We start from the raw sequence: 114,806 nt of genomic DNA, 5'->3' as shown, positions 1-114,806 counted from the left end.
CTCGCCGTCGTCGGTGTTGCCGGTGACCTCGTGCCACGCGGCCGAGGGCGGCGGGCTCGTGCGGCCCAGCCGCGAGCGCACCATCCGACCCTGCTCACCCGCCAGCGCGGCGGCCTCCACGTACCCGACGGCTTCGGGGAAGCGGCGGCGCAGCACCGCCATCGCCGGACCCGCGTCACCGCCCGTGCCGCCGTACATCGCCGAGAGCATGGCGAGCTTCGCCTTGCCGCGGTCCCCGTCGAACGCCTCCGCGGCCAGACTCGTGTACAGGTCGTCGTCCGAGGACACCTCGGTGAACCTGTGGTCGTTCGACAACGCCGCCAGCACCCGCGGCTCCAGCTGCGCCGCGTCCGCCGCCACCAGCTTCCACCCCGGATCGGCACGCACCGCCGTGCGCAGCGTGCGCGGGATCTGCAACGCCGCCCCGCCCCGCGTGGCCCACCGCCCGGACACCACGCCGCCGACCACGTAGTCGGGCCGGAACCGCCCGTCGGCCACCCAGGCGTCCAGCCACGACCAGCCGTGCGCCACCCACAGCCGGGCCAGTTCCTTGTACTCCAGCAGCGGCTCCACGGCCGGGTGGTCGATCCCCTTGAGCACCCACGCGCGGGCCGACGGGACGTCGATGCCCTCCCGGGCGAACGCGCGCACGATGCCCGGCGGGTGGTCCGGGTTGACCTGCCTGCCGCCGAACGCCGCCGTGATCCGGTCGGCCAACTCGGCCAACCTGGCGGGGCGCACGCCGTTGGTCGGACGCGGGCCGAGCGTGTCCACCAGGAGCCGCTCGTGCACGTCGGCCCGCCAGGGCAGGCCGAAGTGCGTCATCTCGGCGGCGGCCAACGCGCTGGCCGACTCGGCCGCGAACAGCAGCCGCAGCCGGTCGGCGTGCGGGAGCGTGGCGACCAGCCGCTGCTGCTCGACGTGCACCGCGATCACCGCGTCGAGCGGGTCGGCGTCGCCGGGCAGCCGTTGCTGCTCGGGCTCGAACAGGGTCGGCTGGGTGTCGCGCTTGCGCGGACCGTGGTCCTCCGGCACGGGCAGCCCGCGCAGCCGGGCGATCGCCGCACCGAGCCCGCGCGGCTCCGCGTGCCGACCCTGGTAGGCCAGCAGCAGGTACTCGACGTGCGCCAAGTCCTGGCACCGCTCGACCCGCACCCCGCGCGCCAGCAGGTCCGGGTAGACCTCCGTCGTCTCCGCCCACAGCCACCGGGGTCTGTGCCGATCCTCCAAATCGGACACCGCCGCGGCCAGGTCCGAGGTCTCCACCAGCGGTCCTTCAGGCACCCCGATGTCGGAGAGCACGCGGAACTTCCCCGCGTTCTCGCCATCCGACACCAGGGCAATGAGCACCTGTCGATTGTGCAGGCGGGGTCCGACAATTCCCGACCTCGGACCGAAGGGCGTTGGTCACCCGATCGTGGCTGAGCGGTGGGAGCAGGATGTGCTGGTGGATCACACCCCCTCGCCCGCCGAGCTGCTGGACCCACGGCGCGCGGTGGTGCCGTTCCACGGGCGCGCGGCCGAGCTGGCCGCCCTGACCCGGTGGCGGGACGGTGACGGGGTGCTCTCGCTGCTGCTCCTGCACGGTCCGGCCGGGGTCGGGAAGACGCGGTTGGCGGTGCACTTCGCGGCCGGCTCGACGGTCCGGGTCGTCGACGACGCCGACCTGATCCCGTGGCGCGACCTCCACTACCTGATCTCCGCGGCCACCGACCGGACCCGGATCCTGCTGGTCGCCCGCACCACGGGCTGGTGGTGGTCGGCGATCCGTCAACGCGCCGCCGACCTCGGCTGCACCACCGCCGACCTCGCCGTCACCGCCTGCCCGGACGAGCACGGGACGTCCTTCGCCACCGCCTGCGCGTGCTTCGCCGACGCACTCGGCCGCCCGCGCCCCACCGCCGCGCCACCCGACGTGCCCACGCTGCACGACCTGCACCTGGCCGCCATCGCCGCCGTGCACGGCTCGCCCGCCGACGACCCGGTCGACCTGGTGCGCCGGCTGATCGACGTCGACCCGAACCCGCCCGACCGCGGCCGGCTCGCGGAGGACGTCCTGGCCGTGGCGCTGCTGGACGACCGGATCACCCCCGAACGCACGCCGGACGCCCTGGAGACCCTGCTCCGCGCCGCCGAGCGCTGGCCGCACGCCCGCCGCCGCGCCGAGGAGCTGTTCACCGCCCACCCGGACCTGGCCCGCACCGCCACCGGCGCCACCCTGAGGGCGCTGGCGGAGTCACCCGGACCGGCCAGGGCCGTCGCGCGGCACGTCTTCGACGACGCCCGCTTCCACGGCGACCCGCTGCCCGCCCTGCTCACCCGGACCCTCCTGCGCGGCGTCACCGGGAAGCTGGAGGCGGCCGAGCTGCACGGCGTGCTGTCCGCCCGCGCCGCCCTGGCCGCGCTGCACGAGGAGGCCCTGGCGGCCGCGCGCCGGGAGGTCGCCCTCTACCGCGAACTGGCCGAAGAGGACTCCGCCGAACACCGCCCGGCGCTCGCGGACGCCTTGGCGGACCTGGGATTGCGCTACCTCGCGGTCGGCCGGCCGGAGGACGCCCTGGCCGTGTCCGAGGAGGCCGTGGCGGTGTGCCGGGTCGCCGCCGCCGAGGACGACGACTGCACGCCGCAACTGGCCGGCGCGCTGAACCAGCTGAGCCGCCGCTACGCCGCGCTGGGCCGCCCGGACGAGGCGATGACCGCGGTCGGCGAGGCGTCCGGCCTCTACCGCGACCTCGCCGCCGCGCACCCGGCGTGGTTCCGGGTCGAGCAGGCCAAGGTGACCCACCACCACTCGGTGCGGCTGTTCGACGCCGGCCGCGCCGACGAGGCGGCCTACGTGGCCGGGCTCGCGGTCGCGCAGTGGCGCGAGGTGGCGGCGGCGGACCCGCGCTACGAGGCCGAGTTCGCCCGCACGCTCGCCTCGATCGCGTCCGTGCTGTCCGGGCACGGTCGGCGTGACGAGGCGGCGGCCGTGGTGGTGGAGTCGATCGACGTGCTGCGCAGGCTGGCCCGCGCCAACCCGCGCGACTTCGAGCCGGAGCTGGCTGCCGCGCTCGGCGCGCTGAGCGAGCTGCTGCGCGTGCTGGAACGCGACGCCGACGCGTTGCGCGTGTCCGAGGAGGCGGTGCTGGTGCGCCGCCGGATCGCCCGTGACGGCGACCCGCACGCCGTCGGACGCCTGGCCCTCGCGCTCGTCGACCAGGTCGACGTGCTGCCCGGCCCCGAACGCCTCGCCGCCGCCGAGGAGGCGGTGGAGCTGTTGCGCCCCTTGGCGATCGGCTTCCCGCTCGACCACCAGGTCTCGTGCACCGTCGCCCAGTCCCGGCTCGCCCGGCTGCTGCTCGCCGCCGGTCGCGAGGACGAGGCACGCCGGGTCGTGGACGAGGTGCTGGCCGCGGCACGGCGGCTGCCGCACCTGTCGCCGGCCGCGCACGGCGGCCGGCTCGCGGCGGCGTTGCGCGACCTGGCCGACGGCCTGGCCGAGCACGGCCACGGGCACCTGGCGCTGCGGCCCGCCGAGCAGGTCGCCGAGATCTGGCGCGACCTGCTGGGCCGCAGCCGGGCCGCGCCGATCGGGTACGCCGTGGCCGTGCACCGGGTCGCCGTGCTGCTGGACGCCCGGTCGGACCCGGAGGCGTCGAGCCGCGCCCGGCACGCCGTCCTGGTGTGGCACCTGACCAGCACACCCGACGAACTGGCCACCGAGCCGCGCTACGCCGACGCGTTGGCGCTCTACGCGCGGCTGTGCGCCGAGTCGGGCAGGCACCTGGAGCGCGCGCTGTTGTCGGCACACCGCGCGATGGTGGTGCTGCGCGACTCGGGAGCCGCGCCGGACCTGTGCACGCGTGCCGCGCAAGCCGTGGACGCGGTGGTCCGGGCGCACGCCGACCCGGAGGTGGCGCGCGCCCGGATGCGCGCGATGTCGGAGCCGGCTAGCCCGTGGTGACCAGCGAGCGGAGGAAGAAGGCCACGTTCGCCGGACGTTCGGCCAGCCGCCGCATGAAGTAGCCGTACCACTCGTCGCCGTAGGGCACGTACACCCGCATGCGGTTGCCCGCGGCGGCGATGCGGCGCTGCTCGTCGGGGCGGATGCCGTACAGCATCTGGTACTCGTAGGTGTCCGGCGACCGGTCCCCGGCCAGCTCGCCCGCGATCGCGATCAGCCGCGGGTCGTGCGAGGCGACCATCGGGTAGCCCTCGCCCGCCATCAGCACCTTCAGGCACCGCACGTACGACAGGTCGACCTCGGTCTTGTCCTGGAACGCCACCGAGGCGGGCTCCTGGTACGCGCCCTTGCACAGCCGGACCCGCGACCCGGCGTGGGCCAGGTCCCGGCAGTCCTGCTCGGTGCGCTTCAGGTAGGCCTGCACCACCGCGCCCACCCACGGGAAGTCCACGCGCAGCTCGCGCAGGATGCCCAGGGTGGAGTCGGTCGTGGTGTGGTCCTCCATGTCGAGGGTCACCGTGGTGCCGACCGCGCCCGCCGCCGAGCAGATGCGCCGGGCGTTCTCCAACGCGATCTTCTCGCCGTCCACCGGCAGGAACTGCCCCACCGCGGACAGCTTCACCGACACCTCGGCCCGCCCGGTGTGCCCGGCGAGTTCGAGCCGGCGCAGCAGGTCCAGGTAGGCCTCGACGGTGGCGGTGGCCTGCGCCGCGTCCCGGGTGTCCTCGCCGAGGTGGTCCAGCGTGACGTACCGGCCGTCGGCCAGCACCTCGCCGGTGGTGGCGACGGCCGCGTCCACGTCGTCGCCGGAGATGAAGCGCTCGACGACCGGCCGGGTCAGCGGCGTGCGTTCGACCAGCTCGCGGATGGCCCCGGAGCGGGAGGCGGCGAGCAGCGTGGAGCGGAGCATGATCACCCCTGGTGCGGGTAGCGGTAGGAGGTGGGAGCCGCGAACGTCTCCTTGATCGAACGCGGGCTCACCCAGCGCAGCAGGTTGTGCACCGAGCCCGCCTTGTCGTTGGTCCCCGACGCCCGGCCGCCGCCGAACGGCTGCTGCCCGACGACGGCTCCGGTCGGCTTGTCGTTGACGTAGAAGTTGCCCGCGGCGAACCGCAGCTCCTGCTGGGCGTGCACGATCGCGGCCCGGTCCCGCGCGATGATCGCGCCGGTCAACGCGTACGGCGCGGCGCTCTCCATCTGCCGCAGCACGGTGTCGTAGTCGGCGTCGTCGAACACGTGCACCGCCAGCACCGGCCCGAAGTACTCGGTGGTGAACACCTCGTGCGCCGGGTCGGTGCCCAGCAGCACGGTGGGGCGCACGAAGAAGCCCTCGGAGTCGTCCGCCGTGCCGCCCGCGACGACTTCCAGCCGGTCGTCGGCGCGCGCGGCCGTCAAGACCCCGTTCAGCTTGTCGAACGAACGCCGGTCGATGACCGCGCCCATGAAGTTCGACAGGTCCGTGACGTCACCCATGGTCAGCGACTCGACGTCGGCCAGGAAGTCGTCCTTGACCCGGTTCCACACCGAGCGCGGGACGTACGCGCGGGACGCGGCCGAGCACTTCTGCCCCTGGTACTCGAACGCGCCGCGGACCAGCGCGGTGCGCAGCACGTCCACGTCGGCCGACGGGTGGGCGAGCACGAAGTCCTTGCCGCCGGTCTCGCCGACGACCCGCGGGTACGAGCGGTAGTTCGCGATGTTCGCGCCCACCTGGCCCCACAGGTGCTGGAACGTCCGGGTGGACCCGGTGAAGTGGATGCCCGCCAGGTCCGGGTCGGCCAGCGCCACCTCGGACACGGCCAGGCCGTCACCGGGCAGCAGGTTGATCACGCCCGGCGGCAGGCCCGCCTCTTCGAGCAGCCGCATGGTCAGGTGCGCGGCGAAGCTCTGCGTCGGCGACGGCTTCCACAGCACCACGTTGCCCATCAGGGCGGGCGCGGTGGGCAGGTTGCCGGCGATCGCGGTGAAGTTGAACGGCGTGATCGCGTAGACGAAGCCCTCCAGCGGGCGGTGGTCCGTGCGGTTCCACACGCCGGGAGACGACTGCGGCTGCTCCTCCAGCAGTCGACGCCCGAACGAGACGTTGAAGCGCCAGAAGTCGATCAGCTCGCAGGCGGCGTCGATCTCGGCCTGGATCGCGGTCTTGGACTGGCCGAGCATGGTGGCCGCGTTGAGCGTGGCCCGCCACTTGGTCGCGAGCAGGTCGGCGGCGCGCAGCAGGATCGCGGCGCGGTCGTCGTAGGACATCGCGCGCCACGCGGGCGCGGCCTCCTTCGCGGCGGCGATGGCGTCACGCGTGTCCTGCTGGGTGGCGCCGTGCAGCGTGCCGAGCACCGCGCGGTGGTTGTGCGGCTGCACGACGTCGAAGCGCTCGCCGCCGCCCACCCGCTGCTCCCCGCCGATGGTGAGGGTCAGCTCGGTGGGCTCCTTGGCCAGCTCGGCCAGCTTCGCCTGCAGCTGCGCGCGTTCCGGGGTGCCGGGCGCGTAGCCGAGGACGGGCTCGTTCACCGGTGCGGGGACCGTGGTCACGGCATCCACGAGCAGCTCCTTCGCCACAGGGTTGGGGTTGTCCCAACGGTAGGACTTCCAACCATGCGTCCCGTTGTCCGGACGTCTAGGCTTGGCCACCCGTCGTTGTGGAACTGGACAAAAGATGAGCCTGCGGCAGGTCCTGATCGCGCTCGGCGATCCGCTGGTCGAGGTGCAGGTCGCGCCGCACGGGCTGGAGACCGACGTCCTCGACGTGGTCATCCTCGACCCGGACGACCCGCCCGACGTGCGGCCCGGCGACCTCGCGTTGATCATCGGCGCGCGCGGGCGTGCCGCGGCACCGCTGGTCAGGGCGGCGGGAGCCGGGGGAGCGGTGGCCGTGGCGGTCAAGGTCGACGCGCCGTCGCCGGTGCTGCGGCAGGCGGCGGCGGACGCGGGCGTGGCGCTGCTGGCCGTGCGGCCCGAGGTCCGCTGGGAACACCTCGAAGCGCTCGCCCGCGGCGTCGTGCACGACGCCCGCGTGGCGGCCGACGCGGGTGCGGGCGAGGTCCTCGGCGACCTGTTCGGCCTCGCCCAGACCATCGCCACGCTGACCGGCGGCATCGTCAGCATCGAGGACACCGCGAGCCGCGTGCTGGCCTACTCCCGCTCCACCGACGAGGTGGACGAGCTGCGCAGGCTGTCCATCCTCGGCCGCCAAGGGCCCGAGCCGTACCTCAAGATGCTCCACGAGTGGGGCGTCTACCAGCGCCTGCGCTCCGGCGAGGAGGTCGTCCGCATCGACGAACGCCCCGAGCTGGGCATCCGCCGCCGCATCGCGGTCGGCATCCACGCGGGCGCGCAACCGCTCGGCACGATCTGGGTGCAGGAGGGCGGCACGCCGCTGACCGAGCAGGCCGAACGCGCCCTGCTCGGCGCGGCCCGCGTCACCGCTCTGCACCTGGTGCAGCAGCGCGAGCCCGCCGCCGCGTTCCGGGAGAACCTGCTCGCGTCCCTGCTCGACGGCCGGATGGACGCCGAGGCGATCGCCGAGCAGATCGGCGCCGACCCGGACAAGCCCGCCGCCGTCGTGGTGTTCGCCCTGCGCGGCCAGGAGCACGCCGACCGCACCGAGCACGAGCTGCGCCGGACCGAGATGACCAGCCTGATCTCCGTGCACGCCGCCGCGTACCGGCGCAGCGCCCTGGTCAGCCGGCAGAGCGGGCGCACGTACGCGCTGCTCACCGACCTGCCGCCGAAGGCGCCGCTGCTGACGTTGACCAAGGAGATCGTGGCCGCCGCGAGCAGGCACATGGGGCTGCGGGTGCAGGGCGCGATCGGCTCGACGGTGCCCACCGTGGACGAGGTGATGGTCTCCCGCGCGGAGGCCGACCGCGTGCTCGACGCGATGTCCCGCGACCTCGACGCCGACGTGGCCACCCTCGAAGACGTCCGGTCCCGCGTGTTGATCAGTGAAACGCTCGCCCTGCTGGCCGACCACCCGCGCATCCGGGATCCGCGCCTCGCCGCGCTCGATGGGGAACTGGCGCGTTCCCTTTTGGCCTACTGGGATGAATTCGGCGACGTGAAAAGCGCAGCCGCCAAGCTGCACGTGCACCCGAACACGCTCCGATACCGCATCCGACGTGCGGCGGAGGTCGGCGGATTCGATCTGGACGACCCGCTGCTCCGGTTGTTCGCCCAGTTGCAACTAAGGCTGGGCTGAACCGGCGACGGTTCGCGCCGTACCCTCCGGGAGTGAGCACCCAAGCCCGTGGCAGCGACTTCGCTGAATTGTCCAGGTTGGTCAAGCAGCAAGGTCTGCTGGACCGGCGCATCGGTTTCTACATCACGTTCCTGGTCGGTGTGATCGCCGCGTTCGGCCTCACCGGGGTGTCGATGGTGCTGATCGGCGACTCGTGGTGGCAGCTCGTGCCGGCCGCGGTCCTCGGCATCGTCTTCACCCAGCTCGCGTTCCTCGGGCACGACGCCGGCCACCGGCAGGTGTTCGCCGAGCACCGGTACAACCAGACCATGGGCCTGCTGCTGGGCAACCTGCTCGTCGGCGTCGGCTACGGCTGGTGGATGAGCAAGCACACCCGCCACCACGCCAACCCCAACCACGAGGACGAGGACCCGGACGTCGACATCGCCGTCCTCGCGTTCAGCGCCGAGCAGGCGGCGCGCAAGCGCGGCTTCTTCCGGTGGGTCGTCAAGCGCCAGGCGTGGCTGTTCTTCCCGCTGCTGCTGCTCGAAGGCTTCAGCCTGCACGTCATCAGCACCGCCGCCGCGGCCCGCCGCGAGGTCAAGGGCTGGCGGCTGGAGCTGGTGCTGCTGGCCGTGCACTTCGCGGTCTACCTGACCAGCGTGTTCCTGCTGATGTCCCCGGTGAAGGCGCTGGTGTTCATCGCGGTCCACCAGGGCGTGTTCGGCGTCTACATGGGCATCTCGTTCGCGCCCAACCACAAGGGCATGCCGGTGCTGCAGGCGGGCCACCAGCTCGACTTCCTGCGCAAGCAGGTGCTGACCTCGCGCAACGTCACCGGTGGCTGGTTCACCGACTTCCTGCTCGGCGGGCTGAACTACCAGATCGAGCACCACCTGTTCCCGAGCATGCCGCGACCGCACCTGCGCCGGGCGCAGGTGCTGGTCCGCGACTTCTGCCACCGGCAGTCGGTGTCCTACGCCGAGTGCGGCCTGTTCACGTCGTACGGGTACGTGCTGAAGTACCTGCACGAGGCGGGAGCTGAACTGCGCGGTACAGGAAAGCTCGCTCCAGCAGGGTCCAGGTAGTCGTCGTCACGAGGTAGATCCCGGCCGCCAGCGGCAGCACGGCGGCGATCAGCACGGTGCCGAACGGCAGGAGCCGCAGCAGTGCCGCGAACGGCGGCTGCGGCCCGCCGGTGCGCCGGGCCACCGCCGCCTGCCGGCGCGACGTCGCGAAGGCGACCCCGGTGAGCACGGCGAACAGGCCCAGGAACACGGGCGTGTGCGCCCACACGCCGAACCAGTGCGCGCCCATCGGCACGCCGAGCAGCGTGCCGTCCAGCAGCGGGTTCGGCGTGGTGACCAGGCGGTACATCACCATGAAGAACGGCACCTGCACCAACGCGGGCAGGCACCCGGCCAGCATGGACGTGCCGTTGGACCGGTACAGCTCCAGGGTCTTCTCCTGGAGCTTCACCCGGTCCTTGCCGTACTTCTCGGTCAGCTTGCGCAGGTCGGGCGCCACCGCGGCGCGGGCCTTCTCACCGCGCACGGCGGCGCGGCTGAGCGGGTGCATGAGCAGTCGGACGACGACGGTGAAGGCGACGATGGCCAGGGCGGGCGTGGCGAACGCGGCCAGGGCTGAGCCCAGGGCGTGGAACAAGGGGGAACTCCGTCCTCAGAGCAAGGGGAACCGCGGACCTCAGGAGCTGAGGCCGAGTCCCGGTGCCCGGGGACGGGGACGGCCCGCCGCGTCGGGGTCGCGCAGCCGCAGGAAGGCGGCGCGCAGTGACTTCTCGCGGATCGACAGCGACCGCACCCACGCGGGCGCGGTCCGCACCACCGGTGCGGTGGTGAGCAGCAGCACGACCAGGGCCACGGCCGTCACGGCGGCCAGCACCTCGGCGGGGGTGCTGAGCAGGGTGAGGGTGTACAGGGCGGGCAAGCACAGCGCCAACAGCAGCCGCAGCCTGGACATGCCCCCCACCTCCCCCTGAGCTCAGTTCACTGTACCCACGAGCGCGGGCCGGGCGGGGTGGTCGTAGCGCACCGTCACATCGGCCCGCGGCTCGTAGGAGGCGTACGCGGGCACCGTCCACCGCCACTCGTCGGGCAGCTGCCGTTCGAGCGCGCCCGGCGAGAGCCACAGGTGCGCGGTCAGCTCCGCGGGCAGCCACTTGTCCAGCAGCACGGTGCCGTCCAGCAGCAGCACGCCACCCGCGCCGAGCGTCACGTAGTCGGCCCGGTGCGCCCGGTCCGTCGCCGCGTTCCACAACGCCGGCAGCACCCGTCCCGACCCGCCGGGGTCGAGCGGCTCCAGCACCTCGCGGATCAGGCCGCCGACGTCCAGCCACGAGTCGCGGAACGAGTCCGGGTCCTCGTGGCCGTGCTCCAGCCGCACCGACGCCGGGCGCAGGAAGTCCCAAGCCGACACCCGCAGCACCGGGCGTCCCAGCGCGCGCAGCGGCTCCACGAGGGCGTCCGCCAGCTCACCCGGCTTGGTGGGCAGCGCGCCGTCGACCAGCACCCGTGCCCACGTGGTGCGCGGCAACGCGTCGATCCGCCCGACCAACTCGTCCACGAGGGTCTGCGGAGAGAGCGGGACGACCTTCACGGCAGCGGGTAGTCCGCCCAGCCGGCGGGCAGCACGGGCACCGGCCAGCCCGGGTCCGGCTCCCACGAACCCCACGCCGGGTCCCACCACGTGGTGCCCGCGGTGAGCATCGCCTCGATCTCCTTGCCGGTGGCGCGGATCGACTCGGCCTGCTCGGCGGTGTACTTGCCCTGCTCGACCTGCTCCTCGAACTCCTCGCGGTCCTTCTCGACCCAGTCGCCCTCGGCGGGCACCCAGTAGTCCAGTTCGTGGTCGAGCGTGTCGAAGCCCAGCGACGTGCGGCGGAACGGATCCTGGAGGTTGAGGTACCAGCCCTGGAACCGGCGGTCCTCGCCCGCCCAGTACAGGTCGACGGAGTACGCGTCACCCGGCCGGTGCATCTGGAGCTTGCCGTGGCCGCGCCAGTGCGTGTTGCCCGCGACCTGCCAGCCGTGTGGCCAGTGGTGCGGCGGGAAGCCGAACCGCACGCCCGGCACGGTGAACACGACGAGCAGGTCCGGTCCGTCCCGCACCACCCTGGTCGGGGTCACCGCCCACGGTCTGCCGTGCAACACCTCGCGGCGCAACGCCACGTCCCCCGGCTGGAAGTACCCCATGCCGATCAGGTTAAGGCCCGCCGCAGCCGGCTCACCGCCACCTCGTGGCGCGGGTCGGTCCGCGGCAGGACGCGGACCAGGCGTTCCAGCACCGTGACGTCCTGCGCGACCAGGCCGAACGCCCAGAGCGCCTCGACGTCGCCCCGTTCCAGCACGCCCCGGCGCAGCGCCGCCGCCAGGTCCTCCCGCTCCTCGCGCACCACCGGCGCCTCGGACCGGGGTAGCAGCTCGCCCCGGTACGCCGCCGCGGCCGTACCGACATCACCGGCGCGCAAGGCGTCACGCACCGCCAGGAAGTCGCCGCGCACGTCCGCCGACAGCCGGTACGGCCTGGTCAGCAGCACCGAGCCGAGCTGGGCGCGCAGCCGGTGCAGCTCGGCGCGCACGGTCGTCGGGTTGCCGCGCTCGCCGTACAGGTGCAGCGCCAGCCGTTCGGCCGTCAGCCCGCGCGGGTGCAGCGCCAACGCCGTCAGCAGCTCCGCGTGCCGCAGCGACAGCGGCAACGGCCGACCGGCCAGCGACCCGGTCGGGTCGCCCAGGAACCGCAGCGACAGCACGGGTCTTCGGGTACCCGGTCGGGGCACCCGCAGCAGGTACCCCTCGTCCAACTGCTCCAGGACCGCCGCCCGCCCGTCGGCCAGCCGCACGTCCTCGCCGGTCACGTCCACGCGGCGGTCCAGCAGACCGGGCTCGGCGGCCAGCACCCGGCCGCTCGGGCTCAGCAACGCGCCCGGCTCGCCGCGCAGGCCGATCAGGTGCCGCATGTTCGCCGACCGCAGCCGCTCGTCGCGGGCCGCCAGCCGCACCTGCAACTGGCCCTCGGCCAACCGCGCGGCGGCCGCCACCAGCGCCACCAGCGCCGGGTGCGTGCTGCTCAACGGCCCGCTCACGTCGACCACGCCGATCGTGCGGCCGGTGTCCGGGTCGCGCACGGGGCTCGCCGCGCACGTCCACCCGTGGTAGGTCCGCACCAGGTGCTCGGCGGAGTGCACGGTCACCGGCCCGCCGACCACCAGCGCCGTGCCCATCGCGTTCGTGCCGATCGCCGCCTCGCTCCAGCAGGTGCCCTCGGTCAACCGCACCCGTTCGGCCAGGCCGCGCACGGACGTCGAGCCCTCGCACCACAGGATGTTGCCGTCCGCGTCGGTGATGATCATGACGTGCCGCGCCTCGTCGGCGATGTCGACCAGCGTCTCGCGCAACACCGGCAGCGCCGCCGCGATCGGGTGCGCCCCGCGCCGGTCGGCCACCTCGGCCGGGTCGAGCACGACGGGCGCCTCGTGCCGGTCCGGGTCGATCCGCGCGGCCAGCGACCGCCGCCACGAAGCCACGATCAGCTCACGCGCGCCGTGCGCCCGTTCTCCGCTCAGCACCAGGTCACGCGCGTGCGCGAGCCGTCGCGGGTCCGGTTGCATGGCGCCTCCCCGACCAGGATGACCCGCCGCGGCCGAGCGCGGCAAGCGGATCGCTGATCCATTCGGGTGCAACGGGATTGCAACGTCGTGCGTCCCACGCTGGTGCCGACGACCAACGCTGGGAGGCGGGACATGGCGAGGTACGCGGCGCCGGGCGCGCGGGGCAGCGTGGTGTCGTACCGGGACCGGTACGACCACTTCATCGGCGGGGAGTACGCGCCGCCCGCCGCGGGCGGCTACTTCGCCGACCGCACCCCGGTCACCGGCGAGGTGTTCACCGAGGTGGCCCGGGGCACGGCGGAGGACCTGGACCGGGCGTTGGACGCCGCCCACGGCGCAGCCCGCGGCTGGGGCCGCACGTCGGTCGCCGAACGGGCGACCGTGCTCAACGAGATCGCCGACCGGATCGAGGACGACCTCGAAGCCCTCGCCGTGGCCGAGACGTGGGAGAGCGGCCGGCCGATCCGCGAGGCGCTGGCCGCCGACCTGCCGCGGGCGGTGGACCACTTCCGCCACTTCGCGGGCGTGATCCGGGCGCAGGAGGGCGGCCTCACGCGGATCGGCGAGGACCTGGTGGCCCACCGCTTCCCGGAGCCGATCGGTGTCGTCGGCCAGGTCGTCCCGTGGCACCGGCCGCTGCTCGTGGCGGCGGCGGGACTCGCGCCGGCGCTGGCCGCCGGCAACACCGTGGTGCTCAAGCCCGCCGAGCGGACCCCGGCGTCGATCCACGTGCTGGTGGGCCTGATCGCCGACCTGCTGCCGCCCGGCGTGGTCAACGTCGTGAACGGGCTCACCCACGGGTCGTCGGAGACCGGCAGGCACCCGCACGTCTTCTTCGCCGACGTGGCCGCGCACCGCGACGCGTTCTACGACAAGGCGCTGCGGGGATTCACCACCTTCGCCGTCGGCCAGGCGCTGGTGCAGAGCCCGGTCCACGACCGCTTGCTCGCCGACGTCACCGAGCGCGCCGCGGCGATCCGTCCCGGCCACCCGCTGGACACCGCGACCGCGGTCGGAGCGCTGACCAGCCGCGAGCAGGTGGACGCGGTCATGGCGCAGGTCGAGACCGCCCGGCGGCAAGGCGCCCGGCTCATGTGCGGTGGCGAGCGCGCGGACCTCGGCGGTGAGCTCTCCGGCGGGTACTACGTCACGCCGACGGTCATCGAGGGCCGGAGGTGCCCCGACCAGGCGGACGCCGCCGGCCCGGTCACGTGGGTGACCCGGTTCGACGACGTCGACGACGCGGTGAAGGCGGCGAACGAGACCACGCACGGCGTCGGCGCGTGCGTCTGGTCCCGGGACACCGGCGTGGCCGACCGCGTCGCCCGGCGGATCAACGCGCGCCACGTCTGGCTGAACGCGTTCCGGTCCGACGTCGGTGACCGCGCCGCGATCGACCACTTCCAGCAGACCAAGACCCTCCTGGTGGAGAGCCACTGGTGAGGGAGGCGGCGCCGGGCCGCCTCCCCCGACCGGGCACTACCTCCAGGGCACCTGCGGCGAGGCGTAGTAGTTCACGCCCATCACGTCCCACCGGTCGGCCTGCGCCGCCAGCCGGACCTTGAAGCGGTCCCAGTCGTGCGTCGACCACGGCGACCAGCCCAGCTCCGCGATCGCGGGCAGGCGCGGGAACGCCAGGAACTCCAGGTCGGTCGAGTCGGTGATGGTCTCGCTCCACAGCGGCGCCTCGACACCGCGCACCGCCTCGGCCGGCAGCCCCTCGATGTACGCGCCGGGGTTCCAGTCGTACGCGTCCTGCACGTCGGTGTACCCGGCCCAGCTCAACCCGAGCTTGGTGTCGGCGTCGTACTTCATGTCCAGGTACGCCTTGGTCGCGGGCGACAGCACGATCTCGCTGCCCCGCGCGGCCGCCTCGACCATGTCCGGCGCGACGGTCTTGGTGCCCCAGAACTGCGGCACCGCCGACGCGGGCGGACCGGCCTTGACGAACTCGTGCCACCCGGTCGCGGTCTTGCCGTGCTTGGCGACCAGCGGCAGCACCTTGTCCATGAACAGGTCGAAGTCCGGGTCGGTGGTGGCGTGCGCCTCGTCGCCGCCGATGTGCAGGTACTCGCCCGGCGTCAACGCGGCCAGCTCGCGCAGCACGTCGTCCACGAACCGGTAGGTGATGTCCTTGTCGATGCACAGGGAGCTGAAGCCGACCTCGATGCCGGTGTAGAGCGGCGGCGCGACGCCGTCGCAGTTCAGCTCCGGGTACGACGACAGCGCGGCGTTGGTGTGGCCCGGCATGTCGATCTCCGGGATCACCGTGATGTGCCGTGCGGCGGCGTAGGCCACCAGGTCCTTGTACTGCTCCTGCGTGTAGTACCCGCCGCGACCGCCGCCGACCTCCGTGCTGCCGCCGTGCGCGGTCAGGTTGGGCCAGCTCTTGATCTCCAGCCGCCAGCCCTGGTCGTCGGTCAGGTGCAGGTGCAGCCGGTTCACCTTGTACAGCGCGATCTGGTCGACGTACCGCTTGACCTCGTCGACGGAGAAGAAGTGCCGCGCCACGTCGAGCATCGCGCCCCGGTGGGCGTAGCGCGGGTAGTCCAGCACCCGGCCGCCCGGCGCCGTCCACGGCCCGGGCTGCCTGGTCTTGGCCTCCACCTTCGCGGGCAGGATCTGCCGGAACGTCTGCACGCCCGCGAACAGGCCCGCCGCCGTCCGCGCCCGGATCAGCACGCCGCGCCGCGTCACGTCGAGCTGGTAGCCCTCCGCGCCGACCCGGGCGTCCGCGCCGACGAGCAGCAGCGAGATGTGCCGCCCGGACGCGCCGGGCACGACCGGCAGCCGGTAGCCCGTGGACGGGCGCAGCACGCCCGCCAGGAACTCGCCGACCCGCTTCGCCTCGGCCGAGCCGGGGTGGGTGTGGATCCTGGTGTCCGCGCTGAGCGTGAACGTCACGCCAGGCCGCGGGGTGACTGCGACGGGAGCGGGCACGATGTGCTGCAACGGTGTCTCCGGAGCTGCGTGGGCGGGAACCGCCGCGCCCGCCGTGCCGACGAACAGCAGCGCGACGAGCACTCGACCGAACCCGCGCCGTCCGGCGCCTTCTGTGGGAAGCACTGACGTCCTCCTGGTCAGCGTGGATCACCGAGCGGCGGCCCAGCCACCGTTTCAGCCGCACCAGCAGGTGTCAAGGTCCAGACCAATTACGGCAGCTTCGGTTTCCCGAGACCACGCCAGACGGCGGGGAAGCGGTCCTCCACGCGCTGTGCCGCCGCCGTCTCCAGGCCGTGCAGCAGGCCGAACGTGAAGCCGTTCTCCCCGTCCAGCTGCGCCTTCGCGCCGAGCTCGCGCAGCACCGGACGCGCGACCACGCCGTCCTGGTGCTCGCCGAGCAGCTCCTGCACCGCCTTGACCTTCTTGCGGTACTTCGCGGCCCGCTTGCCGAACCGCGGTTCGGACACCTCCACCGCGTACCGCAGCCGCTTGGCCGCCTTGCGCGCCTCGTGCAGCTCGATGTCGTCCTGCGCGGTCGCGGCCCGTTCGGCCCGCTTGGCCAGTCGCCGGTAGGTCTTGGCGATCAGGTCGGGGAGCACCTTCGCGGCCTTCTCCCGGGCGGCCGGCGTGAACGGCGGCGCGGCGACCAGCGAGTCGATCGCGTCGAGCAGGGCGAAGTACCGGTCGCTGTCCAACGCCGTCACGGCCGCCTCGTGCGCGGCGGCCTCCAGCGGCGCGAAGTGCCGGGTCAACAGGGCCGGCACCGGGCCGAGCACCAGCTCCCGGGGCAGCTCGGCGACGTGGTCCTCGAACCGGGACCGCAGCACCTCCAGGTCACGGGCCTCGCCGAGCACGCCCGCGAGCCACTTCAGCTCGTCGGTCAGCTCACGCGTGCTGTCACGCTCCACGATCGTGCCGAACGCCTGCAACGCGCTGCGCATCCGCCGCGTCGCCACGCGCATCTGGTGCACCGCGTCGTCCTCGCCCCGGCGGACCCGCGGGTCGTGCAGCTTCAGCGCGTCGGCCTGCGCGCGCAGGTAGGCCAGCACCACGTCACCGGCGGACTTGCCGTCGGTGGTCGGAGGGGTGGTGGTGGCCACCCGGTCGGCCAGCAGGCGGGTCAGCTTCGCCGACGACGTGGACCGGCTGATGCCCGCGTCGGCCAGCCGTGCCTCGACCCGGTCCAGCAGCGCGACGTCACCGCGTTCGCCGAGCTCCACCTCGATCTCGCGCCAGGAGTCGACCGGCGAGCCCTCCGCCAGGGACTGCCCCGACACCAGGTCCTCGACCACCTCGGCGAGCAGGCGGCCCTTGTCGTCCACCAGCTGCAGGCGGTGGCGCGTGGTCTGGATGCGCGCGACCGGCGCCAGCTCGTGGCCGCGGGCGTGCACCTGGACCAGCGAGCCGAGCTGCTTGGGCGGGTGCTTGGCCGCGCGGCCCGGTGGCAACCGCACCTCTTCACGCGTGTCGACGCCCGCCGGCAGCTTCAGGTGCCACCCCGCGTCGTCACCGCCCGTGCGGCGGCGCAGCGTGAACCCGGCCCGGGCGAGCCTCAGGTCGGCGGTGTCGTAGTAGACCGCCTCCAGCCGCAGCTCCTCCGGGCCCGCCACCGCCGCGACGCCCGGCAGACCGGCCAGGTCCGGCAGCGCGGCGCCGCCGTTCGACTCGTACTTGCGTTCCGTCTCGTGCACCGACGTCGACATGTACAAGACATACACCGTTTGGGTGCAGTTCAGGCATGTCACGGTGTGTGATCGCCCGTTAACCATGCCGGGGGTTTGTGTCGGCCCGTACGCGTGGTTTATCGGTTTCGTCCCTGGACCGGGCCGTGCGGTGCGGTTGGCTGGTCGCGTGCCCACTGAGAAGGAGCGGCTCGACGACGTCGAGCCGACCGTTGCTGATCTCGTCGCCACGACGCAGGCGCTGACGGCCGAACTCGGTCGGGTGAGCGCCCGCCTGCTGGTGTTGGAACGCCGGCTGTCCGGCGCCGGGTCGGGTCCGGACGAGGACCTCGACTCGGTCGAGGGCATCGTCGAGACCGTCCGGGCGCTGCGCGCCGCGTGGGACGCGGAGCAGGAGCTGCTGGCCGACTCGGTCCGCGCGGAGTTGCAGGCCGACGTGGCCGAGTACGAGTCGCTCAAGCAGCAGCGGGACGCGGGGCTGGCCAAGCTCTCGACGGGCCGGATGCCGCGCTTCGAGCGGGACGCGTTGCAGCACGAGGTGCAGAACCTGGACTGGCGGGTCAACGCCCAGGAGGCGGGCGCGATGGCCGCCGCGCAGCGGCTGGGCGCCGACCAGCTGGCCGCCGAGGAGCCGTGGCGCGCGGAGGCCGTGGTGGCGGGGGACAAGGCGCGCCAGGAGGTCCTGGACATCGCCCGCCGCAGGCTCGACCGCGCCCTGGCTGCCGACACCCGCCTGCCGCTGTGGTTCCGCGTCGGCCTGGGCGAGATCACCAGCCCCGACCCGTCCCGCTGGGTCGAGGCGGCCGTGGCCCTGGTCGCCTACCGCCTGGAGTACGGCGTCACGGACCCGATCTCACCGCTGGGCGAGATCCCGTCGGCCTCCTCCGGCTTCGCCGCCTGGGTCCGCCGGGCCGAGGCCTTCACCGACATCGTCGACCAGCTGGAAAACCTGCGCCCCTAGTGTTCTGCGTCTGACGTTCGTTGATGGGTCGCCGGGTGGCTCGTAGGGGTCGGCCGGTGGCCGTGGTGGTGTTGACCGGCGAGGAACGCCAGACGCGGGCGAAGTCGTCGCAGGGGTCGACGCGGTCAAACCGTCCGACGACCCGCAGTGCGTGGACAAGGTCGCCGAACCGCGCGTTGCCCGCGACGAGTTCGGGGAACTCCTGGTCGGCGATGTGGACGGCGTTGTACTCACCGCCCGACTCCAGCACGCCGAGGATGAAGACGGCTTGTCGAATAGCGCGGCGCTCCGGCGATACGTAGAGGGGGGATGTGCAGAAGGGAATCACTGGATGTCTCGATTACGAAGATCCACCGGCGCGCTACTGCTTGCGATCGTCGTCTGCGCGGGGGCCTCGACCGGACCCGCGTTCGCCGACACCGGAGCGCCGCCCACCTCCACCACCGACCCGGCCGCCACCGACCCGACTGACCCCACCGTCACCGAGCCCGTGGCAACCGAGCCCGTGGCAACCGAACCGGCCGTCGCCGAACCGCCCGTCGCCGAACCGGTAGCGGGTACGGTCGACCTGGCGATCTCCGTCACCTTCGACAAGACCGAGTTCTTCGTCGACGAACTCGTCACCGCGCTTGCCCGCGTGACCAACACCGGATCCGTCGCCGCCACCGAGGTGCACCTCGACTCGACGACGAACCTCGACCACGCCGACTGGGACGGCTTCCCCTCCTACCAAGGCGTGCGGATCGAACCCGGGCAGACGGTGGAAGGCACCCTCCGCTCGCGGACCAGGACGATGGACACCCCGGTCATCCTCGGCGTGACGGCCCGGTCCGACCAGCCGGACGCGAATCCGGCCGACAACACGGCCACGGTCACCGTGCCGATCAAGGTCCAGCGCGGCGACTACACCGGAGTCGTCTACGGCGACCGCAACGGCAACGCGGTGATGGACCCGGGCGAGGCCTTGGTCGACCTCCACCTCAGCGCGACCGGAGGCGTGCCGCACACCTCGTACTCCGCGGCGACCGACTCGGCCGGCCGCTTCACCTTCCACGACCTGCCGCGCGGCGAGTACCGGACGACGTTCCACGACCTCGGCTGGTCGTTCCATGCGCCACCGGTCCAGGTGGACGGCGTGGACGACCCGGACGTGGTGGTACGCGGCGCGCACCTGGTGGACCGGGTGCTCACCGCCGCAGCGCGGTTCGACCAGCCGGGCTACCGGGTGGGTGACACCGCCCGCATGTCACTGGTCCTGACCAACAGCGGATCGGCACCGATCCCCGGGCTCACTGCAGCGTGCGACTCGTCCGGCGGGCCGATGCCCGACTTCGGTGACCTGGTGGGCGTCGGCGTCACCGTGCCCGCGAACTCCACGTGGGCCACCAGCGCGCCGGTCACGATCGACGCGGCGGCCGTGGTGAGGGGCGCGCTGGTCGTCAACTGCACCTTCGGCGCTCCGCCTCACTCCAACGGGTACGTCTTCGCTCGCGCGATCGCGAGGGTGCCCGGCGCCCGGGCGGACAGGGTCGTCGGCCAAGTGGGATTCTCCGCCCGCCCGCCGACCTTCAGCCCCCGGCCCGGCGCGCCGGTGCCGAACGTGAAGGTGTACCTGAAGGACCAGGTCACCGGCGCGGTCGTCGCACGCGCGATCACCGATGCCCAGGGCCACTTCGAGTTCCGCGACGTGCCGGCGGGCGTGCACGACTTCGGCCTCGTCGGACCGTACCTGTCGCTCGGCGGCCGGCAGTTCCAGGATATGCACGTCGTGGCCGTTGCGCTCCAAGAGGTCGGCTTCGTCTACGTCACCACGGGACCGGACCAGCCCGACCCCGATCCCGCGCCACGGCCCGGGGATCCGCCCTCGCCCGCACCGCCGGGCGCCGGGCCGGGTCAACAGCCCCCGCTCGCGGCGACGGGGGTGGACGTGGCGTGGCTCGCGCTGGGCGGCCTGCTCACGCTGCTCGCGGGCTTCGGCCTGATCACGAGCACCCGGAGGAGGCGCGCCTGACCAGGTGACCGCGCGAGGCGGGCCGCGCAGCCCACCTCGCGTGGTGGTGCCCACATCGGTGATCAGGAACGATGATCATCTTTGCCGGACACCAGCTCTCCCCTTCAGCACGTCTTGAGCATCGCACCCAGCGCGTCGCGTTCCGGCTCGTCCACGGTCAGCGAGTACAGCGTCTTCACCGAGATCACGGCCCGCGCGTACGTGCACCAGTACGTCTGCACCGGCGGCTTCCACTTGGCCGCGTCCTGGTCGCCCTTGGACCGGTTGCTGTTCGCCGTCACCGCGATCAGCTGCAACCCGCCGAGGTCGTTGGCGAACTTCTCCCGCTGCTCGTCGGTCCACTTGTCCGCACCCGACCGCCACGCCTCCGCCAGCGCCACGGTGTGGTCGATGTCGAGGTCACGCGCCTCGGTCACGACCACGCCGTCGTACGCGCTCGTCCACGTGCCCGCAGTCACCTTGCAGCCGTCACCGGTCTGCACGTCCGCGCCCTGCCGCTGCAACACCACCTCACGCGTGTCGCACCCGTCGCCCTGGCTGCTCCAGTGCGGGAACCGGTCGCGGCTGTAGCCCGCCATCTTCCCCTCGGGCGCCACGGTCAACGCGGCCAGCTGCGCCGCCGGGTCGTCACCGGGCGAGGCCGGGCCGGTCGGCACCACGGCGGTGGACGGAGTGTCCGGCGTGAGCACGTCCGCCGCGCACCCGGCGATGATCATCAAGATCACCGCGACACCGCTGACAACCGTGGCCGACCGCTTGCCGCTCATGCCCCCATGATCAGCGATGATCGCCCCGATCGGAACACCGGGGCCGAAATCCTCCGGAATAATCCTCCGACGTGCGCCGCATTCGACAGTCGTTCGACGTGTTCGTGCCGGCCGCGATCGGTGTGCTCGTCGCGTTCGCGGTCCTGGCGACCTCCACCTTCCCGCCCGCCGTCGCGGTGCCCGCCGCCCTGGCGGCGTTGGTGTCGGGCGTCGCGCTGTGGTGGCGACGCCGCGATCCCGTGCGCGTCATGGGAATCGCGCTGGCCGGCTGCCTGGTGGTGCAGCTCGTCGCGCCGATGACGGTGTTCCCCCTCGCCGCGCTCGTCGCCCTCGGCTCCCTGGCCGCCGCACGACCGCCGTGGTTCTCCTTGCCCGCCTTGGGTTTGCTGCTCGGCCTGATCTCGTTGAACTTCCGCACCACGACCGCCGACGACACGCAGTTCGTGATGGCGGTCGCGGTGGTGGTGTGGGCGTTGGGCGAGGCGGTGCGCAACCGGCGGGTCGCGGTGGCCCAAGCGGCGCAACGCGCGGTGGGCGAGGAGCAGGCCCGCATCGCCCGGGAACTCCACGACGTCATCGCGCACGGCGTCTCGGTGATCGTGGTGCAGGCCGCGGCGGCGGACGACGTGTTCGACCGACGGCCCGACCGGGCCAAGGAGGCGTTGCGCTCGATCGAGGCGACCGGCCGGGCGACGCTGGAGGAGTTGCGCAAACTCCTCGGCGCCGTGCGACCGGAGCAACGCCCGGGACTGGACCGGCTGGCGGAGCTGGTGGAACCCCTGCGGGCCGCGGGTTTGCGCGTCGACGTGCGCCACGAGCCCGTGGCGCTGCCCGCGGGCGTGGACCTGTCGGCGTACCGGATCGTGCAGGAGGCGTTGACGAACACGCTCCGGCACGCGCGCGCCGGCCGCGCGGAAGTGTTGGTGCGCAACGATTCCGGTGTGCTGGACCTGGAGGTCCGCGACGACGGTCGCGGTGGCGTGGCGGGATTCGGCCGGGGCATCACGGGGATGCGCGAACGGGCCGCGCTGCTCGGCGGCACGGTCGACGCGGGCCCGCTGCCCGAGGGCGGTTTCCGCGTGCACGCCCGCCTGCCGCTGGCGGTGACCACGTGATCCGCGTGCTCATCGCCGACGACCAGGCGTTGGTGCGCGGCGGTTTCCGGATGATCCTGGAGTCGCGCGACGACCTGGACGTGGTCGGCGAGGCGGCGGACGGCGCGCAGGCCGTGGCGTTGACCGCGGCGCTCGACCCGGACGTCGTGCTGATGGACGTGCGGATGCCGGGCGTGGACGGCCTGGAGGCGACCCGCCGCATCGTCACGTCGGGCAGCCCGGCCCGCGTCCTGGTGCTGACCACCTACGACGTGGACGACTCGGTGTACGCGGCGCTGCGCGCGGGCGCGAGCGGGTTCCTGCTCAAGGACGTGCGGCCGGTCGAGCTGGTGGAGGCGGTGCGGGTCGTCGCGCGGGGTGACGCGCTGCTCGCGCCGTCGGTGACCCGCCGCCTGCTTGACCGGTTCGTGGACGCGCTGCCCGCGCCGTCACCCCGCGCGTTGGACGCCTTGACCGGCCGCGAGGTGGAGGTGCTGCGGCTGGTGTCGTCGGCGCTGTCCAACGCCGAGATCGCCCGGCACCTCGTGCTCACCGAGGCGACGGTCAAGACGCACGTGTCCGCGGTGCTGCGCAAACTGGGCCTGCGCGACCGCGTCCAGGCCGTGGTGCTGGCGTACGAGGTGGGGCTGGTCCGGCCGCGCTCCACCTGAAGGAGGAGACCGGACACCGTTCTCACGCCTGATGTGACGACGAGCGCGCGCTCCTAGCGTTCCGGGGCATGTCCCGTGATCTGCGCGCCGCGCTGATGCTGTTCCTGTTGGCGCCGTTGGTGGGCGAATTCGTGCTCGGCAACGTCCCGCTGTCCGAGATCGGCGCGCTGGTGGTGCTGGCGCCCATGTACGGCGGGGGAGCGCTGCTGATCCGCGAGCTCGCCCGGCGCACCGGTCGGGGCTGGCCGACGATGCTGGTGCTCGGGCTGGCCTACGGCGTGCTGGAGGCCGGGTTGCTGGACCAGTCGCTGTTCAACCCGTCGTTCGAGGAGTGGCAGTTCCAGGCCGTGACGCCGGTGCCGGCCCTGGGGATCAGCGCGTTGAACGGCTACTCGTTCGTCGTCGGGCACGCGGTGTGGAGCATCGGCGTGCCGATCGCGCTGGTCGAGTCGTTCGCGTTCCGACGGCGCACCACGCCGTGGCTCGGCCGCACCGGGTTGACCGTGCTCGCGCTGGTGTTCGCGGCCGGTTCGGCGGCGGTGTTCTGGATCCTGCTCGAGCAGGAGGGGTTCATGGCCACGCCCGGTCAACGCATCGGCGCCGCCCTCGTGGTGCTGGTGCTGGTCGTGATCGCGTTCCTGATCCGGCCGCGCGCCGCCGTGGCACGGCGGGTGCCGCGGCCGGGCTACCTGGGCTTCGGCGCCTTCGTGGTGTCGTCGGTGTTCGTCGCGGTGCCGGAGGACTGGACCGGGTTCGGCTTGAAGGTCGCGTTGACGGTCGTGGCCGCCGCGGTCCTGTCGTGGTGGGGCCGGGGTGAGGCGTGGGGCGCCGCCCACCGGTACGCGGTGGCGGCCGGCGCCCTGGTCACCTACACGTGGTTGGGGTGGATCCTGGTGGAGAAGTCCGCCGGGCCGCTCATCGCCCACGCCGTGCTCGTCGTGCTGACGTGGGCATACCTGTTCGTGGTACGCCAGGCTTCGCTCAGGGACGGCTCGTGAGGTAGCCGCCCATGTGCGTGAAGTACTCCGTCGCACCCCACTCGCGGCCGTCCTCCGTGCGCACCCGCTTGACCAGCAAGGCGTGGTTGCGGCCGCGGCGCGCCAGGGCGCCCGCGACGATCGCGACACCGTCGCCCTCGCGGTAGAAGATCCGGCCGGGCGTGCCGCCGTAGCACTCCCGGGACACCTCGGCCTCGACGATCTCCAGCCGCTTGCCCCGGTGGAAGGCGAACGCGCTCGGGTACGGCGGGCACTGGGCGCGGACCAGCCGGTCCAGCTCGTCGGCCTCCCACGTCCAGTCGATGCGCAGGTCCTCCTCCGCGCGCTTGTGGAAGAAGCTGGCCTTCGAGCGGTCCTGCTTGGTGAAGTCCGTGCGGCCCTTGGCGATCTCGGCCAGGCCGTCCACGGTGATCGGCCCGAACAGGGCGAGGGTCTTGTGGAACAGGTCGGCCGTGGTGTCGCGCGGGCCGACCGGGACGGCGCGCTGGAGCACGATGTCGCCGGCGTCCAGCGTGTCGTCCATCATGTGCGCGGTGACGCCGACCTCCTTCTCGTCGTTGATCAGGGCCCAGATCAGCGGCGAGAAGCCCGCGTAGGCGGGGAGCAGCGAGTCGTGCACGTTCAGCGTGCCGTGCTTGGGGAGGTTGAACACGTGCGGCGGGATCCACGTGCGCCAGTTGGTGGCGACGATGACGTCCGGCTCGACCTCCTTGAGGCGCTGGAACAACTCGTCGTCGTCCGGGCGGTTGCGGATGATCGTCTCGACGCCGTGCTCGGCGGCCAGGTCCGCGACCGAGTCGCTCCAGATGCGCTCGTAGGCGTGGTCGCTCTTGGGGTGCGTGACGACCAGCACCACCTCGTGCTCGGAGTCCAGCAGCGCCTGGAGCGTGCGGTGACCCCAGGTCTGGTAGCCGAACATGACGACCCGCATGGGGGCTCCTCCTGGATAGGCTGGCCTAAGTTATCCAACCCTAACCTAAGTATCGTGGGCTAGCCTTTGCGGGTGATCCTCGATCTCAAGGTGGTGGGCGGCCGGGTCGTGACCATGGACCCGGACCGGCCGGTGGCGTCGGTGATCGGTGTCTGGGCCGGTCGGGTCGTGGGTCTGGACGACGATGTGGCCGACCTGCCCGCGCGCCGCGTGGTCGACCTGGACGGTGCGGTGGTGCTGCCGGGGTTCGTCGACGCGCACAACCACCTGGCGTGGGCCGGACGTGCGGCGCGGACGACGGACATCTCGTCGTGCCGCACGGTCGACCAGGTCCTGGACGTGCTGCGCGGCGCCCGTCGTTCGTCCGGGTGGGTCGAGGTGGCCGGTTACGACCACCGCGCGCTCGACCGGCCGTTGACCTCGCGCGACCTGGACCTGATCGGGTCGCGGATCTACGTGCAGGACCTGTCGGGGCACGCGTGCGTCGTGAGCGGCGACGTGCTCGCGGTGCTGCCCGCCGCGGTGTTGCGCGACGCCCAGCGTGACGCGACCGGCACGCCGACCGGGTTCCTCGCCGAGGGCGCGCAGACGGCGGTACGGGCGCTGCGGCTGCCGTACTCGTTGGACGACATCGCGGCGGACGTCGAGGCCGGCGCCCGGCAGTGCCTGCGGGAGGGCGTGGTGCTGGCGGCCGAGGCCGGGGTCGGCGGCGGTCTGCTCGGCAGCAGCCCGGTGGAGGTCGAGGCCTACCAGCGCGCCTCGCTGCCGATCCGGGTGCAGCTGATGGTGTCCGCGGACCGCCTCGAACCCGTGACCGCCCACGCCGCCGACGGCATCCGCCGTGCCGTGCCGCTGGGGCTGCGCACCGGCCTGGGCGACGACCGGTTGTCCATCGGGCCGCTCAAGCTGTGGACCGACGGCGGGATGATGGCCCGCACGGCCGCGTTGACCTGGCCGTACGAGGGGATGGAGACCGCCGGCCAGCTGCAGGACGACCCGGAGCTGATGCGCGCGGCGATCGTGGACGGGCACGCCGCCGGGTGGCAGCTCGCCGTGCACGCGATCGGCGACCGCGCGGTCGACTTCGCGCTGGACGCGTTGGCCGACGCCCAGGACGCCGTGCCGCGGCCGGGCGCCCGGCACCGGATCGAGCACTGCGGGTTGGTGCGGCCCGAGCAGCTGGACCGGATCGCCGAGCTGAACGTAATCCCGGTGATCCAGCCGACCTTCCTGTGGGCCTACGGCGACGACTACGCGGAGATCATGGGGCCCGAGCGCGCGCCGTGGATGTACCGCGGCAAGGCCTTCCTCGATCGGGGGATCGTGGTGGCGGGCAGCTCGGACCGCCCGGTGGCCGACGGCAGACCGTTGCGCGCCATCCAGTTCATGGTCGAGCGGCGGTCGCGGGCCGGGCGGTCCGTCGGTCCGGACGAGGCGGTCACGGTGCGGGAGGCGATCGCCGCCTACACCACCGGCGCGGCCTACGCGTGCCGGCGCGAGGACGTGCTGGGCACCATCGCGCCGGGCAAGCTGGCCGATTTCGCCGTCCTCGACACCGATCCGCTGACCTGCGACGTGTCCCGGATCGGCGACATCGGGGTGGCGGCCACCGTGGTGGGAGGCGACTTCGCCCACGACCCGGCCGGGTTCACCGCCGACTGAACCCGCCCGGCCGACCCGGGCTCAGGCGCTCATCCGCCAGTGCACGACGTACCCGGCGGCCTCGGCCGCGATCAACGCGTCCAGCTTGGCCAGGTTCGTCCGCCGCGACAGCCGGAACGCCCGCCCCCGCCGTGCGTCCAGGACCAGCGGAATCGCACCCGGCAGGGTCTGTGGAACGGTCTGTTGCAGGATGCGCAGCCCGATGTTCGCCGCCTCCTGCGTCATCGGCGTCTCCTTCACGTACACCAGCACCGCCGCCCGCGACCCGTCCGGCAGCCGCAACCCCAGCTGCGGCCGGACCCGCAGCGCCAGGTCACCGGCCTGCCACCGGGCCGCCGCCGTCGGCACGCCGGTTGCCCTGGTCGCCCGCAACCACGGCAGGAACCCCTCGCGCAGCTCCTCGAACGCGCGCGGCTGCCCGGCCCGCGGCTGCCGGTGCGCCGCCTCCACCGCCTTGTCCAGCTCCGCGGCCGGGTCGGGCGAGTTCGCCGCCCGCCGCATCGCGTCCCGCATCGGGTTGTAGAACCCCGCCACCCAGTGCTCCGACGACAGGTAGATGCGCCGCTGCTCGGACACGATGCTGATCCGGCCACGCTGGCCGCTCATGACGTACTCGGTGAAGGACAGGGCGGTGACGCTGATCGGCTCCACGACAAGCTCCCCTCGCGCGCGATCGAACTCGTGTTCGATTCTACCGGCGGGGTCCGACAATTCGCGGGCTGCGAACGGCGTATTCGCAGGTCGTAACGCGATCGGCCCAGTCTCGCGGTCGGCGCCGCACCGGTCGTGCGGGCCGCGCGCGGGCAGCGCCTAAGCTGCGAGCCCCCGCGGAAGGAGCCAGCGTGGACGAAAGACCGGACATCGACCTGACCCGGCCGAGCGTCGCCCGGGTGTACGACTACTACCTCGGTGGCGCGCACAACTTCGCCGTCGACCGGGAGATGGCCGAGCAGGCGATCTCGATGTGGCCGGACCTGCCGTTGATCATGCAGGCCAACCGCGCGTTCCTGCGCCGGGCCGTGCAGTTCTGCGTGCGGCAGGGCGTGACCCAGTTCCTCGACCTCGGCTCCGGCATCCCCACCGTCGGCAACGTGCACGAGGTGGCCCGCGAGGCCGACCCCCGGTCGCGCGTGGTCTACGTCGACAACGACCCGATCGCGGTGACGTACAGCCGCACGATCCTCGGCGACGACCAGCAGACCGCCGTCGTCCAGGAGGACCTCCGGCGCCCGGCGGACGTGCTCCGCTCCCCCGAGGTCACCGGCCTGCTCGACTTCGACCGGCCGATCGCGGTGATGATGGTCGCGGTGCTGCACTTCGTCCGGGACGACCCCGCGGAGATCATCGCCGCCTACCGCGACGCCGTGCCGTCCGGCAGCTACCTGGTCGTCTCCCACGCCACCCGCGAGGGTCAGGAAGACCTGGCCGACGAGCACACCGACCTGTACCGGCGGCGCACCACGACCCCCATGACGATGCGGTCCAAGGCCGAGGTCGAGGCGTTGTTCGAGGGCTACGAGCTGGTGGAGCCGGGTGTGGCGCACCTGTCGCTGTGGCGGCCCGCGTCGTCGGAGGACGTGGACGCGCACCCGGAGCGGTTCTCGGGCCTCGCCGCCGTCGGCCGCAAACCCTGATCCGCGCGGTTCGCACCTTCGAGTGATCGAGCCCCGTCGGCCAACGGCGATGTTGTAGTTTCGTGACCTGGCAGGTGCGGCTGCCACCGAGGCTCCTCCTGACCCGGATGGAGTGGGTGCCTCCAGAGCGCGCGTTGCGACGACGTGCCCCGCATGTCCGCCGTTTTCCCGGGGTTCGGCGTGTGGCGAACCCGGTGGCGTCGACCGGGTGGCGTCCACGGAGGTTCCTCGTGTCGACAGGGTCCCAGCACCTGGTGAAGCGCTACTGGTGCACCGGTGAGACACCGAACATGGTGCGCAGGCACTGCGGTGGGTCGGATCCCGACTCGCTCGTGCCCGGTGCCCGCACGCCGGGGCAACGCCGGTTCGAGGCGGCGGTCCTCCAGGCGGCGAACCGCACGATGGCGGGCATGCGCAGGCGTGGTCACGTGCTGCGGCCGACGTCGCTGGTGAGCCGGGTGCGGCCGGACGAGGAGGTGCTGGGCCTGCGGATCCACGACACGGCGCTGGACCACCTGCTGGCCGAGGTGCTGCCGGTGGTCGTGGGTGATCGGGTCCGCGGCGTGCCGGGTCTGCGCGTGCGGCCCCGGCGTGACCACCTCGACCTGCGTTCGGCGGACGGGGAGGTGCGCCTGCTCGGCGTGACGCGGGAGCGCTGGCGGCGGGCCGTCGCCACCGGTCTGCCGGTCGACCTGGCGCTGAGCGACGACCTCGACCCGCGCGAGTCCGCGCCGCGGCCGGTGCTGCCGGCCGCCCTGATGAGCGGCGTGCTGCGGCGGTTGCCGTTGTGGCGCGGCGCCGCGTGGCTGGACGGGATCGTCGTCGGCGACGTGCTGGAGCTGTACTGGCGCGGTGGTCCGCCCAGCGGGTCGGTCGCCGCGATCCTGGCCGGTTCCCGGTGCGGCATCCCCGCGTCGGCGGCCGTCCCGCACCGGTTCGGCAACGCCGTGCGGGGCCTGGCGCTGTCCGCCGCGGCGCCGGGTGCCGCGGCCAGGCCGGTGGAACCGGAGCGGGCGTGGGTCGAGTGGGTCGCCGCGACCGCGCCCGGACCGGCCGTGGCCGAGCACGCGGTCCGGTCCGCGCCGGTGCGGCCCGACCTGCCGGACGTGTGGGAGCAGCCCGAGATGCGTGCCGCGTTGGCGTTGCGCGACATCACCGCCGTCTACCGGCTCTTGACGCACCACGGCGTGCCGCGTGACCGGATCGCCTCGTTGACCGGCCAACCGGACCACGACGTCGACCGGGTGCTGTCCGGCGCCAAGGTCGAGTCCTACGACACCCTCACCGACATCGCGACCGGCCTCGGCGTTCCGCTGGGCTACATGGGGTTGGCGCACGACGAGCCGGTCGAGCCCGACGTGCCGTGCGACTGCGCGGGCTTGGACGAACGCGCGAAGCGCGACCGGTTCCTGGCCCACGCCGCCCTGGTGACCGTGGGCTCGACCGGTGCCACCTGGGGCTGTCCGGCCGAGAGCTGCCGCTCGGCCCGTCCGGTGTAGTCCCTTGCCACCCTTGGCGGCGGCTGCGATCATCGTCGGCATGATCGAACGAAAGGGCGTGCACGCCCTGACGCGATGAGCGTCCGCCGGCGGCGACTCCGCCGCCCTCCCGCCACCGCTCCGGATCCGGACGTCCGGTGGCAAGCCGTCGAACTCCGTGCCGAGTGGTCGTCGCACGCGCTGCGCGCCGAACCCGCCGACCGCCCCGCCGCCGAGCACGCGATCACCGCCCTCTACGCCCTGCTCGACGAGCCGCCGCCGACGTTCGTCTGGGTGGACTCCCCGGCCGCCGCCGTGCGCGTGCTGCCGCCGTCGGCGCGCAGGCCCGCGTTCGAGGCCCCTTGGCCACTGGAAAGCCGGTTGGCGACCATGGTCATGGAGCTGCGGCAACGACTGGACCGCCGCTGCCGATCGGAGGTCCTGCACACCGCCGTGCGTGAGGTGCTCCGCCGTGTGGTGCGGGAGGGCGTCGCGGGCGCCGTGCGGTCGCAGCTGGCCGCACCGCTGGGCGTCATGTGGTACGGCCAGCACGACGCGGATTGGGTGGCCCACCACGACGTCCACCACCGCCTCGGCCTCGCGCGCTACCACGCCCGTGATGCCGAACAACTCGCCCTGTGGGCGACGATCGCCCGTTCCTGCGGTTGGTGGTGGCCGCGCCAGGACGTGTGCGTGATCACCGAACGGCCCACCGCCGTCGTCACCGAACCGGTGCCCGGCTCCGAACGCGGAGAACTGCGCCTGCACAACGAAACCGGCCCCGCCGTCACGTTCCCGGACGGTTGGGCGGTGCACTCGTGGCACGGCACCCGCGTGCCGCGGTGGGTGATCGACGGACCGACCGCGGAGCTGATCGTGGCGGAGCGCAACGTCGAGGTGCGTCGGTGCGCCGTCGAACGCATCGGCTGGGAGGCGTTCATCGACCAGGCGGGCCTGACCCTGCTCGCGCGGGCGCCCGACCCCGGCAACCCCGGCGGCGAACTGCGGCTGTACGACCTGCCGTTCCGCCACCCCGACCCGCGGGCCCGCCTGCTGCTCGCGGTCAACGGCTCGGTCGAGCGCGACGGCACACGTCGCCGTTACGGCCTGCGCGTGCCGCCGTGGTTCGACGACCCGGTCGACGCCGCCGGTTGGTCGTACGGGCTCACCGGTGTCCAGTACGCCCGACTCCAGCGCCGCACCTGACACTTCCGAAGCTTCACCGACGCACACAGGTGATCACATGAACTTGGCGGAACTGCTGACCCGAACCGACCTGGACGTCCTGGACCACCTGGAACGCCAGACCACCATCCCCGTGGTCGACGGCCTGCAAGCCCAAGGCGACCTGCTGGTCATCCCGCTGGACATGCTCAACACCGTCCACCCCCACCACTGGGCCGACTGGCGCCCGGTGCCCGCGGGCGGCGTGGAACTCGTCCGCGGCGTCGCGGGCAACAACCCCCACACCCTCGTGGCGGACCTGGGCACCTGCCACTGGACCCCGGACGTCCGCGACCCCTTCAACCTGGGCATCGCACTCGTCACCAACACCGCGACGGCCTACCTGGTGCACCCGGAACACGGCGCCAACGCCCTGGCCCCGGGCCGCTGGCTGGTCCGCCGGCAACAGGAACGCGGCACCGGCACCCGGCGCAACCTCCTGGTCGCCGACTGACCCCGGGCCACACGACACACATGTCCGACGTCCTCGCCCACCGCGCGGAGCAAGACGCCCAGACCTCTTGGCCGAACCGCCCGGGCTCCACCTGAGGGCTCCACAAGCGTGCGAATCGTCGTCACCGCTTGCCACCCCTGACCTGTCGCGCAGGTCAGGGGCATGTCCATCCAGCGCCCCCGGCAGGATTCGAACCTGCGACCTCGGGATTAGGGCGAGATGGTTGTCATCGTGCGTCGTGATCGATGGATACCGGTCCTCACCTGGGCGGATGCCCCACGCCGGTCCAGCGTTGCTGACCGTCCCCAACGGTCATCTGCCGTCGTTTCGCAGGGGTAAGGCATGGAGACGATCTTGGCCCTGCTCATAACCTGACGGATTGTTGGTCGCCTCTCCTGTCGTTTATCGACACCTGCCAGCACCCGCCGCGAACAGTGCGCTTCGCGTCCGCGAATGACCATGGTGGATCGTGCTTCGTGGTCGCCTGCCGTCGTTTTGCGAGGCAAAAGCGTGGCGTGGATCGTTTACGTTTCGACGAACATCCTAGCTATAGGATCGCGCCGACAACAGCGCCGACTAGAGACAACGCCAACAAGAACAGGCCGATTCTCAACAAAAATAGGGAATTCGAACGTCGGCGCCCTATCGGCCTAACGCGACCTTGAGGATCGGTATAGAAACCACCCGACTTCTTTCGCCTCTTTCCTGTTGGAAGGTTTTTCGACCCAGGCACCCATTCGCTGCGTTTAGGGATGTATAAACGAGGTTTTTCTAGGTCGCCATCCTTCTTTTTTCGAGGACTCCGCTCGCCTCGGATTCGACTTTTCCACTGAAGAGCGAGAGCTATGAGCGTGCACGGCAGCCCAATCGCCCCGAAGAATGCCGAGGCTATAGAGGCAAGTTTGTCTGCGACCTCAAGCGACACCTGACCAGCTTGTCACACGCTTGACCAGTTAACCAGAGACCCTGGCAACCGATCATGCCGTACCTCAGACCGAGCATCACTTGGCTGGGGCATCCGCACGTAAGGGCTTTGCGCCATCCCGTCGACCTGGCGTAGCCCTATCACGCCCGTCGAGGGCCTGCGGCATGCCACGTAGCTGAGTCGGATGGTGCCAAGCTCGCAGGCCCTCGACGGGCGTGATAGCCCTCGTGGAGGTCGACGGGATGGCGCAAAACCCGACCCACGCTGGAACGCAACGTTCTACAGCTCCCGACCATCCAGGAGACCTGCCCGTCCGGCGAGGACATGCTTCGCTCTTGCTGCGTCTGCCGGGGCCGGTCGCGTCTTCGGCCGCTGGCGGGCCAGGGTGGCGGAGCCGGGCCCCTGGCCCTTGCCGAGCGGCCTAAGCGGAGCGGCGCGAGCGGCCCCGGCAGGGGCCGCCTTGAAGAAGAAAAGAAACTCTGAACACGAGCACCGCGATGCGGTCCACGGGCAGATCGAGCGACCGGACTAGGGTGCCGCTAGGGCTGGCGGCTCGCCATGTTCGAGGTAAGCGGTCTGGCCGGACCTGTGGGCCTCGAAGGCGTGACGGATGCGCCGGGCAAGCCGCGGAATCGTGCGATCCGCAACGGCCTCGATCGGCACCCATGCCCAGTCATCAAGCTCGGCCGGATCAAGACGGATGCGTTGAGAGTCCTCACCCAACGGGCCACAGTCGAAGATCCACAGGACTTTGTCACCCTCGGAGTCGCGCGGTGCCCAGTCGATCACCAACGGCCTGACCACCTGACAGTCAAGACCGAGCTCCTCGGCGATCTCACGCTTGCACGCTGCGGCAGGCGACTCACCGCTGTCGACGTACCCGCCAGGGAGATCCCAACGCTCGCCGTAGGTCTTGCGCACCAAGAGGATGCGATCGCCGTCGACAAAAAGAGCGCCAGCGGCCATGCGAGGCGTAGCGAACTTGTCTGCTGGGTTGCCCACGTAGCAGACCCTACGCGATCAGCCCAACTTCATCCGGTTGACGAGCCCCGTAAGCAACGAGTTCGGTGCTGTGCGCTGAGTCCGCATCCACATGAGGACGAGCTGGCGGCTGACGAAGTGGTGCCGTACCTGCTCGGGCGCGATCTGCTCCGCGTTCAGGACCACGGCAAGGGCGTCGTCCACCCGGTTCCGCTGGTTGTACGCGCGTGCGAGATCGAGCGCGTGACGAACTTGTCGCTCCGCTGGGAGTCCGGACGTGTCGAGGGCTGGCCCAAGGTCCAGCGCGACCTGGACGTCGCCGAACTCCATAGCGGTGTTGACGCGGTGGATGGCGACATTCGTGGGGCCGAACGCGGTCCAGAGGTGGTTTGCATCGGCGCCCTGGCGGTCGGCGGCTTGCTGAGCCTCGCCGAGGAAGGCGCTCGTTGTTGCGCGGTCTCCGTTGCGGGAGGCTGCCATCGCACCGGCCAAGAACAGCGAGCCGTAGACCGAGAGGAGCGGGCCACCCGCAGATTGAAGCTCTGGGCGGAGTACATCGGAAGCGCGCTCCACCAGGCTCACTGCTGGCGCAAACTGGCCAGTCGCCAGCAGGCCATGTGCGACGGACCGAAGCAACGATCCGAGAACAAGCAGGTCGTCTGCTGCCTCGGCTTCACGGAGCCCTCGTTCTGCGGCTACCCACGCAAGGTCTGCCTCGCCAAGCTTGGTGAGCACAGACGCGGCGGCTTGATAGCAAAGGGCGAGTTGCCCACGCACTCGCTGAAGGTCAGCCCCATCATGGGTACGGCTCGCTGCAATGGCGTTCCGGAGTAGTTGGGGAAGACGAGCCGTGACGTACCCGAATCGGGACGCTTGGTACGCAGTGAAGATCTCGCCGACTTGGCGCTGTAGGTCGTCTGCGCTGAGGACAACTTCGCGAGGCTGCCTAGGGGCGAGCAGCGGCGAGAGTTGGCTGTAGTCCATCAACGCGGCTCGCAGCGCTGGCATGGTTTGAGTGCCGGACTCGCTCGTCCAGTCCAGCAACGTTGGCTCACCGAGAAGATCGCTGAGCGGAACATCCAGGGCCTTGGCAAGGGCCTTGATGACGGACAGGCGGTCTAGTTCCAGACGGTTGTTCTCCGCCTTCTGCAGCCAGTCGGCGGTGCGGCCGACCAGTCCGGCCAGTACCTCTTGCGACATGCCGCGCCTACGTCGGTACCACGCCACACGTTCGCCGATGGTTAGGGACTCCGTCATGCCTCGCATGGGGCAAGCCTCCCGGACCCTCCCGCGGCTACCCCGGAAGGTTTTTCCGGGTTCCTCCGGCTCCACAGGATGACAGTTGATGACATGGACGCCACACCGAACGAACTGGCTGCGGTCCTCCTGAGGCTGCAGCGCTTGGAGGAGGAGGTCGACGGCATCGACCGCAGGCTCTCGACCGTCGAGCGCATCGCGGGCATTACGGACGCTCCGAGGCTTCCTCCAGGGAACGAAGGCGGTCGGATACCTCGTCCACCTTTGCCTGGAGCTGGTCAAGCTGACGCATGATCGCGGCCAGGTCTACTGACGGCTCATCTTCGCGCGGCACGGTCTTGACGAAGACACCGACGGTGGGCCGGGACACGAGCACGCCTTCGTCCTGCAAGACCTTCAGGGCCTTCTGGAGGGTGCCGAGTGCGACGCCGTGTTGATCAGCGAGAGCGCGGTGGCCGGGCAACTGGCGGCCGACCGGAAGCTCACCGGCCCTTATCTCCGCCTTGATCTTTTCGACCACCCGTTGGTACGCGGCCAAGCCCACGGTCTCGCTCATCCTTCAAGTGTAGGAGGCTGAGCCACCCTGACATAGATCACCCGATCGGACCATCAGACGATGACACAGCTTGAGCTATATTAGAATGAGTCATCGACGTTGGAGGTAGTCATGCGAGACATTCCGGTGGTGCTGAGCGGTTGGCGGCTGATGGTGACGGAGGAGCCCGCGCTCAAGACGCGCGAGGTGGACGGCACGTCGGAGATCGTGACGGACCGGGACGGTGTGTCGCAGTACGTCGTGTCGGTGTTCGCGAAGTCCAAGGGGCAGAAGGGTGAGGAGATCCGCGTGACCTTGTCGACGGAACCTGGCGAGGGCTTCGAGGAGGGTGCGCTGGTGGAGCTGGTGGGCGCGACGGTGTCGCCGTACAGCTTCAAGAACGGCAAGGGTGAGACCGTGTCCGGTCTGGCTTGGCGCGCAGTGGGCTTGAAGCCGCTCGGCTGATTCGCATCACCCGCTTGTTTCACCCGTTTCGAGAATCGGGCTCCTGTGGCCACGTGAACCGCTCCGCTTTGTCGGGGTAGGCCGTATTGCCGTCAAGCGGGGGTATCCGTTTGTTCCTTGAGAATTCCACAGTGGATAGATCCATGCCAAAATCCGGCACTTCCTGGCGATTATTCGCCGGGATGTTCGGCGGTGCCAGGGCTTGCAATGGGCTCCTAGCACTCGCCGTGCGTCCCGTACGGGTTAGCCGGTGGGATATCGGCCTGACCCGATGGTGAGTCGATGACCAGGCGCACGATGGTGCCGTATTCACGGGCCAAGGTAAACAGAGCGTTGATCCTGTCGATCGGCGGATCGCCGAGGTTGAACCACAGGGTCCATTGCCTGTGCGGCTCGTCGTAGGCTGCCCCGGTCGCTTTCACCGCTTCTTTCTGCTCGCGCCAGCGCGGTCCTTCGATGTCGGCGTTGACGATGACGAACTTCGCATTGGGCAGAGGTGGCTCCATGTCCAAGATCTTCCCGGTCGCAGGAGGTGTACGGCATCCGCCGTACGGGTGCGCGTTTGCGGACGATGACGACCATCGACAAGCAAGGAGAGATCTGCAGTGGGAGATGAGGTCACGACTACTCCGTACTACTACGCGGGTAGCGACTGCTCGATCGTTTCGTTCTTCCCGTTAGACGAGGGGGTGCGGTTGACGATCAACATGCACATCACCGCCGAGTCGCTGTCGGTGGTGTTGACGTGGGAAGAGTTCGAGGAGTTGGCGAAGGAGGCCACGCAGATTTCCTCGGAAAACCCTTCCGCCACGTAGAACCGATTCGATGATTTTTCGCATGCCTTACGGAAATGAGGTGGTGTGGTGGATGTCGTGAACAAGGCGGCGCAGGAGAACTACGCGTCGTTCCGGGCCGCGATCGTGTTGTTGCAGGAGACGGTGGACGAGCACGTGCGGGGGTTCATCGAGAAGGCCGAGGAAGCGGAGATCCCGGCGGACGCGTGGGCGGTGCCGTCGGCGGACGAGCTGAAGTCGTTGTGCGACAAGGCGGTTCGGGAGATCGAGGAGTTCACCAAGGACGCGAAGAAGTACGAGGCCGACCTGGTCGCGCGGAACTGGAGGGTCTGACGATGGCTGCTCGTTACGGCGCGAACCAGGCGGTCGACGCGGTCGATCAGGCCATGAACCAGCTCCGGGAGGCGGTGGAGGGGATGCCGTTCGCGCGGTTCCGGTTCGCCGGTCGGCACAAGGCGGTCACGCGGGCCGTCGCCGATCTGGCGGTCGCGATGGCGGATGTGAAGCCGTACCTGAAGGACGACTAGTTCGCCGATTCGGCGGCACTTTTCTTGCCAGGGGCCCGATCACGCCGTCACGGCTGGTCGGGTTCCTGGCTTCCACGATCAATCATCGGAAATGGGGTGACTGTCATGCCGAAACCGACGCGTAGTGCGGGGTTGGAGTTCCGCGCGATGACGTGGGGTGTCCGGCATCCCGGCATGGTGACGGTTCCGGCCGGTCTGGCCACGGCGGTGACCAGGAGTGCTGTGGAGTGGGGGTTGCCGACCACGGGCGGGATCGTCGGTGGCGCGTTGGTCGGGGTGGCGGGTTGGTGTCGGGGTCATCCGGCGTCGTTCGACCGTGTGGCCGCGCCGTGGTCGCGGGCGTTGCGTCGTCGCTGGCTGACCTACGTGGGTCGCCGGTGGGCGGATGTCCTGTTGGACTGCGACCTGGTCACGGTCAACCGGCGTACTGACGCGATGGTGGTGCCGCGCATCCTGCGGGTGCGGTCGGTGTCGCCGTCGATTGACACGATCCACGTGCGGCTCAACCGCGGGCAGACCCCGTCGATGTTCGAGGAGCGCGCCGACGCCCTGGCGCACGCTCTGGTGGCGCAGCGGGTGGCGGTGGTGAAGATCAAGCCTCAGGTCATCGGTCTGGTGATCGAGCGGGAGAACCCGTTCGGCTCGGACCCGATTCCGGCTATCGACCTGCCGCACTCCGCCGACGAGGTCGATCTCGGCGCGATCGAGCTGGGCGACACCGAGTATGGCACGGCCTGGACGCAGTCGTTCCTTGGCCAGCACATGTTCGTCGCGGGGGCGACTGGGTCGGGTAAGGGCTCGCTGTTGTGGTCGCCGTTGCGCGGGATGGCTCCGTTGCTGCGGGACGGCGTGGTGTTGCCGGACGTGATCGACCTGAAGGAGGGGATGGAGACCGAGATCGGTGCTCCGTTGTTCCACCGTCGGGCGATCGAGTGGGACGACGCGGTGGGAGTGGTCGAGTCGTTCCGTGACGAGTTGAAGGCACGGCAGGCGGTGCTGCGGGAGCAGGGCATGCGGAAGTTCACCCCGTCGGTGGAGACGCCGTTGCGGCTGTTGCAGATCGACGAGCTGGGGATGATGACCAGCTATGGCCCGGCCTCGGAGGTGCGGGGTGTGCTCAAGCTGCTGTCGGAGATCATGACGCAGGGTCGGGCGGCGGGGTTCGGCGTGTGCGGCTACGTGCAGGAACCGACCAAGGACACCGTTCCGGTCCGGGAGCTGTTCACCGCGCGGGTGTGCTTGTCGGTGACGTCGCAGAGCCAGGTGGACATGGTGCTGGGCGACGGCATGCGGCTGCGCGGTGCGTTGGCCGACGAGATCCCGCTGGACTCGGCGCACGCTGGTATCGGGTTCGTGGTGGAGCAGGGCTCCCGCAACCCGCTGCGTGTGCGGGCCTCCTACCAGTCCGACCAGGACATCCGTGACTTGGTCGCGTTCGTCACCTCGGGCCGTCCGCGCCTGCACGCGGTCGCCTGACCCTTTCGCACGTTCTGCGGCCGTTGTCGTTGCCGCGCAAGCACATCGTTCAATCCGAAGTGGAGGAACAACCATGTGGAACCTGGGTATCCGGCTGTGGGCGGCGTGGCGGTTCGCGCTGTTCCTCGCCGTCGCGGCCGGGGTGCTGTTCGTGGTCTACCAGGTCGACGGGACGGGCGCGTTCTTCGTGTGGACCCTCGTGCTGGCCCTGGCCGGTGTGGTGGCGGTGTTCTACATCCTGCGCGACTTCGTCCGGCGCGAGATCGACCACCGGCGCGGGCGGCTGTGATGGGCCGCCGGAGCTTGTCGACGGACGAGAGCGCGCAAGTCGACCGCCTGTTCGTGCAGGTGGAGGCGGTCGATCTCATGCGGCTGTTCCGTGAGGTGCGGGTGGGGTTCTGGTGTTGGTCCGCCTCGCGTTCGATCGGGTTCCGGGTGGAGCCCAGCGGCTTCGGCGTCCGGGTGGACCTGGAGGACGATGAGGTGATGCGACACCTGCTGACCTGCGGGGTTGTCGAGCTGGGCCGGACGATGTTCACCCGCACCGACGAGGACGACGACAAGGTCGTGCACCTGTCGGAACTGGTTCCGTCGCCGGAGCTGGGCACGTTGCTGTTCGAGGCGTTGTCGGCGCGGGGGTTGTGATGACACGCCGAGTCGACCATGGCCAGATCGACCTGTTCGCCGGCATCGCCGACCCTCCCACACCCGTCACGCAGGTCGAGCGAGGTAGTCCGTCCGGCTACGGCGGCACCCCGGATCTGCTGGTCACGATCCTGGACCGGATTCACGACGGCCTGATCGGACAGATCGATCCGTCCGGGCGGATGGTCACGCTGGACGGTGACGGGCACTGTCGCCACGCCGCCGACGACATCGCCGAAGTGGTCGAGTCGCTGATCGGTCAACGATTCGCCGCACAGGGCGAGTTCACCACTCAACTACACGGCGCGATTCGACGGAACGTCTACCTGGTCAAGCTCACCAACGCCGGGCACAAGATCCGCATTCGGTGGTCACGCTTGGCGGGTACCCGGTGAGCCGCGCCGACCGGTTCACCTTCGACCTCAAGCGACCCGCCCGTACCGCGGCCGCGCTGTTGGCGGAGTCGCCGGGTCTGCGGCTGGTCGTCGGGTGGGCGGCCGAGTACGACGACCTGGTGCGCCGCCACGCCGACGACAACGGCGTGCTGTCCGACGCCAAGGCGGTGGAGGCGGCCGAACTCGCCCACAAGATCCACGTGGAGTTGGCCTGGGAAGCGGACCACTACCGCCGACTGTCCCACGAGCACCGCGAAGGGCGGAGCCGGTGAAGCGGGCGTTCTCCACGGTCGAGGGCATGAATGCGCACTTCGACGCGCAAGACCGCATCCCCGGTATGCACGACGACTACGTCGAGGCGCTCCACGCGCTGAACAACCACCGGGCGGACGGGCTTGCCACGCGTGCGGACTACGAACGGGTGGCTGAGCTGACTGGTGAGTTGGCGCGGCTGCACTCCGCCGAAGCCGACTACTACACCCGATTGACCGCCACCTATGCCGAGTTGGCGGCCGAGACCAGCGAAGACGAGGGGTGAATTCGTGACCGATCTCAACCCGCCGTGGCCCTCCGAAGAGGAGGCGCACACGGTCTTCCTGCTGCTGGACGCCGCACGACTGGACCACCTGTTCGTCTCCGGCTCACGTGACACGGGGTGGTTCTACGACCCTGACGAGGATGAGAACGCGGTTGCGTTGACCTCGCGCGAGGCTGAGGTGTTGTCGGTCCTGGTTGGCCGCGAGTACTTGATGCCGGTGGGTGGCCAGCAACTCCCGACCGAGGGCGGTGAATCGGTGCTCGGCTTCGGGCTAGGGCTGTCCTGGCCCGCACACGACCTGTTCGACCGACTGATCTGGGAGAACCGCCAGGCTCCGTCTGCTGACTGGTGGTGGTGACGGCGAACAGTGACCGGACAACCAACGTTAGGAGGTGAAACCGTTGCAGGCCAACGGTCCCGATGAGATCGATGTTCAGGCGGGGGTCACCAGGCGGGTCGTGGGCCTCCGGCGCAAGGTCGCCGAGTCGGCGCGACTGCGTGGCCTGGTGGACAACCCGGACATGGTGGCGGTGCGGATTGAGTCGCAACGCCGGTTGATCACGCGCGGTATGTGGTTCTTCCTCGCCCTGGGCCTCGGCTTCACCACCGCCGGGGTTCAGGACTTCCTTGCCGGTCACCGGCCGGTCTCCGACCCGTTGTGGTGGGCGGCGTGGCTGGCCGAACCGATGTTGGCGGGCATCCTGATCATGCTGTTGGTGTTCGAGTCTGAGGTGCTGCACCGGGGTGTGCCGGTGGACAGCAAGTGGGTGGACTGGCTCAAGCGGATCCTGCTGGGCTCGACGCTGTTCATGAACGTCTACCCCACGATCGCGGTGCGCCCGGGTGAGCGGTTCGAGGTCGGCAACCTGGCCATCCACGTGATGGTGCCGGTGGTGGTGTTCGGCGTCGCCGAGGTCATGCCGGTGATCCAGCAACGCATGAACCAGGCCATCACCGACGCCTACCGCGCCGCCGCCACCACCCCACCGGCTCCGGCACCCGCTGCGGCCCGGCCGGTACAGGCGGCCCTGGCCACCGGTACCCGGCTCAAGCTGCCCGACCCGATCCGCGACGCGGTCAGGGCCAAGGTCGACCAGGTCACCGCCGAGGGCCGTCCGTTGACCGCCGACGACGTCCGCCAGGCGGTGCGCGTCCCGGCCGATCTCGCCGACCGCATCGTCGCCGAGGTTCACGCCCGCAACGGGCACGCCTTCACCTAATCCACGGCAGGAACCCCTCCCTGCCCTCACGAGCGGGGCACGGCCACTTCCCCCGGCCGTGCCCCGCTCCTCGTGCTGCTCGAAAGGAGGTGCCGCGTGGTCTCCACGCTGGAGGACCGCATCGCCCACCGGTTACGGCGGGCCGACTACCGGGATTGGCGCGACAGGGTCACCGGCATCGGCGGCTGTGCCCAACCGATCCGGATGACGGGTGGCTGGCAGGTCCAGGACCAGGCCTCCGGGGCGCTGCTGGACTGGCACGGCGGAGATGTGTTCATCCCCTGCGGCAACCGCCGCGAGTCGGTCTGCCCGTCCTGCTCCGACCGGTACGCCGCCGACGCCTATCACCTGATGCACGCGGGCCTGGCGGGCGGCTCCAAGGGCGTCCCGACCTCGGTCACCGAGAAGCCCCGGGTGTTCGCCACGCTGACCGCCCCGTCGTTCGGGCCGGTGCACAACCGGCGCACCACAAGCCGCGGTAAGGCCCTGCCGTGCGCGTGCGGCACCTGGCACCACCCCGACGATCCCGCCATCGGCACCCCGCTCGACCCGGCCACGTACGACTACGTCGGGTCGGTGCTGTGGCAGGCCAACGCCGGAGAGCTGTGGCACCGCTTCGCCCAGACCCTGCGCCGCGAGCTGATGAAAGCCGCGGGGCTGCCGGTGCGGGAGTTCAAGGACCACGCGCGGCTGTCGTACGCCAAGGTCGCCGAGTACCAGCGGCGCGGCCTGGTCCACTTCCACGCGGTCGTGCGCCTGGACGGTCCGGACGGACCCGCCGACCCCACCCCGCCGTGGGTCACGGCGGAGCTGCTGGAAGCGGCCATCACCGGCGCCGCCCGCGCCGTCGCCCTGGACCAGGCGCTGCCAGACGGCACCACGACCACGCTTCGGTGGGGCTCCCAGGTCGACGTCCGCCGCATCCGCCCGACCAGCGCCCACGAGGTCGAAGAGAACGGCGAGATAAGCGAGACCCGCCTGGCCGGCTACGTCGCCAAGTACGCCACCAAGGGCACCGGCAAGAGCGAAGCGGCCGACCGCCCCATCCGCTCCCAACTCGACATCGACCACCTGCGGGTGCACACCCACCACCGCCGGATCATCCAGACCGCTTGGGATCTCGGCGACCTGGAGCAGTACTCGAAGCTCAACCTGCGGCGCTGGGCACACATGCTCGCCTTCCGGGGCCACTTCCTGAGCAAGTCCCGCGCCTACTCGACCACCTTCAAGGCCATCCGCGCCGAACGCCGCGCGTTCCGCACCGCCGAAATGCTCGACCAGCTCGGCCACGACCCCGGCACGGTCCTGCTGGTCAACGACTGGACCTACACCGGCACCGGCTACACCGACGACGCCGAACGCGAACTCGCCCTGGCCATCGCCGAACGCACCCGTGAGCAGCGCAAACAACGGTACGAACAGGAGGTAGCAGCATGATCAGCAGACAAGCACTCGCCGCGCTGGTGGACGACTACACCCAAGCGCTCGGCCACATCAACGACGCCGCGACCGCACTGGAGACCGCCTCCGTGATGGTCGGCGCGGTCAACCGGGACGGCCTCACCACCGAGTCAGCCCGCCTGATCGAGACGACGAACAACCTCTACCAGGCCGTGTCAACCATGCGCGATCGGCTCCACGACATCACACCCGACGACTGAGGAAGGAGGACGCCATGAGCAAGCTCTGGGGGATGAAGGAGGTGGCCGACTTCCTGGGAGTCCCGGTCAACACCCTCTACCAGTGGCGCACTCGCAACTACGGACCTCCCGGCAAGCGCATCGGCAAGTACGTGCGCTTCGTCCCCGACCAGGTCAAAGCCTGGGTCGACTCACTCCCGGATGGGATCGCCTGATGGCCCGTCCTCGACTACCGGTCGGCACGCATGGCGAGATCAGGTGCTATTCGCTGGCCAACGGGAAGTTTCGCGCGATCACGAACTACCGCGACTACGACGGTGTGCTTCGGCCGGTCGAGCGTGTCGGCACGAGCGAGACCAACGCCAAGAACAACCTGCGGGCCGCGTTGCGTGATCGGGCTCGTGCGGTGGTGGGGGAGGAGGTCACCGACCGAACGAGGATTACCGCGGTCGCGGACATGTGGCTGCGGGAGCTGGACGAGTCGGGAAAGGCGCTGCGGACCAAGCGGACCTACCGCGAGAGTTGGGACCGCGACGTCATCGAGGCGGTCCGTGAGCTGACGGTGCGAGAGATGACCGTGGCGACGGCTGAGCGGGTGTTGAGGGCGATTCGGGACCAAGCAGGCCTCGGTAGTGCCCGACACGCCAAAGTCGTGCTCACGGGCATCATGGGCCTGGCCGTGCGGTACGGCGCACTCGACGCCAACCCTCTACGTGAGATCGGCGCACTCGGCACCAGCAAGAAGCCACGGACAGCGCACAAGAAGCTCACCGAGATCACCTGGGACGAATACCGGCGGTTGCGCGCGTTCCTCGTGGGATCGTCGGCGGCGGAACGGGCGGATCTCGTGGACCTGGTCGACGTGCTGGCCGCAACCGGCGCGCGGATCGGCGAACTGCTGGCGCTCGACTCGACGCGGGTCGACGTGGACGCGCGGACGGTCAAGCTCGAAGGAACCGTGATCCGGGAACCCGGCGCCGGGCTGTTCGTCCAGGCGCACACCAAGTCGTCGGCGGGAATGCGAACGATCAAGGTTCCGAGGTGGGCCGCCGAGGTGTTCGCCAAGCGGCAAGCGGACGCGTGCGCCGAGTGGGTCTTCGCCTCGGCCAGTGGCTCGCTGCGTGATCCGGACAACACCCGCAAGAGCCTGCGCCGGGTGCTGGCCGAAACAGACTGGGAGGGACTTCACCCGCACGCCTTCCGGCACCTGGTGGCGACCAGGCTCGATGAGGCGGGTCTGTCGGCTCGGGAGATCGCCGACTACCTCGGTCATGCCCAGGTGAGGATGACCCAGGACGTCTACATGAACCGCCGGACGGTCGGCGGGGCAGCGGCGGACGCGCTGGAAGGTCTGGGACCGGAGAAGTGAATCATGTGGGTTTGGTGTGGGCCGATCTTGACCGTAGATCGGCCACACCACGTCTAGCAGCGCTTGCGCGCCCCCGGCAGGATTCGAACCTGCGACCTCGGGATTAGAAGTCCCTCGCTCTCTCCACTGAGCTACGGAGGCTGGAGGGGCTGTGGCCACGCGCTGTAGCAGCGTAGCCGCCCCACCGGACACATCGTCCGGAAGACTCGTCGCGTTTCCGTCCGGCGCGAGAAGGGCGGTCGAGAGGGCTAAAAAGTGATATGGATCACTTTGGTGGGGCCGTCGAGTCGCGCGAGACGAGGGAAACCGCCAGTCTTGTCGGCTCGCCTGGTCTGCCGCCGTCGAGGAGGCGGAGGGCCAGCTCGCCGGCTTGGCGACCCTTCTCGACCAGGGGCTGACGCACCGTAGTCAACGGTGGGTCTGCGTGTTCGGCCGCCGGCACGTCGTCGAACCCGACCACCGACACGTCGACCGGCACGCGCAGGCCCAGGTCCCGCACGGCCTGGAGCGCGCCGAACGCCAACTCGTCCGAAGCGCACAGCAACGCCGTCGGCCGCGGGGACGCGGACAGCAGGGCGCGGGCCCCCGCACGGCCCAGTTCACGGCTGCTGCGCGCGCACTCCCACACCGGTGTGTCCGCCCCCGTCACGTCCAAGTACCCGTGCAGCCGGTCGCGGGTCACCCGGAACGACGTCGACGCCAGCCGTGCGGGCGTCACCGGGCCGTTGTGCCCGTCCGGGTGCAGCGCGAACGTCACCACGCCGAACCGCCGGTGCCCCGAGTCCCACAGCGACGCCGCCGCCAGCCGCGCCCCGCCGAAGTCGTCCACCTCGACCCGGGCCGTGTCCGGCAGCACGGGCTGGTCGATCACCACCATTGGCAGCCCCCGCGCCCGCACGGCCGCCAGCGCGGGCGCGTCGTCCGGCAGCGAATAGGCCACCACGACGTCCGCCTGCGCCCTGGTCACGGTCTCCGGCCGCGGCCCGCCCTTGTCCCGCCCGGGCATCAGCACCAGGCAGTGGTCGTGCCCGTCCACGGTCGACGCCAGCCCGTCCAGCACGATCGACAGCGCCGCGTCGGCGAACGACGCCGACAGCCCCTGCCCGAGCATGAACCCGACGGCCGCGCTGTGCCTGGTCGCCAGGCTGCGCGCCACCGGGTCGGGCCCCGCGTAACCCAGGGACGCCGCCGTCTCCATGATCCGCTCGCGCAACGCGGCGGACAGCTGGTCCGGCCGGTTGTACGCGTTGGACACCGTGGCACGCGACACACCGACCGCACCGGCCACCGTGTCGAGCGTCGGCTTGCGAGGGCGGTCCACGTGATGAGCGTAACCAGGTAATCGGTTGGACGTTCTGAAGCGCTCTAGTTCACACTCGAAAGCATGCCCACGCCACGCATCGCCGTCTTCGCGGTGTTCCTGTTCAACGGGGCGCTCTTCCTGTCCTGGGCCGCGCGCATGCCCGCGTTGGCCGCCCAGGTGGGCGCGACCGAGGCCACGCTCGGCCTGGCGCTGTTCGGCGCGAGCGTGGGCCTCGCGGTGACGGCGCCGTTCGCGGCCAGGATCTGTGCTAGAGCGGGTGCGCGGAAGCTGATCGTGGTGGGCGCGGCGGTCACCGTCCTGGCCGTGCCCGCGCTGACGCTGGCCGACACGCCCTTCCAACTGGGGCTGGTCCTGTTCGTGCTGGGCGCGTGCGGCGCGTCGGTGGACGTGGGCATGAACGTGGCCGCGGTGGCCGTCACCCGCAGCCTGGACCGGCCACTGATGCCGCAGTTCCACGCGGGCTTCAGCGTCGGCGGTCTGGTGGGTTCGCTGGGCGCGGCGGCCGCGGCGAGCGTGGGCTGGGACCTCACCCGCCACCTGATCACGGTCGCGGTGATCGGCGCGGTCCTGATGGCGTGGGTGATCAGGGCCGTGCCGGGCGCGACCGGCGAGACCGCCGACACGCCCAAGGACGACCGCCCGGTCCTCAAGCGGCCGTTGCTGTGGCTGCTCGCGACCATCACGCTGTGCTCCGCGATCGCCGAGGGCGCGGCCTCGGACTGGTCGGCGCTGTTCTTCGTCAACGAACGGGGGGTCAGCGAGGCGGCGGCCGCGGCCGCCTACGCGGGGTTCTCGATCGCGATGGCCACCGCCCGCCTGCTCGGCGAACCCGCGCAACGCCGCCTCGGCCCGTACCGGCTGCTCGCGATGGGTGCGGTGGTGGCGGCCGCGGGTCTGGCCCTGGCCGTGCTCGTGCCGCTGCCCGCCCTCGGCTACGTCGGGTTCGCCCTCGCGGGCCTCGGCCTGGCGTTCGCGTTCCCGGTGATCATGGACCTGGCCGGTGACGCGGGCAAGCGCGCCGACGGCACGGGCGGTGAGCGCGAGATCGGCCTGGTGACGACGGTCGCCTACACCGGCTTCCTGCTGGGCCCGCCGGTCGTCGGCGGTATCGCGCACGTCAGCAACCTGTCGGTCTCGTTGGGTTTCGTGGCGGTCGTGATCGCGCTGATGGTGCCCGCGGTGCTGCTGGCGCGCCGGTCGCGCGCCCGTGAGGTCACGCGATCGGAAGCCGGTCCAGGGCAGCCTTGAGCAGCGGCTGCATCGCGGCGAGCATCTGCTCGGGGACGCCGCCGGGCTGGGCCATCGCCACCAGGACGCTGCGGTTGGCGCTCACCGCCAGGGTCGCGGTGCAGGCCATCTCGCTGCCGCTCAGCTCGCACAGCACCCACGTCGAGTGCCCCTCCACGACCACCTCGCGGCCCTTGGCCTGCCGCGTCCGCACCTGCTCGTACTTCTGGTAGAGCGCGGCCACCACGGTGCGGCCGGCCTTCGAGCCGTCGTCGAGCACGTACTGGCACGACTCCTGGATCACGTCGTCCTTGCGCGCCGGCTCCTTCTTGTACGGACCGATCGACTTGAGGTCGGCGGCGTTGAGCAGCGAGCACGGTTCGACGCCGACGACCGTGCGCGGCTTGGCGACCTTCGGTGCGCCCGCGGACCCGGTGGGCGCGGACGAGGTGGTCGACGGTGTGACGCCCGCCTGGGGCAACGCGTCCCCGTTGACGGAGTAGCTGCACCCGGCCGAGAGGAGCAGGGCCAATGCCATCACGAGCACCGTGCGAGAACTGGTCACGTCCAGCAACGGTAGTGGGTGTGATCTGCGCACGTCCGGCGGTTGGTGGCGGTCCGGTCGCGCCGCCTACGCTCGTGCCGTGCCCACTGAAGCGCCTTCCCGCACCCGGCGGACCGGTCTCATCCCCCTGCTGATCGTCGGCACGACGATAGCCGCGCTGGTCGCGGCCGGGCTGCTCGTCCTCACCGGTGGTGACGCGTCCGGGCTGATCGTCGTGCGCGTGCTGACCGAGGCCGCCGCCGTGGTGACCATCGGCTCGCTGCTGCTGGCGGCGTTCCTGGTGCCCCCGCAGGAGAACGGCACGCTGGCCGCGGACGGTTACGCGGCCGTGCGCACGGCGGGTTGGGCGGCGCTGGTGTGGACGGTGGGCGCGGTGCTGTCCGTGCCGTTCACGGTGGCCGACGCGCTGGGGCAGCCGGTGACGGCGCTGCTGGAGCCGTCGGTGCTGTTCCAGGTGGCCGGGTTGGTGGAGCAGTCGAAGGCGTGGATGCTCACGGCGGTGATCGTGGCGCTGCTGGCACTGGGCTGCCGGCTGGTGCTGTCGTGGGGCTGGACCGTGCCGCTCTTCTTCCTGTCGGTGTTCGCGCTGGTGCCGGTGGCCGTGACGGGGCACTCGTCGGGCGGCGGCTCGCACGACGTGGCCACGAACAGCCTGCTGTACCACCTGATCGCGGCGGCGTTGTGGGTCGGCGGCCTGATCGCGCTGCTGGCGCACGGCAGGCGGGGCGGCGACCACCTGGGGTTGGCGACGACGCGGTTCTCCAGGCTCGCGCTGGTCTGCTGGGTCGTGATGGCGGCTTCCGGCGTGATCAACGCGTGGGTGCGGTTGCCGGTGAGCCAGTTGTTCGGCAGTGAGTACGGCCTGCTGGTGCTCGGCAAGACGGTCGCGCTGGTCGTCCTCGGTGTCGTGGGCTACTTCCAGCGCGAGAAGAGCGTGAAGCAGGTGGTGGCCACCGGCTCCGGGCGCTCGCTGGTGAGGCTCGCGGGCGTCGAGGTGCTGCTGATGTTCCTCACGCTCGGCCTGGCCGCCGCGCTGAGCCGCACGCCTCCGCCGGTCGAGGGCCGGGTGCTGCCCAGCACGGTGGAGCTGCGCATCGGCTACGACCTGTTCGGGGAGCCGACCCTGTGGCGGCTGCTGTTCGACTGGCGGTTCGACCTGGTCTTCGGCTCGATCTTCATCGCCCTCGCGGTGTTGTACCTGCTGGGCGTGCGACGGCTGCGCAAGCGCGGCGACGCGTGGCCGGTCGGCCGCACGGTCGCGTGGGTGGCGGGCTGCCTGACCGTGGTGTTCGCCACGTCGTCCGGCGTGGGCCGGTACGCGCCCGCGATGTTCAGCATCCACATGGAAGCGCACATGCTGCTGTCCATGCTGGCGCCGATCCTGCTGGTGCTGGGCGGCCCGGTGACGTTGGCGATGCGCGCGCTGCCCACGGCGGGCAAGGGCAACCCGCCCGGGGCGCGCGAGTGGCTGCTGGCGTTCGTCCACTCGCCGGTGGCGAAGGTGCTGACCAACCCGTTCGTGGCGTTGGCGCTGTTCGTGGGCTCGTTCTACGGCCTGTACTTCTCCGGCCTGTTCGACGGCGCGCTGGACTACCACTGGGCGCACCTGGCGATGAACGCCCACTTCATCCTGGTCGGCTACGTCTTCTACTGGCCGGTGATCGGCATCGACCCGGCGCCTAACCGGCTGCCGCCGTTGGGACGGCTGGGCCTGCTGTTCGCCTCGATCCCGTTCCACGCGTTCTTCGGCATCGTGCTGATGAGCTCGCAGACCGTGATCGGCGACAACTTCTACCGGTCGTTGGGCCTGCCCTGGGTGACGTCGCAGCTGGAGGACCAGCGGCTCGGCGGCGGCATCGCGTGGGCGGCCGGCGAGCTGCCGCTGATCGTGGTGATGGTGGCGTTGCTGGTGCAGTGGGCCAGGTCGGACGGCCGTGACGCCCGCCGGGCGGACCGGCGGGCGGACGCGGACGGTGACGCGGACCTGGCGGCGTACAACGCGATGCTGCGGAAGATGTCCGGGAAGGACTAGAGCGGGCGCTTGAAGCCCCGTACGGCGACGAGCCACCCGGCGACGCCCAGCACGGCGCTCGTGACCAGCGCGCCGACCACCCCCGTCACGGGCTGGGCGAGCGCCAACGAACGCGCCGCGTCCACCGCGAACGTCAACGGGTTCACGTTCGCGACCGCCTGGAGCCAGCCCGGCAGCCCGCTGATCGGCACGTACGCGCTCGACGCGAACATCAGCGGGAACATCGCCAGGAAGCCCACGGTCTGCATGAGCTCGGCGTTGCGCAGCCACGCCGCGACGGCCAGGAAGATCCAGCCCAGACCCCAGCCGACGGCCAGCGCCAGCGCGAGCGCCGCCGCGGTGCCCGCCACGCCGCCGGCGGGCGAGTAGCCGAAGACCACGACCGCGAACACCAGCATCAGCACCAGCTGGATCGCGGTGCGGACCAGGTCGGACAGGCTGCGTGCGACCAGCACCGAACCCGGCCGGATGGGCAGCGAGCGGAACCTCGCCAGCACGCCGTTCTTCATGTCCGTGACCAGGCCGACCCCGGCCTGCAACGCCGACTGCATGGCGGTGTTGACCAGGATCGCGGGCATCAGGAAGTCGATGTACGCCACGCCCTGCGGGAAGCCCGGTGTGGTGGCGATGCCGGCGAAGATCTGGCTGAACAGGGTGAGCATGATCAGCGGCTGGAGGATGCTGAACACGATCATGCGCGGGTCGTTGACCAGCGCGCGCAGCGACCGTTGGGTCAGCACCAGCACCTGGGTGCCGAAGTCGGTGCCGCGCCAACGCGGCGCGGCGGTGAGGGTCGTCATCAGGGTGGCTCCTGTTCAGGCCGCGTGCTGCGCGAGGGTGAGGTAGACGTCGTCCAGGGTCGGCTCGCCCAGGGCCAGCTCGGTGGCCTCCAGGCCGACCTCGTCCAGCGCGCGGACCACCTTGGCGATCTCGCGGGACGACGTGACGGGCGCGGTGAGCGTGTTCTGCGCCGGCACGGGCTGCATACCGGCCCGTGCGAGGGCCTCGGTGGCCTTGGGGACGTCCGAGACGTCCGCGAGGGTCACGGTGACCGTGCGCTTGCCCACCTGGGCCTTGAGCTCGGCGCTGGTGCCCGCGGCGACGACCTTGCCCTGCGCGAGCACCGTGATGGAGTCGGCCAGGCGGTCGGCCTCGTCCAGGTACTGCGTGGTGAGCAGGACCGTGGTGCCGTCGGTGACCAGGCCTTCCACGATCTCCCACAGGCCGAGCCTGCTCGCCGGGTCCAGGCCCGTGGTCGGCTCGTCCAGGAAGATCACCTCGGGGTGCCCGACCAGGCTCGCGGCCAGGTCGAGGCGCCGCCGCATGCCACCGGAGTAGGTGCGGGACGGTCGCTTGGCCGCGTCCGCCAGCCCGAAGAGCTCCAGCAGCTCGTTACCCCTGGTCCGGGCCTCACGCGGGCTCGCGCCGAGCAGCCGTGCGATCAGGATGAGGTTGTCCAGGCCGGACAGCTGCTCGTCCACGGCGGCGAACTGGCCGGTCAGGCCGATCCGGCTGCGCACCTGGTGGGCCTGCGCGACCACGTCGAACCCGGCCACCTCGGCGTGGCCCGAGTCCGGCGGGAACATCGTGGTCAGGACGTTGACCAGCGTCGTCTTGCCCGCTCCGTTGTGGCCGAGCAGGCCGAGCACGGTGCCCTTGGGCACGGCGATGCTCACCCCGTCGAGCGCCTGCTGCGCGCCGAACGCCTTGCCGACGTCGGTCGCCTCGATCATCATGTCCGCCACTGCTTCCCCCTCAGTCGTTCTTCAGCACGCCGTGCAGGAACAGCTCCACGAGCTGGTCGGCGTCGGCGGTGGACTCGCTGAAGCCGTTGCCCTGCATGCGGTTGGTGAACACGAGCCCGAGCAGCAGGCGTGCGGCCAGGGACGGCTCGACGCGCAGGTCGTCGTCCGGGCCGAACAGCGACGCGACCTGCTCGGTGAGGCGTTGCATCTCGACCGGCGGTCCCTTGTGCTCGCGCTTCTTGCCGTGCTCGTCGTGGTCCTCGTGCGGGTCGTAGCCCGAGTCGCGGAGCACGCTCATCAAGTTCCACATCCGGTCCAGGTAGCCGGAGACGGCGCTGATGGCCCAGGAGAGGCGGTCGGCCAGCGCGTTCGCCTGCCGCGCCTGCTCGATCAACTCCAGTTCGGCGTCGACCGCCAGCACGCTGCGCACGGACGTGCGGATGAGCTCCTGCTTGTCCTTGAACGCCCGGAAGACGGTGCCCTCCGCGATGCCGGCCGCCTTGGCGATCTGGCTGGTCGTGACGTTGGCGCCGTGGGCGAACAGCAGCGGGACCGTGGCGGCGACGATCGCCTCGCGGCGGTCCTCGGTGCTCATCGCGGGTGCGCGTCGACGGCGTTGGCCGGTCTCCTCGGGCATGGTGCCAGCTTATGAGTGAGTCCTCACTCATGTCAACGAGTGAGTGCTCACTCATTGTGATTATGCTTGCTTCAACCAGTTGTCCACAGATCCGCGACCGCCGCTGCCACGCCGGCCCACCTCCCGGCAACCTGGACCCAACCGATCACCACGAGGGAGCGGACATGGCTTTCAACGAGTCCAGGGTCACCATTTGCGGCAACGTCGCCAGCCCGGTCAGCCACAGCACGGTCGGCACCGGGTTCAGTCGGGCGAAGTTCCGGTTGTTCACCGCGGAGCGCGTCTGGGACCGGGAGCAGCGCACCTGGGAGGACGGCGCGCGGATGTTCCTGTCGGTGTCGTGCTGGCGGATGCTCGCGGACAACGCGCGCGCGTCGTTGAACAAGGGCGACCCGGTGGTCGTCACCGGCCGCTTGACGATCAAGGAGAAGGAGTACGAGGGGACGGTGCGGCCGTTCGTCGAGATCGAGGCGACCGCGATCGGGCCCAACCTCGCCCTGTGCACGGCCACACCGACGAGGACCAGGCTGACACCGGACGCCGTCGAGGCACGGGCCGCGCCGGAGATCGCCGCCTCCCGCCGGGAGGACGAACTGCCGCTGGCCCTGCCAGGTGAGGCGGAACACCCGAAGGAGGTGGCCGAAGTCCCGTTCTGACCTGATCACGTGCCGCCATGCCCGGTGTGGACGGGCCCCCGACGGGCGCCGCCATGCCGTAGGCGCTGCCGCCGCAGGTGCTCCAGGATCCCGCCGCGTCGCGCGCAGCTCAGGAGCTTCCGCTGGTCCTGAAGGATGACGCCGCTCTTGGCCGGTGTGGCTGAGCATCTGAGGGAGGTGGCCGACGTGCCGTTCCGACCCGGTCACGGGCCGTCATGCCGGTGGGGAGGGCTCACGACGGGTGCTGCCATGGGTTGTGCCGGAGTTCGCCGGGTCGCGCGCAGGGGAGGTGTTTCTGCTGGTCCTGAAGGGTGACGCCGCTCTTGGCCGGTGTGGCGGAGACTCCGGCGGCGGTGGCCGACGTGCCGTTCCAACCCGGTCACGGGCCGCCGTGTCGGTGTGGTTCGTGACGGGTGCTGCCGGGCTGTGGGTGGTGCAGGCGCTCGCTGCGTCGCACGCAGTGGAGGAGTTCTCGCTGGTCCTAAAGGGCGTCGCCGGTCTTGGCCGGTGAGAACGGGCTCGCGACGGGCGCTGCCGAACCGTGGGCGCTGCCGGGCCAGGGGTGGTGCCGGAGTTCGCCGTGTCCTGCGTGGCGGAAGGGCTTCGGCTGGTGCTGATGGGTGACGTTGGCCTTGGCAGGTGACGCTGAGCGTCCGAAGGAGGTGACCGAAGTGCCGTTCTGAGCCAATCGGGCTACATGGGCTTCCGTTGGCCCGATCGCAGCGGAGAATGCGCTGGCAGTCGTCGCCGTTGTGAGCGTGGAGGGGGGAGGTCGTCGGGCCGGCGCCAGGGCCGGGTCCGCACGCAGGCATCGGGGGTTGACAGCGCACCGAGTTCGCGCATCCGGTCGGAGTCGCTGGTCGCAGGGTCGCGCCAGGCGTGCCCGACGGTCGTGTTACGACTGTGGGTGACCCACGTTCGCGTTAACTCTGCGTTGTGCCCCGTCCGTTGCCGGCGTCCGAGGTTCGGGCCCGATCGGCACCGCTCTACGATCGCGGGCATGGCCGAGTACGTCTACACCATGAAGAAGGTGCGCAAGGCGCACGGGGACAAAGTCATCCTGGATGACGTCACCATCATGTTCCTCCCCGGTGCGAAGATCGGCGTCGTCGGTCCCAACGGCGCCGGTAAGTCGAGCGTGCTGAAGATCATGGCCGGCCTGGACACGCCGGGCAACGGCGAGGCCTTCCTCGCGCCGGGCTACACGGTCGGCATCCTCCAGCAGGAACCGCCTCTCAACGAGGAGAAGACCGTCCTGGGCAACGTCCAGGAAGGCCTCGGCGAGATCAAGGTGAAGCTCGACCGCTACAACGAGATCGCCGAGAAGATGGCCGTCGACTACTCCGACGAGCTGATGGAGGAGATGGGCCAGCTCCAGGAGGACCTGGACCACGCGAACGCGTGGGACCTCGACTCCCAGCTGGAGCAGGCGATGGACGCCCTCCGCTGCCCGCCGCCGGACGCCGACGTCACGACGCTCTCCGGTGGCGAGCGCCGCCGGGTGGCCCTCTGCAAGCTGCTGCTGAGCAAGCCGGACCTGCTGCTGCTCGACGAGCCCACCAACCACCTGGACGCCGAGAGCGTGCTGTGGCTGGAGCAGCACCTGGCGCAGTACGCGGGCGCCGTGCTGGCCGTCACACACGACCGGTACTTCCTGGACAACCTCGCCGAGTGGATCCTCGAACTCGACCGCGGTCGGGCCCACCCGTACGAGGGCAACTACTCCACCTACCTGGAGAAGAAGGCCGAGCGGCTGGCGGTCAGCGGCAAGAAGGACCAGAAGCTGCAGAAGCGGCTGAAGGACGAGCTGGAGTGGGTCCGGTCGGGCGCCAAGGCCCGGCAGGCCAAGTCCAAGGCCCGCCTCGGCCGCTACGAGGAGATGGCCGCGGAGGCGGAGAAGACGCGCAAGCTCGACTTCGAGGAGATCCAGATCCCGCCGGGCCCGCGTCTGGGCAGCGTCGTGGTCGAGGTCGACAAGCTGAAGAAGGGCTTCGGCGACCGGGTGCTGATCGACGGCCTGTCGTTCAGCCTCCCGCGCAACGGCATCGTCGGCGTCATCGGTCCGAACGGCGTCGGCAAGACGACGCTGTTCAAGACCATCGTGGGGCTGGAGGAGCCGGACTCGGGCACCGTCCGGATCGGCGAGACGGTCAAGCTGTCCTACGTCGACCAGAACCGCGGCGGCATCGACCCGAAGAAGAACGTGTGGGAGGTCGTCTCCGACGGCCTGGACTACATCCACGTCGGCAACGTCGAGATGCCGTCGCGGGCGTACGTCAGCGCGTTCGGGTTCAAGGGCCCGGACCAGCAGAAGCCGGCGGGCGTGCTCTCCGGCGGTGAGCGCAACCGGCTCAACCTGGCGCTGACCCTCAAGGAGGGCGGCAACCTGATCCTGCTGGACGAGCCGACGAACGACCTGGACGTCGAGACCCTGGGCTCGCTGGAGAACGCGCTTGAGCAGTTCCCCGGCTGCGCCGTGGTCATCTCGCACGACCGGTGGTTCCTCGACCGCGTCGCCACCCACATCCTGGCGTGGGAGGGCACGGACGAGAACCCGTCGCAGTGGTACTGGTTCGAGGGCAACTTCGAGGGCTACGAGAAGAACAAGGTCGAGCGCCTCGGCGCGGAGGCGGCGCGACCGCACCGCGTGACCTACCGCAAGCTCACTCGGGACTGAGAGCCGGGTACCGACATCGTGGCGGCGAGGGGCGAGGCGCAGGCGGACGTCGAGGTGAGCACGCTGGTCGTGCCCGCCTGGCGGCTGCGTTGGCGGGCACCGGAGCTTGCTCTGGTGCTGGGTGAGCGCGCGGTCGCGCTCGCCTCCACCCGCCGTGACGAGGTCGACAGGTTGCGCGCGGAGGCCCTGGTGGTCTTCGCGAGCAACCGCATGGGCCGGGGCGTCCGGATCGCGGACCGGGCACTGGACGCCCTCAAGGCGGCCGAGGCCGCGTCCGAGCAGGAGACGGCCTGGCGGCTGCGGGTCGAACTGGCGGACAGCGCCCGGTCGGTCGGCGCGCCCCTCACCGGGTTCGCCGCAGTCCGCCCGGTGCTGGAAGCCGACGACGTCCCGCCGGGCCTGCGGGCCACCGCGCTGGTCCAGGCCAGCGAGTGCCTGGTGTCGGTGGGCCGCGGCGCGGCGCTCGCCCAGGCCCTGGACGAAGCGGACCGCCTCTACCAGGCGGATCCGCTGCTGGACCACGACACGACCCTCCTGCACCGCGGCCTGCTCCGCGCGTCCGCCGCGGGCCAGCACCGCCGTTGGGGCGACCTGCGGGCGGCGGTCGCCGCGGCCCGTGACGGCCTGGGCCTGCTGGATCGCCTGAAGGAGGCCGAGGCCGACAACGGGCAGGTCCGGGGCAGGCTCACGGTCGAGCTGGTCTGCGCGCTGCTGGACCTGAACAAGCCGGGCGAGGCGTCGGAGGTCGGCACGCCGCTCCTGGAACGCCCCGTGCGGGCGCCGTCGGCGTCCACCACCGGGTGGCTCCGGCTCGCGCTGGCCACGAGGGTCCACCTGCCCGCAGGCCGTGTCGACCAGGCGCGTGACCTGCTGCGTGACGCCGCCGACAGCGCCGAGCGCCACCAGTTGGACACGTTGCTCGCGGAGAGCCTGCTCGCGCTGGCGCACGTCCACGAGGTGGCGGGCGACCTGGTCGAGGCGCTGGCCAACCTCCGCTCGGCGCACGCCGCCGAACGCCGCAGGGCCAGGGCGGTCTACGCCGTGCGGGCCAGGCTCGCCGCCGAGTTCGCGGGCGTGCACCGCAGGCCGGTGGGCGGCCTGCACGACGAGCTGGCCGCCCTGCTCCGCACCGCGACCCCGCCCGTCGCGCCCCCCACGGATCCGGGACTGGCGCCCGAGGTCAAGCAGCAGCTCCGCCAGTGGCGGCCGGTCCAGATGCACCGCAGCGAGGGCATCCGGGTCAAGCGCTCCCGGCGTGCGGCGGAGGACATGACGGTGGAAGGCCTCTCGGCCGCGAGGGCACACGCCGCCGACCGCTGGCGCCTGGTGCAACCGTTCGGCGAGACCGAGAACGCACCGGCACCGGGAGGCCGCCGCCGAGCCCCGGAACCCGAGACCACCCCACCGCCCTTCACCCAGGGACGCCCGGAACACGCGAGGAGCGGCCAAGCCAGGCCGCCGGACCCGACTCCGGCCGCGGCGACCCCGGAACCCGACAACGACACTCACGCCGCCGCAGCAGCCTCAATCGCCGAGGGCTTCCCGCCCCCGCCCGCCGCCACACCGACGGGCACCGCGGGGACGGCCGGAACGACGCCCGGCGGCGCACCCCACGGCTCACCCGCCACTGCCGCCGACAGCACTCCCGCAGGTCCGGCCGCCGGTGACGCGGTGCCGGCCGACGCTCGCCCCGGTCCGGTGGATGCTCACGCCGGCGGGTCGGGGGTGGCCGGGTCCGGTGGCGGGCCGCAGCAGGGTGCCGCGGTGTCGGCCGTCGAACCGGTGGGTGGTGTGGTGGCTGACGGGTCGGGTCGGGCTGCGGGCAGTCCCGCCGGTGGCGTCGGGACGGGCGGGGTTGTAGTCGGTGGGGCGCAGCCGGTTTCGGGCGCGCCCGACCGTGGTCGGGTTGGCGGACAGCCGGGCATCGGTACGACCGGTGCCGGGCTTGGTGTGGGTGGGTTCGGCATCGTGCAGCGAGACATCGGCGCGGCCGGGGTCGGTGAACCGGGTGTCCCCGAGGCCGGCGACCGGACCGTGCCCGAGGTCCCCGAGCGGAGCGTGCCCGCGGCCGGGTTGATCGCTGCGGCCGGTGCGGTGCGCAGTGGCCGGCGGAGGGCTGCTCGTGAGGCAGCCGAGGGTGAGGGTGAGCGTTCCTCCGGTGACCAGGGCGCCGACGCGAGCGTGCTGGACACGTTGAAAGCCGCCGGTCTTCTCGACCCGCAGCGCGCGGGCGGTCGGCGGCGCGCTCCCGACGCCGACGAGGACACGACTCCCGAGCCAGTGCAACACGACCCCGTGGAACACAGCCCCGCGCAACACGACCCCGCGCAACACGACCCCGCGCAACACGACCCCGTGCAGCAGATCCTCGCCCAGCAAAACTCCGCGCAGCAGAACCCTGTGCAGGAAAACACCAGGCAGGAAAACCCTGTGCAGGAAGACCCCGTGCAGGATCACCCCTTGCAGGAAGACCCCGTGCAGGACGACACCGTGCAGCGGAACGAACACGAGCCCGTGCAGTGGCGGGTCGAACCGCCGCCGCGGTTGCGGTCCGAGGAACCACCGCCGGTCGACATGTTCGACTCGCCGACGATGGTCCAGCCCGTCGTTCGTGACGACGTGCCACCGGTCGGGCTCGGCGCGGCCTTCGTGAAGGGGCCCGTCATCCCCACCGCCCGGGTGCCCGAGCCGCCCGACTACCCGTTGCCGTCGGTGCCGGAGCAACCCGCTGAGGTGCGGGAGCGGCCGGTCTTCCCGCCGGCCGACGTGGACGCACCCGAGGACGAGACGACGCCCGAACCGGACCAGGTGCCGGGTGTCCCCGAGCCGGACCAGGTGCCGCCGGTCCCGATCCCCGACCCGGTGCCCTCCGGCCCGTCACCGGAAACGGCGCCCGCACCGCCGCCGCAGTCCTCGCGCTTCGGCCCCACCGGATTCCTCAGCGCCGCGGACGTGGAGCACGACGACGCCCCGCCGACGGATCAAGCGCCGACCCCGACGGCCGCGGGCGAGGAACCGAAGGAGCCCTTCGTCACGGCCGTCGTCGTCGGCGGCAAGACGATCGACCTGCCGCCCCTCGTCGTCGAACCGACACCACCCGCCCTCGACTCACCCAGCGCCACCCGCGCCTCACGCCGCCACAAGAGCGACCTCAGCCTGGCCGAGCTCCTCGCCGAGGCCCTGGTCGCCTACGAGGACGCCCGACGCGAGGACGAGGCCGCCGGCCGGGTGGACGAGGACACCGTCCCCATCTCACCTGTCGGGAGCACCCCGCCCGAGTCCGACAACGAGACCACGGCCCCGATCCAGCGCGTCGACCCCGCCGCCCGGTTCGACACGTGGACACTTCCCGAAGCGTGAAATGATTTGAGGTTCTAATAAGGTTCCCCGCCGGTAACAAAGCCGGAAAATGGCCTGTGTCGTAGCGAATTGCCACTTTCCGGCAAGTTGTTCGATTCAGTGCGAGGGTTGTACGAACGGGGTTCGCGCGCGTCTGGTTAAGTTGTGCGCGGACCCGGTACACAGAGGTACCGGATAGCGTGGAGTCGCCTGAACATGACCTCGACTGGAGTCCCGTCCCGATCCGAGCTCGCCGCCCGCGACGACGGCGCGGCCCGCCCGGCCAGTCCCGAACAGGTTCGTGACGAATTGATCGAACGGGCCGCAGCCAACGCCCCCGAGCTCGCCGACCTCATCCGCCTCTACTACCGCCACGTGCCCGCCGAGGAAGTCAACGACGACGACCCGGTCGACCTGGTGGGTGCGGTGCGCTCGAACTACCAGCTCGCCGAGACCCGGGTGCCCGGTCGTCCGGTGGTGCGGATCCTCAACCCGACCCGCGCGCACGACGGCTGGACGTGCCCGGCCACGGTGGTGCAGGTGGTCACCGACGACATGCCGTACCTGGTCGACTCGGTGGCCTCCGAGCTGACCCGCGGCGGCGTGCAGGTGCAGCGGGTGGTGCACCCGATCGTCGTGGTGCGCCGGGACCTGGTGACGGGCGCCCTGCAGGAGGTCATGCCGACCGCCGACCCGGCCGACCCGCCGGGCGACGCGCTGGCCGAGTCGTGGATGTACATCGAGGTCGACCTCCTCACCGACCCCGACCGGGCGCGTGAGCTGGAGACCAAGCTGCACACCGTCCTCAACGACGTCCGCGAGGTCGTCGAGGACACCGACAAGATGACCGGCACGGCCCTGCACCTGGCCGAGGAGCTGGAGTCCGACCCGCCGCCGCTGCCCGGCCACGACGTGCGGGACGGCGCGAACCTGCTGCGCTGGCTGGCCCACGACCACTTCACCTTCCTCGGCTACCGCCGCTACGAACTGGTCCGCGACGACCCGGCGACCGACGGCGAACCCGCGCTGCGGGCGGTCCTCGCGAGTGGTCTCGGTGTGCTCAGACAGGACAGCCTCGCGGCGCGCAGCCTGACCGCGGGCCCGGACGCGGGCGCGCAGGCACTGTCATCGGAACTGCTCGTCCTGACGCAGGCCAGCGCGCAGTCGAGCGTGCACCGGTCGGTCTACCCGTACTACGTGGGCGTGAAGACCTTCGACGCCGAGGGCAACGTGACCGGTGAGCACCGGTTCCTGGGCGTCTTCTCCACCACCGCCCTGCACGAGGACGTGCTGGACATCCCGGCCATCGAACGCCGGGTCCGCGACGTCATCCACCGCGCCGGTTTCCCGCTGCACTCGTACTCGGGCCAGCGGATGCTGGAGGTGATCCAGAACTACCCCCGCACCGAGCTGTTCTCGGTCGACACGGACACCCTCTACCAGACCGTCACGGGCGTGATCGCGCTGGCCGAACGCCGCCGGCTGCGGCTGTTCCTGCGCCGCGACCCGTACGGCCGCTTCTACTCGTGCCTGGTCTACCTGCCGCGCGACCGCTACACGACGACGTCGCGGCTGGCCATGCAGGAAGTGCTGATCGACCAGCTCGGCGGGGTCAACCTGGAGTACAGCGCCCGCGTCGGCGAGTCCGCGCTGGCCCGCGTGCACTTCACCGTGCACACCGACCCGGCCCGCCAGGCCGAGCCGGACTCCGCCCACATCCAGCAGCTGCTGGCCGAGGCGGTGCGCTCCTGGGACGACCGGATGGTCGAGGCGGTCCTGGACCAGGGCAGCGGCCTGGGCGCGGAGTCGTCCTCGGAGCAGGGCCAGCGGATCGCCGCGGCGTTCCCCGAGGCGTACAAGGAGGACTTCACCGCCGCCGAGGGCCTGGCGGACTTCCGGCGCATCGAGGCGCTCCAGCCCGGTGACCTGGACCTGGCCTTCTACGCGCCGCGCGAGGTGGAGCCGGGTGAACGGCGGTTCAAGCTGTTCCTCGTCGGCGCCCGGTTGACGCTGTCCGACGTGCTGCCGATGCTGCAGCGCATGGGCGTGGTCGTGGTGGACGAGCGGCCCTACGAGCTGACCCGCGACGACGGCGTCGAGTGCTGGATCTACGACTTCGGCCTGCGCATCGACCAGGGCACGCTCGACAAGTTGTCCGGCGAGGACCAGGAGTCGGTGCGCACCCGGTTCCAGGACGCGTTCGCCGCCTCGTGGCGCGGTGAGGCCGAGGTGGACGGCTTCAACACCCTCGTGCTCAAGGCGGGCGTCACGTGGCAGCAGGCGGCGACGCTGCGCGCCTACGCCAAGTTCCTGCGCCAGGCGGGCACGCCGTACAGCCAGGACTACATCGAGGACGCCGTCCTCGCGCACACCGAGGTCGCCACGGCCCTGGTGCGGCTGTTCGAGGCGCGGTTCGACCCGGGCCTGTCCGACGAGCAGCGCGCGGGCCGCACCGAGCACCTGGTCGACGAGATCACCGCGATGATCGACGACGTGACCAGCCTCGACGCGGACCGCATCCTGCGCAGCCTGCTCACGTTGGTGCAGGCCACGTTGCGCACGAACTACTTCGTCCGCGACGTCGACGGCAACCCGCGCCCGTACCTGGCGGTGAAGCTGAACCCGCGCGCGATCCCGGACCTGCCGCAGCCGCGGCCGCGGTTCGAGATCTTCGTGTACTCGCCGCGCCTGGAGGGCGTGCACCTGCGGTTCGGCCCGGTGGCGCGGGGTGGTCTGCGCTGGTCCGACCGGCGCGAGGACTTCCGCACCGAGATCCTGGGCCTGGTGAAGGCGCAGGCGGTGAAGAACGCGGTGATCGTGCCGGTGGGCGCGAAGGGCGGGTTCGTGCTGAAGAAGCCGCCGACCCCGACCGGCGACCAGGGCCTGGACCGCGAGGCGCTGCTGGCCGAGGGGATCGCCTGCTACCGGCAGTTCATCTCCGGCCTGCTGGACCTGACCGACAACCTGAACGCCGGCACGGTGCTGCCCGCGCCCCAGGTCGTCCGGCACGACGGTGACGACACCTACCTGGTGGTCGCGGCGGACAAGGGCACGGCGTCGTTCTCCGACATCGCCAACGAGGTGTCGAAGTCCTACGGCTTCTGGCTGGGTGACGCGTTCGCGTCCGGCGGTTCCGTCGGCTACGACCACAAGGCGATGGGCATCACCGCCAAGGGCGCGTGGGAGAGCGTGAAGCGGCACTTCCGCGAGCTGGGCACGGACACGCAGTCGGAGGAGTTCACCGTCGTCGGCGTCGGCGACATGTCCGGTGACGTGTTCGGCAACGGGATGCTGCTGTCCGAGCACATCCGGCTGGTGGCCGCGTTCGACCACCGGCACGTCTTCATCGACCCGGACCCGACCGCCGCCACGAGCTTCACCGAGCGCAAGCGGCTGTTCGAGCTGCCCCGCTCGTCCTGGGACGACTACGACCGCTCGCTGATCAGCGAGGGCGGCGGCGTGTGGCCGCGCACGGCCAAGTCGATCCCGGTCAGCGAGCAGGCGCGGGTGGCGTTGGGCCTGGCCGAGGGCGTGGTGAAGCTGTCGCCGCAGGAGCTGATGAAGGCGATCCTGCTGGCGCCGGTCGACCTGCTGTGGAACGGCGGCATCGGCACCTACGTGAAGGCCGGCGCGGAGTCGCACGCCGAGGTCGGCGACAAGGCCAACGACGCGATCCGGGTCGACGGCGCGGACCTGCGGGTGAAGGTCGTCGGCGAGGGCGGCAACCTGGGCCTGACCCAACGCGGCCGGATCGAGTTCGCCCGTGCCGGTGGACCCGACGGGCGGGGCGGCAAGGTCAACACCGACGCGCTGGACAACTCCGCGGGCGTGGACTGCTCCGACCACGAGGTCAACATCAAGATCATGCTGGACGAGCTGGTCCGGGACGGCCGGCTCGACCAGGACCAGCGCAACGAGCTGCTGGGCCAGATGACCGACGAGGTCGGCGAGCTGGTGCTGGCCGACAACTACTCGCAGAACGCCGTGCTCGGCGTCTCCCGCGCGCACGCCGCGCCGATGCTGTCGGTGCACGCGCGCCTGGTCGCCGACCTGGAACAGCGCGGCGCGCTCGACCGGACGCTGGAAGCGCTGCCGAGCCCGGCGGAGTTCAAGGCGCTGGAGAAGGCGGGCGACGGCCTCACCTCGCCGGAACTGGCCACGCTGCTCGCGCACGTGAAGCTGGCGTTGAAGGAGGAGGTGCTGGCCAGCGACCTGCCGACGATCGACGTGCTGGCCCGCCGGCTGCCCGACTACTTCCCGAGCGAGCTGCGGGAGCGGTTCGCCGACGCGATCGGCAGCCACCCGCTGTCCCGCGAGATCATCACCACGGTGCTGGTCAACGAGGTCGTGGACGGCGGCGGGGTGTCCTACCCGTTCCGCCTGGCCGAGGAGCTCAGCGCTTCGGCGACGGACGCGGTGCGCGCCTACACCGTGGTGACGGCGATCTACGACCTGCCGTCGCTGTGGCGGGAGATCCGGGCGCTGGACACCGTCGTGCCGACCGACGTGCAGGACGACATGGTGCTGGAGACCCGCCGCCTGCTCGACCGCGCGTCGCGCTGGCTGCTCACCAACCGGCCCCAGCCGCTCGCGGTCGGGTCGACGATCAGCCGGTTCGCCCCGGTGGTCGCCGAACTGGCGCCGCGCACGATCGACATGCTCCAGGGGCACGAGAAGGAGTCCGTGCTGGAGCACGTCGAACGGCTGGTGGGCCACGGCGTGCCGGTGGAGCTGGCGCGGCGGATCGCCGGGCTGCTGTTCACCTACGGGCTGCTGGACGTGACCGAGGTGGCCGAACTCGCCGAGCGCGAGGAGGGCGAGGGCGCGACCGGGCAGGAGCGGACGCACGAGGAGACGGCGGAGCTGTACTTCGCGCTGTCCGACCACCTGGACGTCGACCGGATGCTCAGCTCGGTGTCGGGGCTGGAACGGCTGAACCGCTGGCACTCGTTGGCGCGCCTGGCGCTGCGGGACGACTTCTACTCGTCGCTGCGGTCGATCACGATCGACGTGCTGCGCTCGGCCGACCCGGGTGACGGTGCGGACGAGAAGATCGCCAAGTGGGAGCAGACCAACTCCTCGCGACTGGGCCGGGCGCGCGCCGCGCTGGCCGAGATCAACCGGGTCACCAAGCTCGACCTGGCCACCCTCTCCGTGGCCGCGCGCCAAGTCCGCAGCATGATCCGCTGACGTCTCCGGGGTGTCGCGGCGCGGACCGCGACACCCCGGATCCCGCACCCGAACCGGAGCCCGCCGACACCGCGCGGCCCGGAAGTGTCGGACCCCTCTGGGATGATGAAAGCAGGGGACCCCCTGGCGGGGACCCCTGCGAAGCGGCGGGATCCCCTGCGAAGCGAGCCTCCGGGTGGGCGGGGCTAGTTGCGCCAGGTGTCGTTCAGCGTCGCCGGTGATGTGGCGGATCGGTTGGTCCCGCTCTCCCAGGTCACCGCGCCGTTGGCCTCCTTGCGGAGGTACTTGTACTGGAACGCGGTCCCGGTGGGCAGGGACACCGAGGCCCGCCAGACCGGGTAGGTGGCCGAGGACAGCGCCACCGCGTTCGCCGGGTTCCACGCGCCCAGCGCCGCGTGGTCCCCGACCACGAAGACGTTCTGCCCCACCGAGGTCGTGGCGTTCACCGCGAACGACGCGGCGCCGACGGGCGGGTTGCCCCCGGTCGCGCCGACGTGCAGCGCCAACGCCTCACCGGCGCCCAACGTCGCGGTGAACTGGCCGTTCGACCCGACCGCGACCGCGACGCACCCCTCCTTCTGCACGTTGCAGTACGACCCGGCGGGCAGCGAGGTCTGGAACGTCCGCGTCAACGACGACGCCTCGCGGTTGATCGCGACGAAGCCCTTGGCGCCCCGCCCGAACGCGATCGCGTCACCGCCGTTGTCCCACCAGTTGCCCACCGACGTGCCGGCCACGGCGTTGCGGAAGCCGACCATCGACGCGATCTGCGTCCACCGGTGCTGGCACTTCCACCCGGACGTGTAGCACTCCGAACCGCCGGGCGGTCCCGCGTCGTGGTTCGAGAACTCGTACCCCGAGTACACGTTCGGCGAACCGTAGGGCCAGGCCAGCATGAACACGTTCGCCAACGTGTAGGTGGAGCCGTCGCGGTAGGTCAACGTCGACCCGTTGCGCTCGGTGTCCCAGTTGTCCACGAACGCCCGTGCCTGCCCGCTCGGCAGGAAACCCCACGACTGCCCGAACGTGCTCAGGTAGGCCAGGTTCTCGTTGGCGAAGATCCTCTTGATGTCGTAGGCGTACCGGAACTCGTCCACGTCGCCCGACCCGGTGTACTCGCCGGGCTGCACGGCCTCACCGGCGCCGTAGATCACCTCGTGCACCCAGTACACGTTCGGGTTGCTCAGCCGGGACTTGATCGCGGACAGGTCGGCCGCGGGCATGTGCTTGGCCGCGTCCACCCGGAACCCGTCCACCCCGAGCGAGATCAGGTGGTTCAGGTACGTCGCGATCCGGCCGCGCACGTAGTCGCTGCCGGTGTCCAGGTCCGACAGCCCGACCAGTTCGCAGTTCTGCACGTTGTCGCGGTTGCGGTAGTCGCTGATGTGCGACCGGCACGAGTGGAAGTCCCAGTCGCTGTAGATGCCGGGGTAGGCGTACTTCGTGTACGACGAGCCGCCGGTGCCCGTGCCCGACCCGGCGCTCATGTGGTTGATCACCGCGTCCGCGATGACCTTGACGCCCGCCACGTGGCAGGTGTTCACCATGGCGCGGAACGCGGCCTCGTCACCGAGGCGACCGGCGATGCGGTAGCTGACGGGCTGGTACGAGGTCCACCACTGGGAGCCCTGGATGTGCTCGGTGGCGGGGGAGACCTCCACGAACCCGTAGCCCTTGGGCCCGAGCACGTTCGTGCACTCGGCGGCGACCCGCGAGAACGGCCACTGGAACAGGGTGGCGGTGACGTCCTTCGCGGACGGCGGCGCCGCAAAACTTTGCGGAACCGCCAAGAGGCTGAACAGGAGGACGGCTATCGCGCACAAAGCGCGTCGACTGGCGGAAACCACGTTGTCTCCTAGGTGGCAGGGATGTGCTCTAGGTCATACCAGCTGCCAGACTTGCTGAAAACACTTGCAAAGTATTTCATTGCCCTCCGGCGGAACCGATCCGGAAGGACACCCCATGACGCAGGACTGGTGGCGCGAGGCCGTCATCTACCAGGTCTACGTGCGCAGCTTCGCCGACTCGAACGGCGACGGCGTCGGTGACCTGCCCGGCATCCGCTCCCGACTGCCCTACCTGGCCGACCTCGGCGTGGACGCGGTCTGGATCACGCCGTTCTACGAGTCCCCGATGGCCGACGGCGGCTACGACGTGGCCGACTACCGGACCGTCGACCCGCTGTTCGGTTCCAACGACGACGCCGAGGCGCTGGTCCGGGACGCGCACGAGTTGGGCATCCGGGTGATCGTCGACCTGGTCCCCAACCACACCAGCGACCGGCACGCGTGGTTCCGGCAGGCGCTCGAGGCCGCGCCCGGCTCGCCGGAACGCGCCCGCTACCACTTCCGCGACGGCCGCGGCGAGCAGCCGCCGAACGACTGGGAGTCCGTCTTCGGCGGCCCGGCGTGGACGCGGGTCCCCGACGGCCAGTGGTACCTGCACCTGTTCGCGCCCGAGCAGCCCGACCTGAACTGGGACCAGCCGGAGGTGCGCGACGAGTTCCTCGACGTGCTGCGCTTCTGGCTCGACCTCGGCGTGGACGGCTTCCGCATCGACGTCGCCCACGGCATGGTCAAGGCCGACGGCCTGCCGGACGTGGGCACGCCCGGTCACCTCAAGCTGCTGGGCACCGAGGCGCTGCCGTTCTTCGACCAGGACGGCGTGCACGAGATCTACCGCGACTGGCGCAAGGTGCTCGACTCCTACCCGGGCAACCGGATCGGCGTGGCCGAGGCGTGGACGCCCAGCCCCGAGCGCACCGCCCGCTACCTGCGCGCCGACGAGCTGCACCAGGCGTTCAACTTCCACTACCTGACCGCCGAGTGGCGCGCCGCCGACCTCAAGCAGGTCATCGACGACTCGCTGGCCGCGATGGCGCCGGTGGCCGCGCCGACCACGTGGGTGCTGTCCAACCACGACGTGCGGCGGCACGCGACGCGGTACGGCAGCGTGGCGCGGGCGCGTGCCGCCGCGTTGCTGATGCTGGCCCTGCCCGGCAGCGCGTACGTCTACCAGGGCGAGGAACTGGGCCTGCCCGAGGTCCTGGACCTGCCCGAGGACGTGCTCCAGGACCCGGTGTGGGAGCGGTCCGGCCACACCGACCGCGGCCGGGATGGCTGCCGCGTGCCGATCCCGTGGACGCCGGACGGCCCGTCGTTCGGTTTCGGCGACGGCGGCTCGTGGCTGCCGCAGCCGGCTGACTGGGCGGGGCTGAGCGTCGCGAGCCAGACCGGCGACCCGAACTCGGTGCTGGAGCTCTACCGCGACGCGCTGCGCGTGCGACGTGAGCACCCCGACCTCGGCGCGGGCTCCTCCGTGGAGTGGCTGGACGTGCCCGAGGGCGTGTTGTCGTTCCGCCGCGGCGCGTTCACCTGCGCGGTGAACCTCGGCCCGGACGTGGCACGGCTGCCCGCCGACGGCCGGGTGGTGCTCGCCTCGGGTGGATTCGCGACCGAGGACGCGGACGTCCTGGTGCCGCCGGACACGACTGTGTGGCTGTCGCGCCCGTAGAGTCACCCGGTGTGACAGCGCGGCTCAGTGACATCGCGACCCAGGCAGGCGTGAGCGAGGCGACGGTCAGCCGGGTGGTCAACGGCAAGCCGGGCGTCTCCGCCGCCACCCGCCAGGCCGTGGTCGCCGCGATGGACGTCCTCGGCTACGAGCGCCCGCCCAGGCTCCGGCAGCGCAGCGCCGGGTTGATCGGGTTGATCACACCCGAGTTGAACAACCCGATCTTCCCGGCGTTGGCGCAGGTCATCGAGCAGGTGCTGACCAGGGACGGCTACACGCCGGTGCTGTGCACGCAGACGCCCGGCGGCTCGACCGAGGACCAGTTGACCGAGATGCTGGTCGACCGCGGCGTCACCGGGATCGTGTTCGTGTCCGGGCTGCACGCCGACACGACCGCCGACAAGGACCGGTACGTCAAGCTGGCCGGGCGGGGCGTGCCGTTCGTGATGATCAACGGGTACACCGACCAGGTGTCCGCCCCGTTCGTGTCGGTGGACAACCGGGCGGCCGTCCGGCTCGCCGTGTCGCACCTGGTCGAGCTCGGGCACGAGGTGATCGGGTTGGCCGTCGGCCCACCGCGGTTCGTGCCCGCGCAGCGCATGGTGGAGGGCTTCACGCTCGTCCGCCCGCAGGCCTCCCACCTGGTCGAGCACTCCCTGTTCACGGTCGAGGGCGGCCAGGCGGCGGCCAACGCCCTGCTGGACCGCGGCTGCACGGCGATCGTGTGCGGCAGCGACCTGATGGCGTTCGGCGCGATCCGCGCGGCCCGCCACCGCGGCCTGACCGTGCCGCGCGACGTCTCCGTGGTCGGCTTCGACGACTCGCCGCTGATCGTGTTCGCCGACCCGCCGTTGACCACGATCCGCCAGCCGGTCGAGGCCATGGGCCAGGCGGCCGTGCACGCGTTGCTGGAGGAGATCGGCGGCACGCTGAGGAGTTCCCTGTCGGCCGCCCACGCGGAGTTCGTGTTCCAGCCGGAGCTCGTGGTGCGCGGCTCGACCGGCGCCCGACCCAGATGACCCCGTCCGTCCGACACGTCCTCGCCCGGCGGATGAGGGCCCAACGGCTCTCCCGCCCCGCGACCGACGTGGCGGACCTGCTGGGTTCCGTCTTCGCCCTGCAAGCCCAGGACGTCGCGGCGGCACGACTCGCGGCGCGCGCCCGGGGCGTGCGGTCCCTCGACGGCCCACTGGTGCGCACGTGGGCCATGCGCGGCACCCTCCACCTGCTCCACGAACAGGACCTCTGGGTCGTGCCCCTGCTCGGCCCGACCTTCATCGCCGCCGGACGACGCCGTCGCGAACAACTCGGCCTCACCGACGAGCTGTGCGAGCGCGCGCTACCCGCGCTCCGCGAAGTCCTGACCGAGCCGCTGGAACGTGCCGAGCTCGTGCACCGGCTGGCCGAGGTCGGCATCGTGCTCGACCCGAAGTCGCAGGCGCCCGCGCACCTGCTGGCGTTCGCCGCGCACTCCGGCGTGCTGTGCCGGGGGCTCGACGACACCTACCGGCTGCTGGACATCACCTGCGAGCCCAAGGGCGTGGACGAGCTGTGGCGGCGGTACCGGCGCGCCTACGGCCCGGCGACGCCGGACGACTTCGCCGCCTGGAGCGGCCTGCCCAAGCGGCTGCTCAAGGACCTGCCTGAAGTGGAAGACGAACCAGCCGGGCCCGACGACACGGTCCGGATGCTCGGCCACTTCGACACTTACCTGCTCGGCTACCGCGACCGCTCCGCCGCGCTGGCGCCCGAGCACGCGCCGCTCGTGCAGACCGGCGGCGGCTTCCTCACCCCGCACGTCGTGGTGGGCGGCCGGGTGGTCGCGGTCTGGCGGCGCGACGGCGCGCGGATCGCCGTGCGCCCGTTCGGTGATCGTCCCGACATCGCCGACGAGGTCGCTGACCTGGCTCGATTCCTGGAGCTGGAGGCGCGCTTAACCTGGGTGTAGCACGTGGATAGGGTCACTGCCACGCATCGACACCGGGAGGCGCGTTCAAGTTGGGTGTGTTCGTCACGGGTGTGCGCCCGCGCTGGTCGGACATGGACGCGTTCGGCCACGTCAACCACGCCAACACGGTGACCTTGCTGGAAGAGGCGCGGATCGACCTGCTGTTCACCGAGGCCGCCAGGCACGGCGTGCCGGAGATGTCGCACGGCATGGTCGTGGCCCGGCTGGTGGTGGACTACCTCGCGCCGCTGGTGTTCACCGGTGACGACGTCGTGGTGGAGCTGTCCGTGCGAGAGTTGAAGTCCGCGTCGTTCACGCTGGACTACTCGGTGCGCGGCGGTCGCCAGGAGGGCAGCGCGGTCGTCACGACGGCGGAAACCCTCATGGTCCCCTACAACTTGACGGCCGGACGTCCGCGCCGTCTCCTCGAAGCCGAGCGCGACTTCCTCGCGGGCTGGCGAGCCGGAGGTAATGGTGCCTGAGCTGGTCCTCGCCGACCCCGCCGAGCGGGACGACCTCGGCGCGTTCGTCGCCCGGGCCGTCCGCCTGGACGCCCAGGCGGTGGTGCGGCTGCGCAACCGACCGTCGGGCGACCTGGTCGACGCGTGGGTGGCGACCCCGTTCGACACCCTGGCCACCCGCACCGTGGCCGGGAAGCTGACGCCTCAGGACAGCACCGTGTCGGGCACCGACCTGCTCACCGGCCTGGCCGTGGTGCGCAGCGAGACCGTCGACCCCGGTCCGGCGCGGGACATGATGTGGCGCTCGGCGCTACCGCCGTCGGCGGGCTGGCTGCCGGTGGACCGGCTGCCCGGCAGCGTGGTGTCGGAGCTGGCGGAGAAGGGCGTGGAGGTGGCGCGGGAGAACGCGGGCCCGCGCGGCACGCCGCCCGCGTCGCTGCTGGACCAGACGGTCATCACGGTCAGTGGTTCCGGGCTGGACGTGAAGGTGCCGATGCGGTGCCTGTTCGCGCTGTCCGGCATGGGCTTCCTGGGCGGTGACGACGTGCGCATCACCGCTACGGACTCGTGGCTGCGCATCGACGCCCGGTTCGGCGCGGTCGTCCGTCGCCGTCACTCCATGCTGCCCCTGCTCGTCTGACGCCGCGGATCATTCGTTCGATCCAGTTCCCATGTCGGACGAGCCGGCTACCCTGGTTTGGGAGAGCAGGGGGGTCCGGCGATGGAATTCAGGGTGCTGGGGCCGGTGCAGGCCCACGTCGAGGGCGGTCCGGTCGAGGTGGGCGGGCCGAAGCCGAGGACGCTGTTGGCGCTGCTCGCGGTCAACGTCGGCCGCGTGGTGGCGGTGGAGCAGCTGGTCGATGCGTTGTGGGGTGAGCGGCCACCCGGCGGCTCCCGTTCGGCCATCTACACCTACGTGTCGACGCTGCGCCGCGAGCTGGGTGACGTGCTGGTCAGGTCCGGTGGCGGCTACCTGTTGTCGGCCGAACCGGACCAGGTCGACCTGCACGTCTTCACGGCCCGGGTGGGCGAGGGTCGCCGCTCGCTGGCCGAGAACGATATCGAGGGCGCCGCGGCGCGGTTCGCCGCCGCCCTGGACGTGTGGCGCGGCGTGCCGTTGGGTGGTGCCCAGGGCGCGTGGGCCGAAGGCGAGCGGTCCCGGCTCGAAGAGCTGCGCTCGGGCGCGCTGGAGGATCGGTTCGACGCCGACCTGGCCCTGGGCCGGGGTGAGGCGCTGGTCTCCGAGCTGACCGCGGCCGTGGCCGAGAACCCGCTGCGGGAACGGTTACGCAGCCAGCTCATGCTCGCCCTGAGCCAGGCGGGCAGGCGGGCCGAGGCGTTGGCCGCCTACCAGGAGGGCAGGCGCGTCCTGCTCGACGAGCTGGGCCTGGAACCGGGCCTGGAGCTGCGGTCCACGCACGAGCGCGTCCTGCGCGGCCCGACCACCCCGGAGGCGCGCAGCACCGCCGAGGCCGGCCCGCCGCCCAGCCAGCTGCCGTTCGACGTCGCCGACTTCACCGGCCGGGTGGCCGAGCGCGACCGCCTGGTGGCGCACCTGACCGCGGGCCGCGGCGCGATGCGCGTGTGCGCGATCTCCGGCCAGCCGGGCGCCGGCAAGTCGACCCTCGCGGCGCACGCCGCGCACGCGATGCGCGGGCACTTCACCGACGGCCAGCTGTACGCGAACCTGCGCGGCGTGCACCCCGTGCCCGCCGACCCGGCCGAGGTGCTCGCCGGGTTCCTGCGCGCCCTGGGCGTGTCGAGGGAGGTCATCCCGGCCGACCTGGAGGAACGCGCCCAGCTCTACCGCACCCTGTTGGCCGACCGCCGGGTGCTGGTCGTGCTGGACGACGTCCGCGACGAACGGCAGATCCGGCCGTTGCTGCCCGGCGGCACGACCTGCGCCGTGCTGACCACGAGCCGGGAACGCCTCGGGGCCCTCAGCGGCGCGGCCCACCTCGAACTGAGCGTGATGCGGGATGCCGAAGCGCTGGAACTGCTCGACCGGGTCGTCGGCGACGGCCGGGTGGCCGCCGAATCCAAGGCCGCCGAGGACATCGTCCGGCTCTGCGGCCGGCTGCCGCTCGCGCTGCGCATCGCCGGCGCCCGCCTGGCCGCCCGCCCGCAGTGGCGGCTCGCCCGCCTCGCCGAACGCCTCGGCATAAAGCGCCGCGTGCTGCAAGAGCTCGCCGTCGGTGACCTTGAGGTGCGCGGCAGCCTCGCGTTGAGCTACGACGGGTTGGCCGAACGGGAACGCGCGGCGTTGCGCAGGCTGGCGGTGTTGGACGTCGCCACCTTCGGTGGCTGGCTGGTCGCGCCCCTGCTCGACTCCGACCCCCGCGAGGCGGAGGAGGTCGTGGAGCGCCTGGTCGACTCACGGCTGCTCGACCTCGCCACCACCGATGGCGGCGCCACGCTGCGCTACCGCATGCACGACCTGACCAGGGCGTTCGCCCGTGAACGCGGTGAAGCCGAGCAGTTCGAGACCGCCGTCAGGACTGCCTGCGCCCATGCCGCCCGCACCTGGCTGGCCCTGCTCGACCTCGCGAACAGCCGCGTCCCGCACACCGCGCTCGACCACAACCGGGACCGCACCACCACCGACCACCCTCACTTCGACCCGGATGCGGCGGCCGAGATCATCGCCGACCCCGAGGCGCGGTTCGACGCCGAGCAGGCGGACCTGGTCGGCCTGGTGGAACGGGTGAGCGAGCTCGACCTGACCGACGGGGCGACCAGGCTCGCCGTCCTGTGCTCCTCGCGGTTCTCCGTGCGCAACCTGTTCGACCAGTGGTGGCGCACGCACTCGGCGGCGTTGGAGGCGGCCCGCCGCGTGGGCGACCGGGCCGGTGAGGCGCGGCCCCTGTCGGCGCTGGGGTGGCTGCGCTACGAGCAGGACCGGTTCGAGGAGGCCGCGTCGTACTACGGGCAGGCGCTGGAGGCCTACCGGGAGAGCGGGGACGTCCGGGGCGAGGCCTCGACCCGGCTCGCGCTGAGCACGGTCATGCGCGAGCTCGGCGAGCTGACCGAGGCCACCGAGATGCTCGACCTGGCCCTGCCCGCGCTGCGGGAGCTGGGCGAGAAGCGCCTGGTCGCCCAGGCGTCGCACGAGCTGGGACAGGTGTTGACCGAGCAGGGTCACCTGGACCTGGCGCTGGAGGCGTGCGAGCAGACCCTGCGCGCCTACCGCGCCGCCGGCGACCGCCGCGGTGAGGGGATCGCCATGCGTTCGGTGAGCATCGTGCACCGCGCCGCCGAGCGCTGGGACCTCGCGGCCGAGTACGCCGCACGCGCCGTGGAGATCCTGCGGACCCTGGGCGACCGGCTGATGTCGGCCTACGCCGTCCAGGCCTTGGCCAAGGTCCGCATTCGCCAGGACCGCGGCGACGCCGTGCGCAGCGACCTGCTCGAATCCCTCAGCACGTGCAACGAGATGCAGGACCGCTTCGGTCAGGCACTCGTGCTGCGCACCCTCGGCGAGCTGGAGCTGGCGGGCGAGCGGCCCGAGGTGGCCCGCCGCTACCTGGACCGCTCCCTGCACTGGTGGGAGTCGTTGTCGCTACCGGTGTGGCGGGCCCGGACGCTGCGGGACCTGGCCGCCGCCCTGGCCGCGTCGGGCGAGCCGGAAGCTGCCGAAGCGGCCTGGCGGGAAGCCGATGGGATCTTCCGCGCGCACGGCTGCCGCGAGTCGAGCGAGCCGTTCCGACCGGTGCCGGGCACCTCCCACGCCATCGCTTGACCGGCGGTTTTAGATTTCTTTCAGGCACCGCGCAGATGATTCCACCACGCGAAAGCGGTGGGGAGGCGCGGTCGAGGGGTCCGCGCCTCCCCACATCGGTCAGGCCGGTCGGATCGGTCCGACCCGCCGGGTCGGTCGGGCCAGCCACATCGGTCGGATCGGCCGGGTCGGTCGGACCAGCCGCGCCGGTCGGATCGGGCGGATCGGCCGAGCCGGTCGGACCAGCGACATCGGTCCGGCCGGCCAGGTCGGTCGGTCGAGCCGGCCGAGGTGGCCGCCGCGACGGCGAAGCTCGCCAGGTCCGTCAGACCGGCCGGCCGGCCGAGGTGGGTGCCGCGACGGCGAGGCCGGTCGGATCCGCTAGACCAGCCAGACGGCCGTGTCGGGCGGCAGTTGGTTGCCGTCCATCGGTCCGCTGGCCAGCAGCACCTCGCCGGGCGGCAGCGGTACCGGGCCGCCGGAGGTGTTCAGCGCGCAGATCAGCCCGCCGCCCTTGCGCCGGAACGCGAAGCACCCGGGCGGCGCGCCGTACCACTCCGGCTCGTCACCGGAGAAAGCCCCGTGCGACTTCCGCAGCTCAAGGGCCTGCCGGTAGAACGAGAGCATCGAGTCGGGGTCTTCCAGCTGCGACTCGGCGGTCAGCCCCGCCCACTCGTTCGGCTGCGGCAGCCAGGTGGTCACCGCCTGCGAGAACCCGAACGGCGGGGTGTCGCCCTCCCACGGCAGCGGCACGCGGCACCCGTCCCGACCCCGGTCGGTGTGCCCGGACCGCAGCCAGATCGGGTCCTGCAACGCCCACTCCGGCAGCTCGACATCCGGCAGGCCCAGCTCCTCGCCGTTGTACAGGTAGACCACGCCGGGCAGCGCCAGCTCCACCAGCGTCATCGCCCGCGCCCGCCGCGCACCGAGCTCACCGCCGCCGTACCGGGTCACGTGCCGGGGCACGTCGTGGTTGGACAACGTCCAGGTCGCGGGCGTGTCCAGGCCGCGGACCGCGCCGAGCGAGTGCTCGATGGCAAGGCGCACGCGGTCCGCGTCGAACGGCGCCTCGACCAGCCGGAAGTTGAACCCGAGGTGCAGCTCGTCGGGCCGCACGTACCGGGCGAACCGCTCGTCGTCGGAGACCCAGATCTCGCCGACGGCCATCCGGCCCGGGTACTCGTCGATGACCTTGCGGATCATCCGGTGCACCTCGTGCACCCCGTCGTTGTCGAACCGGGGGTCCAGCGAGTTGTCGTGCATGACGCCCGCGCCCAGCTGGGCCCGCGGGTCGATGTTCGGCAACCCGTAGGGCTTGGCCATGCCGTGGGCGACGTCGATCCGGAACCCGTCCACCCCGCGGTCCAGCCAGAACCGCAGCGTGCGCGCCAGGTCGGCGGAGACCTCGGGGTTGTCCCAGTTCAGGTCGGGTTGCTCGGGCGCGAACAGGTGCAGGTACCACTGCCCGTCCGGCACCCGGGTCCACGCCGGCCCGCCGAACTGGCTCGGCCAGTTGTTCGGCGGCACGGAACCGTCGAACCCGCCACCGTCGCGGAAGATGAACCGGTCCCGCTCGACCGAGCCGGGCCCGGCCCGCAGCGCGGCCTGGAACCAGGCGTGCCGGTCGCTGGTGTGGTTGGGGACGAGGTCGATGGTGACGCGCAGGTTGTGCTCGTGCGCCTCGGCGACCAGCCGGTCGAACGCGGCCAGGTCGCCGAACAGCGGGTCGACGTCACGGGGGTCGGCCACGTCGTAGCCGTGGTCGGCCATGGGCGAGGTGAAGAACGGCGTGAGCCACAGGGCGTCCACGCCGAGCAGTTCGAGGTAGCCGAGCCGGGAGCGGATACCGTCGAGGTCGCCCACGCCGTCACCGTTCGCGTCGGCGAAGGATCGGACGTAGACCTGGTAGAAGACGGCGTCACGCCACCAGGCGGACTCGTCGGCGATCTCTGGTTGTAGATCGGAGGATCGTCGCACGAGGAGTCATCCTGCCATTCGCGACCGACACCACGACCCCGTTCGGGTGATCAAGAATCACACCCAGGCATTCATCATGCTGTTGGCGGCCATCTCCAGGTACGCCCAGAGCTGCTTTCGGTGCTCGGGGGAGAGCTCCACCGAGTCGACGCCGACCTCGATGCAGCGCAACCAGGCGTCCCGCTCCGCCGGACCGATCACGAACGGAGCGTGACGCATCCGCAACCGCGGATGACCGCGGTTGTCGGAGTAGGTGTGCGGGCCGCCCCAGTACTGCATGAGGAACAGGCGGAAGCGCTCCTCGGCGGGGCCGAGGTCTTCCTCCGGGTACATCGGACGCAGGACGGGGTCCTTGGCCACTTCCTCGTAGAAGCGCGCGACGATCTTGTGGAACGTCTCGTACCCGCCCACTGCTTCGTAGAAGTTCTCCGCAGGAGTGGTCACCCCTCCATCCTGCCTCAGCCACCCCCGGGCGTCCCACGCCGCACCACCTTCACCCCCGCGGGGGTTGGCGAACAGCCGGCGCACCGCGCGGATCCGTGGTGGACGTCCCACGTGGCACCGCATCCTGACGCCGACATCCCCTGCCGCGAGGAGGACACGACATGGGTGATGCCAACCACGCGCTCCGGCATTGGTTCCGGCAGGGCGGGTGGACGCAGCTCGAACTGGCGCGCGCGGTCGGGCGGCTCGGCCAGGCCAGGGGCCACAACATCGCGCCGGACAGCTCCCGGGTGCGGCGGTGGCTGGAGGGTGAACGGCCGCGGCACCCGGTGCCCGAGCTGCTGGCGGCGCTGTTCGCGGACCGGTTGGGCCGGCCGCTCACGCCGGCCGACCTGGGGCTGGCCGCGCCGCCGGCGGGCGAGCAGGTCTCGTGGGACCACCGGGCGCTGGTCACGACGTTGCAGGACTTCACCAGGAGCGATCTGATGATCAAACGCAGGGATGTGCTCGGCGCGACCGCCGCCCTGGCCACGGGCGCGGTCCTGGAGGGCAGGCTGGCCGGCTGGCTCGGCCCCGCCGACGGTTCCGGGCCGCCGCCGTCGCTGGGCCCGGGACGCATCGGCACGGCCGAGATCGCCGAGATCGAAGCGGCGACCAGGACGTTCTGGGCGTGGGACGCCAAGCGCGGCGGCGGCCTCTACCGCGAGGCGGTGGTGGGGCAGCTCAAGGCGATGACCGACCTGCTCGACCACGGCTACCCCGACCCGATCGGCCGACGCCTGTTCCGCTCCACCGCGGACCTCGCCAGGCTGGCCGGCTGGATGTCGCACGACGTGGGCCTCCAGGCGACCGCGCAGAAGTACTTCACCCTCGCCCTGCACTGCGCGAAACGGGCGGGGGACACCGGGCTGGGCGTCGAGGTGCTGTCCCGGATGGCTCGCCAGATGGTGCACGTGGGCCGGCCGCGCGAGGCCCTCTCCCTGGTCGCACTGGCCAGGCGGGGTTCGGGGAGCAGGCTCGGGCCGATGGCGTCGGCGATGCTCGTGACCTGCGAGTCGTGGGCGCACGCGGCCCTGGGCGACCTCCAGGCCGTGGACCGCGCGGTCGGCACCGCGGAACAGCTCTTCTCCCGGGCCGGGCACGGCGAGACGCCCGGGTGGCTGTCCTACTTCGACCGGGCCGGGCTGGAGGGGATGGCGGCCCTGTCGTACCGGACCGCGGCCGAGCACCGGCCGGGCGCGGAGCGGAAGGCGGAACCGCACCTCGCCGAGGCGCTCCGCCTGCGCCGCGACACCTACCAGCGGTCGAACCTGTTCGACGTCATCTCGCTGATCGGGGTCCGCGTCCTGCAGGGCGAGCACGCCGAGGCCGACCGCCTGGCGGCCACGATGCTGAGCCCGGCCGGGCGGATCAGCTCGACCCGCACGTTCGACCGGATCGAGGTCGTCCGCGAGCGGGCCGAGGCCGACTCCGCCCGCTCCAAGGACGCGCGGCGGCTGGTCGACACGCTCACCGCGTTGACCGCGGCCTGACGGGGTGGTCGGGCCGGAGCACGTGCCCCGGCCCGGCCGCACGGCTCAGGAGGAGGACTTGAGCGAGATCCCGGCCTCGTCCAGCGCGGGCATCAGCTTGGCCCGCAACGCGCGCTGCACGGCCCACTGGCGGCCCGGCCGGACCTTCACCGTCACCCGCATCGTGATGCCCTCGGGCGTGACCTTCTCCACGCCGAGCACCTGCGGCTTGTCGATGACGTCCTTGGCCAGGAGCTCCTCGTCGGTGGCGTCCACGACGGCCTTGGTCAGCACCTCGGTCGCCGAGGCCAGGTTCGCGCCGTACCCGAGCGGCAGGTCGACCACGGCCACCGCGAAGCCCTGCGAGGAGTTGCCGACGCGCAGGATCTCGCCGTTGCGGACGTACCAGACGGTGCCGTTGGTGTCGCGGATCGTGGTGATGCGCAGCGCGACCGCCTCGACCGTGCCGGTCGCCGGACCCAGGTCGACCACGTCGCCGACGCCGTACTGGTCCTCCAGCATCATGAACATGCCGGACAGGAAGTCCTTGACCAGGTTCTGCGCGCCGAAACCGATCGCGACGCCGAGGATGCCCGCCGAGGTGAGGATGGGCGCGGGGTTCATGCCGAGCTCGGTGAGGATCTGGATGAACGCCACGCCGAACACGATGATCGTGACGATCGACTTGAGCACCGAGCCGATGGTCTTGGCCCGCTGCTCGCGCCGCTCGGAGACCAGCGCGCCCAGCGCCTGGGGAGCGCGCTCCCGCAGCGGCTTGAGCAGCTTCGGCTTCCGGCCGCCGTTGCCGCGGGTCATCCGGTCGATCAGCCGGCGGAGCAGGAACCGGATCACCACGGCGATGACCAGCGTCAACGCGATCCGCAACGCGCCCTCGGCGATCTTGGGCCCGTTGGTCACCCACCACTCGACGGCGAGGGTCGACTCCACGTCCACCACCTGCTCAGTCCTCCACTCACATGTCGAGGCCGGTTGCCCAGGCCAGGAACGTCAACTGGTCCACGGCCAGCGCGACCGACCGGCTCACCGATCGGCCCGCGTGCCCCACCTCCGTCTCGCGGCGGAGCAGCACCGGGTGCTTGGTCGGATCACTCGACGTCGCGTGCTGCAGTGCCGCGCACATCTTGCGGGCGTGGTTGGGGTCCACCCGGCTGTCCGACTCGAAGACCGTGAACAGCACCGAAGGGTACTCAACGCCCGGCCGAACCCGGTGGTACGGGGAGTAGGCCAGCAGCCATTCCAGCTCCGACGGCACCGAGGCGGAGCCGTACTCCTCCGCCCACAACCGCCCCAGCAGGAAGTTCTCGTACCGCACCATGTCCAGCAGTGGCGCTGAGCACACCACCGCCGCGTACAGCTCCGGCCGCTGGGTCAGCGCGGCGCCGACCAGCAGCCCGCCGTTCGAGCCGCCCATGATCGACAACTGCTGCGGCGTCGTCCAGCCGTCGTGGATCAACCGCTCGGCCGCCGCGTGGAAGTCGTCGAACACGTTCTGCTTGCTCTCGCGCATCCCCGCGCGGTGCCACTCCTCTCCCTCCTCGTCGCCGCCGCGCAGCGACGCGTGCACCCACACGCCGCCCGCCTCGACCCACGCCAGCGTCGTCGCGCCGTACCCCGGCCCGCGGCCCACCGCGAACCCGCCGTACCCGGTGAGCAACGTCGGCCGGGGCTGGTCCGGGTGCTGCTGCCCGGACACCACGAACATTCGCACGACGGTGCCGTCGGCCGAGGTGTAGGAGAGCTGCTGTGTGGACAACTCCGGCAGCGCCACCGTTCCGGGCGCGGCCGTGTCGAGCTCCGTGCGGCCGTCCGACCGCGAGTACCGGTACACCGACATGGGCGTGGTGAAGTCCGACCAGCCGAACCACAGCACGTCGCGGTCGGCAACCGTGAGCGCGTCGACCGTGGACAACCCGTGCAGCGACCCCGTGCCGGGCAGCGGGACCTCCCGCAGGTGCTCGCCGGTCGCGGGGGAGTGCAGGTGCAGCTCCGACACCGCGTGCCGGGTCCGCAGCAGCACCAGCGACCCGTCCAGCCAGGTCACCGCGTCCAGCACCGAGTCCGGCTGCTCCGGCACGAGCTCGGTCCACTCGGTGGGCGCGGCCGGGTCGGCCACGCACAGCCGGAACCGGGGCGCGTCGCGGGTGGTGAGCAGGTAGAGCCGACCGTCCGGCTCGACCGACGCGGCGCACCGCACCCCGTCCTCGTCCCGCACGACCGGTCGCAGCTCGCCGGACGAGTGCAGGTCGGCGATCCACACCGAGTCCCGCCGCACGGTGCCGGGCGAGCCGTTCACGATGAGCCACCGGCCGTCCTCCGACAGCGACAACCCGTAGTAGTAGGTGTGGTCCAGCCCGTCACCGTGGACGTTCACGTCGTCGGACGCGGGCGCGCCGACCCGGTGCCGCCACACCCGCCGGTGGAACTGGCGCTCGTCCTCGGGCACCAGCTCGGGGTCGATCCGCCGGACGTAGAAGAACTCCTCGCCACCGGGCAGCCAGCCCACCGGCGAGTACCGGCAGCGGTCGATCGGCCCGTCCAGCAGGTCGCCGGTGTCGACGTCCACGACGTGCAGCAACGAGTGCTCGTCGCCGCCCACGGACACCTGGTAGGCCAGCCGCGTGCCCTCGCGGGAGGGCGACCACCGGTCGAGGGTGGTCCGCCCGGACGGGTCGAGCGCCGAGGGGTCCAGCAGCACCCGCTCCACGCCGTCCACCCGCACGTACAGCACCGGGTGGTCCTGGTCGGGGTCACGACGGGTGTAGAACGCCCGGCCCGCCCGCCACACCGGCGTGCCGACGGACCCGGTCCGCATCAGCTCGCCGAGCCGGTCGGCGAGCGCGTCGCGGCCGGGCATGGCGTCGAGCCAGGACCGCGCCACCACGTCCTGCTCGGCCGACCAGGCCGCGGTGCGGGGGTCCGCGGGGTCTTCGAGCAGGCGGTAGGGATCGGCCACCGCGTGTCCGTGCAGATCCTCGACCAGGTCGAGGCGCGGTGCGGCGGGGTAGGTGATCGTCGCAGGCAGCGCTGCGGAGGAGGCTTCGGTCACCTCGCCGAGCGTAGCGCGTTGATGAAAACCATCTCCGATAGGTGCGTGTTCACCGAAGTTTTGATCCCGGCTTCGTGACACGTCACATATCACAGGTGATTTTTGGGGTCGATCTGTGGTCTGCTAGGGCTGAACCGGTGGAGGTGGTCGCGTGCCAGACCGACAACCCACCCCGATCGGCGCCCTGGTGAACGCCGGGATCGCGTCGTCGGTCCCGTCCGGCCAAAAACAGCTCTCGGTGAACACCGTGCACGCTGTGGTCGACGGGGAGGGAGCCGGTCCGGCGCCCGTGGTGCTGCCCTGGGGAAGACGCAAGGTCCTGCTGCTCAACGCCACGTTCGAACCGCTCACCGCGCTGCCCCTGCGGCGCGCGGTGGTCCTCGTCGTGTGCGGCAAGGCCGAGGTCGTGCACGGCGACCCCGCCGGGGCCGTCGTCCACTCCTCGACGTCCGAGGTGGTCGTCCCGTCGGTGATCCGGCTGGCGAACTACGTGCGCGTGCCCTACCGCGGCAGGGTGCCGCTGACCCGCGCCGGGCTGATGCACCGCGACCGGTACCGCTGCGCGTACTGCGGCGGACGCGCCGAGACCATCGACCACGTCGTGCCGCGCAGCCGCGGCGGCCCCCACACGTGGACGAACTGCGTGGCCTGCTGCGCGAAGTGCAACCACCGCAAGGCCGACAAGCTCCTCTCGGAGCTCGGCTGGCGCCTGCGCGTGGTGCCCAACGCCCCCCGCGGGCCGCACTGGCGGCTGCTGGCCGGCGTCACCGAGGCCGACCCGCTGTGGCTGCCCTACCTCGGCGAGCCCGCGGCTTAGCGACAGCTCCCCTCGCGCTCACGCCGCCAGGACGAGGTCCTCGCGGTCTTCCGTGATGCGCACGGAGCCCGACGTGATGCGGACCGAGTCCGACGTGATGCGGACCGAGCCGGCCAACGTGATGCGCACCGAGTCCGCGTCGGAGCCGGTGATCCGGACCGAATCGGACTCCGATCCCGTGATGCGCACGGAGCCGTCCGTCGCGGACGTGATGCGGACGGAGCCCTGGGCGGTAATCCGGACGGAGTCATCGGAGGTGATGCGCACCGACCCGGCGAGCACGGACGGAGACTGAACAGTCGTAACGCTCTGCTCCGATTGGGCGTACGACGAAAGAGTGAGGGCGGCGACCAGAACGAGGTTCATGGTGTACATGTCGTGTCCTCCGAGGCTCATCGGGCGGGAATTGGTCTCCGGTATCGGATGCGCAAGACCCGTACAGGTGAAAAGCTAGAAGCCGAGTGGGCCCAGGACAAGACGCCAAACCGGCCGCCATTCGCCTCCGTCCGGGGGAAGGCCATCCGGGTGTACGCACTGCGACGATCGAGCACGAGAGCTAGTGCATGCGGCACCGATGGATACCGACGGTGACGTCCTCGCAGGTAGGGGGTCGGGTAGGTCACACGGGGCTATGCCACGTGCCGGGGCCCATGCCGGTGGCGATCACCGGGCCGCGGTCGAGGTCGGCGTCCCACGCCGTGGTCACCGCCGTACGCGTGATCGCGGACCGCCCGCGCGGGGCCGCGTTCACAGTTGGAACCGGCCGCGGACGGCGTCCGGCGCGACGCCGGACCCCACCGGTGCGGAAACGGGTGCCCTCGCCCGGACGTGACCAGGGCGATCGGTTACCGTAACCGCCGTGACCATCGTGGAGACCGTGCTCGTCTTCGCGCTGATCCCGCTGGCCATCTACGGCGTGATCACGCTACTGACGCTGAGGCCGAAGGCCACCCGCATTCAGCGGTACCGCCCGGGCCAGGAGTGGAACTACGCCCCCGTCTGGTGGGCCGCGAACCCCGCGGGCCTGCCCGGCGGCGCGCACCAGGCCGTCACGACCCCGGCCGAGGGCCGTACCGCCAAGGGAGGTGCTCGTGGCAACTGGTGAGCTGACGAGGGTGGAGGTGGACCCGTCGACCCTGCCGGTCGGCGCGGCCGTCACCAACAGCGGCCGGGTGTCCGCGGCGAAGATGTACGAGCCGCACGCGCCGAGCCTGCCGTTCACGCCGGTGCAGCTGGCGAGCCTGGACGAGGCGCTGACGCTGGCCAGCCGCACCACCGGGCTGGACTTCAGCGTGTACCTCGGCAACCTGGGCGCCGATCCCCGTGCGCGGGCCGAAGAGCTGCACGCGAGCACTCCGCGCCCGACGCACGCCGTGCTCGTCGCGGTGTCGCCCGGTGAACGCCGGGTCGAGGTGGTGACGGGCGAGGAGTCCCACCGCCGCATCGCCGACCGCGGCGCGAAGCTCGCCGTCATGAGCATGGTCGCCTCCTTCAAGGAGGGCGACCTCGCCGGCGGCCTGGTGAGCGGCCTGCGGATGCTGACCGACCAGGCGGGTCACGCGCCCAAGCACGTCTGACGCACCGACTCGACGAAGTGAAGGCCCCGGCGCGACAGCCGGGGCCTTCGCTGTTACCGGGACTTCAGGGCGTCCACGAACGCCCTCATCCGCCCCGGGGTGACCTTGAGCACGACCCCCGGGTTCTTGCTGTCCCGCACCGCGTCGAGGTGGTTCGCCACCTCGACGCAGGAACCATCGCTGACACTCCTGCCCGACTTCTTCCAGCGCACGGTCATGCGACTCCCGTCGTCCGTTGCACCTCCTTCGCGATGAGTTCGAACGACTGCTCCGAGCTCATCGCGACCTCCCTCAACCTTGGCACGCACGCCTCGAAGCCGGCTACCGCCTCGGCCTCCTGCACGAAGACCGAGCTGACGTGGTTCTCCAGGTGCGCGAACGACGTGCCCTCGCACTTCAACACCGTGAACGCGCCGTCGAGACCCGGGTGCCAGCCGGTGGCGGTGGGCACGACCCTGAGGTCGACGTTCTCGTGCGCGCTCATCATCAGCAGGTGGTCGAACTGCTCGGTCATGACCTCCCGGTTGCCGAACGTCTGGCTCAGCACGCCCTCGCCGATCAGGGCGGTGTACCGGACCGGGTTGCGACGGGTGAGGATGTCCCGCCGCCCCATCCGGACCGCGACGCGGGTGGCGACCTCACCGTCGGGGATGCGGGCGGCTTCCATGATCGAGCGGGTGTAGGCGCTGACCTGCAACAGGCCGGGGATGATCAGCGGGGACCAGCTCACGATCTCCTTGGCCATCTGCTCGACCTCGATGAGCGCGGCGATCTGCGCGCGCAGCCCGGGCATGTCGATCATCGCGAGGGGTGAACCGGTGGGGTCCTCGGTCATCTCCAGGATTTCCTCGCGTTCCCGATCGGGGATGAGGAGCGGTTCGAGGATCCGGATTACCTCCGCGCGTGTCGGTACCCGCTGACCGTTCTCGTTGCGTGAGAGCAACGAATGCACGACGCCAATCTTCTTCGCCAGTGCGCGTTGACTGAGTTTGTTGGACTCTCGTACGTTGCGCAGGCGCGCGCCCAACGCGATGGACTTCGAGGTATTGCGGTTCATGGGAATGCACCTTAAGGCTGGACCAGTGGTCAAGTCTCTCGCTCGAAAAGGGGATTGACCAGGGTGTTGCGAGCCGGACAAGCTGTTCCGCAACAGGCCACCGGCCGGGCCGCACTCCGGCCGGACATGCGCGGCGGGTGGTGGATCGCGCGGAGTTCGCAGCCGTCCACCGCTCGTCGTGCCCCTTTTTCGTCTCACCCTTTGGCGGGGGATAAATGGAATCCGAAGAAAGGCCGCCCGCGCGGCTCAGCACTGCTCGCAGCAGGGAACTGGGCGAGGAATTGCGCCGGGTCCGGCACCGTGCCCGGATGTCGTCGGGGTTCGTCGCCGAGGCCCTGGGCTGGTCGTTGGGAAAGCTGTCGAAACTCGAAACCGGCACGCGCGGCACGAGCCCCTGGGAAATCGGGACGCTGCTCGGTCGGTGCGGCGCGGACAAACCGACCCGCGACCGCGTGCTGGCCATCGCCAGCGAAACCGACACGGGCAGCTTCCTGCGGCCGCACGACCCGTGGGCGGACACGGTCACGGCGTTGACGCTGCACGAGCAGGCGGCGCGCACCCTGACGACCTACGAGCCGCTGGTGGTGCCCAGCCTCGCGCAGACCGAGGACTACGCCTACGCGCTGACCAAGGACCGGGGCGCCACCCAGGCCCGCCTGGCCCGGCAGGAGACGCTGCGCAGGCCGGACGGTCCGGAGACGGTGATCTACGTGCACGAGGCGGCGTTGCGGATCGTCGTCGGCGACGCGAAGGTCATGCGCGACCAGCTGCTGCGCCTGACGTTGATGTGCGGGTGGGCGCGGGTCAGCCCGCGGATCATCCCGATGAGCGTGCCGTCGCACCCGGCCCTGCGGCACTCGGCGACCCTGCTGACGTTCCCGTCGCCGGTCAAGGCGTTGGCCTACGCGGAGACCGAGGCCGTCACGGTCTTCCACGACGACCCGGCCGCGGTCACCGCCTACCAGGCCAAGATGCGCCTGCTCGAACGCCTGGTCCTCGGCCCGGCCCAGTCACGCGACATCTTCGCCCGCTGGGCCGACGCCTACGACCGCGACCACCGCTCCGCGCCGGACGCGAAACGGGGCGACACCTGAAGCGCCGCCCCGTTCCCCTGAAGCCCATCACCACGCGCAGCGGCTCCAGACAGCAAGCACCACGCGTGCTTCCCGCACGTCGTCCGGTGTCACCGCACGTCACACGTCTGGCTCAGGACCGGTCGAACTCCTGGGCGGCCAAGGCTCGGACGATGCCCGCACGGCCCTCCGACACCAACCGCCGCAGGGCCGGCGGCCGGTCCTCGGCCAGCCACTCGTCGGCCGCCGTGACCGTCTCCTGCGAGATCGACCAGGACGGGAACAGGCCGACGACCATCGACTGCGCCCGCTCGCTCGACCTGCGGTCCCACACGTCGGCCACGTCGGCGAAGTAGCGCGCCACGAACGGCTGGAGCAGCGCCTTCTGGCCGGGGTGCTGGATGCCCGCGATGACCGCCTCCGACACCGCGTTCGGCAGCTCGTCGTCGTTCACCGCGCGGTCCCACGCCTCGCTCTTCGCGTCGACCGTGGGCCGCAGGGCCCGGGCCGACTCGGCCTTGCGGCGGCCGGTGGCGGTCGGGTCGCGCTCTTCCTCGGCGCGGATCTCGTCGAGGTCGGCGACGCCGTGCGCGACCAGCGCGTGCAGCAGCCGCCAGCGCAGGTCGGTGTCGACGTCGAGGCCGTCCAGCACGTCCGTGCCGTCCAGCCAACCCCGCACCACCGCGAGCGCCGCCTCGTCCAGCACCGACCCGGCCAGCGCGTTCACGAACGCCAGCTGGTGGTCCGAACCGGGCTCGGCGGCACGCGCCAGCTCCAGCGTCCGCGTGGTGAACCTGCGCCAGCCCTCGTCGCGCCACGACACGTCCGCGTACGACGACAGCGCCGTCTGCGCCTGCAACAGCAGCCGCTGCACCACGCCGACCTCGGTCTCCGCGTGCAGCCCGCCCAGCACCAGGTTCACGAAGTCACGGGCCTTCAGCTCCGCCTCGCGCGTCATCTCCCACGCCGCCGACCAGCACAGCGTGCGGGGCAGCGGCTCGGCGATGTCGGCGATGTGGTCGATCAGCGCCGCCAGCGAGTCGGCGTCCAGCCGCATCGTGCAGTAGGTGAGGTCGTCGTCGTTGACCAGCACGAGCTTGCCGCGCGGCACGCCGACCAGCTCGGGCACCTCGGTGCGCTCGCCGGACACGTCCAGCTCCACCCGGTGGGTGCGCACGAGCTTGCCGTCCGCGTCCGAGTCGTACACGCCGATCGCCAACCGGTGCGTGCGCAGCTCGCCCGCGCCCGGCCGCGCACCGCCCTGGAGCACGGCGAACTCGGTGAACCGGCCCTCGGAGTCGACCGAGTACTTGGGGCGCAGCAGGTTCAGGCCGGTCGTCTCCAGCCACTGCGCGCTCCACCACGACAGGTCGCGGCCCGAGGCCTGCTCCAGCGCGTTGAGCAGGTCGGCCAGCGTGGCGTTGCCCCAGGCGTGCTTGCCGAAGTACACGCGCAGGCCGGACAGGAAGTTGTCCAGCCCCACGTACGACACCAGCTGCTTGAGCACCGAGGCGCCCTTGGCGTAGGTGATGCCGTCGAAGTTGACCTCGACCGCCTGGAGGTCCGGGATGTCCGCGGCCACCGGGTGCGTGGACGGCAGCTGGTCCTGCCGGTACGCCCACGACTTCTCGATCTTGGCGAACGTCGTCCACGCCTGCCGGTACTCGGTCGCCTCGGCCTGCGCCAGCACCGACGCCCAGGTGGCGAACGACTCGTTCAGCCACAGGTCGTCCCACCAGCGCATGGTCACCAGGTCGCCGAACCACATGTGCGCCATCTCGTGCAGCACGGTCTCGGCGCGGCGCTCGTACAGGTAGCGGGTGACGCGGCTGCGGAAGACGTAGTCCTCCAGGAACGTGACGCAGCCCGCGTTCTCCATCGCGCCCGCGTTGAACTCGGGCACGAAGCACTGGTCGTACTTGCCGAACGGGTAGGTCACCCCGAACGCGCGGTGGTAGAAGCCGAAACCCTGCTTGGTCTCGGTGAACAGCCGCTCGGCGTCCATGTGCGGGGCGAGCGACGCGCGGCAGTAGATGCCCAGCGGGATCGTCGTCCCGTCCTCGTCGAACTCGTCGCGCCACTCCGCGTACGGGCCCGCGACCAGTGCGACCAGGTAGGTCGACATGGGCTTGGTGGTGGCGAAGACGTGCTTGTCCGCGCCGCCCGTGCCGTCCACAGTGGACTCGATCGCCGAATTGGAGACGACCTTCCAGTGGTGCGGCGCGGTCACCGTGAGGTCGTAGACCGCTTTGAGGTCGGGCTGGTCGAAGCAGGCGAACATGCGCTTGGCGTCCGCCGTCTCGAACTGCGAGTACAGGTAGACCTCGCCGTCGACCGGGTCGACGAACCGGTGCAGGCCCTCGCCGGTGTTCATGTACCGGCAGTCGGCCTCGATCGTCAGCTCGTTGACCTCGGCCAGGTCCGGCAGGTGGACGCCGTCTTCCTCGCGGTAGGAGGAGACGTCCAGCTCGTGCCCGTTGAGCACGGCGCGGTGGACATTGGCGGCCACGACGTCGACCCACGTGGACGCGCCGGGCGTCCGGCTGCGGAAGGCAACCGTCGTGGTCGAGCGGAACGTGTCCGAGCCGGGCTTGCCGCCACCGTCGGTCAGGTCCAACTCGATCCGGTAGGAATCGACTTCCAGCAGCGCAGCGCGCTGCTGCGCCTGGTCGCGGGTGAGGTTGGGTGCCGCCACTGGTCACCTCGTCTGCCGGCGCCACGGGACCTCGACGCCGACCTCGTCGGAACGGAAAAGGGTGTCGAGTCGGTGAACACGACAGTCGCATCCAATCACGTGGGACCCCCGGAAGTGGACTGGCGTCCGAGGGAAGACTGCGTGGGTCCGGCTGGTTGTGCACGATGGGGCGCCTCACCCGGTGCACCCGCGACACGAACAGCCACGGAGGGAACACCGAATGTCGACAGAGGGACGTACGAAGGTCGACTTCTACTTCGACCCGATCTGCCCCTACGCGTGGATCTCGTCCCGGTGGATCCTCGAAGTGGACAAGCAGCGCGACCTGGACCTGAACTTCCGCGTCATGAGCCTGTCCGTGCTCAACGAGGGCCGTGACCTGCCCGCCGACTACCGCGACATGATGGACCGCGGCTGGGGCCCGGTGCGCGTCGCCATCGCGGCGGCCAAGAGCCACGGCGACGGGGTGCTGGCCGACCTCTACACCGCGCTCGGCACGAAGATCCACAACGAGGGGCTCGGCCGCGAGCGCGACTACGACCAGGCCATCAAGCTGGCGTTGGACGAGGTCGGGCTGCCCTCGGAGCTGGCCGAGGCCGCGCACACCGACGAGCACGACGAGGAGCTGCGCGCCAGCCACCACCGCGGCATGGACCCGGTCGGCATGGACGTCGGCACGCCCACGATCCACATCGACGGCGTGGCGTTCTTCGGGCCCGTGCTCACCAGGATCCCGCGGGGCGAGGACGCGGTGAAGGTGTTCGACGGCGCGCGGGCGTTGGCCGGCTTCCCGTACTTCTTCGAGCTCAAGCGCACCCGGACCGGGGGACTGGACTTCTCCTGACGCCGCCGGTGTGACACTCTGGGGCGAGATTCGTCTGTGAGTGTCACACCGTTCCCGGGGAGTCCGCAGTGATCGAGGTCGTCAACCCGACCACCGAAGAGGTCATCGGCACGGTCCGCGCCGGCACGGCCGGTGACGTGGACGCGGCCGTCATCCGGGCCGTCGCCGCGTTCCCGGCGTGGTCGGCGACGTCGCCGGACGCCCGGTTGGCGCTGGTGCGGGCGGTGGTGGACGGGCTGGAGGCGCGGGCCGAGTCGTTCGCCGCGACCATGACCGCGGAGATGGGCACGCCCATCACGTTCGCGTCGCGGGTGCAGGTGCCGAACCCCGTCGGCATCGCGCGCGGCGTGGCCGACGTGCTGGCGGCCGGGTACTTCGACGGCGAGGAGATCGGGAACTCGCTGGTGCTGCGGGAGCCGGTCGGCGTGGTCGCCGCCATCACCCCGTGGAACTTCCCGTTGCAGCAGATGGTGGCCAAGGTCGTGCCCGCGCTGGCGGCGGGCAACGTGGTGCTGCTCAAGCCGAGCGAGCTGGCGCCCATGACGGCCGACCTGCTGGCCTCGGTGCTGCACGACGCCGGCCTGCCCGAGGGCGTGTTCTCCCTCGTCCACGGCACGGGCCCGGTGGTGGGCGAGGCGTTGGCAGGTCACCCGATGGTGGACATGGTGTCGTTCACCGGTTCGACGCGCGCCGGGCGCCGGGTGGCCGCGCTGGCCGCCGAGACGGTCAAGCGGGTGGCGTTGGAGCTGGGCGGCAAGTCCGCGAACGTGGTGCTGCCCGACGCCGACCTGACGCGCGCGGTGAAGATCGGTGTCGCCAACGCGTTCATGAACAACGGGCAGGCGTGCAGCGCGTGGACCCGGCTGCTGGTGCCCGCGGAGCGGCACGACGAAGCGCTGGAGATCGCGGTGGCCGCGGCCGCCAAGTACGAGCCGGGCGACCCCGCCCTGCCCGCCACGCGCATCGGCCCGGCGGTCTCGGCCGCCCAGCGCGACCGCGTGGTCGGCTACGTCCGGCGAGGTGTCGAGGAAGGCGCGAAGCTCGCCCTCGGCGGCCCGGAACGCCCCCTCGACCGCGGCTTCCACGTCGCGCCGACGGTGTTCGGCGACGTGCGCCCGGACATGGCGATCGCCCAGGAGGAGATCTTCGGGCCGGTCCTGTCCGTCATGCCCTACGCGGACGAGGACGACGCCGTGCGCATCGCGAACTCCACCATCTACGGCTTGGGCGGCGCCGTCTTCTCCGCCGACACCGACCGCGCGCTGGCCGTGGCCAAGCGATTGCGGACGGGCCAGGTGGACATCAACGGCGCCGCGTTCAACACCAGCGCCCCGTTCGGCGGTTACCGCCAGTCCGGCAACGGCCGCGAGTTCGGCCGCTTCGGCCTGGACGAGTTCACCGAGGTGAAGTCCGTCCAGCGCTAGGTGGTGCTTTCCCCGGTCTGGGAGAACCCCGTCCGCCTGGTCGCGACGCGCCGGCGCTTGGTCGGTCGTTCCGCGCCGTCACCGCCGCCGCCATCGTCGTCGTTGCCGCCGTCGTCGTCGTCGGTGGCGTTCGTAATGGTCGTCGCGGTCGTGGTCGGCAGCTCACGGGCGGCGAACTCCAGGATGGCGTCGAACACGGTGTCGGTGGTGTACTCCCTGGCCGCCGGCTCCTTGGTCGGTGCCACCGGCGCCACTTGGCGCAGCTCGAACAGCAGCGAGCCGTCCTCGGCCGTGCCGTAGAAGCCCATGGCGTAGGTGAAGTGCCGGCCCCTGCGGTGCGCGGGGTAGCCCTTCGGGGGCGAGAGCAGGTCGCGGTGGTCGCCGCGCGGTCCCTCCCCGTCGTTGTCCCGGTCGAGGGGCTCCACCTCCAGCGACGAGGGCGAGCCGGCCACGATCGAGTCGTACCACTGGCCGATCGTCGGACCCTGGTACTTCCACTTCGTCGGCCCCTTGTAGCTCAGCTTCTGGGCCAGGACGGTGCCGCGCCAGGCGAAATCTCCCGTGGCCGGCTTGGCGTACCCGACGCATCGGCGGAAGTCCTTCCGCTCGGCCTCGTCGAGCAGCAGGTACGCGGAGTGGAAGTCGGTGCGGGACATCACCGGCAGGAGCACCTTGGGCCCCTGGTCGTCCGTCGTACCCAGTTCCAGGCACAACACGTAGTACCGGACCAGGTAGAGCAGCTGGGCGACGCGTGGCATCGGCGGCGCGTCCGTGTAGTAGCCGTCGATCTGCGCCACGGCGAGCAGCGCGGTCGCGCCGCCGTAGGTGACCAGCAGGTCCCGCACCCGGTCCAGGGGACGGGCCGTGGTGGCCTGGAGCGAGCCGCGCGCCCTGTCGCCGCCGTGGCGGACGTGGACCCTGTGACCCACCGGGAACGCCACCACACCGGTCACGTCGCTGCGCGCGGCCTCGGGCAGGTAGTAGTCGTGGCCGGCGTAGTCGGCGGCCCGGAGCAGCTCGACTTCCCTCCGGATCGCGTCCACCTGCGCCCGGACCTCCGCCATCGTGGTGACGGCAGCCGTCACGAACTCCAGGTCCGGGCCGTCGAGCTCCAACCTCAGGATCGCCGGCTGGTCCGGCTCCGCGGGCCACCGCTTCAACAACGTCTTGGACGGCGGGACCTCGGTCTTTTCCACCTTGATGTCGGTCTGCCACTCGAACCCGACCGACGGCGTGCCGTGCCGGGGCTTCGGCGGCTGTTGGATCTCGTCGAGCACCTGGAGCCGCAGGACCGCCAGCTCCGACGCCGCGCCGTCGAACGGGTTGTCGCCCTTCAGCGTCTTCTGCACGTTGCCGAGCGACTGCGCGAGTTCGTGCAGGGCGATGTGCAGTGACTCGCCGACGGAGTAGCCGTCCGCGGAGACCAGGACGCCCACGGCCTCCACCTTGGCGAGCAGGGCCTTCAGCAGGCCCGCGTCGGCCGAGCCGGTCTTCAGGGCCTCCACGGCCAGGGTGTCCACCAGCCGCGCGACCCTCAGCGCCTCTGCTTGGACCGCCGGTAACTCATCACCTTGTGGCTCCACGGAAAACCTCCTGATGCGGCGTCGGGAGGTTCATCATCGCGTCCAGGCGCGCAGCACACCGTCGACCAAGTGGGGGACGGCGGAGCTCACGTTCACCTCCGCCGCCAGGGCCACGTCGCCCGCGTGGCCCGCGGCGATCAGCTCACGGCCCGACACGCAGCCGGCCAGCACGTCCGGCACCGACGCCCACGCGAACGCCTCCGCCGCCATGGCCGCCTCGACCGACGCCGAGCCGTAACCCAGCAACGACGCCATCACGGCCCCGGCGCCGAGCAGGTCCTCGACCGCCGGTCGCAGGGGACCGACCTCGGCCTGCCCGGCCAGGGTGACGCCCCACCGCTCGCCGGCCGGCACCACGCCGATCGGCCCGCCCTCGGCCAACTCCCTGGCCGCCGCCGCGACCGCCCGCGCGTTGCGCGGGCACCCGGCCAGCACGACCGCGCCCGTCGACGCGGCCGAGGTGCACAGCGTCGCGCCGTTCGCCGAGGCCAGCTCCAGCTCCGCGCCGGACGGCACCGACACCAGCGACGAGGGCCGCAACGTCCACGACGGGTCCGCCGGCCGTGCCGCCGAAGCCCGGTCACGCCAGTGCACCGGCCGCACGGCGCCACCGCGTCCCACCACGACGTCGACCGCCGTGGAGAACGACAGCACGTCGACGATCACCAGCACCGCGCACTGCTCCCCGAGCGCCGCGACACCCTCCGGACCCCATTCGAGCCGTAGCCGGCAACCCTCTTGTCCGAACACGCGGCCCAGGATGGCAGACTTGCTGACGTGCGCGTTTACCTGGGATCGGACCACGCGGGCTTCGAGCTGAAGACCCACCTCGTCAAGCACCTGACCGACGCGGGCCACGACGTGGTGGACGTCGGCCCGGCGGTGTACGACGCGGAGGACGACTACCCCCCGTTCTGCATCGAGGCGGCCCGCCGCGTGGTCGCGGACGAGGGCAGCCTGGGCATCGTCATCGGCGGCTCCGGCAACGGCGAGCAGATCGCGGCCAACAAGGTGCCCGGCGCCCGGGCCGCGCTGGCCTACAGCGTCCAGACGGCGAAGCTCGCCCGTGAGCACAACGACGCCCAGCTCATCGGCGTCGGCGGCCGGATGCACACCACCGAGGAGGCGGTCGCGATCGTCGAGGCGTTCCTGGCCACCCCGTTCTCCGGGCAGGAACGGCACGCCCGCCGCATCGACATCCTCCGCGAGTACGAGCGCACCGGCGAGGCGCCGGCCCTGCCGTAATGCCCGAAGGCCACACGCTGCACCGGCTGGCGAAGCTGCACCAGCGCCGGTACGCGGGTTCGACGGTCCGGGTGTCGAGCCCGCAGGGCAGGTTCTCGACGTCCCTCGTGGACGGCCGGCTGTTCGAGCGCGCCGAGGCGCACGGCAAGCACCTGTTCCACGTCTACGGCCCGGACGCGACCGTGCACGTCCACCTGGGCCTCTACGGCACGTTCACCGAGTCGTCGCACCCGGTCACCGAACCGGTCGGCGCGGTGCGGATGCGGCTGGTCGGCGCCACCCACTGGACGGACCTGCGCGGCCCGACCCGGTGCGAGGTCCTCACCGACGTCGAGGTGACCGCGCTGCGCGCCCGCCTGGGCCCGGACCCGCTGCGCCGTGACGCGAAACCCGACCTGGCCTACGCGCGCATCGCCCGTTCACGCCAGTCGATCGCGGTGCTGCTGATGGACCAGACCGTGCTCGCGGGCGTCGGCAACGTCTACCGCGCCGAGGTGCTGTTCCGGCACGGCGTCCACCCGCTCGTGCCCGGCAACCGGGTCGACCGGGCGTTGTGGGACGACCTGTGGCTCGACCTGGCCGCGCTCATGCGCGCCGGCGTGAAGGTCGGCCGCATCGACACCGTGCGGCCCGAACACCTGCCGGAGGTCACCGGCCGCGCACCGCGCCAGGACCGGCACGGCGGCGAGGTCTACGTCTACCGCCGCACCGGTCAACCGTGCCTGGTCTGCGGCACACCCGTGGCCGCCGCCGAACTGGCCGGCCGCAACCTCTACTGGTGCCCGACCTGCCAGCCCGCGTGACCGCCTCGGCGCGTCGGCTCACTCCGCGCCCCGCAGCGCGACCAGGCCTCGTCTGTGCTGACGGGGCAGGTCGGTGCGGCACGCCCGCGCCGCCGGCACGTGCACCCAGCCGTGGTGCTCCTCGCCCGCGACCCGGACGCGCACGTTCGGCGTGAAGCCGCTCGGGTCGATGCCCTCGTACCCGTGCCGCACGACCGCCCGGTAGATGTCGTCCGAGACCACCACCACCAGCGGCGCGGTCGAGTCGTTCAGCCTCGCCTTGAACTGCGGCGCGTTGAGCAGCCGGAACGTGATGTCGAGCGCCTCGCCGAAACAGCCGCGCCGGTCGTGGTGCACCTCGCCCGCGTGCACCACGGCGCGGAGCCGCAACGGCTCGTCGGGCACCATGAGTCCATGATCGTCCAGCAGGGCCCGCATCGTGGGGATGACCCGGTTGAGCAGCAGCGCCTTGGGCGCCTCTGCCACCGGGTGGATGAGCGCGAGCACGCCGTCCCCGCAGTCGATCAGCGGGTCACGGCGGTCGTCGGTGATCCCGGCGTCGTCCAGCGCCTGTTCCACGAGGTCGTACATGGTCGCGCGCACCCGGGCCTTGGCCGGGTTGGTGCGCTTCGAGGACCCTTCGATGTCCACGGCCACGATCGCCCGGTGGTGGGCCGGGCCAGTGGTGGGGTGCGCCAGTGCGGAGGTCATGTCAGTCTCCTGCGGCTTCCAGCGTCGAGTCGGCGTCTGCCGAATCGTCTTGAATCAGAATGAATCAGATGGTGGCTATGAGTCAAGGCCGTAGATCATTAGGGTGAACACGAGAGTGTTTCACTGGTCGACACGGTCTACCCCCGGCTTGACAGTGGCCGCCAGTAGGTGGTTGAGTCCGAATCAGCAAGAATCAACATGGGTCGCAGGGAGTCGGGGTCTTCTGCGGCCGGGGAGTTGTGGCAACGATGGTCAACGCCGCAGATGAGACCGAGCCGCCGCCGTCGGGGCGCGCGCTGCTCGCGGCTGAGTTGCGGCGGCTGCGCGATCTGGCGGGATGGTCGGGGCGTCAGCTGGCACAGGAGATCGGTATCAGCCAGTCCAAGGTGTCGAGGATCGAGGCGGGAAGCGTGATCCCGACACTCCCGGAAGTCGTGGCTTGGGGAAGGGCACTCGAAGTGTCGGTTGAGATGCGGGAACGACTGACCTCGTTGACCGAGGCGGCGTTCACCGAGGTGCACCCGTACCGGGCGGCCTTGCAGCGCCGGGGGCACCTGCAGGACGTCGTGCAGGACGAGGAGGTGGCCACCCGCTGGGTGCGCACGTTCCAGGCCTCGGTGGTGCCGGGGTTGTTGCAGATCCCCGACTACGCCCGCCGGGTGTTCGTCGTGTCGGGGATCACCTACTCCGACGAGGACCTGCCCGCCGCCGTGGCGGGACGGCTGCACCGCCAGCTCGCGCTCTACGAGCCGGACCGCCGGTTCGACTTCCTGATCGGGGAGGCGGCGCTGAGGTGGCGACCCGGTCCGGCCAAGATGCTGCTCGCGCAGCTGGACCGACTGGCCGCGGTCGGCACGTTGGACAACGTCGACCTCGGCCTGATCCCGTTCGACCGCGAGGCGACGGCGCCCATCGCGGACAACTTCGTCATCAACGGCGACCTGGACGACGGCAGGCGGAGCTACGTCTCGCTGGAGACGGTCCACGCGACGTTGACCATCACCGGTGAGCACGACGTCGAGATGTACGAGAACCGCTGGTCGATGATGCGGAAGATGGCCGTGTTCGGCGACGACGCCCGCGCGTTGCTCGCCGAGGTGGCCGCGGACATCCGCGCCACCGCCGGCTGATCCACCGGCCCGTTCCACCTGCTCCACCCGAACCACCCGCTCCACCCGACCACCCCTCGGCAGAACGATCCGCTCCACCCGAACGACCAGCCCTGACCGATTCACGCCCGCGCCGCGGTCCGCGCAGACCCTGCCGCCGCGGCGGGCCCGACCGCGGCGAGGGCACCCCGTCAGCGGGATGCCCTCGCCACCCACCGACTAGCTCGGGTCGAACGCACCGGCCGCCAGGTCCCGCGTGAACGCGGTCCACCCGCCGGCCTTGAACCGCAGCACCGGGCCGTCCTCGGCCTTCGAGTCGCACACCGCCGCCCCGTCACGCTCGGCCGCGTACATCACGCAGTTCCCGGTCTGGCTGTGGCTGCTCTTGTGAAATACCAGTCCGTCACGGACCGTCTGCAAGTCGTTGATCTCGGACATCGTGGCCCCTGTTCCTCGTGAGGGCGGCTCCGTGCTGCCCTGATGAGGTCAAACTCGCCCCCTGACCTGGGCAAATGCCCTTGTGTGGTGCTGGGTGGAGCACTGGGTGGAACTGGGTGCGCAGCGCGGTCGACCGCCGGCGGAGGACGGACGACCACACGTACACACAAGCGGAAAGTGACGAGATGACGAAAGAGATCACCGCCGGTCCCACCTTCCACCTGCTGGGTCCACCGGAGGCCCGGGTGGACGGCACGTCGGTGGACCTGGGCACGAACCGGGAGAAGCGGGTGCTGACCCCGCTGCTGCTGGAACCGGGCAAACCGATGTACCGCGACCGGCTGCTGGAATGGGGCTGGGACGACCTGCCCGATACCGCCGACAAGCTCCTGCAGGAGGTCATGGCGCACCTGCGCAGGCGTTTCGGCGAACTGGGCCTGGAACGGGTGCTGATCAACAAGAACCGGTTGTGCACCTTGGACGTCCCGCCCCTGTCGGTGGACGTCTACCGGTTCCGCGCGTCGGTCCGCCGGGCCATGGGCCTGCCCGACGCCGAACGGCGGCCGATCTTCGAGCAGGCGCTGCTGCTGTACCGGGGTGAGCCGCTGGCGGGACTGGACGGCAGGCTCGTCGACAACGCCCGCGAGGCGTTGTGGCAGGAGTACCGAAAGGCGCGGGTCATGCTCCACCAGGCCGAGCTGCGGGTCGGTCGCCACGAGGAGTCGCTGCTCGACCTGGCCCGGCTGGGCCGCGAACGGCCGGACGACTCACAGGTCGCGGCGCTGCACATGTACGCCTTGTACCGCAACGGTTTGACCGCCGAGGCGGTCGCGGTCTACCAGGCGCACGACCAGGCGTTGGCCGAAACGGACGCCAGGGTGCCCGTGCAGCTCAAGAACTTGTACCTGCGCATGGCCCGCGGCGATCGGGACCTCGGCCCGGACGTCCACGTCTACCTGGGCGGCAAGCCCCAGGCCGAACCTTCCCCGCCCCGGGAGGAGGACACGGCCGGCGACGACGCGTCCCGGCCGCGACCCAAGCGCTCGCTCCACGCCCGGACGGTCACCCAGAACGCCGAACAGATCTTCAACGAACCGATGACCCTCACCAACCACGGGGTCACGACGTTCGGCGGCACGCACCGGCACCACCACCAGAACGCTGACGGCACAGGCACATCGGAGCGGTCATGACCCACGAGGAAGGGGCGCCCGCCGAGGCCCCGCCCGGAGACGTCGCACCACCGGCACCACCGGAGCAGACCCCGCAACCCGCACCGCGCGACCCCGTGCCGGCACCGCCGGACCAGGACCGGCCCAAGGCCGCGGCGGCCGGCTCGGCCGAGGACGCCGTCGAGCAGGAGAAGCTGGACGGGTACGCCGACAGCCAGGCCGCCCGGCAGGACGCGCACCAGATCTTCAACGCCAACGCGGACTTCAACGGCCTCAACGCGTTCGGCAACGGCCTGTCGCTGTACGTCGAGCAGTGGATCAACGGACCCGACGGCAGCCGCGGCCGGGTCCTGAACGGGCAGCTCGGCGAAGAACGCGTGCTGGCCGAACAACGCTGCTACCACCCGGTGGCCGACTACGCCGCCATGAGGTCGACGCTGCTCGGCGCGCACGTGCTGGCGCTGGTGGACCAGCCCGACCAGGGCCGCCGGACGACCGCCAAGATCCTGCTCGCCGACTGCGTCGGGCCGAGCGCGGTGCGCCTGCTGATCGCGGTGGACGTGTCCCTCGAACAGATCTACGAGGACGCGTCGAAGCTGTTCGCCGACGGCAACGGCTACCTGCTCGACCTGCGGGACCGGCGGGCGGACCCGCAGATCCTGGAGGCGCTGAGCCAGCACCTCGCCGGTCGCGGCGCCTACCTGGTGATCGTGGGCAACGCCGCGGCGCCGGGGGAGCACCGGCCCGGCCCGTACACGTTCCCGCACCCGTGCCCGCCGCCGCTCGACGTGCTGCGCAACCACGTGTGGTCGGCGGTCGAGCAGCACCTGCCGCGGTGCACCACCTGCACCACCGAGCGGATGTCGTCCTACCTGGACAAGTGCCTCGCGGACGGGAACTTCGTGCAGCAGCTGGAGTTCAAGACGCCGCCGCGCGTGATGGCGGGGTTCGCCGAGGTGCTGGCCACCGGGATGCACGCCGGTGAGGAGCCCGAGGCGCTGCTCGGGCGGCTGCCGAACCGGCTGCGCGACGAGGTCGAGAAGACCCTGCGGGAACCGGAGCTCCAGCCCGACGAGCCGCACCGGGCGTCCCAGCGGCAGGCGGTCCTGATCAGCTTCGCGGTGTTCCACGGCCGGGCGCTCACCGACGTCTTCGAGACCAGCGGCCTGCTGTGCCAGCAGATCCTGCCGCGGTTCGAGTCCCGGCCGGGCGCGCTGAACCAGGCGGTGTTCGACAGCAACCTGAAACAGCTCATCAGCGACGACATGCGCGACAGCACGCTGCTGCGCGCGGACGACGGGCCCCGGCGGGCGAAGTTCGTCTCGCCCGCGCTGAGCGGGATAGTCCTGGACGTCGCGTGGCACGACTTCGCCAGCACCCGCGACCCGATCATCATGTGGCTGGACGCGCTCGCGGGCCACGACCGGGTGGCGATCCAGGTGCGGGCGGCGCAGGTCGCGGGCCTGCTGGCGACGTTCGACTTCGACGAGATCTACCGCAAGCTGATCGGTGTCTGGGCGCGGTCGAGCGCCCGGTACCGCGAGTCGGCGGCGCTCGCGTTCGAGATCGCCTCCTTCGACGAGCGGCTGCTCGGCCGCACCCGTGACCGGGTCGAAGCGTGGGCCGCCAGCCCGTCGCCCAGGCTCCAGGACAGCGCCGTCCGCGCGTACGGCACGCGCATCGGCGCCACCATCCCGAACGACGCGGTGCGCGCGCTGCGCAAGCTCGCCCGCAAGGCGGAGTTGGCGGAGACCAACGCGATCGGCGTCGCACTGGCCAGGCTGTTCGCCGCCGACGCCGCCGAGCAGGTCCTCGACGCCCTGGGCGAGTGGATCGCGTCCGACGTCGAGTACGTGCGCCGCCACGCGGTCCGCGCGTTGCTGCTGCTGGCGCGGTTCTCCCTGTCGTCGGCGAACGCCCAGGTGCCCGCGCTGCCCGGGGTGGTCGCCGAACGCGAGCAGTGGCAGGACTCGCTGGTCGAGCTGTGGCGCGGCGCGCTGGTCGGCACGGAGACCTCCCACCGGGCCTGGGAGTCGCTGCGCCGCTGGCTCGTCGCCGCCGAGAGCGACGAGGCGCTCGCCGTGGTCGAGCCGCTGGCGTTGCGCGTCTTCGCCCGGCCGCTCGACGTCCGCGCCGCCTTCCACCTGGACCTCTGGTCGAGCCGGACGTCCGACTCGACCGTGCTCCAACGACTGCGCAAGGCCGTAGGACGCGGACGACCTTGACGCGTCAGTCCCCGTATTCGAGAGGAATCGAGTCATGAGCAGGAAACGCGGCATCTTCAGGCGCATGTTCGACCGGATCTTCGGCGTGCCCGACAAGGGCTCGATCGGCACGACCACGCGGCGCATCGTGGAGTACGCGCCGCCGGCCGACGAGGAGCCGATCGTGGTGTCCGCCAAGGCCGGGGTGTACTCGCTGCACCTCATACCGGCGTTCCGCTGGTCCAGCAAGGTGATGGACTACGACCAGCTGGTGAAGTGCGCGGACCGCTACCACGGCGTCGCCCGCACCACGTTGCTCAACCGGGCGTGGACGACCGCGCGGGAGTTCCACGCCGTCGACGTGGCCGAGGCCGAGGCGGCGATCAACCGGGTCCTCGCCGAGGAGCTGTGCTTCGACGACGAGGACGAGGGCCGGCTCGGCTACACGTCCTCGGTCAGGGTGGTGCTCGACCCGGAGCTGCGCGAGCACCTGCTGCCGGTGGAGAAGCGCAGGTTGACGCTCACCTCCGACCACGAGCTGGCGATGCTCCACGCGAGCCTCGTGGAGGAGCGCACGCAGCGCTGGCTGGAGGTCGTCAAGGTGCTGGAGCAGATCGACGTCCTCGGCCCCGACGAGCGACAGCTGCTCGTGCCGTTCGCGGCGAGCCTGGCCGACAAGGATTTCGCCTCGGTCATGCACGGGCTCGGCGCGCACCGCGGTGAACTGGCCCGCGACCTCGCCGCCGTGCTGCGCAACGCCCGCACCGACCACGAGCACGTCGGGCTCTACGAGTTCGCGAACGCCTACGACAAGGCGTTGCAGGCGTTCTGCCGCCGGATGGGCCTGACCCCGTTCGCCTGGGTGCGGGGGAACGACGGTGGTGCCGAGTGAACCGGCTCGTGGCGGCGCTGACCGCCCTGGTCCTGTCGGCCGCCGGCACCGCGTGCGTGCCCGAGCCGCCCCGCCTCGACCGCTGCGAGTGGATGCGGTCGACCGACAGCCCGCGGACCGACAGCGGGCGCACGGTGATCCTGGTGGACGCGACCAACTCGACCCGTGCCGCGGGGCAGCAGGCGGGCGCGCCCGACTTCTCCGGCGTGTTGCGCGAACACGTCGAGCAGGCCGTGGGGCGCAAGGACGTCGTGTCCATCGGCAGCTTCAGCGGTCCGGGCGCGGAACCCGCGTGGACGGCGTCGAACCACACCGCCGACTACTCGATGGCCAACCCGGAGAACGAGAAGGACCGGCGGAAGGCCGCCGTCACCTGCCTGCAGGACGCGGTGGTCGAGGCGGCGCGCGCGACGCCCGCGAAGGCGGGCACCGACGTGCTCGGCGCGCTCCGCGCCGCCGCCGACCGGGTCCGCGACGGCCGGGCGGGCAAGACGGTCGTCGTCGCCTCGGACGGCCTGCCCACCTCCGGGTGCGCCGACCTGACCCACGCGGGCTTCGACACCGACGAGGAGATCGGCAACATCGCGCAGGTCTGCGGGGAACGCGCGGAGGTGCGCCCCGACGACTTCAAGGACGTCCGGGTGGTCATGCGCGGCATCGGGCGGCCGTCGGTGGACCAGCCCGCGCCGTCACCGGCGCAGCTGCGGTGGCTGGAGCAGCTGTGGCGCACGCTGTGCCGGGCCAACGGCGCGACCGACCAGCAGTGCGAGATCACCTCCGGCGGGGTCGCGGGCGGCGAGGGCACGGCGACGACGCCCGCCGCGTCGGACGTGCCGGACCCGCAGGTCACGTACTCGCGCCGGGCCGTCACCTACGAGGTCCCCGCGGCGGTCCTGTTCGACACCAGCTCGGCGGAGCTGCGGCCGGACGCGCGGTCCGCCCTCGCGCGCATCGCCGTCGACATCCGCACCCGCGAGTACCTCGGGATCGAGGTGCGCGGTCACACCGACTCGCGGGCCGACGAGCAGAACAGCAACGCGCTCGGGCAGCGGCGGGCGGACGCCGTGGCGGAACTGCTGTCCCGCGAGGGCTTGTCGGACGTGGTCCCGAAGTCGTTCGGCGAGTCGCAGCTCAAGTGCCCCGACGAGTTCCCGGGCGGCGTCGAGGACCCGGTGGCGCTCCAGTGCAACCGGAGGGTGGAGATAGTGGTGACGCTGGCATGACCGTCAACGGAAGCACCACGTCCAGCTGGCGGCCGGCGGTCCCGTGCCCGCGCGACGACCTCGGCCTCACCCCGGCCGGCCGGTCGCGCACGGCCGAGCAGGTCCGCGAGGCCGAGATCGCGGCCCTGGTCGCCGCCTACAGCGCGGGCAACGCGCAGCTCGTCGCCGGGCACCAGGTGCTGGTGGCCGCGTGCGAGTCGGTGATGGGGACGTACCGCGCCGCCGAGTCGGCCATCGACCGGGTCAGGACGTTCGTCGCGATCGGATCGGCGGCCGAGGCGCGCGGCGCGCACCAGGCGGTCGTCGACCGCCACGCCGACGACGGTCCGGAGGACCGCCGCCGGGTGCTCGCGTGGGCGCGCTGGGCGTTCTGGCCCGTGGTGCTGCTCAGCGGCGTGTTCGAGGGGGTCTACCTGGCGAAGATCTTCCAACAGCTGCTCAACGTGGGACCGGGCTCGTTCCTCTACTGGACGTCCTACGTGCCGGCCGTCGGGCTCACGGTCTGCCTGCTCGTGGTGGGCACGATGCTCGCCCAGGCGGTGTTCCGGCACCGCAGCCGGGTGGAGCGCAGGCTCGAACGGGGTGAACGCGGGCTCCGGGGCGTCCTGCTCCGGCTGCGGAACCGGCACCGCGACCGGGCCGAGCACGCCGAGCGCCGACCCGACGACCTGCCCTGGCCCGTCTGGGCACTGCCGGTGGTGTTCGGCATCGCGGTGTTCGCCATGCTCGGCAGCTGGGCCCAGATCCGGGCGATGCTCGCCTCGGTGGACAACGCCCTGCTCGCGCCGTACGAGCCGTACACGGCCGGGATGCTGGTCCTGCTCGCGGCCGGGGTGGTCGTGGTCAAGTTCCTCGCGCACAACCCGTACGCCGACAGTGCCAAGGCCGCGGCGAAGCAGCTGAAGCGGGCGCGGGCCGCGGCCGAACCGCTGGTCGAGGCGGCCCGCGAGCTGACCACGAAGCACCACCGCAGCTGGCTGGAGCTCCAGGCCCGGCTGGCGGGCGCGGAGGCGGCCGCGAAGCAGTCGGTCGAGAACGCCGTCATCCACCTGCGCGAGGAGCGGTCGCGGACCGGTGCCGCGAGCCCGATCGACCCGCCGGGACAGGCGGTGACCAGCGATGACCCGTCGGTGGTCGTCGCGACCGACACGGGGGTGGCCGACCTGCGGTTGGACTTCACCGTCTTCGTGCACAGCCGCGCCGTGGCCGACCACTACGAGCCCGGCAAGTTGCGGCGAAGGCTGAAGCAGGCCACGGGCGCGCTGCGCGGGCAGTTCGAGCTCGACCGGGTGACCGATCCCGACGACGACGTCGAGGAACCGACCGGATGAGGTGTCGGCGGGCGTCGAAACGGCTCGGCGCCCGCCGACACGTCCGGTCCCGCGAGTCAGAACCCGCCGAAGTCGCCGCCGCCACCGAAGTCGCCGCCGCCGTAGTCACCACCGGCGTCGCCGCCATCGCCACCGTCACCGCCGTCGTCACCGCCGTCGCCGCCGGAGTCCTCGGCCGCCACGGCCGCCGGCACGCCGACCATGCCCGAGAACATCGCGCTGAACAGCAGCATCGAGCCGAAGCCCCACGCGCCGGCCACCATCGCGGGCTTCCACCACGGCTCGGAGTACCAGCCCTGCGGCACCGGACGGCCCGCCACCACACCACCGGGGTAGTAGTGCGGCGTGTGCGAACCCGGCCGCGGCGAGGCGACGTACCGGTGACCCTCCACCGTGACGTCACGCTCCTCCGACACCTTGCCCGCGCGGCCCTGACCGGTGAGGTCGGGCAGCTCGGGGCCGGGGTCCAGGTCCATCGCGACGCGCGCGGCCCGCACGTAGTACAGGCCCTCCATCGCGGTCTGCGAGACCAGGCGGCACTGCTCCGTCGTGCGCGCCTGCTCCATCTGCGACCCGGCGGCGGTGAACCGCTCGGACGCGTCGGCCATCGCCTGCTGCGAGGCGACGTCCGTGCCCGTCAGGTTCATCACCTGACCGCCCAGCCGCTCGACCCAGCGGCGTGCCTCGGCCTGCGCGTCCTCCAACTCCCGGCGGCGCTTCTCGGCGGCGGAGCGTGCGGCGTACCAGACCGCGCCGACCAGGACCAACAGCACGAGCAACACGATCGTGGTGGTCATCGACCCTCCCGGAGCTTGTTGTCCGGAAAACGCCGCGGGCCGGGCGGAGGTTCCCGGAACGGTCAGAAGATCTCCGGGCAGTGGGGGTCGCGGTCGCCCTGGAAGGCGTGTGACAAGGCGTTCAGCGCACCGCCTGTGACCTCACGCACGCGCTGGGCACGTGCCAGGGTCGTCAGCTTCGTCCCGCCCAGGTAGGCCGCGCCCAACGCGTGCACGTCCAGCACCACGTCCGGGTCGTCGTCCACCCGCTGCACGGTCGCCGTGCCGTCCTTCACGGTGAGCCGCCACCGGCCCGCGTTCCACGAGCAGAACTCGTCGACCACGTCCAGCACCACGTCCACGTCGGAGCCGTAGCGGCGCTGCGCGAGCGCCCGGTCGACGTCCACGAGCCGCACCCACAGCGAGTCCGCCCGACCGCGCAACGCCAGCCGTGAGTCCGCCAGCAGGTGGGTGATCGGGTCGTCGGAGGCGGTGAAGAACTGCAGCTCGCCGACCATGTCGACGTCCAGCAGGTACCGGTAGAGCGCCGCGTAGGCCTCGTCGCTGCGTGCGGCGATCTCCCGCACGTGCAGCTCGTTGCGCGGGCCGCGGTCCTGCCAGTCGTACTTGACCCGGTAGACCGCGTACCCCTCCGGGTGCAGCACGTAGCGGTAGGCGCTCAGCCCGTTGCGGTCGCGCTCGGTGTCGGCGAAGTGGTGGTCCCAGGCGGCGTCGTTCCGGCTCAGCCACCCCGTGCGGGTCGGCCGGATCGCCTCGTACACGGCCCGCATGACCGGCATCGCCTCGTCCCGCGACACCTCGCGCACCCGCGCGTCACCGGTCGACACCCCGGACCGGAACGCCGCACCGCGCGGCACCGACAGCCGGGTGAACTCCGCCGCGAGCCCGTAGCCGAACCGCGGGTAGATCGCCGCCTCCGACGCCCACAGCGCGGCGACCGCCTCCCGGCCCTCGTCGTGGATGCTGTCCAGCTGCGCCCTCATCACGCGCGTCAGCACGCCGCGGCGGCGATGGCCCGGTTTGACGCCCACCGACGTGACCGCCGCGAAGGGGAGCGGACCGGCGCCGGGCAGCGTGATCTCCCGGCTCTGGATCCCGCCGCCGCCGACCATCTCGGCACCGTCGAACACCGCGTGGTGGCGTTCGGGCTCGAAGAGGTCACGCCAACGTTCGAGCTGGTCATCGGCCGTGTCGTTGAGGAACGCGAGGTCGACCACGCGCTGGAACTCGGGTAGATCGGCCGCTGTGAGCGTGCGGAGTGTGAGCGCCATTACCCGTTCATACGCCGGTCGTCGGTTCGGCGCGATCGAATTCAGGGGTCGCACCGGGGGCGGCGGTTCCGCGATGCTGCGCCGATGGACGCCCACTCGTTGGCCGGCGCGCTGCGCGTCGAAGCGGCCGCTCTGGCCGTCGCGGCCGACCTCGCGCCGCCCGACCGCGACGTGCCGGGATGTCCCGGGATGACGGTCGCGGACCTGCTGGTGCACGTCGGTTCCATCCACCGCATGGTGACCCGCTGGATCACCCGCGGCGCACGTCCGGCGGCGTGGCGGTGCTCGCCCGGTGACGCCGACCTGGTCGACTGGTACCGGGTCGGGGCGGCGTCGCTGATCGCCGTGCTGGACCCGGCCCGTGCCGCCTCGCCCGCCGCCACGTGGTGCCCGTGGGACCGCACGCTGGGGTTCTGGATCAGGCGGATGGCGCACGAGACGGCCGTGCACCGGGTCGACGCGCAGGCCGCGATCGGCCTGGCGGCCCCGCTGGAGCCCGGACTGGCCGCCGACGGCATCGACGAGGTGCTCCGCCTGTGGCTGGGCTGCCACCAACCACCCGGTGCCCACACGTCCGGCCACCCCGTGACCCTGCGCGTACCCGGCCGCGAGTGGACCGTGGCGCTGCACGAGGGCGTCGTCGACTACTGCCCCGGTGCCGACCCGGCCGCCGTGGTGAGCGGCTCGCCGTCCGCCGTGGACCTGTGGTTATGGGGGCGGGTGGGGGAGGAGCACGTGTCGGTGGAGGGGGATGTCGGGGCCGTGCGCTCGCTTCGTGCCGCCGTAGCCGCCGCAACCGGGTGATCTGCGGTCGTTCGGGAGGCACACTGTGCGCGTGACGAAGCTTCGCCTGGTTCTGAGATGCCTGGTGACGTTCGCCATCGGCTGCCTCATGGTGGTGCTGGCGATCCGTTTCGGCGAGGCCCTGTGGCGCGCGCTCACGTCTTGACGTGGTGCGCCGTGACAAAGCAGAACTCGTTGCCCGCGGGGTCGAGGAGCACCTGGAAACTGCCCTGCTCGTCCGTCTGCACGTCCCCCTGCGTCGTGGCCCCGAGCGCCGTCGCCCGCGCCGTCGCCGCCGCGATGTCGGCCACGTCGATGTCCAGGTGCAGCCGATTCTTCACCGCCTTCACCTCCGCCACCGGCTGAAACGAAATCCGAGGCCACCCAGGCGGCTCCACGTGCGCCCACCCGTGCTCCCGCTCCACCACCATCCCCCCGAGCAACCCCGCCCAGAACCGCACGAGACGTGCGGGTTCAAGACAATCCACCACAATCTGATCCAGTCGCATGGTGTCCATAATGAGCCGCCACTGGACCCGTTCACACTCCGGGCCGGCCTTCACGTGAGCCGCCACCTCGGCCGCCCTTGCATACCCGTAATGAGCGTGGGCCGCCGGAAAACCACCTGGACCTAAGCCCACGCCGTTCTCCGGCGACCCACTCGACCACCTCCGCACTTGCCTGGGGGGACAACAAGGCGGTCACGCCGAGCGTAGAACTCGACAGCGGTCGTTGGAACCCATACGCCCCACCCCATCAGCGTGAACTAATCCGCCACAAATCCCACCGGTACACAAATATCTCCACCCGTCACCGCCCTACCTGCCCAAATCGACCGCATGTCGGTCCCATTACCTGCCCCATGGCCACACAGCGCCTGACCTACATCCCACCCAGATCGACCTTGAGCCAACCGCCGATCATCGCCGCGACGATCACTGCGATGAAGCCCCAAACGATGAGGCGATCACCAGTCGGCAGCTTCGCGATCCCGGCGAGGAGGCTGGTGATCGCCGTTGCCTTCGACGCTGCCTGCGCCTCAAGCTGCTGGGTGGTGGCCGCGCTGGGTGTGGTCTCGGCCGCCTGCCTCACGAGCGTCACCTGCTGTTGACACAGCTCACCGACCTGAGCGAGCTTCTCCTGAGCAGACGCGACGGCCTTGGAAAGCACACCGCTACCGATGCCCATCATGGCAATGCCCGCGCCACCCACCGCGATGCTGAGAATCAACCGTCCGACAAAGCTCCACGTGTCTTGAGTCCACATGTCGCGCCTCCCGTTGTAACCCTCATACCAAGGCATCGACGAGACTTAACCGTGCGCTACCGCATGACTCTTTCTTCACTCGATCGGGTGGTCTTTCATATCCCAGAGCGCCCCTTGGCTAACCTAGAGTCAGCGCCAGCCCTGCTCGCGCTCACGAAACGGCCACGTCCTCCCTATGTGCATCCAACCTGCTGCGTTCGCCGATCCACGGTCACCGCAGCCACCAGCACGCTCAACCTCGGGCGCGCATCGCCACTCTTGCCTGATTGAATCGTCGCAGACCGAACTGACATCAGTACAAATTTCGCCTTGACCACGGATTCGGCGTTCTCATGGCGGACATCCACCTGCACGACCTGCGGCACACCGGCGACGCTCTGGCCGCAGAGACCGAGAACGCTTCACGAACTGGTGGGGAACAGCCCGACCCGTCCGGCCTCCATCGTCCCCAGGCGAGGGAGGAGCGGTGGCGAAGCATCGCGGCGGGGTCGAGGCCCGGTCTGCACCGGGCGGGCACACGAAGGGTACGAACGATCCGCAAAAGAGCAAAAGACCGTCCACATGGGACGGTCCGTGAGGGCTCTACCGGCTTCAAGAGTGGAGAGCGGGTGACGGGAGTCGAACCCGCATGACCAGCTTGGAAGGTCTGGCGGCGATCAAGCCCTTGACCAGCTAACTCTCTGACCAGCACCTTTGCTTGCCATCTGACCGTCCGTGCCCCTGATTGACCGCTGCTGACCCTGAGATGGGGCACGTGAGGGGCACGGGCGGCGATGGCATGTCACAGCCTCAACCGGGCACCACCCTGGCATTCGGCCACAGTGCGGGCCGCCTCAGAGATGGTGCCCATTCGCGTGCCTGTGCTTGGCCCTGGTCGCCGAGCCGCCTACCCGATGGCAAGACGGCGAAGCCGTCGCGGCAGCCGATCGCCGTGCCCAGCTCGATCGAGCCGTGTAACCGCGCGATCGTCCCGACCGTCGAGCCAGCGAACCCGTGGTGATCTGAGCGCTTCCAGATGTAGCCGCGCCGCCGCCGGACCACGTGCACCAACTCCGCGCACGGCCGACGGGCGGAGCGAAGCGGGAGCCCGGCGTGCCGTGATGCGGGGAGTCGGTGCCGACGTGAGCCGGTCTCTGCCGCGCACCGCCACAGGCGGTGCGCCTTGATCCTGTACAGCGCAACTCGGCAGCCTACCTTCTTTTTCTGGGACCTACGACCTTGATGCGAGACGGGGTTCGCAGTATTTTTATAGCTGACGGCGTGCGGGTTGTCAGGTTTTTGATAAGCGGCCAGTGGGCTATTTGGTCCCCGGCAAGCTTTCCTGCCTGAATGCTACTTTTGATTAGATCTAGTGCGTGAGCGTCTTCGCCCTTAAGGAGGAGCTTTGCTATATCAAACGAGAGATCCTCTGGACTCTGCCACGAGTCAATTTCCGTAAATACCTCTTCTCGTGTTTCGGGAAATGCCTCTAGCCTCGCCATCCAGTTGTTGACGCGGAGTTCCTCTACGACGCCTTGTGGATCGTCGTCGGTCCATCCTTGTAGGAAGCTGCTAGAAATGATGGCCGCTGCGGTCCATCGACCGTCATTTAAGGCGTTATAAACGCGAATCGCGACACTTGCCGAAGTGTCGATCTTGAATTGCCTTGCCACTTTATTCGGCCACATTGCAAATATGCCCGCTGCTACACATTCAAGTCGATCGGCTGCGGATAGCAAGTACTCTCTATCGATAATTAGTGGCATACCAAGAGGTGGCGCATCAAGCTCCCTCGGCAGCAGGTGCAGGTACTTTTCGTCCGCCATGGACGCGCGATGTACAACAGAGTTTCGACGCAAAAATATCTCAATAAACGCCGCCCAGTTGTCTGATAGCTCGTCGATTCTAATTCCCGGCCAAGTGTCCAGCTCCTTCCGCCAGTGTTCAGGCGAGCCGCTAATAAAATCTGAAACGGCTTTGTCCGCCAGCTTCCTTTCCAGGTCAGATGTACTTTGGAAGCGGCGTACTTCCTCCAGGGATATCTGCTTCTTCCCTAGATTCATTGCGTTTGGATGGAGTGAAAGTGCAAATCTCAATGTAGATGAAAGGTATTCTTCGAACTGTGCTGTCATTGCCGGAAGCAGCGCCTGACACAAGATCAGATCTGGACTTGGCGTTAGCCTCGCCTGATGCAATTCAAAAAAGTACAGCTTTTGCGTGTGAGAAAGCTCGTCAAGGTCAAGCCCGTTTTTTGTTAGGTGCTCGATTTCTTCCGGGTCGACAAGAAGTCCGATCATTGTGGACACTACATCGGGCGTAGGCGGGTGGTAGGCTTTCGAATTGGTTCTATTTTTACCCTCCTTGAGGCTTTCGTTGAAGCGTACTAACTGCTCGATCTGTGAATCGAGGCTCTCCTGAACCTTGGAGTGAATTTTATCGACAAGTTTCTCTATTTGTCGTCGCTGTGGCGCGTTCAGCATCATTCCAATGTTCTTTGTAGACGAACCTACGTTTGTTTTACGATGCCCAGAAGGCGGCTTGGAGGCGACTTCTCGAACACCGTCGATGTAGTAGTGAAATCTCGCAGAAATGTTGTTTAGCCAGCGTTCGAGGAGATGTTGTTTAGATGGAATGCCTCCTGGCAAGATATCTCGGATAAAAGCTCGATTCAAATCCTTGCTGTCGGCCGCCTCGGGGTTGAAGATGTTGCTGTATGCGTCGTCTTCGGCAGGTATATCTTTCATTATTCACTCCCGCTGTGCTTGCGTCCTACTGTATAATCGCAAGGTCGGCCACGAACGTTTCATCCGTGCTCACCAGGATCTCTGGCGGCAAAGGTGCAGGCAAGGCGCATGATGTAGGAAGGAAGAGGTAAAATGCATACGGCCGCTGCCGTCGAATTTATCTAGGAAGGCACTTGTGGGCATGCGTTATTCATTTAATCTAGCCTGTGAGCTTTTGGCGGTTGAACTTCCGGGTCGCTGGAAGCATGTTAAAGGGGTGTTGCGACGAGTTAAAGAAACCGCTGCTATTCTTTCGAAAGAAGAAGTGGATATCTTGGCTGATGCCGCCGTGCTTCACGATATCGGCTACTCGAGTCGCCTCAAAGATTTGGGCTTCCATCCAATCGATGGTGCGCGCTACCTTGCCGCAATGGGTTTTTCGCGTCGACTTTGCGCTCTCGTGGCCCATCACTCCTACGCCTACCGGGAGGCGAAGCTGAGAGGGTGCTCGGCTGAGCTGGCGCGTTGGGTGGATGAGGGGACACCGCTGCGGGATGCGCTGTGGTGGGCGGACATGACCACAGGGCCGGATGGGGACACGGTCGGGGTTCATGAGCGGATCGCGGAGATTCAGGCGCGGTATGGGCCGGAAGACCTGGTGACGGTTTTCATCCGGCAGGCGGAGCCTGAGTTGGTTGCTGCGGTGGAGCGGACGGAGGCTCGGTTGAGGGGTGCTGGGGTTGAGGTCAGGTGAAGTAGGGCTCGGGGCGGTTGCTGAGGCCGTGGTCGATGCGTAGGCGGATGGATGGGTGGATGTCGAGGTCGGCTAGGCGGTCCGGTTCTATCCAGTGGACTTCCTTGGATTCGCTGCTTGGTCGCAGTTCGCCGCCGAGAGGTTGAGCGCGGAAGCAGATGGAGAACTCCTGGCGAACTTCGCCGTTGCCGTAGGCGATGACGTGGTTGGGGTTGGAGTACAGACCGACCAGAGCGGTGACTTCGACGTGGACGCCGGTCTCTTCCTCAACCTCGCGGACGACGGCTTGGGTGAGGGTTTCGCCGACGTCTTGGCCGCCGCCGGGGATGGCGTACTTGTCGTTGTCGGTGCGCCGGATCATCAGGAGGCGGCCGGTGGGGTCCTGGACGATGGCGCTGACGGCTACCCGGATGCTGTTGGGCTTCGGGGCGTTGGGGTCGTTGAGGTAGTCGGTCCGCGCCATGGTTCGACCTTGTCAGAAGGTTGCGCGCTTCGCTCCGGCCCAGACGGTCTCCAGGCTTTCGGAGTAGGTCTCGAAGAGGTCGCCTGCGGAGAGTCGGCGTAGATGGAGGGCTGGGGCGTGGGCTCCGGGGAAGCCGTAGACGTGGGTGTTGACGATCATCTCGTCGTCGAAGCGGAAGACGGAGTTGTAGAGGGTCGTCTTGTGGAGGCGCACCTCGATGCCGGGGACGTCGACCAGAGGGCGGACGAACGCTAGGGCGTTGCGGATGCGGGCGGCGACAGTGCCTTTGCCTAGCTGCTCTTCCTCGCTGCGGCGGGCGGCTTCGCGGGCGGTGGGGTCGCCGAACAGTAGGCGGATGCGGGTTCCGTTCTCGGCCTTCAGGCGCAGCTCCTTGGCGAAGGTCGGGCGCTCGACCAGGAAGAGGGCGGCCAGAGACAAGACCTCGATGTGCTTGGTGGCGTCGTTGAGGAGTCGGTCCCAGAGGTCCGCGGGGATGTTGTTGCGGTGGGGGTAGACCTTGACCACCTCGGACTCGGCGATCTCGGCCTTGCGGTCCGCGGCTACGGCGTCCGGCCAGAGGTAGTTCTCGGTCTCGCGGACCATCGAGGCGATGGTGTGGCGGTGGCGGGGGTAGGGGACTCGGCCCTTGGTGATCCAGCGTTCGACGGTCTTGGGGTCGACGCCGGTGGCGCGGGCTACGTGGTCGAGGTCCAAGCCGTTGCGGAGCAGGGCTTCTCGTAGGCGTTCGTTGGCCATGTGTACCCCCGTTGTGACGACTTGGGACGTCTTCAAGTTAGCAGGGACGTCCTTAGAAGTCCCGCTATGCGGTGCTTGCGTCCCGCTGATCGGCCGAAAGTGGTTGGTGTCAAGGTGCTGGACCGAGGGTCCAGCCGACGCTGATGACAGGAGATCGGCTGTGGCGATCAGTGGTGGGAGCAGGCTCCCGGCGACGCACGACTTCGTCTTTCCCCGTGGCGCGCTGGTGATGGGTGTCGAGCCGGTGCTCAGGTTCCAGTCGGCCGAGGAGCGGGCGAAGGGGTTGCCGGTCCAGCAGGAGACGGACAAGGAGTCGGGGCTGTTGGTGTGGTCGGTCCTGGTGATCGACCAGGCGGCGGAGCGCAAGACGGACGCCGTGGTGACGGTGAAGATCGCGGCTCCTCACCAGCCGGTTCCGCCGGAGGTGATTCCGGGGACCGATGTTCGGCCGGTGGTGTTCGAAGGGTTGACGGTGACGCCGTGGATCGATGACAAGGCGTGCCGGGGGAGCCACGGGGGTGAGCGGCACCGGTGTCGGGCGAAGCTCGGGTACAGCCTGCGCGCGTCGGGCATGAAGCCGGTGGTCGCCAAGACCGCTGCCAGGGCGGCGTGAGCGGTGGCGGGTGACATGGTGCGGTTGCACGTGACCGATGACCTGCCCATCCGGGCCTACCCGTTGACGTTCGCCGACCGGGTGGAGATCCGGTTCGGCAATGCGTTCCCGGCGGTGTTGGTGGTCGATCGGGAGTCGGTCAACAGGTTGCGGTCGGCGTTGCAGGACGGTGGCGTTGCGCTGGGCATCGTGGGGGATGAGTGGGAGTGAGCCGGTCGGGGGAGTTGTGGTCGGCAGTGCGCTCGGCGACGACGTTCCGGGCTGCCCACGATGCGTTGGCTGAGGTGATGCCCTCACCCGAGGCCACGCGGGCGGAGTGGCGGGATTTCCACTTCCGGGCGGCTGAGGTGTATCGGCGGATCGCTGAGACCGATCGTGGACGGCAGAGGGAATCGCTCCTCCTGGCGGCGCAGCACTGGGAGAAGGGCAAGAAGATCGCTCAGAACCTCGCCAGTGCGGCGGCAGCTCGGAGTAAGAAGCGTCAGGTGAGCGGGCCGAACGTGCCGGAGAGTGCGGCGGCGACCGTGGCTGTCGTCGGATACCTGGGCGACCCCCGGTACAACGTCAGGCTCCGTGACGACGCGTTCACCAAGGCTGTGCGGTTGGCGGGGTTCCACTCGGACTACGCGTTGGCCAAGGCGATGGGGCTCAACCGGTCGACGGTGAAGCGTGCGCGTGACGGCGAGTTGCGGCCCGGTGCGCGGTTCATCAGCGGGGCGTTGAAGGCGCTCGCGCCGTTCGAGTTCGAGGACCTGTTCGAGGTCGAGACGAGCGATTGACCGTGCGGGCGGTCTCGTGCGGCAAGTGATCTGAATTGCTGGTTGGTGGGGTCGCGGGAAACAGGTTCGAGTCTTGGCGGGCTGAAGCTGTTTCCCGGCGACACACCGACCGGAACTTTCGCGTGCTTTCGTTACCACACAAGGGATTCCGGTCATGTCGAGGCTATCGGTACGTGGGGTGCGCGCGTCAAGTCGGCGCGGTGCTCCGACAGTGTGGAAGTTGTCCAACGGTCGCCCCTGCGGGGCGTGCAAGCGGTTCGGTGTCTACGCCCCGAATCAGCTCGTTTGCTGCGGCTGCCTGGGATGGCTACCGCTGATTTTCGCCCCCATGGGGCGTGCGCGATGAACGGCGGACGGTGGGTCGACCCGGCTCCGTTCGAGGGCGTCCGGCCTCGGGTGCCGTGGTGGGTGCTCGTTCCCGGCAAGGCAAAGTGGATCGCGGCACTGGTGGCGCTGGTGTGGCTGATGGTCGTCGGGGCCGTGCGCCTGGTGCTCGTTGTCGTTCGGTACCCGGTGGTCACGTTGGTGCCGTTGTCGGCGGCCTGGTGCTGGTGGCGGTTCGGGCTCTCGGCGTTGGTGCTGGCATTGTTGTCGCTGGTCGCGGCACTGACCATTTGGGCAGGTCTCGATCGTCGGTCGTTCCTGCGCCACGGCTGGTACGGACTGGTGACCGAGTGTCGGCGGGCGACGGTGTACGTGCCTCGGTGGCGGTCGGTGATGCGGCTCGCTGAGCTGGCCAAGCAGGACCGTGGGCGCGAGTACCGGCCGAGCCTTCGGCGGGTGCGGTCCGAGGGATGGCGAGACCGGGTCCGGGTGCGCATGGTCCCGGCACAGTCGCCGGAGGTGTGGGAGCTGCGTCGGGACGGCTTGGCGCACTCGTTCGGCGCTCGCTCGTGCCGGGTGCGGGTGCTGCGGCCGAGGGTGATCGAGCTGGACTTCGTCCACCGTGACCCGCTGCTGCGTCCCCTTCCTGTCCCGGCGTTGACGGATGTGGAGGTGGATCTCAAGCGGGTGGTGGTCGGCCGGACCGAGACGGGCAAGCCGTGGCGGCTGCGGCTGCTCGGGTCCCAAGTGCTCGTCGTCGGCGTGCCCGGTGCGGGCAAGGGCTCGGTGCTGTGGTCGCTGGTGTGGCAGCTCGCCCCGGCGGTCCGGGCGGGCCTGGTGCGGCTCGTGGGGATCGACCCGAAGGGCGGGATGGAACTCGGGCAGTGCCCCGATACCTTCGACCGGGTCGTGTACGACAACGGACCGGAAGCCGTTGCCCTGCTTGAAGAAATCGCCGCAGAGGTCAAGGAACGGGCGACGCGCTACCGGGGTGTTCGGCGGCTGTGGGCGCGGTCGACCGGAGAACCGTTCACGGTCCTGGTGGTCGATGAGCTGGCGGACCTGATCGCCTACCAGCCGGACAAGCAGCTCCGGGAACGAGCGGTGCGGGCTATCCAGACGATCACCTCACAGGGGCGTGCACCCGGCTACGCGGTCGTCGGCCTGGTCCAGGATCCGCGCAAGGAAGTCGTGTCCTTCCGGCACCTGTTCAGCACCCGTGTCGCGCTGCGCATGGACGAGCCGCAACAGGTGGACATGGTCCTTGGTGACGGCGTGCGGCAGCGTGGCGCGGCAGCTAACGAGATCAGCGAGAACACGCCCGGTGTCGCCTGGGTGAAGCAGGACGGGCAACGGGAGCCGGAGCGGGTTCGGGCCTTCCACGTCACCGATGCCGACTTGGTCGAGCTGGCCGTGTTCCTGGCTGACGCGGAGGTGCACGACTTCCGGACTCGGCCGGACGGCTCGGGGGAGGTTGCGGCGTGAGTGAGTACCTGACTCGTGCGGACCGGATGAAGCAGCCGGCGGCGCTGGATGTGGCTCGGGCGGTGGCTGAGGAACACGGCGTGTGTGTCCGGCCGCTGGCTAAGGAGCGGGTTGACCTGGACACCGGGCGGGTGGACATCGTGCCCGTCCCGTGCGGCTCGACGGTCGCCAGCGTGTGCCCGACGTGCGCCGAGAAGAACCGCAGGTTGCGGATGGCGCAGTGCCGCGAGGGATGGCATCTGGCCGAGGAACCCGACTTCACCCCGGACTCGCCGACCGAGGATCAGCGGGAGGTGGCGGCCTTCCGGGCCGATCTGGTCAAGGCGTACCGGGCGGCGGTCGAGGAGGGCGACGAGATCGGGGCGGAGGAGGTTCGGGACGAGGTCGCCGGGGTTGACGCGGAGCTGCGGCAGCTCGGAGTCCGCGGTTCGCTTCCGGCTCTGGAGGCTCGGCCACGGGCGGTGCGGAAGCGGTCGACCAGGCGGCGGCAGGATGCGCCGAACCTGCCTCGGCGGCCGGTCCAGAAGCGGACGGTCGGCCGGGTCTTCGGGGGCAAGTACCAGCCGTCCACGTTCCTCACG

At 70.7% G+C, this 114,806-nt stretch carries 105 protein-coding genes, 1 tRNA gene and 2 pseudogenes (2 of these 108 only partly in view); 63 read left to right on the top strand and 45 right to left on the bottom strand.

Annotated elements, in window-relative coordinates; all coding sequences use genetic code 11:
• Positions 1-1,350 carry the 5' portion of a bifunctional 3'-5' exonuclease/DNA polymerase gene (locus ACYVLT_RS11570; RefSeq protein ID WP_461120114.1) on the bottom strand. Its footprint begins 324 nt before the window's first position, so the window shows 1,350 of its 1,674 coding nt (coding positions 1-1,350); the start codon lies at positions 1,348-1,350; the stop codon falls past the left edge of the window.
• Between the two features lie 97 nt (positions 1,351-1,447).
• Between ACYVLT_RS11570 and ACYVLT_RS11565 the strand changes: the two genes are divergently transcribed.
• Positions 1,448-3,946: a tetratricopeptide repeat protein gene (locus ACYVLT_RS11565; RefSeq protein WP_461120113.1), complete on the top strand. Its 2,499-nt coding sequence runs from the start codon at positions 1,448-1,450 to the stop codon at positions 3,944-3,946.
• On the opposite strand, the gene ACYVLT_RS11560 is transcribed toward ACYVLT_RS11565, so the two are convergent.
• On the bottom strand, positions 3,933-4,856 hold the full coding sequence (locus ACYVLT_RS11560) for a proline dehydrogenase family protein (RefSeq protein ID WP_461120112.1): 924 nt from the start codon (positions 4,854-4,856) through the stop codon (positions 3,933-3,935). The two genes, ACYVLT_RS11565 and ACYVLT_RS11560, sit on opposite strands and share 14 nt — an antisense overlap.
• Positions 4,857-4,858: 2 nt before the next feature.
• Positions 4,859-6,484 (bottom strand): L-glutamate gamma-semialdehyde dehydrogenase, encoded by a 1,626-nt coding sequence (gene pruA, locus ACYVLT_RS11555; RefSeq protein ID WP_461120111.1) that lies wholly within the window; start codon positions 6,482-6,484, stop codon positions 4,859-4,861.
• A gap of 115 nt (positions 6,485-6,599) precedes the next feature.
• Here pruA and ACYVLT_RS11550 point away from each other — a divergent pair, with 115 nt between their 5' ends.
• Together ACYVLT_RS11550 and ACYVLT_RS11545 are read left to right on the top strand one after the other, a co-directional pair.
• The gene (locus ACYVLT_RS11550; protein WP_461120110.1) at positions 6,600-8,141 is read left to right on the top strand and encodes a PucR family transcriptional regulator; all 1,542 of its coding nucleotides are present in this window, start codon (positions 6,600-6,602) and stop codon (positions 8,139-8,141) included.
• A 32-nt stretch (positions 8,142-8,173) separates the two neighbouring features.
• Positions 8,174-9,208, top strand: coding sequence for a fatty acid desaturase family protein (locus ACYVLT_RS11545; RefSeq protein ID WP_461120109.1), 1,035 nt, complete (start codon positions 8,174-8,176; stop codon positions 9,206-9,208).
• Here ACYVLT_RS11545 and ACYVLT_RS11540 read toward each other — a convergent pair.
• The 5 genes from ACYVLT_RS11540 to ACYVLT_RS11520 are packed head-to-tail and all read right to left on the bottom strand — an operon-like array spanning position 9,117 to position 12,747.
• Complete coding sequence (locus ACYVLT_RS11540) at positions 9,117-9,785, bottom strand: YidC/Oxa1 family membrane protein insertase (RefSeq protein ID WP_461120108.1); 669 nt, start codon at positions 9,783-9,785, stop codon at positions 9,117-9,119. The two genes, ACYVLT_RS11545 and ACYVLT_RS11540, sit on opposite strands and share 92 nt — an antisense overlap.
• 39 nt (positions 9,786-9,824) lie before the next feature.
• Positions 9,825-10,100, bottom strand: a complete 276-nt coding sequence (locus tag ACYVLT_RS11535; protein WP_461120107.1) for a DUF6412 domain-containing protein — start codon at positions 10,098-10,100, stop codon at positions 9,825-9,827.
• Positions 10,101-10,121: 21 nt separating this feature from the next.
• A complete protein-coding gene (locus ACYVLT_RS11530) occupies positions 10,122-10,736 on the bottom strand; it encodes a nucleoside/nucleotide kinase family protein (protein ID WP_461120106.1) in 615 nt (204 codons plus the stop codon).
• A complete protein-coding gene (locus tag ACYVLT_RS11525) occupies positions 10,733-11,332 on the bottom strand; it encodes a DUF402 domain-containing protein (protein ID WP_461120105.1) in 600 nt (199 codons plus the stop codon). The genes ACYVLT_RS11530 and ACYVLT_RS11525 overlap by 4 nt, the downstream gene beginning before the upstream one ends.
• 5 nt (positions 11,333-11,337) lie before the next feature.
• On the bottom strand, positions 11,338-12,747 hold the full coding sequence (locus ACYVLT_RS11520; protein ID WP_461120104.1) for a GAF domain-containing protein: 1,410 nt from the start codon (positions 12,745-12,747) through the stop codon (positions 11,338-11,340).
• A 132-nt stretch (positions 12,748-12,879) separates the two neighbouring features.
• Between ACYVLT_RS11520 and ACYVLT_RS11515 the strand changes: the two genes are divergently transcribed.
• On the top strand, positions 12,880-14,190 hold the full coding sequence (locus ACYVLT_RS11515) for an aldehyde dehydrogenase family protein (RefSeq protein ID WP_461120103.1): 1,311 nt from the start codon (positions 12,880-12,882) through the stop codon (positions 14,188-14,190).
• Positions 14,191-14,226: 36 nt separating this feature from the next.
• On the opposite strand, the gene ACYVLT_RS11510 is transcribed toward ACYVLT_RS11515, so the two are convergent.
• The gene (locus ACYVLT_RS11510; protein ID WP_461120102.1) at positions 14,227-15,813 is read right to left on the bottom strand and encodes a beta-N-acetylhexosaminidase; all 1,587 of its coding nucleotides are present in this window, start codon (positions 15,811-15,813) and stop codon (positions 14,227-14,229) included.
• 86 nt (positions 15,814-15,899) lie between these two features.
• Positions 15,900-17,393: a CYTH and CHAD domain-containing protein gene (locus ACYVLT_RS11505; RefSeq protein ID WP_461120101.1), complete on the bottom strand. Its 1,494-nt coding sequence runs from the start codon at positions 17,391-17,393 to the stop codon at positions 15,900-15,902.
• 148 nt (positions 17,394-17,541) lie between these two features.
• Here ACYVLT_RS11505 and ACYVLT_RS11500 point away from each other — a divergent pair, with 148 nt between their 5' ends.
• Together ACYVLT_RS11500 and ACYVLT_RS11495 are read left to right on the top strand one after the other, a co-directional pair.
• Positions 17,542-18,333 (top strand): hypothetical protein, encoded by a 792-nt coding sequence (locus ACYVLT_RS11500; RefSeq protein ID WP_461120100.1) that lies wholly within the window; start codon positions 17,542-17,544, stop codon positions 18,331-18,333.
• 490 nt (positions 18,334-18,823) lie between these two features.
• Complete coding sequence (locus tag ACYVLT_RS11495; RefSeq protein ID WP_461120099.1) at positions 18,824-20,344, top strand: hypothetical protein; 1,521 nt, start codon at positions 18,824-18,826, stop codon at positions 20,342-20,344.
• Between the two features lie 104 nt (positions 20,345-20,448).
• Here ACYVLT_RS11495 and ACYVLT_RS11490 read toward each other — a convergent pair whose 3' ends face one another.
• Positions 20,449-21,111, bottom strand: a complete 663-nt coding sequence (locus ACYVLT_RS11490; RefSeq protein ID WP_461120098.1) for an HNH endonuclease family protein — start codon at positions 21,109-21,111, stop codon at positions 20,449-20,451.
• Between the two features lie 71 nt (positions 21,112-21,182).
• Here ACYVLT_RS11490 and ACYVLT_RS11485 point away from each other — a divergent pair, with 71 nt between their 5' ends.
• The 3 genes from ACYVLT_RS11485 to ACYVLT_RS11475 all read left to right on the top strand — a co-directional run bounded on the left by ACYVLT_RS11485 (position 21,183) and on the right by ACYVLT_RS11475 (position 23,874).
• Positions 21,183-22,226 (top strand): sensor histidine kinase, encoded by a 1,044-nt coding sequence (locus tag ACYVLT_RS11485; protein ID WP_461120097.1) that lies wholly within the window; start codon positions 21,183-21,185, stop codon positions 22,224-22,226.
• The gene (locus tag ACYVLT_RS11480) at positions 22,223-22,876 is read left to right on the top strand and encodes a response regulator (protein ID WP_461120096.1); all 654 of its coding nucleotides are present in this window, start codon (positions 22,223-22,225) and stop codon (positions 22,874-22,876) included. Before ACYVLT_RS11485 ends, ACYVLT_RS11480 begins: the two co-directional genes overlap by 4 nt.
• 68 nt (positions 22,877-22,944) lie before the next feature.
• Positions 22,945-23,874, top strand: coding sequence for a hypothetical protein (locus tag ACYVLT_RS11475; RefSeq protein WP_461120095.1), 930 nt, complete (start codon positions 22,945-22,947; stop codon positions 23,872-23,874).
• On the opposite strand, the gene ACYVLT_RS11470 is transcribed toward ACYVLT_RS11475, so the two are convergent.
• Positions 23,858-24,805 (bottom strand): methionyl-tRNA formyltransferase, encoded by a 948-nt coding sequence (locus ACYVLT_RS11470; RefSeq protein ID WP_461120094.1) that lies wholly within the window; start codon positions 24,803-24,805, stop codon positions 23,858-23,860. The genes ACYVLT_RS11475 and ACYVLT_RS11470 overlap by 17 nt on opposite strands.
• Positions 24,806-24,877: 72 nt before the next feature.
• Between ACYVLT_RS11470 and ACYVLT_RS11465 the strand changes: the two genes are divergently transcribed.
• Complete coding sequence (locus ACYVLT_RS11465; protein ID WP_461120093.1) at positions 24,878-26,467, top strand: amidohydrolase; 1,590 nt, start codon at positions 24,878-24,880, stop codon at positions 26,465-26,467.
• Between the two features lie 21 nt (positions 26,468-26,488).
• Here ACYVLT_RS11465 and ACYVLT_RS11460 read toward each other — a convergent pair whose 3' ends face one another.
• On the bottom strand, positions 26,489-27,118 hold the full coding sequence (locus tag ACYVLT_RS11460) for a hypothetical protein (protein ID WP_461120092.1): 630 nt from the start codon (positions 27,116-27,118) through the stop codon (positions 26,489-26,491).
• 191 nt (positions 27,119-27,309) lie between these two features.
• On the opposite strand from ACYVLT_RS11460, the gene ACYVLT_RS11455 reads away from it, so the two are divergent.
• From ACYVLT_RS11455 to ACYVLT_RS11440, 4 genes are all read left to right on the top strand, one after another.
• Complete coding sequence (locus ACYVLT_RS11455; protein WP_461120091.1) at positions 27,310-28,101, top strand: SAM-dependent methyltransferase; 792 nt, start codon at positions 27,310-27,312, stop codon at positions 28,099-28,101.
• Between the two features lie 230 nt (positions 28,102-28,331).
• Positions 28,332-29,600 (top strand): hypothetical protein, encoded by a 1,269-nt coding sequence (locus tag ACYVLT_RS11450; protein ID WP_461120090.1) that lies wholly within the window; start codon positions 28,332-28,334, stop codon positions 29,598-29,600.
• 75 nt (positions 29,601-29,675) lie between these two features.
• On the top strand, positions 29,676-30,785 hold the full coding sequence (locus ACYVLT_RS11445) for a DUF6745 domain-containing protein (RefSeq protein ID WP_461120089.1): 1,110 nt from the start codon (positions 29,676-29,678) through the stop codon (positions 30,783-30,785).
• A gap of 37 nt (positions 30,786-30,822) precedes the next feature.
• Positions 30,823-31,257, top strand: a complete 435-nt coding sequence (locus ACYVLT_RS11440; protein WP_461120088.1) for a hypothetical protein — start codon at positions 30,823-30,825, stop codon at positions 31,255-31,257.
• Between the two features lie 1,453 nt (positions 31,258-32,710).
• On the opposite strand, the gene ACYVLT_RS11435 is transcribed toward ACYVLT_RS11440, so the two are convergent.
• From ACYVLT_RS11435 to ACYVLT_RS11425, 3 genes are all read right to left on the bottom strand, one after another.
• Positions 32,711-33,184, bottom strand: a complete 474-nt coding sequence (locus ACYVLT_RS11435) for an NUDIX domain-containing protein (protein WP_461120087.1) — start codon at positions 33,182-33,184, stop codon at positions 32,711-32,713.
• An 18-nt stretch (positions 33,185-33,202) separates the two neighbouring features.
• Positions 33,203-34,420, bottom strand: coding sequence for a helix-turn-helix domain-containing protein (locus tag ACYVLT_RS11430; RefSeq protein ID WP_461120086.1), 1,218 nt, complete (start codon positions 34,418-34,420; stop codon positions 33,203-33,205).
• A 205-nt stretch (positions 34,421-34,625) separates the two neighbouring features.
• Positions 34,626-34,976 carry a GntR family transcriptional regulator gene (locus ACYVLT_RS11425; RefSeq protein WP_461120085.1) on the bottom strand — a complete coding sequence of 117 codons (351 nt, stop codon included), beginning with the start codon at positions 34,974-34,976 and terminating at the stop codon, positions 34,626-34,628.
• 111 nt (positions 34,977-35,087) lie between these two features.
• Here ACYVLT_RS11425 and ACYVLT_RS11420 point away from each other — a divergent pair, with 111 nt between their 5' ends.
• Entirely contained in the window at positions 35,088-35,420 is a 333-nt protein-coding gene (locus tag ACYVLT_RS11420) for a hypothetical protein (protein ID WP_461120084.1), read from the top strand.
• 215 nt (positions 35,421-35,635) lie between these two features.
• Here ACYVLT_RS11420 and ACYVLT_RS11415 read toward each other — a convergent pair whose 3' ends face one another.
• Complete coding sequence (locus ACYVLT_RS11415; protein WP_461120083.1) at positions 35,636-35,926, bottom strand: hypothetical protein; 291 nt, start codon at positions 35,924-35,926, stop codon at positions 35,636-35,638.
• 99 nt (positions 35,927-36,025) lie between these two features.
• Between ACYVLT_RS11415 and ACYVLT_RS11410 the strand changes: the two genes are divergently transcribed.
• The 15 genes from ACYVLT_RS11410 to ACYVLT_RS11340 all read left to right on the top strand — a co-directional run bounded on the left by ACYVLT_RS11410 (position 36,026) and on the right by ACYVLT_RS11340 (position 44,024).
• Complete coding sequence (locus ACYVLT_RS11410; RefSeq protein ID WP_461120082.1) at positions 36,026-36,235, top strand: hypothetical protein; 210 nt, start codon at positions 36,026-36,028, stop codon at positions 36,233-36,235.
• A 48-nt stretch (positions 36,236-36,283) separates the two neighbouring features.
• Positions 36,284-36,547 carry a hypothetical protein gene (locus ACYVLT_RS11405; protein ID WP_461120081.1) on the top strand — a complete coding sequence of 88 codons (264 nt, stop codon included), beginning with the start codon at positions 36,284-36,286 and terminating at the stop codon, positions 36,545-36,547.
• A gap of 2 nt (positions 36,548-36,549) precedes the next feature.
• Complete coding sequence (locus ACYVLT_RS11400) at positions 36,550-36,741, top strand: hypothetical protein (protein ID WP_461120080.1); 192 nt, start codon at positions 36,550-36,552, stop codon at positions 36,739-36,741.
• Positions 36,742-36,846: 105 nt separating this feature from the next.
• Positions 36,847-38,217 (top strand): FtsK/SpoIIIE domain-containing protein, encoded by a 1,371-nt coding sequence (locus tag ACYVLT_RS11395; RefSeq protein ID WP_461120079.1) that lies wholly within the window; start codon positions 36,847-36,849, stop codon positions 38,215-38,217.
• A 73-nt stretch (positions 38,218-38,290) separates the two neighbouring features.
• The gene (locus ACYVLT_RS11390) at positions 38,291-38,506 is read left to right on the top strand and encodes a hypothetical protein (RefSeq protein ID WP_461120078.1); all 216 of its coding nucleotides are present in this window, start codon (positions 38,291-38,293) and stop codon (positions 38,504-38,506) included.
• Positions 38,506-38,862: a hypothetical protein gene (locus ACYVLT_RS11385; protein WP_461120077.1), complete on the top strand. Its 357-nt coding sequence runs from the start codon at positions 38,506-38,508 to the stop codon at positions 38,860-38,862. Before ACYVLT_RS11390 ends, ACYVLT_RS11385 begins: the two co-directional genes overlap by 1 nt.
• A complete protein-coding gene (locus ACYVLT_RS11380; RefSeq protein WP_461120076.1) occupies positions 38,862-39,257 on the top strand; it encodes a hypothetical protein in 396 nt (131 codons plus the stop codon). Before ACYVLT_RS11385 ends, ACYVLT_RS11380 begins: the two co-directional genes overlap by 1 nt.
• A complete protein-coding gene (locus ACYVLT_RS11375) occupies positions 39,254-39,529 on the top strand; it encodes a hypothetical protein (protein ID WP_461120075.1) in 276 nt (91 codons plus the stop codon). The genes ACYVLT_RS11380 and ACYVLT_RS11375 overlap by 4 nt, the downstream gene beginning before the upstream one ends.
• Entirely contained in the window at positions 39,526-39,795 is a 270-nt protein-coding gene (locus ACYVLT_RS11370; protein WP_461120074.1) for a hypothetical protein, read from the top strand. Before ACYVLT_RS11375 ends, ACYVLT_RS11370 begins: the two co-directional genes overlap by 4 nt.
• A gap of 4 nt (positions 39,796-39,799) precedes the next feature.
• Positions 39,800-40,153, top strand: coding sequence for a hypothetical protein (locus ACYVLT_RS11365; RefSeq protein ID WP_461120073.1), 354 nt, complete (start codon positions 39,800-39,802; stop codon positions 40,151-40,153).
• A 34-nt stretch (positions 40,154-40,187) separates the two neighbouring features.
• Positions 40,188-41,015 (top strand): hypothetical protein, encoded by an 828-nt coding sequence (locus tag ACYVLT_RS11360; protein ID WP_461120072.1) that lies wholly within the window; start codon positions 40,188-40,190, stop codon positions 41,013-41,015.
• A gap of 96 nt (positions 41,016-41,111) precedes the next feature.
• Positions 41,112-42,452 carry a replication initiator gene (locus tag ACYVLT_RS11355; protein WP_461120071.1) on the top strand — a complete coding sequence of 447 codons (1,341 nt, stop codon included), beginning with the start codon at positions 41,112-41,114 and terminating at the stop codon, positions 42,450-42,452.
• Positions 42,449-42,676 carry a hypothetical protein gene (locus ACYVLT_RS11350; RefSeq protein ID WP_461120070.1) on the top strand — a complete coding sequence of 76 codons (228 nt, stop codon included), beginning with the start codon at positions 42,449-42,451 and terminating at the stop codon, positions 42,674-42,676. Before ACYVLT_RS11355 ends, ACYVLT_RS11350 begins: the two co-directional genes overlap by 4 nt.
• A 14-nt stretch (positions 42,677-42,690) precedes the next feature.
• Positions 42,691-42,870, top strand: a complete 180-nt coding sequence (locus tag ACYVLT_RS11345; RefSeq protein ID WP_141978481.1) for a helix-turn-helix transcriptional regulator — start codon at positions 42,691-42,693, stop codon at positions 42,868-42,870.
• On the top strand, positions 42,870-44,024 hold the full coding sequence (locus tag ACYVLT_RS11340; protein WP_461120069.1) for a site-specific integrase: 1,155 nt from the start codon (positions 42,870-42,872) through the stop codon (positions 44,022-44,024). Before ACYVLT_RS11345 ends, ACYVLT_RS11340 begins: the two co-directional genes overlap by 1 nt.
• Positions 44,025-44,092: 68 nt before the next feature.
• On the opposite strand, the gene ACYVLT_RS11335 is transcribed toward ACYVLT_RS11340, so the two are convergent.
• Positions 44,093-44,165, bottom strand: a tRNA-Arg gene (locus ACYVLT_RS11335).
• Positions 44,166-44,289: 124 nt separating this feature from the next.
• On the bottom strand, positions 44,290-45,345 hold the full coding sequence (locus ACYVLT_RS11330; RefSeq protein WP_461120068.1) for a LacI family DNA-binding transcriptional regulator: 1,056 nt from the start codon (positions 45,343-45,345) through the stop codon (positions 44,290-44,292).
• A gap of 63 nt (positions 45,346-45,408) precedes the next feature.
• Between ACYVLT_RS11330 and ACYVLT_RS11325 the strand changes: the two are divergent.
• Positions 45,409-46,299: pseudogene (locus ACYVLT_RS11325) on the top strand (MFS transporter); the annotation flags it as partial.
• 262 nt (positions 46,300-46,561) lie between these two features.
• On the opposite strand, the gene ACYVLT_RS11320 reads toward ACYVLT_RS11325, so the two are convergent.
• Positions 46,562-47,140: a DUF3558 family protein gene (locus ACYVLT_RS11320; RefSeq protein ID WP_461120067.1), complete on the bottom strand. Its 579-nt coding sequence runs from the start codon at positions 47,138-47,140 to the stop codon at positions 46,562-46,564.
• Positions 47,141-47,219: 79 nt separating this feature from the next.
• On the opposite strand from ACYVLT_RS11320, the gene ACYVLT_RS11315 reads away from it, so the two are divergent.
• Positions 47,220-49,172 (top strand): cytochrome c oxidase assembly protein, encoded by a 1,953-nt coding sequence (locus ACYVLT_RS11315; protein ID WP_461120066.1) that lies wholly within the window; start codon positions 47,220-47,222, stop codon positions 49,170-49,172.
• Here ACYVLT_RS11315 and ACYVLT_RS11310 read toward each other — a convergent pair.
• The 3 genes from ACYVLT_RS11310 to ACYVLT_RS11300 are packed head-to-tail and all read right to left on the bottom strand — an operon-like array spanning position 49,169 to position 51,554.
• Positions 49,169-49,972 (bottom strand): ABC transporter permease, encoded by an 804-nt coding sequence (locus tag ACYVLT_RS11310; protein WP_461120065.1) that lies wholly within the window; start codon positions 49,970-49,972, stop codon positions 49,169-49,171. The two genes, ACYVLT_RS11315 and ACYVLT_RS11310, sit on opposite strands and share 4 nt — an antisense overlap.
• A 15-nt stretch (positions 49,973-49,987) precedes the next feature.
• Entirely contained in the window at positions 49,988-50,917 is a 930-nt protein-coding gene (locus ACYVLT_RS11305) for an ATP-binding cassette domain-containing protein (RefSeq protein WP_461120064.1), read from the bottom strand.
• A gap of 10 nt (positions 50,918-50,927) precedes the next feature.
• Positions 50,928-51,554: a TetR/AcrR family transcriptional regulator gene (locus ACYVLT_RS11300; protein ID WP_461120063.1), complete on the bottom strand. Its 627-nt coding sequence runs from the start codon at positions 51,552-51,554 to the stop codon at positions 50,928-50,930.
• Positions 51,555-51,718: 164 nt separating this feature from the next.
• Between ACYVLT_RS11300 and ACYVLT_RS11295 the strand changes: the two genes are divergently transcribed.
• Both ACYVLT_RS11295 and ettA read left to right on the top strand, forming a co-directional pair.
• Positions 51,719-52,210, top strand: a complete 492-nt coding sequence (locus ACYVLT_RS11295) for a single-stranded DNA-binding protein (protein WP_461120062.1) — start codon at positions 51,719-51,721, stop codon at positions 52,208-52,210.
• Between the two features lie 1,000 nt (positions 52,211-53,210).
• Positions 53,211-54,887 (top strand): energy-dependent translational throttle protein EttA, encoded by a 1,677-nt coding sequence (gene ettA, locus ACYVLT_RS11290; protein WP_461120061.1) that lies wholly within the window; start codon positions 53,211-53,213, stop codon positions 54,885-54,887.
• Between the two features lie 1,617 nt (positions 54,888-56,504).
• Here the strand turns inward: ettA and ACYVLT_RS11285 are convergent.
• On the bottom strand, positions 56,505-57,221 hold the full coding sequence (locus ACYVLT_RS11285) for a hypothetical protein (protein ID WP_461120171.1): 717 nt from the start codon (positions 57,219-57,221) through the stop codon (positions 56,505-56,507).
• A gap of 1,221 nt (positions 57,222-58,442) precedes the next feature.
• Here ACYVLT_RS11285 and ACYVLT_RS11280 point away from each other — a divergent pair.
• Positions 58,443-63,416 (top strand): NAD-glutamate dehydrogenase, encoded by a 4,974-nt coding sequence (locus ACYVLT_RS11280; protein ID WP_461120060.1) that lies wholly within the window; start codon positions 58,443-58,445, stop codon positions 63,414-63,416.
• Between the two features lie 185 nt (positions 63,417-63,601).
• Here the strand turns inward: ACYVLT_RS11280 and ACYVLT_RS11275 are convergent, their stop codons facing one another.
• Complete coding sequence (locus ACYVLT_RS11275) at positions 63,602-65,206, bottom strand: carbohydrate-binding module family 20 domain-containing protein (RefSeq protein WP_461120059.1); 1,605 nt, start codon at positions 65,204-65,206, stop codon at positions 63,602-63,604.
• A 172-nt stretch (positions 65,207-65,378) separates the two neighbouring features.
• On the opposite strand from ACYVLT_RS11275, the gene ACYVLT_RS11270 reads away from it, so the two are divergent.
• The 6 genes from ACYVLT_RS11270 to ACYVLT_RS11245 all read left to right on the top strand — a co-directional run bounded on the left by ACYVLT_RS11270 (position 65,379) and on the right by ACYVLT_RS11245 (position 73,077).
• Positions 65,379-66,929: a glycoside hydrolase family 13 protein gene (locus tag ACYVLT_RS11270; RefSeq protein WP_461120058.1), complete on the top strand. Its 1,551-nt coding sequence runs from the start codon at positions 65,379-65,381 to the stop codon at positions 66,927-66,929.
• Between the two features lie 11 nt (positions 66,930-66,940).
• Positions 66,941-67,948 (top strand): LacI family DNA-binding transcriptional regulator, encoded by a 1,008-nt coding sequence (locus ACYVLT_RS11265; RefSeq protein WP_461120057.1) that lies wholly within the window; start codon positions 66,941-66,943, stop codon positions 67,946-67,948.
• 32 nt (positions 67,949-67,980) lie between these two features.
• Positions 67,981-68,877, top strand: a complete 897-nt coding sequence (locus tag ACYVLT_RS11260; RefSeq protein ID WP_461120056.1) for a DNA glycosylase AlkZ-like family protein — start codon at positions 67,981-67,983, stop codon at positions 68,875-68,877.
• 50 nt (positions 68,878-68,927) lie between these two features.
• Positions 68,928-69,359, top strand: a complete 432-nt coding sequence (locus ACYVLT_RS11255) for an acyl-CoA thioesterase (protein WP_360452133.1) — start codon at positions 68,928-68,930, stop codon at positions 69,357-69,359.
• Positions 69,352-69,978, top strand: coding sequence for a hypothetical protein (locus ACYVLT_RS11250; RefSeq protein ID WP_360452135.1), 627 nt, complete (start codon positions 69,352-69,354; stop codon positions 69,976-69,978). The genes ACYVLT_RS11255 and ACYVLT_RS11250 overlap by 8 nt, the downstream gene beginning before the upstream one ends.
• A gap of 81 nt (positions 69,979-70,059) precedes the next feature.
• Positions 70,060-73,077: an AfsR/SARP family transcriptional regulator gene (locus tag ACYVLT_RS11245; protein ID WP_461120055.1), complete on the top strand. Its 3,018-nt coding sequence runs from the start codon at positions 70,060-70,062 to the stop codon at positions 73,075-73,077.
• Between the two features lie 360 nt (positions 73,078-73,437).
• Here ACYVLT_RS11245 and ACYVLT_RS11240 read toward each other — a convergent pair whose 3' ends face one another.
• Both ACYVLT_RS11240 and ACYVLT_RS11235 read right to left on the bottom strand, forming a co-directional pair.
• A complete protein-coding gene (locus ACYVLT_RS11240; protein ID WP_461120054.1) occupies positions 73,438-75,033 on the bottom strand; it encodes a glycoside hydrolase family 13 protein in 1,596 nt (531 codons plus the stop codon).
• A gap of 57 nt (positions 75,034-75,090) precedes the next feature.
• Positions 75,091-75,477 (bottom strand): globin, encoded by a 387-nt coding sequence (locus tag ACYVLT_RS11235; protein ID WP_461120053.1) that lies wholly within the window; start codon positions 75,475-75,477, stop codon positions 75,091-75,093.
• Between the two features lie 161 nt (positions 75,478-75,638).
• On the opposite strand from ACYVLT_RS11235, the gene ACYVLT_RS11230 reads away from it, so the two are divergent.
• A complete protein-coding gene (locus ACYVLT_RS11230) occupies positions 75,639-77,009 on the top strand; it encodes a hypothetical protein (RefSeq protein ID WP_461120052.1) in 1,371 nt (456 codons plus the stop codon).
• Positions 77,010-77,054: 45 nt separating this feature from the next.
• On the opposite strand, the gene ACYVLT_RS11225 is transcribed toward ACYVLT_RS11230, so the two are convergent.
• A complete protein-coding gene (locus ACYVLT_RS11225; RefSeq protein WP_461120170.1) occupies positions 77,055-77,942 on the bottom strand; it encodes a mechanosensitive ion channel family protein in 888 nt (295 codons plus the stop codon).
• Positions 77,943-77,961: 19 nt separating this feature from the next.
• Positions 77,962-80,055 carry a prolyl oligopeptidase family serine peptidase gene (locus ACYVLT_RS11220; RefSeq protein ID WP_461120051.1) on the bottom strand — a complete coding sequence of 698 codons (2,094 nt, stop codon included), beginning with the start codon at positions 80,053-80,055 and terminating at the stop codon, positions 77,962-77,964.
• A 151-nt stretch (positions 80,056-80,206) separates the two neighbouring features.
• Between ACYVLT_RS11220 and ACYVLT_RS11215 the strand changes: the two genes are divergently transcribed.
• Complete coding sequence (locus ACYVLT_RS11215; RefSeq protein ID WP_461120050.1) at positions 80,207-80,872, top strand: HNH endonuclease; 666 nt, start codon at positions 80,207-80,209, stop codon at positions 80,870-80,872.
• Positions 80,873-80,890: 18 nt separating this feature from the next.
• Here ACYVLT_RS11215 and ACYVLT_RS11210 read toward each other — a convergent pair whose 3' ends face one another.
• Positions 80,891-81,154 (bottom strand): hypothetical protein, encoded by a 264-nt coding sequence (locus ACYVLT_RS11210; protein ID WP_461120049.1) that lies wholly within the window; start codon positions 81,152-81,154, stop codon positions 80,891-80,893.
• Between the two features lie 577 nt (positions 81,155-81,731).
• Here ACYVLT_RS11210 and ctaJ point away from each other — a divergent pair.
• Positions 81,732-81,977 carry an aa3-type cytochrome oxidase subunit CtaJ gene (ctaJ, locus tag ACYVLT_RS11205; RefSeq protein WP_360465585.1) on the top strand — a complete coding sequence of 82 codons (246 nt, stop codon included), beginning with the start codon at positions 81,732-81,734 and terminating at the stop codon, positions 81,975-81,977.
• A complete protein-coding gene (locus tag ACYVLT_RS11200) occupies positions 81,964-82,449 on the top strand; it encodes a DUF5130 family protein (protein WP_461120048.1) in 486 nt (161 codons plus the stop codon). Before ctaJ ends, ACYVLT_RS11200 begins: the two co-directional genes overlap by 14 nt.
• A gap of 53 nt (positions 82,450-82,502) precedes the next feature.
• Here ACYVLT_RS11200 and ACYVLT_RS11195 read toward each other — a convergent pair whose 3' ends face one another.
• The 3 genes and pseudogenes from ACYVLT_RS11195 to ACYVLT_RS11185 form a co-directional block, all read right to left on the bottom strand.
• The gene (locus ACYVLT_RS11195; protein WP_461120047.1) at positions 82,503-82,667 is read right to left on the bottom strand and encodes a DUF397 domain-containing protein; all 165 of its coding nucleotides are present in this window, start codon (positions 82,665-82,667) and stop codon (positions 82,503-82,505) included.
• Positions 82,664-83,284, bottom strand: coding sequence for a DUF5753 domain-containing protein (locus ACYVLT_RS11190; protein ID WP_461120169.1), 621 nt, complete (start codon positions 83,282-83,284; stop codon positions 82,664-82,666). Before ACYVLT_RS11190 ends, ACYVLT_RS11195 begins: the two co-directional genes overlap by 4 nt.
• 21 nt (positions 83,285-83,305) lie before the next feature.
• Positions 83,306-83,506 (bottom strand): annotated as a pseudogene (locus ACYVLT_RS11185) (helix-turn-helix domain-containing protein); the annotation flags it as partial.
• Between the two features lie 215 nt (positions 83,507-83,721).
• On the opposite strand from ACYVLT_RS11185, the gene ACYVLT_RS11180 reads away from it, so the two are divergent.
• Positions 83,722-84,600, top strand: coding sequence for a helix-turn-helix domain-containing protein (locus ACYVLT_RS11180; protein ID WP_461120046.1), 879 nt, complete (start codon positions 83,722-83,724; stop codon positions 84,598-84,600).
• Between the two features lie 112 nt (positions 84,601-84,712).
• On the opposite strand, the gene pepN is transcribed toward ACYVLT_RS11180, so the two are convergent.
• Positions 84,713-87,274: an aminopeptidase N gene (gene pepN, locus ACYVLT_RS11175; RefSeq protein ID WP_461120045.1), complete on the bottom strand. Its 2,562-nt coding sequence runs from the start codon at positions 87,272-87,274 to the stop codon at positions 84,713-84,715.
• Positions 87,275-87,494: 220 nt separating this feature from the next.
• Here pepN and ACYVLT_RS11170 point away from each other — a divergent pair, with 220 nt between their 5' ends.
• Both ACYVLT_RS11170 and ACYVLT_RS11165 read left to right on the top strand, forming a co-directional pair.
• Positions 87,495-88,118, top strand: coding sequence for a mycothiol-dependent nitroreductase Rv2466c family protein (locus tag ACYVLT_RS11170; RefSeq protein WP_461120044.1), 624 nt, complete (start codon positions 87,495-87,497; stop codon positions 88,116-88,118).
• 68 nt (positions 88,119-88,186) lie between these two features.
• The gene (locus ACYVLT_RS11165) at positions 88,187-89,542 is read left to right on the top strand and encodes an aldehyde dehydrogenase family protein (RefSeq protein WP_461120043.1); all 1,356 of its coding nucleotides are present in this window, start codon (positions 88,187-88,189) and stop codon (positions 89,540-89,542) included.
• Here the strand turns inward: ACYVLT_RS11165 and ACYVLT_RS11160 are convergent.
• On the bottom strand, positions 89,539-91,125 hold the full coding sequence (locus ACYVLT_RS11160) for a hypothetical protein (RefSeq protein ID WP_461120042.1): 1,587 nt from the start codon (positions 91,123-91,125) through the stop codon (positions 89,539-89,541). The genes ACYVLT_RS11165 and ACYVLT_RS11160 overlap by 4 nt on opposite strands.
• 33 nt (positions 91,126-91,158) lie before the next feature.
• The gene (locus tag ACYVLT_RS11155) at positions 91,159-91,875 is read right to left on the bottom strand and encodes a 2-phosphosulfolactate phosphatase (protein ID WP_461120041.1); all 717 of its coding nucleotides are present in this window, start codon (positions 91,873-91,875) and stop codon (positions 91,159-91,161) included.
• A gap of 27 nt (positions 91,876-91,902) precedes the next feature.
• Between ACYVLT_RS11155 and ACYVLT_RS11150 the strand changes: the two genes are divergently transcribed.
• Complete coding sequence (locus ACYVLT_RS11150; protein WP_461120040.1) at positions 91,903-92,370, top strand: ribose-5-phosphate isomerase; 468 nt, start codon at positions 91,903-91,905, stop codon at positions 92,368-92,370.
• The gene (locus ACYVLT_RS11145) at positions 92,370-93,173 is read left to right on the top strand and encodes an Fpg/Nei family DNA glycosylase (protein ID WP_461120039.1); all 804 of its coding nucleotides are present in this window, start codon (positions 92,370-92,372) and stop codon (positions 93,171-93,173) included. Before ACYVLT_RS11150 ends, ACYVLT_RS11145 begins: the two co-directional genes overlap by 1 nt.
• Positions 93,174-93,191: 18 nt before the next feature.
• On the opposite strand, the gene ACYVLT_RS11140 is transcribed toward ACYVLT_RS11145, so the two are convergent.
• Complete coding sequence (locus tag ACYVLT_RS11140; protein WP_461120038.1) at positions 93,192-93,863, bottom strand: hypothetical protein; 672 nt, start codon at positions 93,861-93,863, stop codon at positions 93,192-93,194.
• A 248-nt stretch (positions 93,864-94,111) separates the two neighbouring features.
• On the opposite strand from ACYVLT_RS11140, the gene ACYVLT_RS11135 reads away from it, so the two are divergent.
• Entirely contained in the window at positions 94,112-94,993 is an 882-nt protein-coding gene (locus ACYVLT_RS11135) for a helix-turn-helix domain-containing protein (protein ID WP_461120037.1), read from the top strand.
• Between the two features lie 198 nt (positions 94,994-95,191).
• Here ACYVLT_RS11135 and ACYVLT_RS11130 read toward each other — a convergent pair whose 3' ends face one another.
• A complete protein-coding gene (locus tag ACYVLT_RS11130; protein ID WP_461120036.1) occupies positions 95,192-95,410 on the bottom strand; it encodes a DUF397 domain-containing protein in 219 nt (72 codons plus the stop codon).
• 185 nt (positions 95,411-95,595) lie between these two features.
• Between ACYVLT_RS11130 and ACYVLT_RS11125 the strand changes: the two genes are divergently transcribed.
• The 5 genes from ACYVLT_RS11125 to ACYVLT_RS11105 are packed head-to-tail and all read left to right on the top strand — an operon-like array spanning position 95,596 to position 102,232.
• Complete coding sequence (locus tag ACYVLT_RS11125) at positions 95,596-96,603, top strand: AfsR/SARP family transcriptional regulator (RefSeq protein WP_461120035.1); 1,008 nt, start codon at positions 95,596-95,598, stop codon at positions 96,601-96,603.
• Positions 96,600-98,807, top strand: coding sequence for a serine/threonine-protein kinase (locus ACYVLT_RS11120; protein WP_461120034.1), 2,208 nt, complete (start codon positions 96,600-96,602; stop codon positions 98,805-98,807). Before ACYVLT_RS11125 ends, ACYVLT_RS11120 begins: the two co-directional genes overlap by 4 nt.
• 34 nt (positions 98,808-98,841) lie before the next feature.
• A complete protein-coding gene (locus ACYVLT_RS11115; RefSeq protein ID WP_461120033.1) occupies positions 98,842-99,678 on the top strand; it encodes a hypothetical protein in 837 nt (278 codons plus the stop codon).
• Complete coding sequence (locus tag ACYVLT_RS11110) at positions 99,675-100,901, top strand: OmpA family protein (RefSeq protein WP_461120032.1); 1,227 nt, start codon at positions 99,675-99,677, stop codon at positions 100,899-100,901. Before ACYVLT_RS11115 ends, ACYVLT_RS11110 begins: the two co-directional genes overlap by 4 nt.
• A complete protein-coding gene (locus ACYVLT_RS11105) occupies positions 100,898-102,232 on the top strand; it encodes a hypothetical protein (RefSeq protein ID WP_461120031.1) in 1,335 nt (444 codons plus the stop codon). The genes ACYVLT_RS11110 and ACYVLT_RS11105 overlap by 4 nt, the downstream gene beginning before the upstream one ends.
• 56 nt (positions 102,233-102,288) lie before the next feature.
• Here the strand turns inward: ACYVLT_RS11105 and ACYVLT_RS11100 are convergent, their stop codons facing one another.
• On the bottom strand, positions 102,289-103,029 hold the full coding sequence (locus tag ACYVLT_RS11100; RefSeq protein ID WP_461120030.1) for a hypothetical protein: 741 nt from the start codon (positions 103,027-103,029) through the stop codon (positions 102,289-102,291).
• 62 nt (positions 103,030-103,091) lie between these two features.
• Positions 103,092-104,300, bottom strand: coding sequence for a GNAT family N-acetyltransferase (locus ACYVLT_RS11095; RefSeq protein WP_461120029.1), 1,209 nt, complete (start codon positions 104,298-104,300; stop codon positions 103,092-103,094).
• 84 nt (positions 104,301-104,384) lie between these two features.
• Between ACYVLT_RS11095 and ACYVLT_RS11090 the strand changes: the two genes are divergently transcribed.
• A complete protein-coding gene (locus ACYVLT_RS11090) occupies positions 104,385-105,104 on the top strand; it encodes a maleylpyruvate isomerase family mycothiol-dependent enzyme (protein ID WP_461120028.1) in 720 nt (239 codons plus the stop codon).
• Between the two features lie 134 nt (positions 105,105-105,238).
• Here ACYVLT_RS11090 and ACYVLT_RS11085 read toward each other — a convergent pair whose 3' ends face one another.
• From ACYVLT_RS11085 to ACYVLT_RS11075, 3 genes are all read right to left on the bottom strand, one after another.
• Entirely contained in the window at positions 105,239-105,592 is a 354-nt protein-coding gene (locus ACYVLT_RS11085; RefSeq protein WP_461120168.1) for a VOC family protein, read from the bottom strand.
• Between the two features lie 373 nt (positions 105,593-105,965).
• Positions 105,966-106,349, bottom strand: coding sequence for a hypothetical protein (locus ACYVLT_RS11080; protein ID WP_461120027.1), 384 nt, complete (start codon positions 106,347-106,349; stop codon positions 105,966-105,968).
• Positions 106,350-107,539: 1,190 nt separating this feature from the next.
• On the bottom strand, positions 107,540-109,072 hold the full coding sequence (locus ACYVLT_RS11075) for a hypothetical protein (RefSeq protein WP_461120026.1): 1,533 nt from the start codon (positions 109,070-109,072) through the stop codon (positions 107,540-107,542).
• Between the two features lie 181 nt (positions 109,073-109,253).
• Between ACYVLT_RS11075 and ACYVLT_RS11070 the strand changes: the two genes are divergently transcribed.
• On the top strand, positions 109,254-109,805 hold the full coding sequence (locus ACYVLT_RS11070) for an HD domain-containing protein (protein WP_461120167.1): 552 nt from the start codon (positions 109,254-109,256) through the stop codon (positions 109,803-109,805).
• Here the strand turns inward: ACYVLT_RS11070 and ACYVLT_RS11065 are convergent.
• Positions 109,798-110,268 (bottom strand): NUDIX hydrolase, encoded by a 471-nt coding sequence (locus tag ACYVLT_RS11065; RefSeq protein WP_461120025.1) that lies wholly within the window; start codon positions 110,266-110,268, stop codon positions 109,798-109,800. The genes ACYVLT_RS11070 and ACYVLT_RS11065 overlap by 8 nt on opposite strands.
• 12 nt (positions 110,269-110,280) lie before the next feature.
• Complete coding sequence (locus tag ACYVLT_RS11060; protein ID WP_461120024.1) at positions 110,281-111,024, bottom strand: DUF5919 domain-containing protein; 744 nt, start codon at positions 111,022-111,024, stop codon at positions 110,281-110,283.
• Between the two features lie 160 nt (positions 111,025-111,184).
• Here ACYVLT_RS11060 and ACYVLT_RS11055 point away from each other — a divergent pair, with 160 nt between their 5' ends.
• The 5 genes from ACYVLT_RS11055 to ACYVLT_RS11035 all read left to right on the top strand — a co-directional run.
• The gene (locus tag ACYVLT_RS11055) at positions 111,185-111,637 is read left to right on the top strand and encodes a hypothetical protein (protein WP_461120023.1); all 453 of its coding nucleotides are present in this window, start codon (positions 111,185-111,187) and stop codon (positions 111,635-111,637) included.
• 30 nt (positions 111,638-111,667) lie between these two features.
• Positions 111,668-111,847 (top strand): hypothetical protein, encoded by a 180-nt coding sequence (locus ACYVLT_RS11050; RefSeq protein ID WP_461120022.1) that lies wholly within the window; start codon positions 111,668-111,670, stop codon positions 111,845-111,847.
• Positions 111,838-112,416 carry an AMED_5909 family protein gene (locus ACYVLT_RS11045; protein ID WP_461120021.1) on the top strand — a complete coding sequence of 193 codons (579 nt, stop codon included), beginning with the start codon at positions 111,838-111,840 and terminating at the stop codon, positions 112,414-112,416. The genes ACYVLT_RS11050 and ACYVLT_RS11045 overlap by 10 nt, the downstream gene beginning before the upstream one ends.
• Positions 112,417-112,758: 342 nt before the next feature.
• Positions 112,759-114,225, top strand: a complete 1,467-nt coding sequence (locus ACYVLT_RS11040; protein WP_461120020.1) for an FtsK/SpoIIIE domain-containing protein — start codon at positions 112,759-112,761, stop codon at positions 114,223-114,225.
• Positions 114,226-114,251: 26 nt separating this feature from the next.
• Positions 114,252-114,806, top strand: partial view of a replication initiator gene (locus tag ACYVLT_RS11035; protein WP_461120166.1) — the start only. It continues 1,020 nt past the right edge of the window; only the first 555 of its 1,575 coding nucleotides appear in the window; its start codon is at positions 114,252-114,254; its stop codon lies beyond the right edge, outside the window.

This window comes from Saccharothrix stipae (assembly GCF_054781895.1).
Note: the sequence above shows the minus strand (reverse complement) of the source record. Positions and strands in the feature narration are given on the sequence as shown.

Coding starts and splice junctions, on each gene's coding strand:
- ACYVLT_RS11560 (WP_461120112.1), bottom strand. CDS start 4,856: ATGCTCCGCTCCACGCTGCTCGCCGCCTCCCGCTCCGGGGCCATCCGC.
- ACYVLT_RS11550 (WP_461120110.1), top strand. CDS start 6,600: ATGAGCCTGCGGCAGGTCCTGATCGCGCTCGGCGATCCGCTGGTCGAG.
- ACYVLT_RS11535 (WP_461120107.1), bottom strand. CDS start 10,100: ATGTCCAGGCTGCGGCTGCTGTTGGCGCTGTGCTTGCCCGCCCTGTAC.
- ACYVLT_RS11525 (WP_461120105.1), bottom strand. CDS start 11,332: ATGGGGTACTTCCAGCCGGGGGACGTGGCGTTGCGCCGCGAGGTGTTG.
- ACYVLT_RS11520 (WP_461120104.1), bottom strand. CDS start 12,747: ATGCAACCGGACCCGCGACGGCTCGCGCACGCGCGTGACCTGGTGCTG.
- ACYVLT_RS11515 (WP_461120103.1), top strand. CDS start 12,880: ATGGCGAGGTACGCGGCGCCGGGCGCGCGGGGCAGCGTGGTGTCGTAC.
- ACYVLT_RS11505 (WP_461120101.1), bottom strand. CDS start 17,393: ATGTCGACGTCGGTGCACGAGACGGAACGCAAGTACGAGTCGAACGGC.
- ACYVLT_RS11490 (WP_461120098.1), bottom strand. CDS start 21,111: ATGAGCGGCAAGCGGTCGGCCACGGTTGTCAGCGGTGTCGCGGTGATC.
- ACYVLT_RS11475 (WP_461120095.1), top strand. CDS start 22,945: ATGTCCCGTGATCTGCGCGCCGCGCTGATGCTGTTCCTGTTGGCGCCG.
- ACYVLT_RS11470 (WP_461120094.1), bottom strand. CDS start 24,805: ATGCGGGTCGTCATGTTCGGCTACCAGACCTGGGGTCACCGCACGCTC.
- ACYVLT_RS11445 (WP_461120089.1), top strand. CDS start 29,676: ATGAGCGTCCGCCGGCGGCGACTCCGCCGCCCTCCCGCCACCGCTCCG.
- ACYVLT_RS11440 (WP_461120088.1), top strand. CDS start 30,823: ATGAACTTGGCGGAACTGCTGACCCGAACCGACCTGGACGTCCTGGAC.
- ACYVLT_RS11430 (WP_461120086.1), bottom strand. CDS start 34,420: ATGACGGAGTCCCTAACCATCGGCGAACGTGTGGCGTGGTACCGACGT.
- ACYVLT_RS11425 (WP_461120085.1), bottom strand. CDS start 34,976: ATGAGCGAGACCGTGGGCTTGGCCGCGTACCAACGGGTGGTCGAAAAG.
- ACYVLT_RS11420 (WP_461120084.1), top strand. CDS start 35,088: ATGCGAGACATTCCGGTGGTGCTGAGCGGTTGGCGGCTGATGGTGACG.
- ACYVLT_RS11415 (WP_461120083.1), bottom strand. CDS start 35,926: ATGGAGCCACCTCTGCCCAATGCGAAGTTCGTCATCGTCAACGCCGAC.
- ACYVLT_RS11400 (WP_461120080.1), top strand. CDS start 36,550: ATGGCTGCTCGTTACGGCGCGAACCAGGCGGTCGACGCGGTCGATCAG.
- ACYVLT_RS11395 (WP_461120079.1), top strand. CDS start 36,847: ATGCCGAAACCGACGCGTAGTGCGGGGTTGGAGTTCCGCGCGATGACG.
- ACYVLT_RS11390 (WP_461120078.1), top strand. CDS start 38,291: ATGTGGAACCTGGGTATCCGGCTGTGGGCGGCGTGGCGGTTCGCGCTG.
- ACYVLT_RS11385 (WP_461120077.1), top strand. CDS start 38,506: ATGGGCCGCCGGAGCTTGTCGACGGACGAGAGCGCGCAAGTCGACCGC.
- ACYVLT_RS11380 (WP_461120076.1), top strand. CDS start 38,862: ATGACACGCCGAGTCGACCATGGCCAGATCGACCTGTTCGCCGGCATC.
- ACYVLT_RS11350 (WP_461120070.1), top strand. CDS start 42,449: ATGATCAGCAGACAAGCACTCGCCGCGCTGGTGGACGACTACACCCAA.
- ACYVLT_RS11345 (WP_141978481.1), top strand. CDS start 42,691: ATGAGCAAGCTCTGGGGGATGAAGGAGGTGGCCGACTTCCTGGGAGTC.
- ACYVLT_RS11340 (WP_461120069.1), top strand. CDS start 42,870: ATGGCCCGTCCTCGACTACCGGTCGGCACGCATGGCGAGATCAGGTGC.
- ACYVLT_RS11310 (WP_461120065.1), bottom strand. CDS start 49,972: ATGACGACCCTCACCGCCGCGCCGCGTTGGCGCGGCACCGACTTCGGC.
- ACYVLT_RS11300 (WP_461120063.1), bottom strand. CDS start 51,554: ATGCCCGAGGAGACCGGCCAACGCCGTCGACGCGCACCCGCGATGAGC.
- ACYVLT_RS11295 (WP_461120062.1), top strand. CDS start 51,719: ATGGCTTTCAACGAGTCCAGGGTCACCATTTGCGGCAACGTCGCCAGC.
- ettA (WP_461120061.1), top strand. CDS start 53,211: ATGGCCGAGTACGTCTACACCATGAAGAAGGTGCGCAAGGCGCACGGG.
- ACYVLT_RS11280 (WP_461120060.1), top strand. CDS start 58,443: ATGACCTCGACTGGAGTCCCGTCCCGATCCGAGCTCGCCGCCCGCGAC.
- ACYVLT_RS11270 (WP_461120058.1), top strand. CDS start 65,379: ATGACGCAGGACTGGTGGCGCGAGGCCGTCATCTACCAGGTCTACGTG.
- ACYVLT_RS11260 (WP_461120056.1), top strand. CDS start 67,981: ATGAGGGCCCAACGGCTCTCCCGCCCCGCGACCGACGTGGCGGACCTG.
- ACYVLT_RS11245 (WP_461120055.1), top strand. CDS start 70,060: ATGGAATTCAGGGTGCTGGGGCCGGTGCAGGCCCACGTCGAGGGCGGT.
- ACYVLT_RS11230 (WP_461120052.1), top strand. CDS start 75,639: ATGGGTGATGCCAACCACGCGCTCCGGCATTGGTTCCGGCAGGGCGGG.
- ACYVLT_RS11195 (WP_461120047.1), bottom strand. CDS start 82,667: ATGACCGTGCGCTGGAAGAAGTCGGGCAGGAGTGTCAGCGATGGTTCC.
- ACYVLT_RS11190 (WP_461120169.1), bottom strand. CDS start 83,284: ATGACCGAGGACCCCACCGGTTCACCCCTCGCGATGATCGACATGCCC.
- ACYVLT_RS11180 (WP_461120046.1), top strand. CDS start 83,722: ATGGAATCCGAAGAAAGGCCGCCCGCGCGGCTCAGCACTGCTCGCAGC.
- ACYVLT_RS11170 (WP_461120044.1), top strand. CDS start 87,495: ATGTCGACAGAGGGACGTACGAAGGTCGACTTCTACTTCGACCCGATC.
- ACYVLT_RS11145 (WP_461120039.1), top strand. CDS start 92,370: ATGCCCGAAGGCCACACGCTGCACCGGCTGGCGAAGCTGCACCAGCGC.
- ACYVLT_RS11140 (WP_461120038.1), bottom strand. CDS start 93,863: ATGACCTCCGCACTGGCGCACCCCACCACTGGCCCGGCCCACCACCGG.
- ACYVLT_RS11135 (WP_461120037.1), top strand. CDS start 94,112: ATGGTCAACGCCGCAGATGAGACCGAGCCGCCGCCGTCGGGGCGCGCG.
- ACYVLT_RS11130 (WP_461120036.1), bottom strand. CDS start 95,410: ATGTCCGAGATCAACGACTTGCAGACGGTCCGTGACGGACTGGTATTT.
- ACYVLT_RS11125 (WP_461120035.1), top strand. CDS start 95,596: ATGACGAAAGAGATCACCGCCGGTCCCACCTTCCACCTGCTGGGTCCA.
- ACYVLT_RS11120 (WP_461120034.1), top strand. CDS start 96,600: ATGACCCACGAGGAAGGGGCGCCCGCCGAGGCCCCGCCCGGAGACGTC.
- ACYVLT_RS11115 (WP_461120033.1), top strand. CDS start 98,842: ATGAGCAGGAAACGCGGCATCTTCAGGCGCATGTTCGACCGGATCTTC.
- ACYVLT_RS11105 (WP_461120031.1), top strand. CDS start 100,898: ATGACCGTCAACGGAAGCACCACGTCCAGCTGGCGGCCGGCGGTCCCG.
- ACYVLT_RS11100 (WP_461120030.1), bottom strand. CDS start 103,029: ATGACCACCACGATCGTGTTGCTCGTGCTGTTGGTCCTGGTCGGCGCG.
- ACYVLT_RS11095 (WP_461120029.1), bottom strand. CDS start 104,300: ATGGCGCTCACACTCCGCACGCTCACAGCGGCCGATCTACCCGAGTTC.
- ACYVLT_RS11090 (WP_461120028.1), top strand. CDS start 104,385: ATGGACGCCCACTCGTTGGCCGGCGCGCTGCGCGTCGAAGCGGCCGCT.
- ACYVLT_RS11085 (WP_461120168.1), bottom strand. CDS start 105,592: ATGCGACTGGATCAGATTGTGGTGGATTGTCTTGAACCCGCACGTCTC.
- ACYVLT_RS11080 (WP_461120027.1), bottom strand. CDS start 106,349: ATGTGGACTCAAGACACGTGGAGCTTTGTCGGACGGTTGATTCTCAGC.
- ACYVLT_RS11075 (WP_461120026.1), bottom strand. CDS start 109,072: ATGAAAGATATACCTGCCGAAGACGACGCATACAGCAACATCTTCAAC.
- ACYVLT_RS11070 (WP_461120167.1), top strand. CDS start 109,254: ATGCGTTATTCATTTAATCTAGCCTGTGAGCTTTTGGCGGTTGAACTT.
- ACYVLT_RS11065 (WP_461120025.1), bottom strand. CDS start 110,268: ATGGCGCGGACCGACTACCTCAACGACCCCAACGCCCCGAAGCCCAAC.
- ACYVLT_RS11060 (WP_461120024.1), bottom strand. CDS start 111,024: ATGGCCAACGAACGCCTACGAGAAGCCCTGCTCCGCAACGGCTTGGAC.
- ACYVLT_RS11040 (WP_461120020.1), top strand. CDS start 112,759: ATGAACGGCGGACGGTGGGTCGACCCGGCTCCGTTCGAGGGCGTCCGG.